General features: G+C 59.6%; 76 protein-coding genes, 6 tRNA genes, 1 other RNA gene and 1 pseudogene (1 of these 84 cut by a window edge). 42 read left to right on the forward strand and 42 right to left on the reverse strand.

What is annotated here, in order from left to right; translation table 11 throughout:
• Positions 1 to 267 carry the start of a glycine cleavage system transcriptional repressor gene (locus tag Q9R34_RS15585; RefSeq protein WP_033753810.1) on the reverse strand. 312 nt of this gene lie to the left of the window's left edge, so 267 of the gene's 579 nt are visible here — the first part of the coding sequence; it begins with the start codon at positions 265 to 267; its stop codon lies beyond the left edge, outside the window.
• Between the two features lie 143 nt (positions 268 to 410).
• Here Q9R34_RS15585 and dapA point away from each other — a divergent pair, with 143 nt between their 5' ends.
• From dapA to ypfH, 6 genes and pseudogenes are all read left to right on the forward strand, one after another.
• Complete coding sequence (gene dapA / locus Q9R34_RS15590) at positions 411 to 1,289, forward strand: 4-hydroxy-tetrahydrodipicolinate synthase (RefSeq protein WP_485894849.1); 879 nt, start codon at positions 411 to 413, stop codon at positions 1,287 to 1,289.
• A 14-nt stretch (positions 1,290 to 1,303) separates the two neighbouring features.
• Positions 1,304 to 2,335 (forward strand): outer membrane protein assembly factor BamC, encoded by a 1,032-nt coding sequence (gene bamC / locus Q9R34_RS15595; protein ID WP_485894851.1) that lies wholly within the window; start codon positions 1,304 to 1,306, stop codon positions 2,333 to 2,335.
• Positions 2,336 to 2,481: 146 nt separating this feature from the next.
• Positions 2,482 to 3,195 carry a phosphoribosylaminoimidazolesuccinocarboxamide synthase gene (gene purC / locus Q9R34_RS15600; RefSeq protein ID WP_434125666.1) on the forward strand — a complete coding sequence of 238 codons (714 nt, stop codon included), beginning with the start codon at positions 2,482 to 2,484 and terminating at the stop codon, positions 3,193 to 3,195.
• Between the two features lie 125 nt (positions 3,196 to 3,320).
• A complete protein-coding gene (gene ypfJ, locus Q9R34_RS15605) occupies positions 3,321 to 4,181 on the forward strand; it encodes a KPN_02809 family neutral zinc metallopeptidase (RefSeq protein ID WP_434125667.1) in 861 nt (286 codons plus the stop codon).
• On the forward strand, positions 4,181 to 6,151 hold the full coding sequence (locus tag Q9R34_RS15610; protein WP_485894854.1) for a tRNA(Met) cytidine acetyltransferase TmcA: 1,971 nt from the start codon (positions 4,181 to 4,183) through the stop codon (positions 6,149 to 6,151). The genes ypfJ and Q9R34_RS15610 overlap by 1 nt, the downstream gene beginning before the upstream one ends.
• A gap of 73 nt (positions 6,152 to 6,224) precedes the next feature.
• A pseudogene (gene ypfH / locus Q9R34_RS15615) lies at positions 6,225 to 6,900 on the forward strand (esterase).
• Positions 6,901 to 6,957: 57 nt separating this feature from the next.
• Here ypfH and Q9R34_RS15620 read toward each other — a convergent pair.
• From Q9R34_RS15620 to Q9R34_RS15630, 3 genes are read right to left on the reverse strand one after another with little or no spacing between them, the layout of a single operon-like run.
• Positions 6,958 to 7,146, reverse strand: a complete 189-nt coding sequence (locus Q9R34_RS15620; protein ID WP_033753791.1) for a YpfN family protein — start codon at positions 7,144 to 7,146, stop codon at positions 6,958 to 6,960.
• Between the two features lie 23 nt (positions 7,147 to 7,169).
• Positions 7,170 to 8,297, reverse strand: a complete 1,128-nt coding sequence (dapE, locus tag Q9R34_RS15625) for a succinyl-diaminopimelate desuccinylase (protein ID WP_485894856.1) — start codon at positions 8,295 to 8,297, stop codon at positions 7,170 to 7,172.
• 1 nt (position 8,298) lies between these two features.
• Complete coding sequence (locus Q9R34_RS15630) at positions 8,299 to 8,667, reverse strand: ArsC family reductase (RefSeq protein ID WP_485894858.1); 369 nt, start codon at positions 8,665 to 8,667, stop codon at positions 8,299 to 8,301.
• 388 nt (positions 8,668 to 9,055) lie between these two features.
• Between Q9R34_RS15630 and ypfM the strand changes: the two genes are divergently transcribed.
• Positions 9,056 to 9,118: a protein YpfM gene (gene ypfM / locus Q9R34_RS15635; RefSeq protein WP_434125731.1), complete on the forward strand. Its 63-nt coding sequence runs from the start codon at positions 9,056 to 9,058 to the stop codon at positions 9,116 to 9,118.
• A gap of 97 nt (positions 9,119 to 9,215) precedes the next feature.
• Here the strand turns inward: ypfM and acrD are convergent, their stop codons facing one another.
• The 3 genes from acrD to narQ all read right to left on the reverse strand — a co-directional run bounded on the left by acrD (position 9,216) and on the right by narQ (position 14,901).
• Entirely contained in the window at positions 9,216 to 12,332 is a 3,117-nt protein-coding gene (gene acrD / locus Q9R34_RS15640; RefSeq protein WP_485894860.1) for a multidrug efflux RND transporter permease AcrD, read from the reverse strand.
• Positions 12,333 to 12,502: 170 nt separating this feature from the next.
• The gene (locus Q9R34_RS15645; protein WP_434125678.1) at positions 12,503 to 13,135 is read right to left on the reverse strand and encodes a response regulator; all 633 of its coding nucleotides are present in this window, start codon (positions 13,133 to 13,135) and stop codon (positions 12,503 to 12,505) included.
• A gap of 77 nt (positions 13,136 to 13,212) precedes the next feature.
• Positions 13,213 to 14,901: a nitrate/nitrite two-component system sensor histidine kinase NarQ gene (narQ, locus tag Q9R34_RS15650; RefSeq protein WP_485894862.1), complete on the reverse strand. Its 1,689-nt coding sequence runs from the start codon at positions 14,899 to 14,901 to the stop codon at positions 13,213 to 13,215.
• Between the two features lie 255 nt (positions 14,902 to 15,156).
• Here narQ and Q9R34_RS15655 point away from each other — a divergent pair, with 255 nt between their 5' ends.
• From Q9R34_RS15655 to Q9R34_RS15670, 4 genes are all read left to right on the forward strand, one after another.
• The gene (locus tag Q9R34_RS15655; RefSeq protein ID WP_434125681.1) at positions 15,157 to 15,429 is read left to right on the forward strand and encodes a YdgH/BhsA/McbA-like domain containing protein; all 273 of its coding nucleotides are present in this window, start codon (positions 15,157 to 15,159) and stop codon (positions 15,427 to 15,429) included.
• A 274-nt stretch (positions 15,430 to 15,703) separates the two neighbouring features.
• Positions 15,704 to 17,197 (forward strand): L-asparagine permease, encoded by a 1,494-nt coding sequence (gene ansP / locus Q9R34_RS15660; RefSeq protein WP_485894864.1) that lies wholly within the window; start codon positions 15,704 to 15,706, stop codon positions 17,195 to 17,197.
• Between the two features lie 125 nt (positions 17,198 to 17,322).
• On the forward strand, positions 17,323 to 17,901 hold the full coding sequence (gene nudK / locus Q9R34_RS15665) for a GDP-mannose pyrophosphatase NudK (RefSeq protein ID WP_485894866.1): 579 nt from the start codon (positions 17,323 to 17,325) through the stop codon (positions 17,899 to 17,901).
• 235 nt (positions 17,902 to 18,136) lie between these two features.
• Complete coding sequence (locus Q9R34_RS15670; RefSeq protein ID WP_434125684.1) at positions 18,137 to 19,198, forward strand: DUF1176 domain-containing protein; 1,062 nt, start codon at positions 18,137 to 18,139, stop codon at positions 19,196 to 19,198.
• Here Q9R34_RS15670 and ampH read toward each other — a convergent pair.
• The 3 genes from ampH to tal form a co-directional block, all read right to left on the reverse strand.
• On the reverse strand, positions 19,195 to 20,364 hold the full coding sequence (gene ampH / locus Q9R34_RS15675; protein ID WP_434125685.1) for a D-alanyl-D-alanine-carboxypeptidase/endopeptidase AmpH: 1,170 nt from the start codon (positions 20,362 to 20,364) through the stop codon (positions 19,195 to 19,197). The genes Q9R34_RS15670 and ampH overlap by 4 nt on opposite strands.
• Positions 20,365 to 20,510: 146 nt before the next feature.
• Positions 20,511 to 22,511 (reverse strand): transketolase, encoded by a 2,001-nt coding sequence (gene tkt, locus Q9R34_RS15680; RefSeq protein ID WP_485894868.1) that lies wholly within the window; start codon positions 22,509 to 22,511, stop codon positions 20,511 to 20,513.
• Between the two features lie 68 nt (positions 22,512 to 22,579).
• A complete protein-coding gene (gene tal / locus Q9R34_RS15685; RefSeq protein ID WP_216491448.1) occupies positions 22,580 to 23,530 on the reverse strand; it encodes a transaldolase in 951 nt (316 codons plus the stop codon).
• A 372-nt stretch (positions 23,531 to 23,902) separates the two neighbouring features.
• Here tal and maeB point away from each other — a divergent pair, with 372 nt between their 5' ends.
• Positions 23,903 to 26,182 carry an NADP-dependent oxaloacetate-decarboxylating malate dehydrogenase gene (gene maeB / locus Q9R34_RS15690; RefSeq protein WP_485894871.1) on the forward strand — a complete coding sequence of 760 codons (2,280 nt, stop codon included), beginning with the start codon at positions 23,903 to 23,905 and terminating at the stop codon, positions 26,180 to 26,182.
• On the opposite strand, the gene hemF is transcribed toward maeB, so the two are convergent.
• Entirely contained in the window at positions 26,177 to 27,079 is a 903-nt protein-coding gene (gene hemF, locus Q9R34_RS15695; RefSeq protein ID WP_485894873.1) for an oxygen-dependent coproporphyrinogen oxidase, read from the reverse strand. The genes maeB and hemF overlap by 6 nt on opposite strands.
• A gap of 32 nt (positions 27,080 to 27,111) precedes the next feature.
• Complete coding sequence (amiA, locus tag Q9R34_RS15700) at positions 27,112 to 27,978, reverse strand: N-acetylmuramoyl-L-alanine amidase AmiA (RefSeq protein ID WP_485894875.1); 867 nt, start codon at positions 27,976 to 27,978, stop codon at positions 27,112 to 27,114.
• A 210-nt stretch (positions 27,979 to 28,188) separates the two neighbouring features.
• Here amiA and Q9R34_RS15705 point away from each other — a divergent pair, with 210 nt between their 5' ends.
• The 10 genes from Q9R34_RS15705 (at position 28,189) to Q9R34_RS15750 (ending at position 36,906) form a co-directional block, all read left to right on the forward strand.
• The gene (locus Q9R34_RS15705) at positions 28,189 to 28,614 is read left to right on the forward strand and encodes a GNAT family acetyltransferase (protein WP_033753728.1); all 426 of its coding nucleotides are present in this window, start codon (positions 28,189 to 28,191) and stop codon (positions 28,612 to 28,614) included.
• The gene (locus Q9R34_RS15710) at positions 28,595 to 29,071 is read left to right on the forward strand and encodes a DUF2919 family protein (RefSeq protein ID WP_485894877.1); all 477 of its coding nucleotides are present in this window, start codon (positions 28,595 to 28,597) and stop codon (positions 29,069 to 29,071) included. Before Q9R34_RS15705 ends, Q9R34_RS15710 begins: the two co-directional genes overlap by 20 nt.
• A 64-nt stretch (positions 29,072 to 29,135) precedes the next feature.
• On the forward strand, positions 29,136 to 29,753 hold the full coding sequence (locus Q9R34_RS15715; protein ID WP_485894879.1) for an RpoE-regulated lipoprotein: 618 nt from the start codon (positions 29,136 to 29,138) through the stop codon (positions 29,751 to 29,753).
• 178 nt (positions 29,754 to 29,931) lie between these two features.
• Complete coding sequence (locus Q9R34_RS15720) at positions 29,932 to 30,948, forward strand: sulfate ABC transporter substrate-binding protein (RefSeq protein ID WP_485894881.1); 1,017 nt, start codon at positions 29,932 to 29,934, stop codon at positions 30,946 to 30,948.
• On the forward strand, positions 30,948 to 31,784 hold the full coding sequence (gene cysT / locus Q9R34_RS15725) for a sulfate/thiosulfate ABC transporter permease CysT (RefSeq protein ID WP_434125702.1): 837 nt from the start codon (positions 30,948 to 30,950) through the stop codon (positions 31,782 to 31,784). The genes Q9R34_RS15720 and cysT overlap by 1 nt, the downstream gene beginning before the upstream one ends.
• Positions 31,784 to 32,659, forward strand: a complete 876-nt coding sequence (gene cysW / locus Q9R34_RS15730) for a sulfate/thiosulfate ABC transporter permease CysW (protein WP_485894883.1) — start codon at positions 31,784 to 31,786, stop codon at positions 32,657 to 32,659. The genes cysT and cysW overlap by 1 nt, the downstream gene beginning before the upstream one ends.
• On the forward strand, positions 32,649 to 33,737 hold the full coding sequence (gene cysA, locus Q9R34_RS15735; RefSeq protein ID WP_485894885.1) for a sulfate/thiosulfate ABC transporter ATP-binding protein CysA: 1,089 nt from the start codon (positions 32,649 to 32,651) through the stop codon (positions 33,735 to 33,737). Before cysW ends, cysA begins: the two co-directional genes overlap by 11 nt.
• A 75-nt stretch (positions 33,738 to 33,812) precedes the next feature.
• A complete protein-coding gene (gene cysM / locus Q9R34_RS15740; RefSeq protein WP_485894887.1) occupies positions 33,813 to 34,694 on the forward strand; it encodes a cysteine synthase CysM in 882 nt (293 codons plus the stop codon).
• A gap of 167 nt (positions 34,695 to 34,861) precedes the next feature.
• Entirely contained in the window at positions 34,862 to 35,542 is a 681-nt protein-coding gene (locus tag Q9R34_RS15745) for a response regulator transcription factor (protein WP_485894889.1), read from the forward strand.
• Positions 35,539 to 36,906, forward strand: coding sequence for an ATP-binding protein (locus Q9R34_RS15750; protein ID WP_434125710.1), 1,368 nt, complete (start codon positions 35,539 to 35,541; stop codon positions 36,904 to 36,906). The genes Q9R34_RS15745 and Q9R34_RS15750 overlap by 4 nt, the downstream gene beginning before the upstream one ends.
• An 85-nt stretch (positions 36,907 to 36,991) precedes the next feature.
• On the opposite strand, the gene crr is transcribed toward Q9R34_RS15750, so the two are convergent.
• From crr to cysZ, 5 genes are all read right to left on the reverse strand, one after another.
• Positions 36,992 to 37,495, reverse strand: a complete 504-nt coding sequence (crr, locus tag Q9R34_RS15755; RefSeq protein WP_434125712.1) for a PTS glucose transporter subunit IIA — start codon at positions 37,493 to 37,495, stop codon at positions 36,992 to 36,994.
• 42 nt (positions 37,496 to 37,537) lie between these two features.
• Positions 37,538 to 39,265 carry a phosphoenolpyruvate-protein phosphotransferase PtsI gene (ptsI, locus tag Q9R34_RS15760; RefSeq protein WP_485894892.1) on the reverse strand — a complete coding sequence of 576 codons (1,728 nt, stop codon included), beginning with the start codon at positions 39,263 to 39,265 and terminating at the stop codon, positions 37,538 to 37,540.
• Between the two features lie 159 nt (positions 39,266 to 39,424).
• Entirely contained in the window at positions 39,425 to 39,682 is a 258-nt protein-coding gene (ptsH, locus tag Q9R34_RS15765) for a phosphocarrier protein Hpr (RefSeq protein WP_007889063.1), read from the reverse strand.
• A gap of 387 nt (positions 39,683 to 40,069) precedes the next feature.
• Positions 40,070 to 41,041, reverse strand: a complete 972-nt coding sequence (cysK, locus tag Q9R34_RS15770; RefSeq protein WP_434125715.1) for a cysteine synthase A — start codon at positions 41,039 to 41,041, stop codon at positions 40,070 to 40,072.
• A gap of 142 nt (positions 41,042 to 41,183) precedes the next feature.
• Positions 41,184 to 41,951, reverse strand: a complete 768-nt coding sequence (gene cysZ, locus Q9R34_RS15775; protein ID WP_485894896.1) for a sulfate transporter CysZ — start codon at positions 41,949 to 41,951, stop codon at positions 41,184 to 41,186.
• Between the two features lie 218 nt (positions 41,952 to 42,169).
• Between cysZ and zipA the strand changes: the two genes are divergently transcribed.
• The 3 genes from zipA (at position 42,170) to Q9R34_RS15790 (ending at position 45,521) form a co-directional block, all read left to right on the forward strand.
• Complete coding sequence (zipA, locus tag Q9R34_RS15780; protein ID WP_485894898.1) at positions 42,170 to 43,216, forward strand: cell division protein ZipA; 1,047 nt, start codon at positions 42,170 to 42,172, stop codon at positions 43,214 to 43,216.
• Positions 43,217 to 43,282: 66 nt separating this feature from the next.
• Positions 43,283 to 45,301, forward strand: coding sequence for an NAD-dependent DNA ligase LigA (gene ligA, locus Q9R34_RS15785; RefSeq protein ID WP_485894900.1), 2,019 nt, complete (start codon positions 43,283 to 43,285; stop codon positions 45,299 to 45,301).
• A 1-nt stretch (position 45,302) separates the two neighbouring features.
• On the forward strand, positions 45,303 to 45,521 hold the full coding sequence (locus Q9R34_RS15790; RefSeq protein WP_434125721.1) for a DUF3820 family protein: 219 nt from the start codon (positions 45,303 to 45,305) through the stop codon (positions 45,519 to 45,521).
• 26 nt (positions 45,522 to 45,547) lie between these two features.
• Here Q9R34_RS15790 and Q9R34_RS15795 read toward each other — a convergent pair whose 3' ends face one another.
• Entirely contained in the window at positions 45,548 to 46,558 is a 1,011-nt protein-coding gene (locus Q9R34_RS15795; protein ID WP_434125723.1) for a bile acid:sodium symporter family protein, read from the reverse strand.
• A 95-nt stretch (positions 46,559 to 46,653) separates the two neighbouring features.
• Here Q9R34_RS15795 and Q9R34_RS15800 point away from each other — a divergent pair, with 95 nt between their 5' ends.
• Complete coding sequence (locus Q9R34_RS15800; protein ID WP_434125725.1) at positions 46,654 to 47,574, forward strand: LysR family transcriptional regulator; 921 nt, start codon at positions 46,654 to 46,656, stop codon at positions 47,572 to 47,574.
• Here Q9R34_RS15800 and Q9R34_RS15805 read toward each other — a convergent pair.
• From Q9R34_RS15805 to Q9R34_RS15830, 6 genes are all read right to left on the reverse strand, one after another.
• Entirely contained in the window at positions 47,571 to 47,915 is a 345-nt protein-coding gene (locus tag Q9R34_RS15805; RefSeq protein ID WP_485894903.1) for a FlxA-like family protein, read from the reverse strand. The two genes, Q9R34_RS15800 and Q9R34_RS15805, sit on opposite strands and share 4 nt — an antisense overlap.
• Before the next feature lie 308 nt (positions 47,916 to 48,223).
• A non-coding RNA gene (locus Q9R34_RS15810) (RtT sRNA) lies at positions 48,224 to 48,358 on the reverse strand.
• Between the two features lie 42 nt (positions 48,359 to 48,400).
• Positions 48,401 to 48,476: transfer RNA gene (locus Q9R34_RS15815), tRNA-Lys, on the reverse strand.
• A gap of 4 nt (positions 48,477 to 48,480) precedes the next feature.
• Positions 48,481 to 48,556: transfer RNA gene (locus tag Q9R34_RS15820), tRNA-Val, on the reverse strand.
• Positions 48,557 to 48,597: 41 nt separating this feature from the next.
• A tRNA-Val gene (locus tag Q9R34_RS15825) sits at positions 48,598 to 48,673 on the reverse strand.
• A gap of 38 nt (positions 48,674 to 48,711) precedes the next feature.
• Positions 48,712 to 48,787, reverse strand: a tRNA-Val gene (locus tag Q9R34_RS15830).
• A gap of 271 nt (positions 48,788 to 49,058) precedes the next feature.
• On the opposite strand from Q9R34_RS15830, the gene gltX reads away from it, so the two are divergent.
• On the forward strand, positions 49,059 to 50,474 hold the full coding sequence (gltX, locus tag Q9R34_RS15835; RefSeq protein WP_434126918.1) for a glutamate--tRNA ligase: 1,416 nt from the start codon (positions 49,059 to 49,061) through the stop codon (positions 50,472 to 50,474).
• Positions 50,475 to 50,510: 36 nt separating this feature from the next.
• Here the strand turns inward: gltX and Q9R34_RS15840 are convergent, their stop codons facing one another.
• The 3 genes from Q9R34_RS15840 to Q9R34_RS15850 all read right to left on the reverse strand — a co-directional run bounded on the left by Q9R34_RS15840 (position 50,511) and on the right by Q9R34_RS15850 (position 52,217).
• Positions 50,511 to 50,864, reverse strand: coding sequence for a YfeC-like transcriptional regulator (locus Q9R34_RS15840; protein ID WP_434126919.1), 354 nt, complete (start codon positions 50,862 to 50,864; stop codon positions 50,511 to 50,513).
• 96 nt (positions 50,865 to 50,960) lie between these two features.
• The gene (locus tag Q9R34_RS15845; RefSeq protein ID WP_434126920.1) at positions 50,961 to 51,317 is read right to left on the reverse strand and encodes a YfeC-like transcriptional regulator; all 357 of its coding nucleotides are present in this window, start codon (positions 51,315 to 51,317) and stop codon (positions 50,961 to 50,963) included.
• Positions 51,318 to 51,425: 108 nt separating this feature from the next.
• Positions 51,426 to 52,217, reverse strand: a complete 792-nt coding sequence (locus Q9R34_RS15850; RefSeq protein WP_485894906.1) for a formate/nitrite transporter family protein — start codon at positions 52,215 to 52,217, stop codon at positions 51,426 to 51,428.
• Between the two features lie 354 nt (positions 52,218 to 52,571).
• Between Q9R34_RS15850 and Q9R34_RS15855 the strand changes: the two genes are divergently transcribed.
• Positions 52,572 to 52,647, forward strand: a tRNA-Ala gene (locus Q9R34_RS15855).
• A gap of 45 nt (positions 52,648 to 52,692) precedes the next feature.
• Positions 52,693 to 52,768, forward strand: a tRNA-Ala gene (locus tag Q9R34_RS15860).
• Between the two features lie 104 nt (positions 52,769 to 52,872).
• Here Q9R34_RS15860 and Q9R34_RS15865 read toward each other — a convergent pair.
• The 5 genes from Q9R34_RS15865 to Q9R34_RS15885 form a co-directional block, all read right to left on the reverse strand.
• A complete protein-coding gene (locus Q9R34_RS15865) occupies positions 52,873 to 54,486 on the reverse strand; it encodes a rhodanese homology domain-containing protein (RefSeq protein ID WP_485894908.1) in 1,614 nt (537 codons plus the stop codon).
• The gene (locus tag Q9R34_RS15870) at positions 54,479 to 55,069 is read right to left on the reverse strand and encodes a cysteine dioxygenase family protein (protein ID WP_485894910.1); all 591 of its coding nucleotides are present in this window, start codon (positions 55,067 to 55,069) and stop codon (positions 54,479 to 54,481) included. The genes Q9R34_RS15865 and Q9R34_RS15870 overlap by 8 nt, the downstream gene beginning before the upstream one ends.
• Complete coding sequence (locus Q9R34_RS15875) at positions 55,066 to 56,046, reverse strand: ABC transporter substrate-binding protein (RefSeq protein ID WP_485894912.1); 981 nt, start codon at positions 56,044 to 56,046, stop codon at positions 55,066 to 55,068. The genes Q9R34_RS15870 and Q9R34_RS15875 overlap by 4 nt, the downstream gene beginning before the upstream one ends.
• Positions 56,046 to 57,131 carry an LLM class flavin-dependent oxidoreductase gene (locus Q9R34_RS15880; RefSeq protein WP_485894914.1) on the reverse strand — a complete coding sequence of 362 codons (1,086 nt, stop codon included), beginning with the start codon at positions 57,129 to 57,131 and terminating at the stop codon, positions 56,046 to 56,048. Before Q9R34_RS15880 ends, Q9R34_RS15875 begins: the two co-directional genes overlap by 1 nt.
• Positions 57,132 to 57,318: 187 nt before the next feature.
• The gene (locus tag Q9R34_RS15885; RefSeq protein WP_485894916.1) at positions 57,319 to 58,509 is read right to left on the reverse strand and encodes a NupC/NupG family nucleoside CNT transporter; all 1,191 of its coding nucleotides are present in this window, start codon (positions 58,507 to 58,509) and stop codon (positions 57,319 to 57,321) included.
• 368 nt (positions 58,510 to 58,877) lie between these two features.
• Between Q9R34_RS15885 and Q9R34_RS15890 the strand changes: the two genes are divergently transcribed.
• Together Q9R34_RS15890 and Q9R34_RS15895 are read left to right on the forward strand one after the other, a co-directional pair.
• On the forward strand, positions 58,878 to 60,116 hold the full coding sequence (locus Q9R34_RS15890) for an Nramp family divalent metal transporter (RefSeq protein ID WP_485894918.1): 1,239 nt from the start codon (positions 58,878 to 58,880) through the stop codon (positions 60,114 to 60,116).
• Positions 60,117 to 60,251: 135 nt separating this feature from the next.
• Positions 60,252 to 60,833: an NAD(P)H-dependent oxidoreductase gene (locus Q9R34_RS15895; protein ID WP_485894920.1), complete on the forward strand. Its 582-nt coding sequence runs from the start codon at positions 60,252 to 60,254 to the stop codon at positions 60,831 to 60,833.
• A gap of 54 nt (positions 60,834 to 60,887) precedes the next feature.
• Here Q9R34_RS15895 and Q9R34_RS15900 read toward each other — a convergent pair whose 3' ends face one another.
• Both Q9R34_RS15900 and mgrA read right to left on the reverse strand, forming a co-directional pair.
• Positions 60,888 to 61,226: a DUF2502 domain-containing protein gene (locus tag Q9R34_RS15900; protein ID WP_434126928.1), complete on the reverse strand. Its 339-nt coding sequence runs from the start codon at positions 61,224 to 61,226 to the stop codon at positions 60,888 to 60,890.
• 171 nt (positions 61,227 to 61,397) lie between these two features.
• Complete coding sequence (gene mgrA / locus Q9R34_RS15905; protein WP_485894922.1) at positions 61,398 to 62,387, reverse strand: L-glyceraldehyde 3-phosphate reductase; 990 nt, start codon at positions 62,385 to 62,387, stop codon at positions 61,398 to 61,400.
• 216 nt (positions 62,388 to 62,603) lie between these two features.
• Here mgrA and Q9R34_RS15910 point away from each other — a divergent pair, with 216 nt between their 5' ends.
• On the forward strand, positions 62,604 to 64,256 hold the full coding sequence (locus tag Q9R34_RS15910; protein ID WP_485894924.1) for a thiamine pyrophosphate-binding protein: 1,653 nt from the start codon (positions 62,604 to 62,606) through the stop codon (positions 64,254 to 64,256).
• A 157-nt stretch (positions 64,257 to 64,413) separates the two neighbouring features.
• Positions 64,414 to 65,379 carry a glucokinase gene (glk, locus tag Q9R34_RS15915; RefSeq protein WP_434126931.1) on the forward strand — a complete coding sequence of 322 codons (966 nt, stop codon included), beginning with the start codon at positions 64,414 to 64,416 and terminating at the stop codon, positions 65,377 to 65,379.
• 54 nt (positions 65,380 to 65,433) lie between these two features.
• Here the strand turns inward: glk and Q9R34_RS15920 are convergent, their stop codons facing one another.
• Together Q9R34_RS15920 and Q9R34_RS15925 are read right to left on the reverse strand one after the other, a co-directional pair.
• Complete coding sequence (locus tag Q9R34_RS15920; RefSeq protein ID WP_485894926.1) at positions 65,434 to 66,159, reverse strand: LytR/AlgR family response regulator transcription factor; 726 nt, start codon at positions 66,157 to 66,159, stop codon at positions 65,434 to 65,436.
• Positions 66,156 to 67,847, reverse strand: a complete 1,692-nt coding sequence (locus Q9R34_RS15925) for a LytS/YhcK type 5TM receptor domain-containing protein (protein ID WP_434126977.1) — start codon at positions 67,845 to 67,847, stop codon at positions 66,156 to 66,158. Before Q9R34_RS15925 ends, Q9R34_RS15920 begins: the two co-directional genes overlap by 4 nt.
• Positions 67,848 to 68,106: 259 nt before the next feature.
• On the opposite strand from Q9R34_RS15925, the gene Q9R34_RS15930 reads away from it, so the two are divergent.
• Both Q9R34_RS15930 and alaC read left to right on the forward strand, forming a co-directional pair.
• A complete protein-coding gene (locus tag Q9R34_RS15930; protein WP_485894928.1) occupies positions 68,107 to 68,631 on the forward strand; it encodes a GNAT family N-acetyltransferase in 525 nt (174 codons plus the stop codon).
• Between the two features lie 118 nt (positions 68,632 to 68,749).
• A complete protein-coding gene (gene alaC, locus Q9R34_RS15935; RefSeq protein WP_434126934.1) occupies positions 68,750 to 69,985 on the forward strand; it encodes an alanine transaminase in 1,236 nt (411 codons plus the stop codon).
• 40 nt (positions 69,986 to 70,025) lie between these two features.
• Here the strand turns inward: alaC and ypdK are convergent, their stop codons facing one another.
• The 3 genes from ypdK to Q9R34_RS15950 all read right to left on the reverse strand — a co-directional run bounded on the left by ypdK (position 70,026) and on the right by Q9R34_RS15950 (position 72,933).
• Complete coding sequence (gene ypdK / locus Q9R34_RS15940) at positions 70,026 to 70,097, reverse strand: membrane protein YpdK (protein ID WP_102990980.1); 72 nt, start codon at positions 70,095 to 70,097, stop codon at positions 70,026 to 70,028.
• Positions 70,098 to 70,295: 198 nt separating this feature from the next.
• A complete protein-coding gene (locus Q9R34_RS15945) occupies positions 70,296 to 71,324 on the reverse strand; it encodes an HlyD family secretion protein (RefSeq protein ID WP_485894930.1) in 1,029 nt (342 codons plus the stop codon).
• 4 nt (positions 71,325 to 71,328) lie between these two features.
• The gene (locus Q9R34_RS15950) at positions 71,329 to 72,933 is read right to left on the reverse strand and encodes an MFS transporter (protein ID WP_485894932.1); all 1,605 of its coding nucleotides are present in this window, start codon (positions 72,931 to 72,933) and stop codon (positions 71,329 to 71,331) included.
• 146 nt (positions 72,934 to 73,079) lie between these two features.
• On the opposite strand from Q9R34_RS15950, the gene Q9R34_RS15955 reads away from it, so the two are divergent.
• From Q9R34_RS15955 to Q9R34_RS15970, 4 genes are all read left to right on the forward strand, one after another.
• Positions 73,080 to 73,865 carry an IclR family transcriptional regulator gene (locus Q9R34_RS15955; RefSeq protein WP_434126937.1) on the forward strand — a complete coding sequence of 262 codons (786 nt, stop codon included), beginning with the start codon at positions 73,080 to 73,082 and terminating at the stop codon, positions 73,863 to 73,865.
• Between the two features lie 6 nt (positions 73,866 to 73,871).
• The gene (locus tag Q9R34_RS15960; protein ID WP_434126938.1) at positions 73,872 to 74,324 is read left to right on the forward strand and encodes a universal stress protein; all 453 of its coding nucleotides are present in this window, start codon (positions 73,872 to 73,874) and stop codon (positions 74,322 to 74,324) included.
• A gap of 10 nt (positions 74,325 to 74,334) precedes the next feature.
• On the forward strand, positions 74,335 to 75,138 hold the full coding sequence (locus Q9R34_RS15965; RefSeq protein WP_485894935.1) for a hypothetical protein: 804 nt from the start codon (positions 74,335 to 74,337) through the stop codon (positions 75,136 to 75,138).
• Positions 75,139 to 75,395: 257 nt separating this feature from the next.
• Positions 75,396 to 75,677, forward strand: a complete 282-nt coding sequence (locus Q9R34_RS15970; RefSeq protein WP_434126940.1) for a hypothetical protein — start codon at positions 75,396 to 75,398, stop codon at positions 75,675 to 75,677.
• A 73-nt stretch (positions 75,678 to 75,750) separates the two neighbouring features.
• On the opposite strand, the gene Q9R34_RS15975 is transcribed toward Q9R34_RS15970, so the two are convergent.
• Positions 75,751 to 75,879, reverse strand: a complete 129-nt coding sequence (locus tag Q9R34_RS15975) for a hypothetical protein (protein WP_255351578.1) — start codon at positions 75,877 to 75,879, stop codon at positions 75,751 to 75,753.
• 263 nt (positions 75,880 to 76,142) lie between these two features.
• Here Q9R34_RS15975 and Q9R34_RS15980 point away from each other — a divergent pair, with 263 nt between their 5' ends.
• Complete coding sequence (locus tag Q9R34_RS15980) at positions 76,143 to 77,018, forward strand: SMP-30/gluconolactonase/LRE family protein (RefSeq protein ID WP_485894937.1); 876 nt, start codon at positions 76,143 to 76,145, stop codon at positions 77,016 to 77,018.
• An 81-nt stretch (positions 77,019 to 77,099) separates the two neighbouring features.
• Here the strand turns inward: Q9R34_RS15980 and Q9R34_RS15985 are convergent, their stop codons facing one another.
• Entirely contained in the window at positions 77,100 to 78,314 is a 1,215-nt protein-coding gene (locus Q9R34_RS15985) for an L-lactate MFS transporter (protein ID WP_485894939.1), read from the reverse strand.
• A 276-nt stretch (positions 78,315 to 78,590) separates the two neighbouring features.
• On the opposite strand from Q9R34_RS15985, the gene Q9R34_RS15990 reads away from it, so the two are divergent.
• On the forward strand, positions 78,591 to 78,827 hold the full coding sequence (locus Q9R34_RS15990) for a hypothetical protein (protein ID WP_434126943.1): 237 nt from the start codon (positions 78,591 to 78,593) through the stop codon (positions 78,825 to 78,827).
• 36 nt (positions 78,828 to 78,863) lie between these two features.
• Here Q9R34_RS15990 and Q9R34_RS15995 read toward each other — a convergent pair whose 3' ends face one another.
• On the reverse strand, positions 78,864 to 79,763 hold the full coding sequence (locus Q9R34_RS15995) for a DMT family transporter (RefSeq protein ID WP_485894941.1): 900 nt from the start codon (positions 79,761 to 79,763) through the stop codon (positions 78,864 to 78,866).
• Between the two features lie 202 nt (positions 79,764 to 79,965).
• Between Q9R34_RS15995 and Q9R34_RS16000 the strand changes: the two genes are divergently transcribed.
• Positions 79,966 to 80,817: a helix-turn-helix domain-containing protein gene (locus Q9R34_RS16000; protein WP_485894947.1), complete on the forward strand. Its 852-nt coding sequence runs from the start codon at positions 79,966 to 79,968 to the stop codon at positions 80,815 to 80,817.
• Positions 80,818 to 80,841: the final 24 nt, after the last annotated feature.

Consider the following 80,841-nt stretch of genomic DNA (forward strand, 5'->3'; position numbering starts at 1 on the left):
ACGCATTCTGGCGCTAGTGCGTTTCATGACGATCAGCAGCTCCAGCTCCGCCCCTTTCAGCGGCAGCGTCGATTCAATCAGCGCGATGGCATTCCAGCTGCCGGAGAGCAGCATAATAAAGGTGAACTCATCCCCGAGCATGGCGAGACGGCTGTCTTCGATATTGCATCCGCAGCTGCTGACGTGACGGGTAATGGTATTGACGATACCCGGACGGTCAACACCCAGTGCGGTGATCACCAAATGGTGGGGCTGAGACTGCGGCAAAGTGGGATTTCCTGTTCATTCGCTAATAACTATAAGGTAAACATAAAAAAAACTGCTGACAAGCGCAGGAGCGGCGTGGCCTGCTTGCTTTTCAGCAGAAGTAAAACGTACCATGAAGCACTTGTTTGTCGAGGGGATCGCCAATGTTCACGGGAAGTATTGTTGCACTCGTTACGCCAATGGATGACAAAGGTAATGTCTGCCGTGCGAGTCTGAAAAAACTAATAGATTATCACGTCGCCAGCGGCACCGCGGCGATCGTCTCCGTCGGCACCACCGGCGAATCCGCGACCCTGAGCCATGAAGAGCATGGCGACGTAGTGATGCTGACGCTCGAGCTGGCAGATGGCCGTATTCCGGTGATCGCCGGCACCGGCGCCAACGCCACCGCAGAAGGCATCTCTCTCACCAAACGCTTCGAAAACAGCGGCGTAGTTGGCTGCCTGACCGTGACGCCTTACTACAACCGTCCGACGCAGGAAGGGCTGCTCCAGCACTTTAAAGCGATCGCGGAAAGCACGGCGCTGCCGCAAATGTTATACAACGTCCCCTCACGCACCGGCTGCGACATGCTGCCGGAGACCGTCGCGCGCCTGGCTGAAATCAAAAATATTATCGGAATCAAAGAGGCGACCGGGAACTTATCGCGCGTTAGCCAGATCCAAGCACTGGTCGATGAGGCCTTTATCATTGTCAGTGGCGACGACGCCAGCGCGCTGGACCTGATGCAGCTGGGCGGCAAGGGTGTTATCTCGGTCACGGCCAATATCGCGGCGCGTGAAATGGCTGAGCTGTGCGCGCTGGCGCAACAGGGCAACTTCGTCGAGGCGCGTCGCCTGAATCAGCGTCTGATGCATCTGCACCAGACGCTTTTCTGCGAACCCAATCCGATCCCAGTGAAATGGGCGGCGAAACAGTTAGGATTAATCGCCAGTGACACGCTGCGTCTGCCGATGACGCCGCTGAGTTCAGCGGCCATACCAAAAGTTGAGCAGGCGCTGATTAAAGCGGGTTTGCGATAAGTTAGGGAGTTTCAATGAATCATTCTGTAAAGCGCTCAACGGTGGCGACCGTCGTGGCGCTGTCTACTGCGATGCTGTTAACGGCGTGCTCAAGCGATCAGCGCTATAAACGTCAGGTAAGCGGTGACGAGTCCTATTTACAGGCCAGCGAGCTGCACGATCTGCAGGCCCCCGCCGGCATGATCCTGCCGGTGGCGCACGGCGATTACGACGTGCCGCACACCGCCGCCAGCGGCAACGTCGGTAAGCAGCTCGACATTCGTCCGCCAGCTCAGCCGCTGGCGCTGGTCAACGGCGCGCGTGCGCAGTTCACCGGCAACACCGGCGTGCTGATGCTGGAAAACCGTCGCGGCGCGGTCTGGTCGCAGGTGACCAAAGTGGTTGAGTCGAGCAACTTCCCCATTGCGCAGCGCAACGATGCGCGTCAGCAGCTCACCACTGACTGGGTGCAGTGGAACCGCGCCGACGAAGATCATCAATATCGCGGCCGCTATGAGATCAGCGTGCAGTCGCAGAGCTATCAGCAGGTGCTGACGGTGCGCCTGCTGGAGCTGCAGCAGGAAGGCAAAGCGGTCACCGCACCGGTGCAGATCCAGCGTTATACCGCGCAGATGCTCAACGCCATCAGCGCCGGTTTGGACAAAATCGACGTCGCCAGCGAAAACGCGGCGGCGGGCCGCGCCAGCGGCAGCATTGACGTACAGAGCGGCGCAGACGATACCGGCCTGCCGATGCTGGTGCTGCGCACGCCGTTCAGCGTTGCCTGGCAGCGTTTGCCGCAGGCGATGCAGCGCGTCGGCATGGAAGTGACCGACAGCAATCGCTCGCAGGGCAGCATGAATGTGACCTACAAGTCGCCGGGCAGCGGCGCGTGGGATGAGGTCGGCGCGAAAGATCCGGAGCTGCCGAACGGTGACTATAAAGTGCAGGTCGGCGACCTTGATAACCGCAGCAGCCTGCAGTTTATCGATCCGAAAGGGCACGTGCTCACCCAGTCGCAGAACGATGCGCTGGTGGCCGTGTTCCAGGCGGCCCTCAACAAATAAATCGCCTCAGGGCCGGAGATTCTCCGGCCTTTTTTTTTCTTCTCTGGCATAATAGCGCGCGGCGAAGTAAACGATTGCGTCGCGGCAATCCCCCAGCGGCCCGCCGTCGCAGAACACCTGAAATTTTCAAGTCTGGAGTTAACAAGATGCAAAAGCGAGCTGAGTTGTATCGCGGTAAAGCGAAAACCGTATACAGCACCGACAATCCGGATCTGCTGGTACTCGAGTTCCGCAACGATACGTCAGCAGGCGACGGAGCCCGAATCGAGCAGTTCGATCGCAAAGGAATGGTCAACAACAAGTTCAACCATTTCATCATGACCAAACTGCAGGAAGCCGGCATTCCGACCCAGATGGAAGCGCTGCTCTCTGACAACGAAGCGCTGGTGAAAAAGCTGGAGATGGTGCCGGTGGAGTGCGTAGTTCGCAACCGCGCGGCTGGCTCGCTGGTCAAACGTCTCGGCGTGGAGGAGGGCATGATCCTCAATCCGCCGCTGTTCGATCTGTTCCTCAAAGACGACGCGAAGCACGACCCGATGGTTAATGAATCCTATTGCGAAACCTTCGGCTGGGTAAGTAAAGCGAACCTGGCGCGTATGCAGGAGCTGACCTTTAAAGCCAACGACGTGCTGAGCAAACTGTTTGACGACGCAGGCCTGATCCTGGTCGATTTCAAACTGGAGTTCGGCCTGTTTAAAGGGGAAGTGGTGCTGGGCGACGAATTTTCGCCAGACGGTGCGCGCCTGTGGGACAAGCAGACCATGGACAAAATGGACAAAGATCGTTTTCGCCAGAGCCTGGGCGGTCTGATTGAGGCCTATGAAGAGGTGGCGCAGCGTCTGGGCGTTAAGCTCGACTAGGCTCATCGCCTGCCAGACAGAAAAAGGAGAGCCGCGGCTCTCCTTTTTTCATTTGGCCGCAAGGCTGGTAGTTGTCTCCTCGCGCAACTAAAATCACGGGAAACTATCTTAATCAGGAGCAGTGTATGCGCTGGCAAGGACGTCGCGAGAGCGACAATGTAGAAGACCGTCGAGATCAGAGCCCAGCTTACGGTGGCGGCGGACGTCAGATTCGTATTCCACGCGGAAAGGGCGGCATTATTCTGTTAGTCGTGGTCGCGGTTGCTGGCTATTACGGTTATGACCTGACGGGACTGCTGACCGGCGGCGACGTTGCTCCCACCAGCCAGCAGCAGCGCGTCAGCGCCAATGATGACGAAGCGGCGAAATTCACCCGCGTTATCCTGGCCTCCACGGAAGATACCTGGAGCAAACTGTTCCAGCAGATGGGCAAAGAGTACACCGCGCCTACGCTGGTGATGTATCGCGGCGCAACCCAGACCCGCTGCGGCACCGGCCAGACGGCGATGGGGCCCTTCTACTGCCCGGCGGATCGTCGCGTCTATATCGACCTCTCCTTCTACGATGAGATGAAAAACAAGCTCGGTGCGGGCGGCGAATTTGCGCAGGGCTACGTGGTGGCGCATGAGGTGGGACACCACGTGCAGAATCTGCTCGGCATTGAACCGAAAGTGCGTGAAATGCAGCAGGGCGCAAGCCAGACGCAAATCAACCATCTGTCGGTAAAAATGGAGTTGCAGGCAGACTGCTTTGCCGGCGTCTGGGGTCACTATGTCAGCAAAGATAACTGGCTGGAAACCGGCGACCTGCAGCAGGCGCTGGATGCGGCGCGGGCGATCGGCGATGACCGTCTGCAGCAGCGCAGTCAGGGACGCGTGGTGCCCGACAGCTTTACCCACGGCACCTCGGAGCAGCGCTACACCTGGTTTAAACGCGGATTCGACAGCGGCGATCCGGGACAGTGCAACACCTTCGCCGCTAACTGATGTCGCCTGAACAGCTCAGCCGTCAGATGCAGCAGGCAGGCATCAGGCGGCTTTGCGTCATCAGCGGCGAGGCAGAATGGTCTCTGGCGCGCGCCGCCGAGTGGCGCGCCGCCTTGCCTGGCGACTGGCTGGTCGTGGGCGACGCGCCAGTTGAAGGGCTGTCGCACTGCGCGCCGTCGGCGCTGCGCACGCTGCTTGGCCGCGAATTCACCCATGCTATTTTCGACGCGCGCCGCGGTTTCCACGCCGAGGCGTTCGCCGCCCTGGCGGGCACGCTGCGCGCCGGAAGCTGGCTGCTGCTGCTGACGCCACCGTGGCCGCGCTGGGCGCAACAGCCTGACGAGGACAGCCTGCGCTGGGCCGACGTCGCCGAACCGCTTCCGACGCCGCACTTTGTGCGTCATCTGCAGGCGAGTTTGCTCGCCGATCCCGCCGTGGCGTTGCTGCGTCAGGAGGCGCCGCCGCGTATCTTACCGCTGGCGCCGCTGCCGCGCTGGCAGTGCCGGGCACCGGAGCAGCAGCAGGCGATTGTCCATCAGCTGCTGACGATGACGTCAGGCGTCGCGGTGCTGACCGCGCCGCGCGGACGCGGCAAATCGGCGCTGGCGGGCATGCTGGCGCGGCAGATCCCGCGCGCGCTGATCACCGCCCCGGCGAAGGCCGCCACCGACGTGCTGACGCGCTTCGCGCAGCACCACTTTCACTTTATGGCGCCCGACGCCATTCTCGCCCAGCCGGATCTGCCCGCTGTCGACTGGCTAATCGTCGACGAGGCCGCGGCGATCCCGGCGCCTATCCTGACGCAGCTGGTCGCGCGCTTCCCGCGCGTGCTGCTGACCACCACGGTGCAGGGCTACGAAGGCACCGGCCGCGGCTTTATCCTGAAGTTTTGCGCCGCGCTAGAGCAAGTGCGTTACTTTACGCTGGATGAGCCGCTGCGCTGGTCGCGGCACGATCCGCTGGAGGCCTGGCTTAATCAGGCGCTGCTGTTTGAGGATGCCGTGCCCGCGCCGCGCGCTTCGGTCGGCACGCCGCGTCGGATGCCTGACGACGCCTGGCGGCGCGATCCCGCGCTGCCGGCGGCCGCGTATCGCCTGCTGGCCAGCGCTCACTACCGCACCTCGCCGCTCGATCTGCGACGCTTAATGGATGCGCCTGGCATGATCCTGTGGCTGAGCGGCGAAGCGCCCGCGCTGCAGGGCGCGCTCTGGCTCGTCGAGGAGGGCGGCTTGACGCCCGAGCTGGCGCAGGCGGTCTGGGCGGGCAGACGCCGTCCGCGTGGCAATCTGGTGGCGCAGTCGCTGGCGGCGCACGCCGGATTCGTCGAGGCGGCGACGCTGCGCTCCAGACGTATCAGCCGTATCGCAGTGGCGGCGGAGCAGCGCAGGCAGGGGGTCGGCCAGGCGTTAGTCGCTGCCGCCCGGCGTCAGCGGAATGTGGATTTTCTTTCGGTCAGCTTCGGTTACACCGAGGCGCTGTGGGCCTTCTGGCGCGCCTGCGGCTTTAGCCTGGCGCGTATCGGCACCCAGCGCGAAGCGAGCAGCGGCTGCTATGCGGCGATGGCGATTCTGGCGCTGACGCCCGCAGGCCGGGCGCTACAGCAGCGCGCCGCGACGCAGCTGGCGCGCGACTGGCCGCAGCTGCGCCTGCAGGTTGCCGAGTCGATCGCGCTGCCGGAGGCACCGCTGACCTTTACTGATGAAGATGCCCGGCTGGCGGCGGGATTCGCCTGGGCGCAGCGGCCGCTGGAGGCGAGCCTGCCGGTGCTATCCCGGCTCGCCGCCAGCGTCGCTGTGCCGCCGCTGCTGCAGGCTGTGCTGCGGCCGGAAGCGGAGCCCGGCGCGCTGGCGCGGCAGGCCGGGTTGACCGGACGCAAGGCGCTAATCGCCCGGCTGCGCCTTGAAACCGGCGCCGTCCTGATGACGCTGGACGCGGCGCGCGCTGAACAGCTGCGTCGGCAAGTAGAATAAATCCACCAACTTGTTCAAATTTTCCCAATAGCGCTCTGCGCAGGGCGGCGTATAGTGATTAAAGGAGGTCACTATGACACTGCAATACGTTATTGTTCAGCAGCCGAGCGCGGAAGCGCAACAGCTGTTCCTGCTCTATCACGGCGTCGGCGACAATCCTCACTCTATGGCGCAGCTGGTTCGCGCGCGAGTTCCCGCAGGCGCAGGTGGTGGCAGTAGGCGCACCGTCGCCGGGCCACTACTGGTTCAGCGAAACCGTGCAGCACGATCAGAGCGAGCAGCAGCGGGTTAACGCCGTGCTGCCGCAGTTCGTCGATTCAGTGCGGCACTGGCAGGCGCAAAGCGGCGTGCGCGCCAACGCGACCGCACTGGTGGGCTTTTCGCAGGGCAGCACCATGGTGCTGGAGGGCATAAAGGCGCAGCCAGATCTGGCGGGCCGGGTCGTGGCGTTTAGCGGCCGCTATGCGACGCTGCCGGAGCACGCATCGACGCGCACCACTATCCATCTGATCCACGGCGAGTATGACGAACAGATACCGGTGCAGCACGCCGAACAGGCGGCACAACGGCTGACCGCGCTGGGCGGTGACGTGACGCTCGATATCGTTGAAGATCTGCCGCACGCGGTCGATGACCGCAGCATGGCGCTGGCGCTGAAGCATCTGCACTACACCGTGCCGAAGCGCTATTTCGATGAGGCGCTAAGCGGTGCGAAACCCGGCGACGACGACGTCATCATGATGATGTAAAAACGCCCTCGCGCAGGCGAGGGCGTTGCTGGACGGTGGCGCGACGAAAAGAGCCGGTTATTTCTTCTTCGGCCAGTTGTCGTCATCGTCCCATTTGTCGTTGAAATCGCGATGCGGCGGCAGGTCGGGCTTGTTCGCCATATATTTTTTATGATCGATACGTTTCAGATCTTTGTAAACGTTCATCAACACGCCGACCAGCAACAGGATCACAAGGATCCACCAGTAATCTTTAATAAATTCCATTTGCCTGCTCCTCTCGATCGCGATCAGGCGACCAGCTGTTCCATAATGCGCTGATACATGCGGCTCAGCGTCTGCAGATCGGCTGCCTTCACGCACTCATTGATTTTGTGAATGGTGGCATTCACCGGGCCAAGCTCCACCACCTGCGCGCCCATCCGCGCGATAAAACGCCCGTCTGAGGTGCCGCCAGTGGTCAATAGCTGCGGCTTAATTTCATTATAGTGCGATACCGCCCTGATAACGGCGTCGACCAGCCTGCCGCGCGAGGTCAGGAAGGGCTGACCAGACACATTCCACTCCAGCGTATAGCGCAGCTGATAGCTGTCGAGCAGCGCCGCCACGCGATCTTTAATCATCTGATCGGTGAGTTCGGTGCTGAAGCGGAAATTAAACTGCACGAAGAATTCGCCCGGGATGACGTTGTTGCTGCCGGTGCCCGCCTGCACGTTAGCAATCTGCATGCTGGTGGGCGGGAAAAAGGCGTTACCGCTGTCCCACTCGGTGGCGACCAGCGCGTTGAGCGCCGGCATGGCGCAATGTACCGGATTATCGGCCAGATGCGGATAGGCGACATGACCCTGCACGCCGTGGATGGTCAGGTTCGCGGTCATCGAGCCGCGACGGCCGTTTTTCACCACGTCGCCGACCACTTCGGTACTGGACGGCTCGCCTACCAGGCAGTAATCCACGCGCTCATTACGCGCCATCAGACGCTCGACCACTTTTACCGTACCGTTTTTGGCGCTCGCCTCTTCGTCAGAGGTGATCAAAAACGCCAGGCGGCCTTTATGGTTGGGGTGCGCGGCGACAAAGCGCTCCGCCGCCACCACCATCGCCGCCAGCGAACCTTTCATGTCCGCCGCACCGCGGCCAAACAGCATGCCGTCGCGAATCGTGGGTTCGAAAGGAGGGTTGATCCAGCGGCTGGCGTCGCCCGGCGGCACCACGTCGGTATGGCCCGCGAAGGCCAGGGTTTCGCCCTGACCGCGCGTCGCCCAGAAATTGAGCGTGTCGTCGATAAGCATCGGCTCGACCTGAAAGCCAATCGCCTGCAGACGCGCAATCAGCAGCGCCTGACAGCCCGCGTCATCCGGGCTGAGCGAAGGGCGGCGGATAAGCTGCTGCGCCAGTTCGATTACAGGACAGAACATATTATAACTTCTCCTGGATAAACGCCTGGTAAGCGGCTTCGCTGAAGCCGACAAGCTGCGCGCCGTCCGGCGCGCGCAGTACGGGCCGCTTGATGACCGCGGGGTGCGCCAGCATGAGCGCTTTAGCGCTCTCAGCATCAACAACGGCATCGCGTTCAGCGTCCGTCAGCTTGCGCCAGGTGGTACCGCGCGTGTTAAGCAGCGTCTGATAGCCGGACCGATCGATAAGCTGTGACAGCAGCGCATCGCTCAACCCGCTGGCGCGGTAGTCATGGAATTCAACCTTGATGTCGGCGGCTTCTAAATAGCGGCGCGCTTTTTTTATGGTGTCGCAATTTTTTATGCCGTACATCACCCACTGCGCTGTCATCAGGATTCCTCGTCTGAAAATGAGGCGGCCAGTTTAACACAGAGAGCCGGGGCGCTGAGCAGTGTAAACAGAAAAGCGAATAAATAACTGGAATAAAATCATTAGGATTTGTCTTAGTAACCGCTTTCATTTTAATGGTTATTGTCACACAGTTTATCATGATCACGTTAAGAATTATCTTAGTGCGCATCCAGACCGGCTGGTCCAGATATTTCCCCACTTTCTTTCGCACTTATAACAGGTTGCTGAAATGTGCGTCAGCTAGCAGAAAGAAAAACTACAGTAATTAATCGACGCTGACGATAATGAAAACAGGTGTAACCGTATTCACATGGCGAAAATTTATGCGTAAAATCGTCAGCACAATACACAATAAGAGAGGGTTTATATGATTGACACCGAAATGGGGAACTGGAAAGAATTTATCGCGGCGATGTTACGCAACAAGTGACACGCGGCGGAAAAGGCAGGACATCTCCCCCTTGCTCTGATTCTGACCACACATAGCAATAAGGCAGCCACTTCGGTGGCTGCTTTTACTTTTTCACTCAGTCATGCGGCTTCGCCTTGAGCGGAAAGCGGCGGCGCACCAGTACGAAGAACAGCGGCACAAAGAAGATCGCCAGCAGGGTAGCGGAGATCATGCCGCCCATCACGCCGGTGCCGACCGCGTGCTGGCTGCCGGAACCGGCGCCCGCGCTGATGGCCATCGGCAGCACGCCGAAGATAAAGGCCAGCGAGGTCATCAGGATCGGGCGCAGACGCTGACGCGAGGCGGCGAGCGTCGCCCCGACCAGTTCGCCGCCTTTGCTGTTGATCTCGTTGGCGAACTCCACAATCAGAATGGCGTTCTTCGCCGACAGGCCCACCACCGTCAGCAGCCCCACCTGGAAGTAGACGTCGTTCTCCAGCCCGCGCAGCCAGGTGGCGACCAGCGCACCGACCACCCCGAGCGGCACTACCAGCATCACCGAGAAGGGAATCGACCAGCTCTCATAGAGCGCCGCCAGGCAGAGAAACACCACCAGCAGTGAAATCGCATAAAGCGCGGGCGCCTGCGAGCCCGACAGCCGCTCCTGATAAGAGGCGCCGGTCCACTGGAAGCCGACGCCGAGCGGCAGCTGCGCCACCAGGCGCTCCATGGCGTCCATCGCCGCGCCGCTGCTGACGCCCTGCGCCGCCTCGCCGACAATCTCAATCGACGAGTAGCCGTTATAGCGCTCCAGGCGCGGCGAGCCGGTCTCCCAGCGGCTGGTGGCGAAGGCGGAGAAGGGCACCATGCCGCCGCTGCTGTTGCGTACGTACCACTTATTGATGTCGTCCGGCAGCATGCGGAAAGCGGGCGCGGCCTGAACGTAGACCTTTTTCACCCGTCCCCGGTCAAGGAAGTCGTTAACGTAGGTCGAGCCCCACGCGGTGGTAAGAGTATCGTTGATGGTGTCGATCGAGACGCCCAGCGCCTGCGCTTTACGCTGATCGACATCGATCTGCAGCTGCGGGCTGTCGTCCAGGCCGTTGTGGCGCACACGCGATAGCGCCGGATCCGCCTCTGCCATCTCCAGCAGCTTATCGCGCATCGCCATCAGCTGGGTATGGCCGATGCCGGCGTGATCCTGCAGCTCCAGATCAAAACCAGAGGAGCTGCCCATGCCGGTAATCGCGGGTGGGCTGCTGGCGATAACGCGTCCCTCTTTAATATCGCGAAAGGCTTTGGTGGCGCGTTCGATAATGGCGAAAGAGGTGCGATCCGCGCCGGGGCGCGCCTCCCAGTCTTTCAGGCGCACGAACAGGCGCGCCACGTTCTGACCGTTGCCGCCCGGTCCCGCGCCGATAGTAGAGAACACTGACAGCACGTTCTCTTTCTCCTGGGTCATATAGTAGCGCTCAACCTTCGCCACCACGTCGGAGGTTTGCTGCAGCGTTGCGCCCGGCGGCAGCTGCACCTGCGTCAGAAAAACGCCGCGATCCTCAAGCGGCAGAAACGAGGTGGGCAGACGGATAAACAGAAACGCCATCAGGCCGATAATCGCAAGGTAGAGCAGCAGCCAGCGACCGCCTTTGCGCAGAATGCGCGCGACGCCGCGCTCGTAGCGGTCGGCGTTGCGGTTGAAGTGGCGGTTGAACCAGCCGAAAAAGCCGCGGCGGCCGTGATGTTCTCCCTGCGCCAGCGGCTTCAGCAGCGTGGCGCACAGGGCAGGCGTCAGGATCATCGCCACCAGCACCGACAGCACCATCGCCGAGACGATGGTAATGGAGAACTGACGGTAGATCGCGCCGACCGTGCCGCCGAAGAAGGCCATCGGCACGAAAACCGCCGACAGCACCAGCGCGATCCCCACCAGCGCGCCCTGAATTTGCCCCATCGACTTACGCGTCGCCGCGCGCGGCGAGAGGCCTTCCTCGCTCATAATACGCTCGACGTTCTCCACCACCACGATGGCGTCGTCTACCAGCAGGCCGATAGCAAGCACCATAGCGAACATGGTAAGGGTATTGATGCTGAAGTCGCAGGCGTAGAGCACGGAAAAGGTGCCGAGCAGCACCACCGGCACGGCGATAGTCGGGATCAGCGTGGCGCGAAAATTCTGCATAAACAGATACATTACGCCGAATACCAGCACGATCGCTTCCAGCAGGGTTTTCACCACGTCGGTAATCGAGGCTTTGACGAAGGGCGTGGTTTCATAGGCGATTTTGGCCTCCAGCCCGTGCGGGAAAAAGTGCGACAGCTCTTCCACGCGCTGACGCACCAGCTTATCGGTGTTCATCTCGTTGGCGCCGGAGGCGAGCTTGATGCCCAGGCCCGACGCTGGCTGGCCGTTATAGCGGCTCAGGTAATCATATTTCTCCGCGCCCAGCGCCACCTGCGCCACGTCGCTCAGCGTCACCACCGAGCCGTCGGGATTGGTCTTCAGGGTAATGGCCTTGAACTGTTCCGGCGTCTGCAGCAGCGACTGCGCGTTGACCGTGGCGTTCAGCGCCTGCTTGTCCACCGAGGGCAGGCCGCCGACCTGACCGACGGCGACCTGCGCGTTTTGCGCCTCAATGGCGCTTACCACGTCGTCGGTGGTCAGCGAGTAAGCAATAAGCCTGGCGGGATCGAGCCAGATACGCATCGCATACTGCGAGCCGTAAGCGTCGACCTGGCCGACACCGTCGATGCGGCTCAGCGGATCCTGAATATTACTGGCGACGTAGTCGGCAATATCCTGTTTATCCATGCTGCCGTCGGTAGAGACGAAGGCGATCATCAGGATATTGCTGTCGCCGGTTTTATTGACCGTCACGCCCTGCGACTGCACCGCCTGCGGCAGCTTGCGCAGCGCCGACTGCAGCTGGTTCTGCACCTGCTGGCGCGCTTCGTCGGGGTTGGTACCGGCCGAGAAGGTGAGGGTGATCTGCGCCTGGCCGGTATTGCTGCTGTTGGACGACATATACATCAGATTGTCGATACCGGTCATGTTCTGCTCGATAACCTGCGTGACGGTGTTTTCCAGCGTTTCGGCCGAGGCGCCAGGATAGCTGGCGGTGATACGCACGTTTGGGGGCGCCAGGTCGGGATACTGCTCAATGGGCAGGGAAATAATCGCCAGCGTGCCGCACAGGCTGATTAAAATCGCCAGCACCCAGGCAAAAACGGGACGGTCGATGAAAAAATTCGACATCGAATCGACACTCCTCAGCAGCGTTTCACGTTTATTATCTGAATGCGGCCCGCGCTTTACGCGGGCCGTGCGGGCAGGGAAAAGTCACTCTTTCGCTGAAACTTACTCTACGTGCTGCAAATTAGGAAATCGTGGAGAAAATGTGGAGAAAGTGTAAAACCCCTGTCAGGTCAGCTATGGCGGTTTTCCAGCCACATGACGGTTGCGGCAACGCGCGAGCGCACGTCGAGTTTTTTCAGCAGATTGCGGATATGCACTTTTACCGTCTCTTCCGAGATATGCAGCGCGGCGGCGATCTCTTTATTCGACAGGCCGCGCGCTACCTCCTGCAGCACATCGCGCTCGCGCTCGGTGAGCTGGCGAAACGGACTGGCGCTGTGCTGGCGCGTGGCGAGATAATCGCGCACCGCGTCGCTGAAAATTTTCTCGCCGCTTGCCGCCTGCAGAATTTGACCGGGCAGCAGTTCCGGATCGCTGTCTTTGAGCAGATAGCCGTCCGCGCCGGCATCGACCATCGCATCGATATCGCTGCGCGCATCGGACACGGTAAAGATCAAAATGCGCGAACTGATCCCTTCATGGCGCAGCGCCTTCAGCGTATCGAGTCCCGACATGCCCTTCATATTGAGATCGAGCAGGATGATATCTGGCGCCAGGCGACGCGCCTCGGCCAGCGCTTCGGTGCCGTTGTTCGCTTCGGCAATGACCTCCAGCCGAGGCTCCAGCGCCAGCAGCTGGCGAATACCGCGGCGCATTAGCGGATGGTCGTCGACAATCATGACCGTCAGCGTAGATTGTTGCATATTGACTCCCGGCGAAAACGCGAAAACGCGCGTCTGAAAAGGTTGATAAGAAGCGTTGCGCCTCAACGCGATGCTCGTTACGTCAGCGGCGCGGCGGGCCGCGGCGGAAAACGCAGCGCGACCTGCGTGCCGCGCGCCTGCGCCTGAATTTTAAGCTCGCCCGCCAGCCGCGCGGCGCGCTCCGACATAGTGGTCAGGCCGTAGTGGCCCTGCGGCTCCTCGGTGCTGGCGATGCCAACGCCGTCATCCGTCACCGTAAGTAAATGCTCACCTTCCGCATTGCGTTCATAGCGTACGCTGATGGTGGCGGCATCGGCGTGGCGAATGGCGTTCAACACCGCCTCACGGGCAATCTGCAGCAGATGAACCTGCTGCTGCGCCTCCAGCGTTTCCAGCCCAGGCTGGAAGCTGAAGCTAATTTTAGCCGTAACCTGCTCCTGCAACGAAGCGATCATCGCCTGCATCGCCGCCACCAGATCGGCCTGCTCAATGGTCAGGCGGAAGGTCGCCAGCAGTTCGCGCAGCTGGCGATAGGCGTCGGAAAGCGTGCGGTCGATGTCGGCGATAATGCTTTGCGCCTCCGCGCTGGCGGGGCCGAGCGTACGGCGCAGCAGCGTAAACTGAATACGCATAAAAGAGAGCGCCTGCGCCAGGGAGTCGTGCAGCTCGCGGGCGATAGTGGCGCGCTCTTCGATTAACAGCATCTGCTGCACCTGCTTCTGCGTCTGCCAGATCCAGACGGCGCGCGACAGCATATTGCCCAGGCTCTGCATTAATGCCTGACGCGGCCGCGGCCGATCGCTTTGCCAGCGCAGCGCGCCGGCCTGTTCATCATCCTGCTGCAGCGTGACGCCATGCCAGCTTAGCGCCGCGTCGCTTTCTCCGACGCTGAAGCGGCCATGCTCGCTCTCCAGCACCAGCGCGCGCAGGTTTTCGCGCTCGCGCACCTGCGCCATCACGCTTTCAAACAGCGCCGCATTAAGCGGTCGGGCGGTCAGCATCTGCGAGCTTTCATACAGCAGTGACAGCGTGCGGTTTGCCTCCTGTAAATCGCGCGTCTTCTCTTCTACCGCGCTGGCCAGCGCCTGATGATGCGAATGCAGGCGCGCCGCCATGGCGCTAAAGGTCTGTGCCAGCACCCCCAGTTCATTATTCTGCTCTACCACCAGCGGCGGAAAAGCGAAGTTGCCGCTTTCAACGTAGCGACTGGCGGTGACCAGCGCATTAAGCGGACGCACTACCTGACGACGGCTGAAGCGAATCGTGCCCAGCGCCAGCGCCACAATCAATACCACGCCCAGCAGGCTGCTGGCCGCCACCAGCTCCATTTTTCTTTCGCTGTAGCGCTGTAGCCCCATGACAAAACGATCGATCTCGCCGACGTAGTTCGCCACCTGCTGTTGATAAAGCGCTGCCTCGCCGCGCTGAAGCTGCTGTTGCAGCACGGGCCAGGCGGTACGCAGATGGCGATAGCGGTTAACGACCTCCTGCGGTACCCAGGGACGATCGAGGTCGCGCAGCGCAGGTTTATTGAGCGTCTCTTCATATTCCAGCAGATGCAGTCCAAGCTGCTGCGGTGCGCTGGCGCTGTCCCAGGCCAGCCGGTAACTCTGCATGCGTAGCGAACCCGCCAGGTTGATCGCCTCGGCGTCGCGCAGGCTGCTGGAGAGGGTCATCAGCGCCAGCCCGGTGGTCAGCAGCGCCAGTAGCACAATGGCGCTTAGCGCCTGGGCGATACTGCGGGTCACGGAACGTTTTACTATCACGGCAATATCCCTGTTTTTGGTGCGGGCATTATAAAGGAGAGGAGAAAAAGCTGCCAGGGTCATACAGAAATCGACACGCTGGGTTACAGGCTGCACAAAAAATGAACTCTGCTGACATAACCCAGGAGAGCATGCGAAGCAGCGTTTTAAAAAGCAGACAGGTTTACATCGGCCAGATGTAGATTTTCATTACGGCGCTAATAATTCTAAACAGAATTAAACGAGCCACCTGCAACCCCCTCGAAGGAGCATGCTATGAAAAAAGGTATTGTTATTCTGGCCGGCGCCCTGTTGGCAACCGCTTCGTTCACTACGCTGGCGGCCACGCCGGTCGATCAGGACCAGGCGCAGGGTCTGCAAAGCCTCGGCAGCGTTTCCGTTTCCAACGCGCGCGGCTCGCTGGATGACGCCACGCGTCAGCTGTCGCAAAAAGCAGAAGAGATGGGCGCCAGCCACTACCGCGTTATCGGCGTCGAAAACCCGGGCGACTCCAGCCTGTGGCGCGGCACCGCAGAGATTTATCGCTAACCCTCAGCCATACCCTTCCATCCCTGTAGCTTTTACCGGCCTGCCAGTGGCCGGTTTTTTTGTGCAATAAACCCGATTATTACAAAACACTTTGTGCGCCTCGCCGGTATCTTTTGCTTCGTTCACGCAGAACGGGTAGGATTCATCGCCGTGATTTCCCCTGCCTTTTTACTAATAACTCACAGGCAGATAACAGGGTGATTACCCCATTTCGCATGGCGTACGCAATCGTTTGTGATCGCCGTGATTGATGGTCAGGACAAACAGGAAGGCTATGAAATCTACTAAGAAAACCGCAGCCGAAATGCGTGCTGCGAAAAGACGCTGGCTGAACTCACATGACACCGGCTACCACAAGGCGATGGGCAATCGTCACGTGCAGATGATTGCCATCGGTGGCGCCATCGGCACCGGCCTGTTCCTCGGCGCAGGCGGACGGCTGCAGGCGGCGGGACCGGCGCTGGCGTTAATCTATCTGGTGTGCGGCATCTTCTCGTTCTTTATTCTGCGGGCGCTAGGCGAACTGGTGCTCCACCGTCCTTCCAGCGGCAGCTTCGTTTCTTACGCGCGCGAATTCCTTGGAGAAAAAGCGGCCTACGTTGCGGGCTGGATGTACTTCGTCAACTGGGCGATGACCGGCATTGTCGACATCACCGCCGTCGCGCTCTATATGCACTACTGGGGCGCGTTCGGCGAGGTGCCGCAGTGGGTCTTCGCGCTCGGCGCGCTGGCCATTGTCGGCACCATGAACATGATCGGTGTGAAGTGGTTTGCTGAGATGGAGTTCTGGTTCGCGCTGGTGAAAGTGCTGGCGATCGCCATCTTCCTGGTCGTGGGCGTGGTGTTTCTCGGCACCGGCAAACCGCTGGACGGCAACGCCACCGGCTTTCACTTAGTGACCGACAACGGCGGCCTGTTCCCGCACGGTCTGCTGCCGGCGCTGGTGCTGGTGCAGGGCGTGGTGTTCGCCTTCGCGTCTATCGAACTGGTGGGCACCGCCGCAGGCGAGTGTAAAGATCCGGAAACCATGCTGCCGAAAGCGATCAACAGCGTGATTTGGCGAATCGGCCTGTTTTACGTCGGTTCGGTGGTGCTGCTGGTGCTGCTGCTGCCGTGGAACGCCTATCAGGCAGGCCAGAGCCCGTTCGTGACCTTCTTCTCGAAGCTGGGCGTGCCTTACATCGGCAGCATCATGAACATCGTGGTGCTGAGCGCGGCGCTCTCCAGTCTGAATTCCGGCCTCTACTCTACCGGCCGTATTCTGCGTTCGATGGCGATGGGCGGTTCGGCGCCGAAGTTCATGGCGAAAATGAACGGCCAGCAGGTGCCTTACGCCGGTATTCTGGTCACCATCGCGGTCTATGTCATCGGCGTGGTGCTCAACTACTACGTGCCTTCGCAGGTCTTCGAGATCGTGCTGAACGTCGCATCGCTGGGCATTATCGCCTCATGGGGCTTTATTGTGATCTGCCAGATGCGTCTGCGCAAAGCGATCAAGGAAGGCAAAGCAGACGACGTCAGCTTTAAGCTGCCGGGCGCGCCGGTCACCTCCTGGCTGACGCTGCTGTTCCTGCTGAGCGTGCTGGTGCTGATGGCGTTCGATTACCCGAACGGCACCTACACCATCGCTGCTATCCCGGTTCTGGCGGTGATTCTGGTGCTGGGCTGGTTCGGCGTGCGCAAGCGCGTGGCCGCGGTCGCGCAGACCGAGCACGATGACCTGCACGACGAAAAGCCGCACGCGCTGGCGGATGACGCCGCGCGCTAAGCGCAGACGTCCGTGCTGAAAAGCCTGCCCGCTAGCGGCAGGCTTTTTTATTCCCGCCGCTTATAGTTTTCCCGCGCGCTTCCCCCTATGATGGCAGGCTCCCCTAAATCGGCAGTGGAGCCATCATGTCGTTCAAGATCAATATCATCAAAGACAAACTTCTCTCCGAAAACTACTTTATCCTGCGCAATTTCACCTACGAGCTCGCCACCAAAAGCGGCGAGATGGTGCGCCACAAGCGCGAAGTGTATGACCGTGGCAACGGCGCCACTATCCTGCTCTATAACCGCGAGAAAAACAGCGTCGTGCTGATCCGCCAGTTTCGTATCGCCACTTACGTCAACGGCAACGCCAGCGGCATGCTGATTGAGGCCTGCGCCGGGCTGCTGGATAACGACACGCCGGAAGTCTGCATTCGCAAAGAGGCGATTGAAGAGACGGGCTATGCGGTGGGCGAGGTAGAAAAACTCTATGAAGCCTATATGTCGCCAGGCGGCGTCACCGAGCTGATTCACTTTTTCGCCGCCGAATATAACGAGTCGCTGCGCGATAACGCCGGCGGCGGCGTAGAGGATGAGGATATCGACGTGCTGGAAATCCCTTTCCCGGAGGCGCTGGCGATGGTGAAGGATGGCCGTATCCGGGATGGCAAAACCATTATGCTGCTGCAGCATGCCCAGCTGGCGGGCTGGCTCAGGGCCTGAGGAGGGAGATGACGCGTGGGGCAGGGCGACGCGCATTGTCCGATAAATCCGATTGAGATAAATCCGTGCGCTCTTGATGATGAAAATGGTGATTTCTGTGGCGCCGTATCGCATTATCGTATGCTTTTTCAGCAGTTAAGTGCGCTTTCCGGAGGTGGTCACAGTTTAGGTCCACCCGATGTCCGACCGTTGCGCTATCATCTCCACTCTGAGATTTTGGGGACCGTTTTTCCTGATGCCGACCTGGACGAAGTCACTGCTGGTATTGCCATTCTTTTTCATTGCCTGCGTTAAAGCCGATCCACTGCAAAAGTCATTTTCCGACTGGCAGGTGACCTGCAATAACGCCGCGTTCTGCGTGGCGCGTAATATACCCGGCGACAAAGGACTGGTCATGACTATCGCGCGCCATGCTGGCGTCAACGATCGCCCGCTGCTGCGTATCGACTACGGCAGCGCCTACAGCGGCGAGCTGCCCGGCGGGCCGCTGCAGGATAATTTACTGCTCGATCAGCGCCGTCTCCGTCCCGACTTCAAACACTGGACGGTCGAGCCGCATCACCTCGCCACCAGCAACGCTATCGCCATTGACGAATTTCTTGCGCAAATTCTCGACGCGGACGCGATCCAGCTCACCTATAACGGACAGGCGGCTATTTCGCTGCATGGTCTGAAAGCGGCGCTGCTGCTGGTGGACGACGTGCAGGGCAGGGTCAACGGCATGAGCGCATGGATAAAACGCGGTTCGCGCGCGCTGTGGGATGTGCCGCCCCAGCCGCCGCTGCCGCAGCTGCCCGAGATGGGCGCGCCGCCTGCCGCACTGACGCGCGAGGAAACCAGCGGGCTGCTCGATTACGGTACCTGGCGGCTTAACAGCGACGCCTGCTCGCTCGACCCGATGCGGCGCGAAGTCAACGTTGCGCCGCTGACCGACAGCAAAGCGCTGCTGATGGTGAGCTGCGAGATGGGCGCCTATAACGTGATCGATCTGGCGTTCGAAGTGACGCGCGCCGCACCCTATGTCGCACGCGGCATCACCCTGACGCTGCCGTTTACGCCGCCGCGCGGCGAACGTCAGCTGGAGCTGATCAACGCCGACTATGACGCCAGTACCGGCCAGCTCTACACCTTCAGCAAAGGACGCGGGCTGGGCGACTGCGGTGCCGCCACGCGCTGGCGCTTTAACGGCACCGACTTCACGCTGGCGGAATATGCCGAAGAGTCTACCTGCGATGCCTGGCACAGCAGCGACGACTGGCCAACCCTGTGGGTCTCTCAGCCGCCGCCTGCGCCTTAGCGAATCGCCTGCACCATCATCGGCGAGCCGTTCTGGTTGCCGACCAGCTCCGCCAGCATATCGTTAACGCCGTCGCTCATGGCGGTAAAGCGCGTCAGCGGCGAGCGGGTGACCACCACAAAGACCCCGACGTTATTCTGCGGCACCATCGCCATGTAGGTGATGAAGCCGCCGCCGCCGCCGGTTTTCTGAATAATGCCGGGGCGACCGTTTTTCGGCCCCATATAGACCCAGCCCATGCCAATCGCGTCGGCTCTGCCCGGCACGTCCATGCCTTCTACCTTCGCCAGCTGATCGCGGCGATAGATCAGCGTCTGCATACGATCCACCTGCGGCGAACGCGGGCTGATGGCGGAGTCGAGGAACTGCTGCATCCAGCGGCCCATATCGTCCGGCGTCGAGTAGACGCCGCCGCTGCCGATCGCCGCCAGCGTATTGTTGCAGGGGCTGGCGCCTTTCTCCGCCACCATCAGGCGATCGCACTGTTCAGGCGACGGCGTAAAGGTGGTGTCTTTCATGCCGAGCGGGCGGGTGATCAGCTGCTGGAGCAGTGCCGGGTAGGGCATGCCGGCGGCGCGCGCCAGCGCATCGCCCAGCAGGTCGTAGCCCAGATTTGAATAGGAGGCGTCGGTGCCTGGCGCGGCTTTTAGCTTCGCGCCGGCCAGCCACTGCCAGCGGTCGCTGCGCGTCGGCCAGACAAACACCGGGCGATGCGGCTTGCCGCCGGGCTGCTCGCGCGGCAGGCCGCTGGTGTGGGTGGACAGGTTGATCAGGCGAATCGGCTGTCCGGCGTAGCTCGGCACGCGCGCGCCCGCCGGTGCATATTTGCTCAGCGGATCGTCAAGGCGAATTTGCCCGCGCTCCGCCATCTTCACCATCACTTCGCTGGTTAGCAGCTTACTGAGCGAGGCGATGCGGATCAGAGAATCTTTCTGCGGCCGCACGTTATTACCAGGGCGCGTTTCGCCAAAGCTGGCGAAAACCCGCTGGTTGCCATCGATAGCGACCAGCGCCATGCCGGTGGCCCCGCTGCCGTAAAAAATGTGTTCAGCGTAGCGATCGACGATCTGGGACGAGAGCAGCGGATCGGGCGCGATCTGCGCCTTGCCTGCGAATGGCATCAGCGAAACCATTAAGGCGAGTAACCAGGGTGTACGTTTTTTCAACGGAAAAGCATCCAGCGATAGGGATAAAGGAAAGATCCTATAGTAATGGGTTTATGCAAGCGGTGAAGGGGGCGAAAGGGATTTTTTTCTGTTTCAGGCTGTGAGAGAGAGCGGCCCTTCCCGCAGAGGAGGAAGGGCCTGAAGCATTACGCTGGCTTGAGTAACGACTCCGCCTGCGCCACCACATTTTCCACGGTGAAGCCAAAGGCAGGGAAGAGTTTGCCTGCCGGCGCGGATTCGCCAAAGGTGGTCATGCCGACGATTTTGCCGTCGATGCCGACATATTTGTACCAGTAGTCGGCGATGCCCGCCTCAACCGCGACGCGCGCGCGCACCGTCGACGGCAGCACCGATTCGCGATAAGCGATATCCTGCTTGTCGAACACGTCGGTGCTCGGCAGCGACACCACGCGCACTTTATGGCCGTCGGCCGTCAGCTTCTCCGCCGCGCCCAGCGTGATCTCCACTTCGGAGCCGGTGGCAATCAGGATAATATCCGGCGTGCCGTCGCACTCCTTCAGCACGTAGCCGCCGCGCGCGATATTCTCAATCTGCGCCGCACTGCGTTCCGGCTGCAGCAGGTTCTGGCGCGACAGGATCAGCGCGGTTGGGCCGTGATGGCGTTCAATGGCGGCTTTCCACGCCACCGCCGTCTCAACCTGGTCGCAGGGACGCCAGGTGCTAAAGTTCGGCGTCAGGCGCAGGCTGGCGAGCTGTTCCACCGGCTGGTGCGTCGGACCATCTTCGCCCAGGCCGATGGAGTCATGGGTATAGACCATAATCTGCCGCGCTTTCATCAGCGCCGCCATACGCGCGGCGTTGCGCGCATACTCCACAAACATCAGGAAGGTGGCGGTGTAGGGCACAAAGCCGCCGTGATGGGCGATGCCGTTGGCGATGGCGGTCATACCGAACTCGCGTACGCCGTAGTGAATATAGTTGCCCGCCGCATCTTCTTTAATCGGCTTCGACCCTGACCAGATGGTAAGGTTGCTCGGCGCGAGGTCCGCCGATCCGCCCAGCAGCTCGGGCAGCAGCGAGCCGATATGCTCCAGCGTATTTTGCGACGCTTTACGGCTGGCGATTTTCTGCGGGTTAGCCTGCAGGTCGGTAATGAACTTGTGGGTTTCACTCTCCCACGTTGACGGCATTTCGCCGTTCATGCGGCGCTGGTACTCTTCAGCCAGCTCGGGATGCGCCTGCTTATAAGCGGCCAGCTTGTCGTTCCAGGCGCGCTCGCGCTCGGCACCGGCCTCTTTGGCGTCCCACTGCTGATAAATCTCCTGCGGGATTTCAAACGGCGGCGAGGTCCAGCCCAGCTCTTTACGCGCCAGCGCCACTTCCGCGTCGCCCAGCGCCGCGCCGTGCGACTCCTCTTTACCGGCTTTGTTCGGCGAACCGAAACCGATAACGGTGCGGCAGATAATCAGCGACGGCTTGTCGGTGACGCTCTGCGCCTCTTTAATCGCGCGGCTCACCGCCTCGGCGTCGTGGCCGTCGATCTCGCCGACAACGTGCCAGTTGTAGGCTTCAAAACGCTTATGGGTATCGTCGGTAAACCAGCCTTCGGTTTCGCCGTCGATAGAGATGCCGTTATGATCATAGAAGCCGATCAGCTTGCCGAGGCCGAGCGTGCCCGCCAGCGAGCAGACTTCGTGGGAGATCCCCTCCATCAGGCAGCCGTCGCCCATAAACACATAGGTAAAGTGGTCGACGATATCGTGACCCGGACGGTTAAACTGCGCGCCCAGCGTGCGCTCGGCGATCGCCAGCCCCACGGCGTTGGCCAGCCCCTGTCCCAGCGGACCTGTGGTGGTTTCGACGCCCGGCGTATAGCCGATTTCCGGGTGGCCCGGCGTTTTAGAGTGCAGCTGACGGAAGTTCTTCAGCTCTTCCATCGGCAAATCGTAGCCGGTGAGGTGCAGCAGGCTATAGAGCAGCATCGAGCCGTGACCGTTGGAGAGAATAAAACGGTCGCGGTCTGCCCATGCAGGGTTAGTCGGGTTATGTTTCAGGTAGTCGCGCCACAGCACTTCGGCGATATCCGCCATGCCCATCGGCATGCCCGGGTGACCTGAGTTCGCTTTTTGTACCGCATCCATACTTAACGCACGAATCGCGTTCGCCAGCTCTCTGCGTGATGACATAGGGTTCTCCCTTCGTTGAGCAGAAGTGCGGGCGGGAGACCCGCCCGACAATATTAAACAGGCAAAAACTACAGGCGAGCGGCCAGCACGTCTTCGAGTTTCTGCTGATCGACGGCAAACTGACGGATGCCGTCGGAAAGTTTTTCTACCGCCATCGGATCTTGGTTATGCTCCCAGCGGAACTCCGCTTCGGAGAGCGGCGCAGGCTGATGGAAACCTTCGGTTGACGGTTCCAGCTTGCGCTCAACCGGCGCGTCGCTGTTCTGCAGCTCTTCCAGCAGGTTCGGAGAGATGGTCAGGCGGTCGCAGCCCGCTAGCGCGATGATCTGCTCAACTTTACGGAAGCTTGCGCCCATGATGATGGTGCTGTAGCGGTGCTTTTTGTAGTAGTCGTAGATGCGACGCACCGATTTCACGCCGGGATCTTCGTCAACCACATACGGGTCAAGCGGCTTGCGGCTGTTGTACCAGTCGTAGATACGGCCAACGAACGGCGAAATCAGGAAGACGCCCGCTTCGGCGCAGGCGCGTGCCTGGGCGAAAGAGAAGAGCAGCGTCAGGTTGCAGTGGATGCCGTTTTTCTCCAGCTCCTCGGCCGCCTTGATGCCTTCCCAGGTGGAGGCCAGCTTGATCAGAATGCGCGAGCGGTCGATGCCGTGCTCTTCATACAGGCGAACCAGTTTTTCCGCTTTGGTCACGCACATGCCACGATCGAAAGAGAGGCGCGCATCTACTTCGGTCGAAACACGGCCCGGTACGCTTTTCAGGATCTCCATACCGAGGTTAATGGCGACTTTATCGCTGGCGTTGATAATCTGCGTCTCTTTGCTGCCGCCCTGCTTTTTCGCATAGTCGATAGCGTCGTCGATCAGGTGCTTGTAGCCTTCGAGGCCGGCCGCTTTCAGGATCAGGGAAGGGTTGGTGGTCGCATCTTCAGGATGGTAGTTGCGAATGGATTCGATATCGCCGCTGTCCGCCACGACGGTGGTGAACTGTTTTAGTGCCTCTAGCTGGTTCATCTTTTAACTCCTTGATGAGCAATTCTTTATTGCAAATGATTTCACCCTGCAACACAGTGCATCAGGCGTTCGATGATGAAAATACTCTTTTTCTGATTATTGCGATGGGTTGAACTCATCGGGGCCCCGCGCGGCGAAAATAGCGTGATGTCAAACAGGGAGAGCGTGCTGCAACATCCTGTCAGCGAGCCGGGGGGCGAAAATCGCGCATCACAAAGGTTAGCAGAACTGACGAGTTCTGCCGGGTTAACCGCACTTTCCGCCCTGCGTCGCCTTTACGCAGCGAACTGCCTTATCGCGATCGCCCCAACGTTTTCCTTTCAGCCGGCCTTTTATACTGCCAGCGCACCGAAGCTGAAAAAGGAACCGACAATGGACGACCAACTCAAGCAGAGCGCGCTGGATTTTCATCAGTTTCCCACCCCGGGCAAAATCCAGGTTTCCCCTACCAAACCTCTCGCCACCCAGCGCGATCTGGCGCTGGCCTATTCTCCCGGCGTGGCGGCGCCCTGTCTGGAAATTGCGCAGGATCCGCTGGCGGCGCATAAATACACCGCGCGCGGCAATCTGGTGGCGGTAATCTCCAACGGCACCGCGGTGCTGGGGCTCGGCAATATCGGCGCGCTGGCAGGCAAGCCGGTGATGGAGGGCAAAGGGGTGCTGTTCAAGAAGTTTGCCGGCATCGACGTCTTTGATATTGAGATCGACGAGCAGGATCCCGATCGGCTAATCGAGGTTATCGCCGCGCTGGAGCCCACCTTCGGCGGCATCAACCTGGAGGATATCAAAGCGCCGGAGTGCTTCTATATCGAGCAGCAGCTGCGCCAGCGTATGAAGATTCCGGTATTTCACGACGACCAGCACGGCACGGCGATTATCTGCACCGCCGCCGTGCTCAACGGGCTGCGCATTGTCGGGAAAGCGATTGGCGAGGTGCGGCTGGTGGTTTCTGGCGCGGGCGCCTCGGCGATCGCCTGCCTGAACCTGCTGGTGGCGCTCGGCATGCAGAAGCGCAACATCGTGGTGTGCGATTCAAAAGGGGTAATCTACCGCGATCGCGAAGCGGATATGACGCCCACCAAGTGCGCCTATGCCGTCGAAGACAGCGGTGCGCGCAGGCTGGAAGAGGTGATGGAAAACGCCGATATCTTTCTCGGCTGCTCGGGGCCGCGCGTGCTGACGCCGGAAATGGTGCAAAAGATGGCGCGCGATCCGCTGATCCTGGCGCTGGCCAACCCGGAGCCGGAAATTATGCCGCCGCTGGCGAAGGCGGTGCGCCCCGACGCCATCATCTGCACCGGCCGCTCCGACTTTCCTAACCAGGTCAATAATGTGCTCTGCTTCCCGTTTATTTTTCGCGGCGCGCTCGACGTCGGGGCGACCACGATTAACGAAGAGATGAAGCTGGCGGCGGTGCACGCCATTGCCGCGCTGGCGCAGGCGGAGCAGAGCGATGTGGTCGCCTCCGCCTATGACGACCAGGATCTCAGCTTCGGACCGGAGTATCTGATACCTAAACCTTTCGATCCGCGCCTGATTGTGCAGATCGCGCCGGCGGTGGCGCGCGCCGCCATGGCGTCGGGCGTGGCGACCCGGCCCGTTGAGGATTTCGACGCCTACCGCGAGAAGCTGGCCGAGTTTGTCTATAAAACCAACCTGTTTATGAAGCCGATCTTCTCCCAGGCGCGCAAGGCGCCAAAGCGCGTGGTGCTGGCGGAAGGCGAGGAGGTGCGGGTGCTGCACGCCACGCAGGAGCTGGTGACGCTGGGCCTGGCGCGGCCGATCCTGATAGGGCGTCCCAATGTTATCGCGATGCGTTTGCAGAAGCAGGGGCTGAAGATCGAGGCGGGCAAGGATTTCGACGTGGTCAACAACGAATCGGATCCGCGCTTCAAGGCGTACTGGAACGAGTATTACCAGATGATGAAGCGGCGCGGCGTGACGCCCGAGCAGGCGCAGCGCGCGGTGATCGGCAATCCAACGCTGATCGGTGCCATCATGGTGCATCGCGGCGAGGCGGACGCGCTAATCTGCGGCACCATCGGCGACTACCATGAGCACTATGACGTGGTGGAGAAGGTGTTCGGCCTGCGCGACGACGTTAAGGTCGCGGGCGCGATGAACGCGCTGCTGCTGCCCAGCGGCAACACCTTTATTACCGACACCTACGTCAACGACGATCCCACGCCGGAACAGCTGGCCGATCTGACGCTGCTGGCGGCGGAAACGGTGCGTCGCTTCGGCATCGAGCCGCGCGTCGCGCTGCTGTCACACTCCAGCTTCGGTACCTCAAATGCGCCAGGGGCGCGCAAGATGCGCGAGGCGCTGGCGATTATTCAGCGCCGCGCGCCGGAACTGGAAGTGGATGGCGAGATGCACGGCGACGCGGCGCTGGTAGAGAGCGTTCGCCGCGAGCTGATGCCTGACAGCCCGCTGAAAGGGGCGGCGAACCTGCTGATCATGCCTAATGTAGAAGCGGCGCGCATTAGTTACAACCTACTACGCGTCTCCAGTTCGGAAGGCGTCACCGTCGGCCCGGTGCTGATGGGCATCAGCAAGCCGGTGCATGTGCTGACGCGCATCGCGTCGGTCAGGCGCATTGTGAATATGGTGGCGCTGGCGGTGGTCGAGGCGCAAACCGCGCCGTTATAGCCAGTCGCGCACCGGTAAAAAGTCGCGCGTCAGCGCGGCTTCCGGCGAGTCGGGCGCGGGCTGGTAGTCATACTCCCAGCGCACCAGCGGCGGCATCGACATCAGGATCGATTCGGTGCGGCCACCGGTCTGCAGGCCGAACAGGGTGCCGCGATCCCACACCAGGTTGAACTCGACGTAGCGTCCGCGGCGATAGAGCTGAAACTGACGCTCGCGCTCGCCCCAGGGCAGCGCTTTGCGGCGCTCGACGATCGGCAGATAGCCGTCGAGGAAGCCGTTTCCTACCGCCTGCATAAAGGCGAAGCTGGTGTCGAAGTCCGGCGCGTTGAGATCGTCGAAGAAAAGGCCGCCGATGCCGCGCTGCTCGTCGCGGTGCTTCAGATAGAAGTAGTCGTCGCACCATTTTTTGTAGCGTGGATAGACCTCGTCGCCAAACGGCTGGCAGAGATCGAAGGCGGTCTGATGCCAGTGCACCGCATCCTCCTCGAAGCCGTAGTAGGGGGTCAGATCGAAACCGCCGCCGAACCACCACACCGGATCGGCGCCCGGCTTTTCGGCGATAAAAAAGCGCACGTTGGCGTGACTGGTCGGCACATAGGGACTGTGCGGATGGATCACCAGCGACACGCCCATCGCCTGAAAGCTGCGGCCCGCCAGCTCGGGACGGTGCGCCGTCGCCGACGCGGGCATTTGATCGCCGTGCACGTGGGAAAAGTTCACGCCTGCCTGCTCAAACACCGCGCCGTCGCGCAGCACGCGGCTGCGTCCGCCGCCGCCCCCCGGACGCTGCCAGCTGTCTTCAATAAACTGCGCGCCGCCGTCAGCGGCCGCCAGTTGATTACAGATTGTCTCCTGCAGGTGCAGCAGAAAGGCTTTAACGCGGGAAATATCGGGCATGGCTTCGGACTCATTGCAAAAAAGTGGCGCGATTATACCTGACCATTGCGGCGATCGTACTCATCAAAGTAGCGCGTAATGCCGCTGGCGATCGCCGTCGCGATTTTATGGCGGAAGGCGTCAGTGCCGAGCAGCTGCTCTTCGCGCGGGTTGGTAATAAAAGAGGTCTCTACCAGCACCGAGGGAATGGACGGCGATTTCAGCACGGCGAACGCCGCCTGCTCAGTGTGTTCGCTGTGCAGTCGATGCACCGGGCGGATCTGATCCAGCACATGTTTGCCTAGCGTCAGACTGTTGCGGATGGTGTCGGTCTGCACCAGATCGAACAGGATCTGGTTAAGGTAGTGATCCTGCTCCTCGACTTTCGCGCCGCTCACTTTGTCCGCCGCGTTCTCTTTATCGGAGAGGTAGCGCGCCATGGCGCTGCTGGCGCCACGATTCGAGAGGGCGAACACCGAGGCGCCGCTGGCTTCCGGGCTGGTAAAGCCGTCGGCGTGAATCGACATAAACAGGTTCGCACCGTGCTGGTGGGCAATCTCAACGCGCTGGTAGAGCGGAATAAAATGGTCGCTGTCGCGCGTCAGTCGCACTTCAATGCGTGGATGCGCCTGCAGCAGCGCGCGCACCTGATTCGCAATCGCCAGCACGACATGCTTCTCTTCCGAGCCTTCGCTGCCGACGGCGCCGGAATCGATGCCGCCGTGACCGGGATCGATCATCACAATGCGTTTGCCGTTTTTCTGCGGCGGGGCAGGCTGAGCGTGACGCGGGCTGGCACGCAGCGGTGCAGTCTCCTCTTTCGCCTGAATCGCGCGTGGGGAGAGCACGGCCAGTGCCAGGCCGGAGAGCAGCAGCTGGCGCCGGTTGGTTAGACGCTTAAGCAGAGAGAGTGTAGGCATGGGCTGGTCCATTAGCGAAATGTGTGCCCAGTGTTATATCGTAACAGTTTGCCTGCCGCGAGGGCGGAACCCTTTCAGCTCTTTACTTTGTATGTCAGGTTGCTAACAGAAAAAACGCCGGTTTTTGTTCAGGGCGGCGCTAACCGGGGTTGCACGCGGCGGCGAATGCGTGATAATCAGCGAATTGTGCTTATTTGCAAGGTAAAGAAGATGGAAATCCGCGCCTTCCGCCAGGAAGATTTTGAAGAGGTGATCACGCTCTGGGAGCGTTGCGATTTGTTACGTCCGTGGAACGACCCGGAGCTGGATATCGAACGCAAGATGAACCATGACGCAGACCTCTTTCTGGTTGCGGAAGTGGGCGGCGAAGTGGTCGGCACGCTGATGGGCGGCTACGACGGCCATCGCGGCTCCGCCTACTATCTGGCGGTGCATCCCGACTACCAGGGGCGTGGTTTCGCCAACGCGCTGATGAACCGGCTGGAGAAAAAGCTGATCGCGCGCGGCTGTCCCAAGATCAACCTGATGGTACGCGAAGAGAACGATCAGGTGGTGGCGTTCTACGAGAAGCTGGAGTACGAACCGGTGGATTCGGTGCTGCTCGGCAAGCGGCTGATTGAAGACCGGGAGTATTGATGCGGTGAAATATCTGCCGGATGAATATGATGCGAAAGGGCAGCTGCGGCTGCCGTTTCTTTTTTGGCTGACGCTGCTGCTGCTGGCGCGCACCTGGATCCTGCTGGTGATGGCAGGCGCCTCGCGCCAGCAGGGCAGCGATCTGCTGGGGCTGTTCTATCCCGATCGGCAGGCGTTCTGGCTCGGACTGGCGCTCGGCGCGCCCGCGCTGATCGGCCTGCTGCTGACCGGCTATCGCGCGCGCTGGCGGCGGCTGTGGCGGGCGTGGCGCTGGGTGCTGGCGCTGTCGCTGGCGGTCAATCTGGCGTGGCAGGGCGTGACGTTCGCGTCTGGCGATCTGCTCGCCTCGCCCTGGCCGCTGCTGCTGGCGCTGTTCGACGGTCTGGCGCTGCTGTGGTTGCTGGTCAACGTCAGGCTGCGCGACTGCTTTCTGCCGGAACAGCAGCTGGCCGAATAAACTTTTTTGCCGCTGGCGACTCCAATGAGTTCTGCCGTTTGGCACAGTGTTAACAGGAGTTTTCATGAAAGCTTTACCCATTTCGCTGCTGGTTGCCGCCGCGCTGCTAAGCGGCTGCGCCAGTTCGGGTTCCCGTTCCGCCTCTGATTCCGACGTAAGCTGGTATAACCCGCTGAGCTACCACTGGTCGTCGGCGCTGCCGTGGAACTGGTTTGGTTCATCGCTGACAGCCACTGAACAGGGCGTCGGCGGCGTCGGCAGCACCACTGCAATGAGCGAAAGCGCCATCAGCGACGGCCTGAAAGGCAACTACAAGCTGCGTCAGGGCATGCGTAGCGAAAACGGCGACGTTATCGCGTTCTGGCAGGCGCTGGACGACGGCAAAGTGAAGCTGCAGATCAGCGGATCCCGCAGCGTAGAGCGTATTGAGGTGATGGACAGCGACATCGCCGCGCAGGACGGCGCGAAAATCGGCGACGCCTTTAGCGACAGGTTCAGCAAGGCCTTTAACAACTGCAGGCTGGCGGGCGGAGCGGGCAGCCACGACGTCGAGTGCCGCGCGCCGGGCAGCCAGCATCTCTCCTACGTTTACAGCGGCGACTGGCACGGCCCGGACGGTCTGATGCCGTCGGATGACGTACTGAAAAGCTGGAAGCTCAGCAAAATCATCTGGCAGCGTTAAAGCTCTTAGCGTCAGCGCCTTTCTCGCCTGACGCATAAACTCTTGCGCCCGCTTATGCCATTTTCGACTTTGAAATCATCAAACGATATATAAAACCGCTACAGCTTTTCATGGGGTTATAAATACACTGGGCAAACGGCTGGCATAAGCCGGATCTCTTGTTTTCTCAGGGTGCCCCATGACCAAAAGAACGATGAAAAATATCGTTGGCGGTATCGCCTTGTCGCTTAGCCTGGCGGGCGCGGCCAGCGCCACTGAACTGCTCAACAGCTCGTACGACGTCGCGCGCGAGCTGTTTGTCGCCCTGAATGCGCCGTTCGAAAAACAGTGGGATGCCAGCCATCCCGATGACAAACTCACCATCAAAATGTCGCACGCCGGTTCCTCAAAGCAGGCGCTGGCGATCCTGCAGGGGCTGCGCGCCGATGTGGTTACCTATAATCAGGTCACCGACGTGCAGGTGCTGCACGACAGAGGCAATCTGGTCGCGGCCGACTGGCAGAGCCGGCTGCCCAACAACAGTTCGCCGTTTTACTCCACCATGGCGTTTCTGGTGCGCAAGGGCAATCCAAAGCAGATCCACGACTGGGCCGATCTCGGCCGTGACGGCGTAAAGCTGGTCTTTCCCAACCCGAAAACCTCCGGCAACGGCCGCTACACCTGGCTGGCGGCCTGGGGCGCCACCAGTAAAGCTAACGGCGGAAACGAGGCGAAAACCCGCGCCTTTATGGCGCAGTTTCTCAGGAACGTCGAGGTGTTCGATACCGGCGGGCGTGGCGCGACCACTACCTTCGCCGAGCGCGGCCTGGGCGATGTGCTGATCAGCTTTGAATCGGAAGTGAACAATATCCGTAACCAGTACGGCAAAGACGAGTATGACGTCGTGGTGCCGAAAACGGATATTCTCGCCGAATTCCCGGTTGCCTGGGTCGATAAAAACGTCGAGCACAACCACACCGCGGACGCAGCGAAAGCCTATCTCAACTATCTCTATACGCCGCAGGCGCAGCAAATCGTAACCGATTTCTACTACCGCGTGAACAACCCGCAGCTAATGGGCGAGCATAAAGATCGCTTCCCGCAGACGCAGCTGTTCCGCGTGGAAGATCAGTTCGGCGGCTGGGATAAAGCGATGAAAACCCACTTCGCCAGCGGCGGCGAGCTGGATCAACTCTTATCAGCGGGGCGTGGATAATGTTTGCCTTAGGTCAGAAACGCGTTCTGCCTGGCTTCGGCCTGAGCCTGGGCACCAGCCTGCTGTTCACCTGTTTGATTCTGCTGCTGCCGATCAGCGCGCTGCTGATGCAGCTGTCGCAGATGACGCTGGCGCAGTACTGGGCGGTGATCAGCAACCCGCAGCTGGTGGCGGCCTATAAGGTGACGCTGCTCTCGGCGGCCGTCGCCTCGCTGTTCAATGCGGTGTTCGGCATGATTATGGCGTGGATCCTGACGCGCTATCGCTTTCCCGGCCGCACGCTGCTGGACGGCCTGGTGGATCTGCCTTTCGCGCTGCCAACGGCGGTGGCGGGTCTGACGCTGGCCGGTCTCTTCTCGCTGAACGGCTGGTACGGCGAGTGGATCTACAACGCTTTCGGCGTCAAAGTTTCCTATACCTGGCTCGGCATCGCCGTCGCCATGGCGTTTACCAGCATTCCCTTCGTGGTGCGTACCGTACAGCCGGTGCTGGAGGAGCTGGGGCCAGAGTATGAAGAGGCGGCGCAGACGCTGGGCGCGACGCCCTGGCAGAGCTTTCGCCGCGTGGTGCTGCCGGAGGTAGCGCCTGCGCTTCTGGCCGGCACCGCGCTCTCTTTTACCCGCAGCATCGGCGAGTTCGGCGCGGTGATCTTTATCGCCGGCAATATCGCCTGGAAAACCGAGGTCACCTCGCTGATGATTTTCGTGCGTTTGCAGGAGTTCGACTACCCGGCCGCCAGCGCTATCGCCTCAGTGATCCTGGCGGCGTCGCTGGTGCTGCTGTTTGCGATTAACACCCTGCAGAGCCGCTTCGGTCGCCGACTGGGAGGTCACTAATGGCGGATATTTCCCACATCAACGCCGCTGACCGTCAGCCGATCAACTGGGGCAAATGGCTGCTGATCGGCATCGGCGTGCTGGTGTCGCTGCTGCTGCTGGTGGTGCCGATGATCTCCATCTTCTACGAAGCGCTGAAGATGGGGCTGGGCGTCACCTTTCAGAATCTCGCCGACAGCGACATGCTGCACGCCATCTGGCTGACGGTGCTGGTGGCGCTGATTACCGTGCCGGTTAATCTGGTGTTCGGCACGCTGCTCGCCTGGCTGGTGACGCGCTTTAACTTTCCCGGCCGCCAGCTGCTGCTGACGCTGTTCGACATTCCTTTCGCCGTATCGCCGGTGGTCGCTGGCCTGATGTATCTGCTGTTCTGGGGCGTCAACGGCCCGGCAGGTAGCTGGCTGGACGCGCATAATATTCAGGTGATGTTCGCCTGGCCTGGTATGGTGCTGGCCACCGTCTTCGTAACCTGTCCCTTTGTGGTGCGCGAGCTGGTGCCGGTGATGCTGAGCCAGGGCAGCCACGAAGATGAGGCGGCGGTGCTGCTTGGCGCCTCTGGCTGGCAGATGTTCCGCCGCGTCACGCTGCCGAACATTCGCTGGGCGATGCTCTATGGCGTGGTGCTGACCAACGCCCGTACCCTGGGCGAGTTCGGTGCGGTGTCGGTGGTATCGGGATCGATTCGCGGCGAGACCTACACGCTGCCGCTTCAGGTTGAATTACTGCATCAGGATTACAACGTGGTCGGCGCCTTTACCGCCGCCGCGCTGCTGACCCTGATGGCTATTGTGACGCTGTTTCTGAAAAGTATGTTGCAGTGGCGTTTAGAGCAACAGCAGCATCGCCTGCAACAGGAGGAAAATCATGAGCATTGAGATTAACCTGATCAACAAATCTTTCGGCCGCACTCCGGTGTTGAACGATATCTCTCTGGATATTCCTTCTGGCCAGATGGTGGCGCTGCTGGGCCCGTCCGGCTCCGGGAAAACCACGCTGCTGCGTATTATCGCCGGACTGGAGCATCAGAACAGCGGGCAAATTCGCTTTCACAATAAAGATGTCAGCGCGCTGCACGCCCGCGATCGCCAGGTCGGCTTCGTGTTTCAGCACTATGCGCTGTTCCGTCATATGACGGTGTTCGACAATATTGCGTTCGGCCTGACGGTGCTGCCGCGCCGCGAGCGTCCTTCTTCGGCGGAAATCAAGCAGCGCGTGACGCGTCTGCTGGAAATGGTGCAGCTGGCGCATCTGGCAAACCGCTTCCCGGCGCAGCTCTCGGGCGGGCAGAAGCAGCGCGTGGCGCTGGCGCGCGCGCTGGCGGTCGAACCGCAGATCCTGCTGCTCGACGAACCTTTCGGCGCGCTGGACGCGCAGGTACGTAAAGAGCTGCGTCGCTGGCTGCGTCAGCTGCATGAAGAACTGAAATTCACCAGCGTCTTCGTCACTCACGATCAGGAAGAGGCGATGGAAGTGGCCGATCGCGTAGTGGTGATGAGCCAGGGCAATATTGAGCAGGTAGGCACGCCGGACGAGGTATGGCGCGATCCGGCCACGCGCTTCGTGCTGGAGTTCCTCGGCGAAGTGAACCGCTTCGACGGCGAGGTGCATGGCTCGCAGTTTCACGTCGGCGCGCACCACTGGCCGCTGGGCTATACCCCGGCGCATCAGGGCGCGGTCGAGCTCTTCCTGCGCCCGTGGGAGATTGATGTTTCTCGTCAGAGCAGCCTGGAGACGCCGCTGCCGGTACAGATCCTTGAGGTGAGCCCGCGCGGCCACTTCTGGCAGCTGGTGGTTCAGCCGACCGGCTGGCAGAGCGAGCCTTTTTCGCTGGTGTACGACGGCGAACGAAGCGCGCCGGTGCGCGGCGAACGCCTGTTCGTCGGCCTGCAGCAGTCGCGCCTCTATCAGGGCGCGACGCCGCTGCGCGCTGTTGCCTTTGCCGAAAGCGCCTGATATTTTCTCACGCGACAGCGGGCGGGAGCGATCCCGCCCTTTTTTTGATCGCTTAGCTTCGCCGGGAAACGCACCTTGACCACTCTGCAAAACACCATCGGCACTACGCCGCTGATCAAGCTCCAGCGCCTGACGCCTGCCAACGGCAGCGAAATCTGGCTCAAGCTGGAAGGCAATAATCCTGCTGGCTCCGTTAAGGATCGCGCCGCCTGGTCGATGATCCACCAGGCAGAGCTGCGCGGTGAGATCGCGCCCGGCGACCGCCTGATTGAGGCGACCAGCGGCAATACCGGCATCGCGCTGGCGATGATCGCCGCCATGAAGGGCTACGCGCTGCGCTTGCTGATGCCTGAAAATATGAGCCAGGAGCGGCAGGACGCGATGCGCGCCTACGGCGCCGAGCTGGTGCTGGTGAGCCGCGAGCAGGGCATGGAGGGCGCGCGCGATATGGCGCTGGCGATGATGGCGCGCGGCGAAGGGCATGTGCTCGATCAATTCAATAATCCCGATAATCCGCTCGGCCACTACCAGACCACCGGTCCGGAAATCTGGCAGCAGAGCGCCGGACGCCTGACCCATTTCGTCTCCAGCATGGGCACCACCGGCACTATTACCGGCGTCGGCCGCTACCTGAAAGAGCAAAGCGATAGCGTGACCATTATCGGCCTGCAGCCGGAAGAGGGCAGTGCCATACCCGGCATTCGTCGCTGGTCGCAGGCTTATCTGCCGGGCATCTATCGGCCCGAGCTGGTGGACGAGGTGATGGATATGGGACAGGCCGAGGCGGAAGAGACGATGCGGGCGCTGGCGCGCCGCGAAGGCATCTTCTGCGGCGTCAGCTCCGGCGGCGCGGTGGCGGGCGCGTTGCGCATCGCGCAGGCGCAGCCCGGCAGCGTTATCGTCGCTATCGTCTGCGATCGCGGCGACCGCTATCTCTCGACCGGCGTCTACCGCTAATCCTTCTGCCAGGCGGCCCGGCTGCGCCTGTCTGGTGCTGCCGGGCCGTTTTTGTCTATAGTCATCCTGAGCATCGTCTGACGTCGAATCTGTAAGGAACGCGTAAAATCGGCTGCGTCCGGCGCCCGCTCAGGACAAAATAGCGGCAATTCAGGCGAGAGACCCCTATGAAAATTTTGTTAGTTGACGACGATCTGGAGCTGGGCACCATGCTCAGCCAGTACCTTATTGCAGAAGGCTTTGAAACCCAGCTGGTATTAACCGGCAGCGCCGGTATCGAAGGCGCGCTTTCCGGCCACTACACCGCAATGATCCTCGATATTATGCTACCCGATATGAGCGGCATCGACGTGCTGCGTCAGGTACGGCAGAACAGCCGTCTGCCGGTGATCATGCTGACCGCCAAAGGTGACAACATCGATCGCGTGATCGGGCTGGAGATGGGGGCGGACGACTATATGCCGAAGCCCTGCTACCCGCGTGAGCTGGTGGCACGCCTGCGCGCCGTGCTGCGGCGCTTCGAAGAGCAGGCGCCGCTGCCGGATAAAAAAGAGCTGCTGCGCTGGGGCGAACTGACGCTCAATCCTGCCACGCGCATAACCGAGTGGCAGGGTAAAGCTTTCGATCTCACCGCTTCGGAATTCAATCTGCTGGATCTGCTGATGCGCTCGCCGGATCGCGTGGTATCGAAAGATGAGCTGTCGGAAAAAGGGCTGGGTCGTCCGCGCGAGGCCTACGATCGCAGCGTCGACGTGCATATCAGCAACATTCGTCAGAAGCTGGCGGCGCTCACCGCTGACAGCGTCAACATCGAAACGGTGCGCAGCATTGGCTACCGCATTCGATGAAGCAGAACTATCGCGGGCGCATGTTCTGGAAGATTTTAATCGGCTTCTGGATCGTATTCGTTATTATCAGCCAGCTGCTCTGGCTCGGCTTCAGCCTCGCCGGCAATCGCCATGAGCCGCCGGAGATTATCGCCACGCGCCGCATCGTCAACTTGCAGATGGCGTCTGCGGTTTCGGTGCTGGAGCGCGGCGGGCTCGGCTCGCTGAACGATATGATGGCGGACTGGGAGCCTAACGACCGTCAGTTCTTTTCGGTGATCCAGCATGCCCGGCCCGTTCATTCCGAGCCGCTGCCGGAAACTTTTAATCCGCCGTTTCAGGGCAAGTTTCCTGACGTGATTGTGCGCTGGGTAAAAGGGGCGGACGGCAAAGAGTATGAGCTGCGCTATAACGTCAAAGGCCTGCGCGAAGACAGCTCAATGGGCATGGACAGGCCGCGCCGCATTCTCAATATACCTGAGCCGATGTTTTTTTTCGCCGGCTCGGTCGGCCTGCTGTTTAGCCTGCTGCTGGCATGGAACCTGACGCGGCCGATGCGCCAGCTGCGCGAGGGCTTTGCGCGCGTGTCGAACGGCGATCTCAGCGTGCGGCTCTATCCCATGATGCGCAAGCGGCATGACGAGCTCTCAAATGTGGCGGAGGCGTTCGACGCCATGGTGGAGCGGCTCGATACCCTGGTGCACGCACGCGAAGAGCTGCTGCACGATATTTCCCACGAGCTGCGTTCGCCGCTGGCGCGCCTGCAGCTCGCCACAGGCTTAGCGCGTCAGACGCCGGCCAGCGTTAACGCCTCCCTGGATCGCATCGACGAAGAGGCGCGGCGGCTGGATAAGATGATTGGCGAACTGCTGACGCTGTCGCGCGCCGAGCATGAGAGCATGCCTGACGAGCAATATTTCGATCTCACCGGCCTGGTGCACGCGGTGGTCACCGATGTGCGCTACGAGGCGCAAATCCCCGGCGTGCAGGTTGACTTCCTGGTTGATGAAAATGCCGATTACACCGTGCGCGGCAACGCCGAGCTGATTCGTCGCGGCATCGAGAACGTGCTGCGCAACGCGCTGCGTTTCTCGCTGCCCGGTCAGCATATTGAGGTCAGGCTGAAGGCGGAGCAGGAGTGGCTGGCGATTCGCGTACGCGATCAGGGGCCGGGGGTGGACGATGAGAAGCTCTCCAGCATCTTCGATCCCTTTGTTCGGGTTAATTCGCCGCTGCTGGGCAAAGGTTACGGCCTGGGGCTGGCTATCGTGCGTAAGGTGGTGCTGGCGCATCATGGCGAAGTGCAGGCGGTGAATCGCCCTGAGGGCGGGCTGGAGCTGACGATTCGTCTGCCGCGCTGGCAGGCGCAGGATAAGGGCGTCTGATTAACGTTTTTCATCCGCGTAGACACCGGACAGAACAGAAACAAAAACGGCACCCAGCGGGTGCCGTTTTTCTTAGCTGAATCCGTTACTTCTTGATGCGGATCACCGGCGTCTCGCCAACGGTAACCTGACCAGAGAGCTTAACCAGCTCTTTGATCTCATCCATGTTGGAGATCACCACAGGCGTCAGGGTAGATTTCGCTTTCTCTTCCAGCAGCGGCAGATCAAACTCGATCACCACATCGCCTTTCTTGACCTTCTGGCCCTCTTCCGCGATGCGCCTGAAGCCTTCACCTTTCAGCTCGACGGTGTCGATACCGAAGTGCACAAACAGCTCGATGCCGTTGTCAGACTCGATTGAAAACGCGTGGTTGGTTTCGAAAATCTTACCGATGGTGCCATCGACCGGCGCAACCATTTTGTTGCCGGTTGGTTTGATAGCGATACCGTCGCCAACGATCTTCTCGGCAAACACCACATCCGGTACGTCTTCAATGTTTACGATTTCGCCTGACAGAGGCGCAACAATATCAATCGTCCCAGATGTGCTTTCTGATTTATTGCCAAAAAGCTTGTCAAGAAAACCCATATTCCTCTCCTAAACAGTATTGTTGGGCCAGCGTCTCGTGGATCAGCAGAGTGTTTTCTCTTTGATGAACTTATTAACCAGGTTCATCAGATCTTCTGCGGTAGGTTGAGCCAGAGCCTGCTCCGCCAGAGCCTTCGCATCTTCGAAATTAGTATTGCGAATGATTTTCTTAATGCCTGGGATTGAAATGGCACTCATGCTGAATTCGTCCAGCCCCATACCCAGTAACAGTAGTGTAGCACGTTCATCACCGGCCAGCTCACCGCACATGCCGGTCCACTTGCCTTCGGCATGAGAGGCGTCAATCACCTGCTTGATTAAATTCAGCACCGACGGGGTCATCGGGTTATACAGGTGAGAAATCAAATCATTACCACGATCAACGGCCAGAGTATACTGCGTCAGGTCGTTTGTCCCAATACTGAAGAAGTCGACTTCTTTCGCCAGATGACGCGCAATCACCGCCGACGCCGGTGTTTCCACCATAATACCGACTTCGATGGTTTCATCGAACGCTTTGCCTTCTTCGCGCAGCTGCGCCTTCAGGGTTTCCAGTTCCGCTTTCAGGATGCGCACCTCTTCAACAGAGATAATCATCGGGAACATAATGCGCAGCTTGCCGAAGGCAGAGGCGCGTAAAATTGCGCGCAGCTGGGCATGGAGGATCTCTTTACGATCCATGGCGATACGGATGGCGCGCCAGCCGAGGAACGGGTTCTCTTCTTTCGGCAGATTCATATAAGGCAGATCTTTGTCGCCGCCGATATCCATGGTGCGCACAATTACCGCTTGTGAACCGACCGCTTCAGCTACCGCTTTATAAGCCTGGAACTGCTCTTCTTCGGTCGGCAGCGAGTCGCGATCCATAAACAGGAACTCGGTGCGGTAGAGGCCGACGCCTTCCGCGCCGTTACGCTCTGCGCCAGCCACGTCGCGCACGGTGCCGATGTTGGCGCATACTTCCACCTGGTGACCATCCAGCGTGATCGCAGGCAGATCTTTCAGCTTGGCCAGCTCATGTTTTTCGCTCAGATACTGGGTCTGAACCGCTTTCAACTCTTCCAGCTCGCTCTCTGACGGATTGACGTAAACTTTGTTGTTCACGCCGTCCAGAATCAGGAAATCGCCGTTTTTCACCGTGGCGGTGACGTTGCCGGTGCCGACGATTGCCGGCAGCTCCAGCGAGCGCGCCATAATCGAGGTGTGCGAAGTGCGGCCGCCAAGGTCGGTAATAAAGCCCAGCACCTTTTTCAGGTTCAGCTGTGCAGTTTCCGACGGCGTTAAATCTTTTGCTACCAGAATCGATTCGTCCTGGATAGCGCTCAGGTCCACGATATGCAGGCCGAGAATATTCTGCAGCAGACGTTTACCGATATCACGAACGTCAGCGGCGCGTTCTTTAAGGTATTCGTCGTCCAGCTCTTCCAGCGCTTTCGCCTGACCGTCAATTACGGAGTAGGCGGCAGCGTCGGCCGAAGCGTGATCTTTTTTGATCAGGTCGATGATTTCCTGCTCCAGCTCTTCGTCTTCCAGCAACATGATGTGGCCTTCGAAGATGGCTGCTTTCTCTTCACCAAACGTTTCACCCGCTTTCACTCTGATCGCTTCCAGCTGCTGCCCAGCCTGAGCGCGGCCGTCAAGGAAGCGTTTTACTTCCTGGTCAACCTGGTCATCAGAAATCTTCTTGCGGTTGATGACGATCTCATCCTCAATCAACAGCAGAGCTTTGCCGAAAGCGATACCTGGTGATGCTAAAATGCCTGAAATCATAACCCTACCTTTTAATCACGATGGCTCTTGGACCCAATGCGTTGCCATTGTCGCGGGAGCTGTACTCTACGGATGTGATAACGCGGACAAGTTGTCCGCGATCAAGATGTTTGCACTCAATGGGGCAAAGGAGTCGGTGTAAAGCAAAAGCTGACTGGATTACTCCAGTTCAGCCATCAGTTTAACCAGATGCTCCACGGCCTGCTGCTCATCTTCGCCTTCTGCGGAGAGCGTCACAACCGTGCCTTGGGTCAGGCCGAGCGTCTGCAGTTTGAACAGGCTCTTGGCGCTGGCGGATTTGCCGTTAGAGGTAACGGTGATTTCTGACTGGAACGCTTTCGCTTCTTTAACAAACTGCGCAGCAGGGCGGGTATGAAGACCATTAGGCGCGGTGATAGTAACTTCTTGCTGGAACATTCTGTTTCCCCAACGTTATCAGGTTTGGTGTTATGGACTTAAAGTCTAGCCTGGAGCCGTAACTTTAGCCTGTGTAGGTGCGCGGGTATAGCGTTACGCTGACCATTAAATGCGCTTGAATGAGTACGTCATTCCAGTTGAAGGGTCAAAATCCCTGTCGAGCGCTTCAGCTGCTAATTATGCCGTGATTCGCCATTTCGCCAAACGCGTAAATCGATTCAGCTTGATCCACTTCAAAGGCTGATTAATTTCAGGCACCGAAATAATTGGCAGCTTAAATACCAGAGCCGAGTCACTGAAATCAATCTGGGCGGTGGTGAAAGTGAGATCTGCGCCACAAAAAAGCACCCATTCGGGTGCTTTTTTCGGCGTTTTCGGAATCTGCCGTTACTGCTGTAGCTCTTTCTCAGTGAACAGGTCGGCAAAGAGCGCAGTACTTAAATAGCGCTCGCCGGAAGAGGGGAGAATAACCACGATATTCTTATTGGCGAATGCCTCGTCCTCCTGCAGCTTGAGCGCCGCTGCGACCGCTGCGCCGGAGGAGATGCCCGCCAGAATGCCTTCCTCTTCCATCAGCTGACGCGCCGTACTGATCGCCTCTTCGTTGGTGATCGCCACAACGCGGTCCACCAGATTGAGATCGAGATTACCGGGAATAAAGCCGGCGCCGATACCCTGAATCTTATGCGGGCCGGGCTTGATCTCTTCGCCAGCGATCGCCTGAGCGATAACCGGCGAGTCGGTGGGCTCCACCGCAACGGTGATCAGCTCTTTCTTGCCTTTGGTGTTCTTGATATAGCGAGAGACGCCGGTCAGGGTGCCGCCGGTGCCGACGCCTGCAATAAATACATCCACGGCGCCGTCGGTATCTTCCCAGATTTCAGGACCGGTGGTCTTCTCGTGGATTTCCGGGTTTGCCGGGTTGCTGAACTGCTGCAGCAGCACATATTTGTCCGGATCGCTGGCGACAATCTCTTCTGCTTTGGCGATAGCGCCTTTCATGCCTTTCGGCCCTTCGGTCAGCACCAGGTTGGCACCCAGCGCTTTTAGCAGCTTACGACGTTCGACGGACATGGTTTCCGGCATGGTCAGCGTCAGCTTGTAGCCGCGCGCGGCGGCGACGTAGGCCAGCGCGATGCCGGTATTGCCGCTGGTCGGTTCGACCAGTTCGACGCCAGGTTTCAGAATACCGCGTTTCTCTGCGTCCCAAATCATATTGGCACCGATACGGCATTTTACGCTGAAGCTCGGGTTACGGGATTCTACCTTCGCCAGAATGCGGCCGTTACCGATGCGGTTCAGTCGAACCAGTGGCGTATGACCAATTGTCAACGAGTTATCTTCATAGATCTTACTCATAGCCTGTCCTTAACTGTATGAATTATTGGGAACCCACTGAGCATACCCTTTCTGTCTACGCGCGGAAGGAAAGAAAACGCATATCTATATGTCCCCACGCAATAAGCCTTGTCAAAAAATGCATAAGGCGTTCTGATAAGTACTAGCGTAGCTCAGTGCGGCCCAGCTGCGCGCGATAGCGATCGACCCACATCGCCGTCGCGCCGCATACCGCAACCGGCATAATCGCCAGGTTAAGAATCGGAATCATGGTGAACAGGCTAACCAGCGCGCCAAACTGCATATTGGCGCTTTTATGGCGGCGCAGAGCGCTGCGCATCTGCTGAAAGCTCACCTTATGGTTATCGAACGGATAGTCGCAATATTGCACCGACAGCATCCAGGCGCTAAACAGGAACCACAGCACCGGCGCCACCGTCTGGCCAAAGCCGGGAATAAAGTAGAGCAGCAACAGGCCGAGCGCGCGCGGCAAATAGTAGCCGAGCTTTTGCAGCTCGCGCTTCATAATGCGCGGCACATCCTTCAGCATCGCTATCCAGCCGCTGTCCGGCAGCGGTTTGCCCGTCAGGCGGCCTTCCAGCTGCTCCGCCAGCAGGCCGCAAAACGGCGCGGCGATCCAGTTGGCAATAGTAGAGAAGAAGTAGCTGAACACCAGCACGATTGAAATCACCGACAGTGGCCAGAGCAAGTAGCTTAGCCACTGCAGCCAGTCGGGAATATGCGCCATCAGCTGTGGAATCCAGCTGCCCAGCCGGTAAAACAGCCAGACGAACGCCCCGCCCAGCAGCAGGATATTGACCAGCAGGGGAATGATAACGAAACGCCGGATACCCTGCAGACGAACCAGTCTCCAGCCTTCGCTAAAATAGTGCACGCCGTTGAAACTTGAGACAGTGTTCTCGTGGGCCATACAGGCAACTCTCCAGGAAATAATCAGGCGAGACCATGATAACCTGGCTTTTTCTCCTGACCATGAGGCGATTGTGTGAAAAAACAGCAAAAAAACGTGGGGTGAGTATCTTATTTGTCAGAAAATACTGCACGAGCTTGCACTTGTTTAGCTGGGCAAATACAGTTAGAGGATAAAGTTTGCCGCGGTGGCAAGGTATTGGAACAACAGAGAATACAATGATGCAGGATTTGCGTCTGATATTAATCGTTGTTGGCGCGATCGCCATTATAGCGCTCCTTCTTCACGGGCTGTGGACCAGCCGTAAAGAGCGCTCGTCAGTGTTTCGCGATCGCCCGCACAAACGGCTCAAACAGCGCGACCAGCGCGATGATGAAGATAGCCTGACCGATGACGAAGAGAGCGTCGGCGAAGTTCGCGTGCGCCATGAGCGGCCGCATCAGGAGCCGCGCATCGATAATTTCCGTGACGAGCAGCAGGATGACGCGCCGGTCTTCAGCGCCGCGCCGGAGAAGCCGCGTCAGCCCGCCGCACGCCCGCAGCCTCAGCAGGAAGCCGATCCGCTGCTTACGCCGCAGCCGCCGCGTACTCAGCCTCAACAGCCGCGTCCGCAACCTCAGCCTGTTCAAACGCCGTCGCAGGAACCTGCGCCGCGTTTCGCGCCAGCGCAGCCAGTTCAGGCCGATCCGCTGCTCGATTTAGATCCGCTGGATACTGTACAGCCCGAGCCGCTTTACGAGGCGGAGCCGGAGCCGCAGCAGCCTGCGCGTCACCAGCCGGAACAGCATCAGCCGCAGCCAGTGGAGCCGGTTCGCCAGGAAACACCAAAAGCGCCAGGCAAGCCAAAAGAGACGGTGCTGGTGCTGCACGTCGCCGCGCATACCGGCGGCACGCTGAATGGCGAAGCGCTGCTGCAGGGCATTTTGCAGGCGGGCTTCCAGTTTGGCGAAATGAACATTTTCCATCGCCATCTCAGCCCCGCAGGCAGCGGCCCGGTGCTGTTTAGCCTGGCGAACATGGTGAAACCTGGTTCGTTCAATCCAGACGAGATGTCTGACTTCTCCACGCCAGGCATCTCAATCTTTATGATGGTGCCTTCTTACGGCGATGCGAACCAAAACTTCAAGCTGATGCTGCAGTCTGCGCAGCGTATCGCCGATGATGTTGGCGGCGTTGTGCTGGATGACGAGCGTCGCATGATGACGCCACAGAAGCTGGAAACCTACAAGAACCGCATACGCGAAGTCATTGAATCCAGAGAATAGGGCAGACCGTTAATTCTGATTCACCAAACCCCCGCCTGTCGGGGGTTTTTTATCTGATGGGGCAATATGAAATCCGTTCAGGACCAGATCACCGAACTGCGCACCACGCTGCGCCATCACGAGTACCTCTACCATGTCATGGACGCGCCCGAAATTCCGGACGCCGAATATGACCGCCTGATGCGCGAGCTGCGCGCGCTGGAAGAGCAGCATCCCGAACTCATCACGCCCGACTCGCCGACCCAGCGCGTTGGCGCCGCGCCGCTAACGGTGTTTGAGCAGGTGCGCCATGAGGTGCCAATGCTGTCGCTGGACAATACCTTCGACGAAGCTGGCTTTCTCGCCTTCAACAAGCGCGTACAGGATCGCCTGAAAAACAGCGACGATATCGCCTACTGTTGCGAACTGAAGCTCGATGGCCTGGCGGTGAGCCTGCTTTACGAGAACGGCCTGCTGACGCGCGCCGCCACGCGCGGCGACGGCACCACGGGCGAGAATATCACCGCCAACGTCCGCACCATCGGCGCGATTCCGCTGCGCCTGAAGGGCGACGATTTTCCCGCTCGGCTGGAAGTGCGCGGCGAAGTCTTTATGACGCAGCGCGGCTTTGAGAAGCTGAATGCCGATGCGCGCCGCACCGACGGCAAAATCTTCGCTAACCCGCGCAACGCCGCTGCGGGATCGCTGCGCCAGCTCGATCCGCGCATCACCGCGAAGCGTCCGCTCACCTTTTTCTGTTACGGCTTCGGGCTGCTGGAAGGCGGCGAACTGCCGGGCAGCCACTATGCGCGCTTACAGCAGTTTAAAGCCTGGGGGCTGCCCGTCAGCGATCGCGTTCAGCTGGTGCACAGTGCGGAAGAGGCGCTGGCGTTCTACCGTCAGGTAGAGGAGACGCGTCCTGAACTGGGATTCGATATCGACGGTGTCGTCATCAAAGTCGACTCACAGGCGTTACAGGAGCGCCTCGGCTTTGTGGCGCGTGCGCCGCGCTGGGCGGTGGCCTTTAAGTTTCCCGCGCAGGAGCAGATGACGTTTGTGCGCGACGTTGAATTTCAGGTGGGCCGCACCGGCGCAGTCACGCCGGTGGCGCGGCTTGAGCCGGTGCTGGTTGCAGGCGCGATGGTCAGCAACGCCACCCTGCACAATGCAGATGAAATCGAACGTCTCGGCCTGCGCATCGGTGACAGAGTGGTGATCCGCCGCGCTGGCGACGTGATCCCGCAGGTCGTCAACGTGGTGCTCTCTGAACGGCCGGCAGAGACGCGTGAAGTGGTATTCCCTACCCATTGCCCGGTGTGCGGCTCCGACGTCGAACGCGTCGAAGGCGAGGTGGTTACGCGCTGTACCGGCGGGCTAATCTGCGGTGCGCAGCGCAAAGAGGCGCTGAAGCATTTCGTTTCGCGTCGCGCCATGGACGTCGACGGTCTGGGCGATAAGATTATCGATCAGCTGGTGGAGACTGAATATGTCAAAACGCCTGCGGATCTCTTCAGGCTGACACCGGAGAAGCTGCTCGGTCTGGATCGCATGGGGCCAAAATCGGCGCAAAACGTGATCAATGCGCTGGAGAAGGCGAAATCAACTACCCTGGCGCGTTTCCTTTACGCGCTTGGCATTCGCGAAGTCGGCGAGGCGACCGCTGCCAACCTGGCGAACCACTTTGGCGAACTGCAAAACGTGATGGATGCCGATCTGGAGGCGCTGATTGCGGTGCAGGACGTCGGCACCGTCGTCGCCACCCACGTGCGCAACTTTATGGATGAAGAGAGCAACCGCGAAATCATTCGCCAGCTGGTGGATGAGATCGGTGTCCACTGGCCGAAGATTGAGGTGGTTAAGGCGGAAGAGATCGACAGCCCGTTTGCCGGCAAAACCGTGGTGCTGACCGGCTCGCTGACCCAGCTCACGCGCGACGAGGCGAAAGATCGCCTGACCGCGCTCGGCGCAAAAGTCAGCGGCAGCGTCTCGAAGAAAACCGATCTGGTTATCGCGGGCGAAGCGGCGGGTTTCAAGCTGGTTAAAGCGCAGGAGCTTGGGATTGAGGTGATCGACGAAGCTGAAATGATCCGGCTGCTGGATGCCTGATATGGACAAGGCGTGTCTGGTTGAAATCGCCAATACCGCGATGCCGTTTGGCAAGTACAAAGGCTGTCTGCTTATCGATCTGCCTGAGCCTTATCTGCTGTGGTTCGCGCGTAAAGCGGAGTTCCCGTCAGGTCATCTCGGCGAGCTGATGCAGATGACGCTCGCTATCAAGATCGAAGGCCTGGAGGGCCTGGTCAAACCGCTTAAACGCAGCGCATAAAAAAGCCCGCTTCGGCGGGCTTTTTGTTACTTCTGCGATTCAACGACGGTCGGTTTCACCTGCTGCGCCAGCTTTCTTTCATTGCTGGCTTTATAGCGCTGGGCGATCCAGGAGCAGACCATGAGCTGCACCTGGTGGAAGATCATCAGCGGCAACACGATAATCCCCACCGAACTGGCCGGGAACAGGATATTCGCCATCGGCACGCCGTTTGCCAGGCTCTTTTTCGAACCGCAAAACAGCACCACAATTTCATCGGCGCGGTTAAAGCCAAACAGGCGCGAGGCGCAAATATTGATTGCCAGCACCAGCGCCAGCAGCAGCACGCAGCCCGCCAGGATCCACAGCAGAGTGTCAATGCCGACACGGTGCCAGATGCCGTTGACTACCGCTTCGCTAAAGGCGGAGTAGACCACCAGCAGAATGGAGGTCTGATCAGTTTTGCCAATCAGGCTGCGATGTTTTTCCACCCAGCCTGCAATCCAGCGGCGCGACAGGTGGCCCAGAATAAAAGGGACCAGCAGCTGCAGCATAATTTTGCCGACCTGTTCGAATCCATCGGTCGGCGCGCTGCTGTGTACGTCCATGACCAGGTTCACCAGCAACGGGGAGATAAAGACCCCCAGCAGGCTCGACGCCGAGGCGCTGCATACTGCGGCCGCAACGTTACCGCCCGCCATCGAGGTAAAAGCGATCGCGGACTGCACCGTGGCGGGCAGAATACAGAGATAGATAAAGCCGGTGTAGATCTCGGCGCTGACATTAACCGGGTGCCACCAGACGATCAGCAGGCCGATAACTGGAAAGAGCACGAAGGTGCTGAACATAATCCACAGATGCAGCCGCCAGTGACTACTGCCTGCGATAATCTTTTCGCGTGAAAGTTTGGCACCATGCATAAAAAAGAGCAGGGCGATAGCCGCGGTGGTCAGATAGTCGAAAATATCGACAAAGATGCCTTTAGCGGGCAAAAAGGTGGCCAGCAGCACCGTGATGATCAGTTTGACCATCATTGGATCGAGTCGCAGAAATCGCATTGTTAATACCCGGTTAAAAATAACATGGGATGATTGTGCGCGATGCAGGTTTAGAAATAAAATTGATTTATTGCATCAATCTATGAGCCCATTCGATGAATTACACGTTACGCCAGCTACGCACCTTCGTTGCCGTTGCTCACTATGGCGGGTTTAGCCAGGCCGGACAGGCGATCGGTCTGAGCCAGTCGGCCGTCAGCCACAGTATTAAAGAGCTGGAGGCGGTGATCGGCGTGCGTCTGCTGGATCGCACCACGCGCGAAGTGATGCTGACGGAAGCGGGGCAGCAGCTGGCGTCGCGAATGGCGAGCCTGCTGGAGGAGTTAAACTCAACGCTGCTGGATATTCGCAGCTATGGTGTACAGCGCAGCGGCACCGTGCGTATTGGCGCCAGCCAAACTATCTCTGCGCATCTGATGCCGCAGTGCCTCGCTGCCAGCCAGAAAAGCTATCCCGACATCAACGTCATTCTGCATGACCGAATGCAGCAGGTGGTGTTACAGAGCGTACGCAATGCCGAGGTCGATTTCGGCATCGTGATTGGGCCTCTCGGCGACAGCGATCTCGATTGCCAGCCAATTCTGGAAGAGCCTTTTTTGCTGCTGTGCCGCAGTGACGATCCCCTTGCCGCGGTAGATGAGGTGCAGTGGCGCATGCTGGCGGGCCGCGACGTGGTACTGCAGGATTACGCGTCCGGCAGTCGCGTATTAATAGATGCGGCGCTGCGTCAGCAGCAGACGGAGATTAAGGTGGTGCAGGATATCGGCCATCCTGCGACGCTGTTTCCCATGGTCGATGCAGGTATCGGCATCAGTATCTTGCCTGCACTGGCGCTGCCGCTGCCTGCGGGCAGGGCGCTGACGGTGCGTCGACTCTATCCTGAAATCAACCGCAGCCTGATGCTGGTCAAGCGCAAAAACCGCTCGCTGACGCCGGCGGCGCAGGCTATCTGGCAGGAAGCGCGTCAGCAGGCGGCCCTGCTGACGCAACAACGCGCGATCAATCCGGCGTTTTAGATATAAACGTTTAGCTGGTTGGTCGCCGTCGGGCGATTGACGCCGTCGGCGGCCTGCGTGGCGCTAACCTGCTGCACCGGTTCGCTGTTTTGCTGCGCCTGCTCAGTTTGCTTCTGCTCGAGCTGGGCAATCTGCGCTTCGAGCATGGCGATCTGCGACTGATACATCTGCTCCATTTCCGATTTCTGCTCGTCGGTCAGCTCCTGATTATCCGACAGCTCTTTGACCTGCTTCGTGATGTTCTGGATCTGCTTGTTCAGTGCAGAAATCTGCGATGAAACGCTGACGTTGCTGCCGGCGCCGCTGCCTGTACTGCCTGATAAAGCGCTTATTGATGACATCGGTTTTCTCCTTGTAAATAGACATAATCGTTATCGGTTAAGGAGAAAAAGGCTTGAAGCAAGAATGCGTTAAGGTTTGGAAAAGACAAGGAAAGCCTACGCTGTTTTTTCTGAAACGCAGCACGATGCTTCATAAAGGCGCGCAGGATAAGCCGTGAAGTAAAGCGTCCGCCGCAGGGACGCGGCGGTCGAGGCCACACGGACGTGTTCACGCCGACTTTACATAACGGCTTATCCTGCGCGCCTGAAAGGCACTATCAGGATGTGCAGAAACGAAAAAAGCGCCCATAAGGCGCTTTTTTCTGAATTGGTGGGTCGTGCAGGATTTGCCTCGGCCCCTCCAGGGCCTCGCCCTGCGGGTGATGCGTTGCATCAGCCTGAATCGCTCCCGGCGATTCAGTCGAACCTGCGCAGGTTCTCATCCTGCACGTTCAGCGGCGTGCACAGAAACGAAAAAAGCGCCCATAAGGCGCTTTTCTCTGAATTGGTGGGTCGTGCAGGATTCGAACCTGCGACCAATTGATTAAAAGTCAACTGCTCTACCAACTGAGCTAACGACCCGAAGTGGTGGGTGATGACGGGCTCGAACCGCCGACCCCCTCCTTGTAAGGGAGATGCTCTACCAACTGAGCTAATCACCCACTTCGGTACTGCTTAACAAGAGTGTCATATGACTGAGATATGGTGGGTGATGACGGGCTCGAACCGCCGACCCCCTCCTTGTAAGGGAGATGCTCTACCAACTGAGCTAATCACCCATATCTTATCTCTTGTTCACTGCGGGCCACCTTTAGAGTGGTGGGTGATGACGGGCTCGAACCGCCGACCCCCTCCTTGTAAGGGAGATGCTCTACCAACTGAGCTAATCACCCCCGCTGTGTGGAGTCGCATTATAGGGATCCTTCGAAGTGAGTCAACGCTTTTTAAAACTAAAATGCGCGTTCGCTTCAAAATTAGACATCACGCGCTGCTTTTAGCCAATATGCTGGTTTTATTAGCAGAAAACCACGGCTTAACGCCTTTGCGTGGATGCACGGTCATTGAGGATTCAACGCCAGGTGCTAGAATGTGCGCACGGTTTTTCGCGTCTAACCCGTTTTTTGTCATCCAGACATAAAACCTGCGCATTTAAGGCACTGCTGAATGAAAATCAAAACTCGCTTCGCGCCCAGCCCGACCGGCTACCTGCATGTCGGCGGCGCACGTACCGCGCTTTACTCCTGGCTCTTCGCTCGCCACCATCAGGGCGAATTCGTGCTGCGCATCGAAGACACCGATCTCGAGCGCTCAACGCCGGAAGCCATCGAAGCTATTATGGACGGCATGAACTGGCTCAACCTGGACTGGGATGAAGGCCCCTACTATCAGACCAAACGCTTTGACCGCTACAACGCCGTCATCGACGAGATGCTGGAAGCGGGCACCGCCTATAAATGCTACTGCTCAAAAGAGCGTCTTGAACAGCTGCGCGAAACCCAGATGGCCAATGGTGAAAAGCCGCGTTATGACGGCCGCTGCCGCGACAGTCATGACCATCATGCGGCGGATGAGCCCTGCGTGGTACGCTTTCGCAACCCGCAGGAAGGATCGGTCATCTTTGACGACCAGATCCGCGGCCCGATCGAGTTCAGCAACCAGGAGCTGGACGATCTGATTATCCGCCGTACCGACGGTTCGCCGACCTACAACTTCTGCGTCGTTGTTGACGACTGGGATATGGGGATTACCCATGTCATTCGCGGCGAAGACCACATCAACAACACGCCGCGTCAGATTAATATCCTGGAAGCGATCGGCGCGCAGGTGCCGGTCTACGCCCACGTTTCTATGATCCTGGGCGACGACGGCAAAAAGCTCTCCAAGCGTCACGGCGCGGTCGGCGTGATGCAGTATCGCGACGACGGCTACCTGCCGGAAGCACTGCTCAACTACCTGGTGCGTCTGGGCTGGTCCCATGGCGATCAGGAGATCTTCTCTATCCCGGAGATGAAAGAGCTGTTTACGCTCGACGCGGTGAGCAAATCCGCCAGCGCGTTCAACACTGAAAAGCTGCAGTGGCTCAACCACCACTATATCAACAGCATGGCGCCGGAATACGTGGCGACCCATCTGCAGTGGCACATTGAACAGCAGAATATCGACACCCGCACCGGCCCGGAACTGGCGAAGCTGGTCACGCTGCTGGGCGAACGCTGCAAAACGCTGAAAGAGATGGCGGCTTCCTGCCGTTACTTCTATGAAGAGTTCGACGCGTTCGATGCCGACGCGGCGAAAAAACATCTGCGCCCCGTGGCACGCCAGCCGCTGGAAGTGGTGCGCGACAAACTGGCCGCCATTACCGACTGGACCGCAGAAAACGTTCACCATGCGATTCAGAGCACGGCGGATGAGCTGGAAGTGGGAATGGGCAAGGTTGGCATGCCGCTGCGCGTCGCCGTGACCGGCGGTGGTCAATCCCCAGGCCTGGACGTTACCGTCGAAGCCATCGGACAGCGCCGTAGCGTGGCGCGTATTGAGAAAGCCCTGGCTTACATCGCTGAACGCGAAGCGCAGGCCTGACAAGCAAAAACCGGAAGCGCGATGCTTCCGGTTTTTTTATTCTTCGCTAATGCCCAGCCGCTGCAGCACGCCTTTTATCCCTTCGCGCAAAATCATTGCAGCAAGAAGATCCTGCTCGTTCTGCGTCATTTGCTGTACAGAACTTAATAGTAACGCAGGTAACGAGTTTTGTTGTGCAGCGTAGGGCGCGTTCGGCTCGTTCAGGTTACGCATGGACTGAATAAAGCTTTTTACCCGCTCATCGATATGAATCAATCGCGCCTTACCGCCCTGTACGCCGGGCTTCGGCGTAGTGGTCCAGTTTTCACGCTTGATCCATTTATTCACCGTCTGCCGACTATAACCTGTTTCGTTCGCGAGCTCTTCGGGGGTTAACCATTCCTTTTTCACGATGCTGTCCCTGTTCAATACATTAGCTCTACATATTACAGGAAATCGTAACGCGTGAAAGTCACCCTGTGGCAAGTCATATCGATTATCCAGCGGTTACGTCTTTTCATTTGTGTCTAAACAGGCCAGCAGGCCTTTAACGCCTTCACGCAAGAGAAAAGCATTAAGCTGCGCCTGCTCTTTGGGCGTCATTTGCTGCACAGAGTGTAAAAGCAGCTGCGTCAGATTTTGCTGCTGGGGGAGATAAGAGAGGCGCGGTTCGTTAAGGTGTTTTGTCGCGTCGATAAAAGCCGCGACACGCTCATCAATGTAAATCAGTCGCGCTTTGCCGCCCTGAACGCCGGGCCTGGCGCGAGTCGTCCAGTTTTCGCGTTTAATCCATTTATTAATGGTTTGCCGGCTGTAGCCGGTTGCGTTCGCCAGCTCTTGTGGCGTAAGCCATTCCTTTATCACGGCACAATCCCTGTTTGATGATTACCCGTGCATATTACAACAATTCGTTAAGCGTGAAAGTTACCGGAATGGGTGCTTTTTGCTCCAGGGCAAAAAGCACCCGGCAGATCATGGCTGCGCCGTGCCTACCGCTTCAGCGGATGGACGGAAAGCCAGGAAGTAGGCGAGGCCGACGAATACTGCGCCGCCGACGCCGTTGCCCAGGAATACGGCCACAAAATTCGGCAGATACTCTACCCAGCTCAGCTGACCGGCGAAAATAGCCGCAGGCACAATAAACATGTTGGCGACGACGTGCTGGAAGCCAATGGCGACAAAGGCCATCACCGGGAACCACATGCCGAAGATTTTCCCTACTACATCTTTACTGGCGAAAGCGAGCCACACCGCCAGGCAAACCAGCCAGTTGCAGCCGATGCCGGAGATAAAGGCGTGCAGGAAGTCGGCGTGCACTTTCGCACTGGCGATGGCGACGGTCTTCTTCAGGTAGTCGCCTTCCGTCATGCCGAGCATATGGCCGAAGAACCAGGCGATGGCCAGGCTGCCGATAAAGTTGGCGATAGTGACCCAGAACCAGTTGCGCAGCACGGCGAACCCGCTGATGCGACGCGCAAACCAGGCGACCGGCATCGTCATCATATTGCCGGTCAGCAGTTCGCCGCCTGCCAGTACGGTCAGGATCAAGCCCACCGGGAAGACGGCTGCGCCGAGCAGGCCGCCAAACGAGCCCCAGTCCGCCGGCAGCGAGTTAATCACGTGCAGGTCAAGCAGGAAGCCGGTAGCGATAAAGGCACCAGCCATGAAGCCAAGAATTAATAATGTCGGAATGGAGGCGCGGCTTTTAGTGACGCCAGCCTGAATCGCCAGTTGAGCGATCTCTTTAGGTGAATGCAGCGACATAGTATCTCTAATATTATTGATGGTTGTGACAGGGATGGTGTTGTAATAAAGGGTGGGCAGCGATGACCACTTAATTAGCGGGCTAAGTTTTACACGGCTTTTAACGGAAAACAAGAAAAATCCTAAAGGCTGTTTAACCGTAATTTAACCTGGCGCAGCAGAAAAAAATGAGCCGTGACGCCACACAGGTTGACCGCTTTTTAGGTGCTGAATAAAAGCGGCTGAAAATACTACGATTTGGGATTTGCCGCCTTTTTCAGCGATCAAACGCACTTTTCGATTTTGCCGTTGACACCCTGAGGGCGGTTTCATATTATGCCGTCCGTCGAGAACATCCGACGGTTTTTTCGGTTCGGGGCTATAGCTCAGCTGGGAGAGCGCCTGCATGGCATGCAGGAGGTCAGCGGTTCGATCCCGCTTAGCTCCACCAAATCGCATCCCAACGATTTGGCACTGAAAAAACAATTCCAGATGTGGGGGTATAGCTCAGCTGGGAGAGCGCTTGCATGGCATGCAAGAGGTCAGCGGTTCGATCCCGCTTATCTCCACCATTTTCTTCGTCCTGATCTCTCAGGCAGCTCCTCAAAATATCCACAACGCTTGCGCAAGCACCGCTGCGCACAAAAAAGAGCGACATCGCTGCCGCCCTGTTGAGTCACGCCGTTACGCTCTGTTTCTCCGGCCGCAGCACGCGAAAGCCATGTGTGCCGTCGCGATCCAGCTGCGCCACCAGACCATATTCCCAGTCAAGATAGGCCTGCATCACCGCCGGTTCGATATCGGTGCCTTCATAGGGGCGGCGATAGCGATCGATGGCGGGGGAGAGCAGCGCCTCTTCGCCAGCGTCGGTCGGCAGCCCGGCGCCGCGCCAGGCGACATTGCCGCCTGCCAGCACAAAGACCGGCTTACCGGTCAGCGCCGCCACCTGTTCCACCGCATAGCCCGCCAGCAGGCTGCTGCCGCAGGTCAGGACATAGCGTTCGGCTGGCGGCAGCGCCGCCTTGCCCTGTTGTTGCAGCGTCGAGCGCAGCAGCCAGGCTGCGCCGGGGATATGGCTTTTAACGTGGTTGGCGCGCGTGGTGAAATCCAGCACCTGAGTATCGCCCTGCTTTATCCAGTCGTTCAGCTGCTGCGGAGAGATTGTCCCGGCCACAGGCGCTGCCGGCACCTGCGCCGTCCAGCCGCCAGTGGCGCTGAAGTCCTGTGGTTGCAGCCCCTCCAGCACGGCGACTTCCCAGCCCATCTGCGCCAGCCAGGAGGCCGTTATGCTGGCGCGTACCCCGTCGTTGTCAGCCAGCACGATACGCGCGCCGCGCACGCTAGCGTAGTGATCGGTCTCCTGCACCAGTTGTCCGCCCGGCACGTGACGACTGCCCGGCAGATGCCCGGCGGCGTACTCGTCGGCGTCGCGCACGTCGAACAGATAGGTTGTGCGCGTCTCCTGCCGCCAGCGCGCCAGCATCGTCGCGTCGATGCGCGCTACCCCGGCGCGATCCGCCACCTGACGCGCCTGCGCCGCCGCATGACGCTGCGCGGTTTCGCTGACGACGCCGTAGCGGCGGCTCTGCTGCTGCTCAAGCGCCAGGCCGGCCAGCGTCCAGCCGATAGTGCCGTTGCGCAGCGCGTAGACCGGATTGCGGATACCCGCGTTGACCAGCGACTGGGTGCCGATAATGCTGCGCGTGCGGCCTGCGCAGTTGACGATCACCGTGGTAGCGGGAGAGGGCGCGATGTCGCGCACGCGCAGCACCAGTTCGCCGCCTGGCACGCTAATGCTGCCGGGAATCGACATGGTGTGGTATTCATCAAAGCGGCGCGCGTCGAGCACCACCACGTCGGCGTTGTCGCGCAGCAGCGCATCGACCTCTTCGGCCGCCAGCGACGGCGTATGATTGTGGTGTTCCACCAGCTCGCCAAACGCCTTGCTCGGCGAATTCACATCGATAAACAGCTCGCCGCCCGCCGCCTTCCAGCCGGCCAGATCATCTTTCAGCAGCGTGATATTGGTGTAGCCCCAGGCCGCCGCGCGCTCCGCCGCCGTCTGCGCCAGCCCTTCGCCGTTGTCGTAAAGCGTAATCGCCGTATCGCGGCGAGGAAGGCGATCCAGCCACTCCAGCTCCAGCTTTGAGAGCGGAATGTTTACCGCGAACAGCGGATGCCCTTGCGCATAGAGCGCCTCGTCGCGTACGTCTACCAGCGCCACTTCCTGCTGCTGGCGCAGCGCCTGCTGAATCTCTGCGGCGTCGCGCAGAGGAAAAGTTTTAGCCATGTGAAAGATCCCAGATGTTAGGCAAGTAGCGATTGCTGTAGCCGGAGATAAAAGGTTTTTCGCTGCCGTCTTCGCGATAAACCGCCCGTTTGACCGCGCCGATATTGGCGCCGTAGACGTGAATGCTGACAGAGACGCGATCGTCGAAGGCGTTGCTGACGCGATGGATATCGCCGACGCGCGGCGAGACCGCGTCAATCTCGCCAGGTTCCAGACGAACCGGCGCGCCGTCTGCCGCCAGTGCGCCATTTTCCATTTTGAAGCCCTGCGACACTTCCGCGCCGCGCAGCATGCCGATCAGCCCCCAGACGCGATGATCGTGCACCGGCGTCTGCTGGCCCGGCCCCCAGACAAAGCTCACTACCGAAAAGCGCTGCTGCGCGTCGGCATGGAGCAGATACTGCTGATAGTGCTGCGGATGCGGCTGGGCAAACGTATCATCCAGCCAGTCGTCGTGCTGCAGCAGCGGGCGCAGCAGCTCGCTGCCGCGCGCCAGAATAGTCGCCTCGTCCGGCTGCTGTTCAAGCAGCGCGGCGAGCTGCGCCACAAAGTCACGCAGCCGCTGGTGGTTAAGGTCGCTCACGATTTGTTCTCCTGATAGTGCCGCGCTACCTGATTGGCGCCGCTCGCCAGGCTGAAATCGAAGGCGTCGCTGACGTCGACCGCCTTCGGCAGCACCTGATAGCGATGGAAAAAGTCGGCGGATTTCTGCAGCGTGGCGATAAGCGAGGGATCGAACACCAGCGGGCGAATGCGCGCGTCGGCAATCCAGCTGCTGGTGATGGCGGTTGGCATATTTAGCGTTTTGCCCAGCGCCTGGGCGAACGGCTGCGGATGCTGCGCCGCCCACACCTGCGCCTTCGCCAGTCGCGTCAGCAGATCGGCGATAGCTTTACGCTTCTCCGGATTGGCCAGCGCCTCTTTACGCGCCAGCGCATAGGAGTAGCCTGACATAATGCCGTTGCCGCCGCCCTGCGGCACGCGTACCGTGCCATCGATCTGGGTTGAGGTGGCGATGTAGGGCTCCCACGGCGCCCAGGCGGAAACTGCGCCGGAGGTCAGCGCCGCGCGGCCATCCACCGGGCCGAGGAAGCGCAGCGTCACCTCGCTGGGTTTCAGTCCGGCGCGTTCCAGCAGGCCGAGAAGCAGATAGTGTCCCCAGCCGCCGCGGTTGACGGCGATCTGCTTGCCTTTCAGATCTTTCAGGCTGTTGATGCCGGCGTCAGGACGCGTCAGCAGCGCGATGCTGTCGGGATTGTTCTGCCAGGCGCCGACCGCTTTAACCGGCGCGCCTGCGGCATAGACGAAGAGAAAGGGCAGATCGCCGGTAAAGCCGACGTCCAGCGCCCCCGCATTCAGCGCCTCCTGCACCGGCGCGCCAGAATCGAAGGCGGTGAGCTTCAGATCGTAAGGCAGATTATCGAGCTCGCCGGAAGCTTTTAGCGAGGCGAAGCGATCCCCTTTGACATCGCCGAGGCGCAGCGTCACTTTTTCAGCAGCAAAAGCGGCGTTAAGACTCAGCGCCAGCGCGACACCGGCAAACAGGGTGGCGAGACGCATCAGGCGCTCCTCTTAACGCGCGTCAGCGCGGCGACTTTTTCGCGCGTCAGCGGCAGCAGTTCGCGGCCGTACTCAATCGCGTCGTTCAGCGGATCGAAGCCGCGGATCAGCACGCTGTCGATGCCCAGGTTGTAGTAATCCAGCAGCGCGTCGGAGACCTGATCCGCCGTGCCCACCAGCGCAGTGGAGTTGTAGCCGCCGCTTACCAGCTTCGCGACGCCGGTCCACAACACTTTATCGTGGCGGTCGCCTGCGTTAGCCGCCGCCAGCAGGCGCTGTGCGCCGACGCTCTGTGGTTTCGGCAGGCCGAAGGTGTAGCCCGACTCGGCCAGCTGCTTCTGCGCCGTTTGATAAATATGTTCCGCGCGCTCCCAGGCCTCTTTCTCCGTCTTGCCGATAATCGGGCGGAAGGAGATATTGAATTTGATGTCGCGCCCCTTTTTCGCGGCGGCGGCGCGCACGGTTTGTACAGTTTCCGCCGCGCCCTGCAGCGGCTCGCCCCACAGCGCGAAGACGTCGGCGTGACGCGCGGCGACCTCGATCGCCTCCGGCGACGAGCCGCCGAAGTAGACCGGCAGCCTGCTCTGCAGCGGCTTGATAGCGGAAAAAGCCTGCTCGGCCTGGTAAAACTCGCCGTTGTGGTCCCAGGCTTCCGCCGAGGTCAGGCTCTTGTTCAGCACGTCGAGAAATTCGTCGGTGCGCGCATAGCGTTCCGCTTTGTTGAGGAAATCACCGTCGCGGCGCTGTTCGCTGTCACTGCCGCCGCTGATGATATGCACCGCCAGTCGTCCGTCGATCAGGTGATCGAGCGACGCCAGCTTGCGCGCCGCCAGCGTCGGCGAGACAAAGCCGGGACGGTGCGCCAGCAAAAATTTGATGCGCGAGGTGTTGGCGGCGGCGTGCGCCGTCACTAAAAATCCGTCTGGTTGATCGGACCAGTAGCCCACTAGAATCCGATCGAATCCCGCCTCTTCGTGGGCGCGGGCGAAATCGGCAATATAGTGTTTATCGAATAACGGCCCGCTGGCCGGAATGATTTCAGAGGCCAGACGATGGCCGATCATGCCCAGAAATTGAATGCTCATGCGCTTCTCCCGATGTTGAGTAATGAAAAAACTACGGGGCGACGGGCATGAGATGAAATTCAATATTGTGCAAAGGATTTGCGGGAATCGGGGAAGGGCGGTGCCGCGCGGCTGAGGCGGCGCGGCAGGCGTTATATCAAGCAGGAATAATTAAGAATAAGGGCGAGAACCCGTCTCGCCCTTCTTATCAGAACGCCAGCACCAGACCGGCAATCGCGGCGGAGAGCACGCTGACCAGCGTCGAACCGTATAGCAGCTTCAGGCCGAAGCGCGATACCACGTTGCCCTGCTCTTCGTTCAGGCCCTTGATGGCGCCGGCGACGATGCCGATAGAGGAGAAGTTGGCGAACGAGACCAGGAACACCGACAGGATGCCTTCTGAGTGCGGCGAAATCTGGCCCGCCAGCTTCTGCAGATCCATCATCGCGACGAACTCGTTGGAAACCAGCTTGGTGGCCATAATGCTACCGACCTGCAGCGCTTCGTGAGCCGGCACGCCCATCACCCAGGCGAATGGATAGAAGACGTAGCCCAGCACGCCCTGGAAGCTGATGCCGAAGATAACATCGAACAGCGCGTTCAGGCCGGAAATCAGCGCGATAAAGCCGATCAGCATCGCCGCGACGATAATCGCCACGCGGAAGCCCGCGAGGATATATTCGCCCAGCATTTCAAAGAAGCTCTGGCCTTTATGGATATCCTGCAGCTGGAGATCCTCTTCGCTGTCGACGCGGTAAGGGTTGATCAGCGACAGCACGATAAAGGTGCTGAACATGTTAAGCACCAGCGCGGCGACCACATACTTCGGCTGCAGCATGGTCATATAGGCACCGACGATCGACATGGAAACGGTCGACATCGCGGTCGCGGCCATGGTGTACATGCGGCGCTGCGACATTCTGCCGAGGATATCCTTATAGGCGATAAAGTTTTCTGACTGTCCCAGAATCAGAGAGCTGACGGCGTTAAAGGATTCCAGTTTGCCCATGCCGTTAATTTTAGAGAGCACGGTGCCGATGCCGCGGATCACCCAGGGCAGAATGCGGAAATGCTGCAAAATGCCGATCAGCGCAGAGATAAAGACAATCGGGCAGAGCACGTTCAGGAAGAAGAAGGCGAGGCCTTTGTCATTCATGTTGCCGAATACAAAGTTAGTGCCTTCGCCCGCATACTTAAGCAGATGATCGAACAGACCGGCAAAGCCCTTTACAAACCCGAGGCCCGCCTCGGAGTTGAGGAAGAACCACGCCAGCAGCACTTCAATGACCAGAAGCTGGACAATGTAGCGAATACGAATACTTTTACGGTCGTGGCTGACGAGTAACGCCAGCACGCCTACCACCACCAGTGCTAAAAGGAAGTGCAAAATATGGGACATGCTTGCTCCAGATTTGAGGAGGGTTGTAATTTGCTGCGTATTCTATGTAACGCGTTACTTAAAAACGAGATCAAATCCACATTATAAGGATTCGCTATCATCCCTTTTCTCAGAAAACTCTCACCAGTCACAGCCTGTTCACAAAATGTTCACCTCAAATATCCACAAATTCATTGTCTATAATATGTTCGAGGCGTAGAGTGGGAAGCATTGCACATTTTTTAGCAAGGCTCGCTTTACCGCAAGGTATAGCAATGGCTATACTTTATAGCATCATCTATCACACCGATAACGATAACCACATTTCACTTGCCGCGATCAGGCCATAAGCTGCCATGGTCAACACGCGTTCAGACAGGTAGAGAAATATGTTTGAGAGCCGTACCGCCGAGCGCGCCGCTCGCGGAGTCCGAAAAATCAAGCTCGCGCTGCTGGGGCCGGCCTTTATCGCCGCCATCGGCTATATCGATCCGGGTAACTTCGCCACCAATATTCAGGCGGGCGCAGCCTATGGCTATAAGCTGCTGTGGGTGGTGGTCTGGGCCAATATCATGGCGATGGTCATACAGCTGATGTCCGCCAAGCTCGGTATCGCCACCGGTAAAAATCTGGCTGAGCATATTCGCGATCGCTTCCCGCGTCCGGCGGTCTGGTTCTACTGGGTGCAGGCGGAAATCATCGCCATGGCGACCGATCTGGCGGAATTTATTGGCGCGGCGCTCGGCTTTAAGCTGCTGCTCGGCATTTCGCTGCTGCAGGGCGCGGTGTTGACCGGCGTGGCGACCTTTCTGATCCTGATGCTGCAAAACCGCGGCCAGAAGCCGCTGGAGCTGGTGATCGGCAGCCTGCTGCTGTTTGTGGCGGCGGCCTATATCGTAGAGCTTTTCTTTTCACAGCCGAAGGTCAGCGAGCTGGTGACCGGCATGGCGCTGCCGTCGCTGCCGACCTCCGAGGCGGTTTTCCTGGCAGCGGGCGTGCTGGGCGCGACCATTATGCCGCACGTGATCTACCTTCACTCGGCGCTGACGCAGGGCGGCGAGAGCGGCAATAAAAGCCAGCGCTACTCCTCTACCAAGCTGGATGTGGCCATCGCCATGACCATCGCCGGCTTTGTCAATCTGGCGATGATGGCGACCGCCGCCGCCGCGTTCCACTTCAGCGGTCACAGCGGCATTGCCGAGCTGGATCAGGCCTACCTGACGCTGACGCCGCTGCTTGGCCATGCGGCGGCGACGGTATTCGGCCTGAGCCTGGTCGCAGCTGGCCTCTCCTCTACCGTCGTGGGCACTCTGGCTGGCCAGGTGGTGATGCAGGGCTTTATCCGCTTTCATATTCCGCTCTGGGTACGCCGTCTGGTCACTATGCTGCCTTCATTTATCGTGATTATGGCGGGCCTGGATCCGACGCGCATTCTGGTTATGAGCCAGGTGCTGCTGAGCTTCGGCATTGCGCTGGCGCTGGTGCCGCTGCTCTCCTTTACCGGCAATCGCGAGATTATGGGCGAGATGGTCAATTCGCGCCTGATGCAGAACGCCGGTCTCGCCATCGTGGTACTGGTGGTGGCGCTCAATGCCTGTTTGCTGGGTGGCGAAATCCTCGGCCTGTAAGGGCTGCGGAAAAGGGCCCGATCTCTCTCGGGCCCGCTTCATTTTTAACCTCCCGTGCCGCCGCCTTAACAGCCCGCCCTGACTCATCTACTCTCGATAGGCAGCCTTTTTCTCTTCTCTTACAGGAGTCAGGATATGCATGCACTGGTAGTGGTCGCCCATCCCGATCAAGATTCTTTTACCCACGCCGTCGCGCGCACGTTAACCCGCGAGATTGGCGCGCCACACACGTTTGAAATCGCCGACCTGATAGCAGAGGGCTTCGACCCGCGCTACGCCGCCGCCGATCTGGCGCTGTTTCGCAGTGAGGGCGCACCGCCCGCCGATGTGCTGGCCGAGCAAAAACGCATCGACGGCGCTGACGCGCTGGTGCTGGTGTATCCCGTTTACTGGTGGTCATTTCCCGGCGTGCTGAAAGGCTGGATCGATCGCGTCTTTACCCACGGCTGGGCATATCAGGAGACGCCCGACGGCAAAATCGATAAAAAAATGGGCCGCCTGAAGGTGCACCTGCTGGGAATAGGCGGGGCGAATCTGCGCACCTATGCGCGGCGCGGCTACTATGCCGCGATGCGCACGCAGATTGACGAGGGCATTTTCGACTATGTTGGCGCAGCGGTGAAGACGTCGGAGCTGATCCTGCTGCCTGACGCCGATTCGCCAGAGGCGCACCTGGAAACGGCGCGGCAAATCGGACGTCGGCTGTTCGCGGAGTAAAGGCCGCTTTGCGCGCCGTTTCGCGCAGCGGCCTTTAGCCATAGCGCCGCGTCATCAGTGATGGTGACGATCGTGGCGGTCGTGATAGCGCTGCGCCTCGCGCCAGTGGTGGCGACGTTCGCGCTCATGCCAGCGTCGTTCGCGCTCCCACTGCTGATGACGGCGCCACTCTTCATGACGCCACCAGCGATGGTTGTTGTACTGATAGCGGTTGTGCCACCAGCGCGGCTCGCGCCAGCGGCCGCCGTCCCAGTAGTAGCCGCGGCGATCCTGGTCTCCCAGATGTAGCGTTACGCCCGGCGCCAGGCGAATAGAGGCGCCGTCAGCCTGAGCGCTATGGATCGCCAGAGGCGACAGGCAGGTCAGCAAAGCAGCAAAAACAGCAAATTTCATCTTATTCTCCTTATCAGCGACAGCGCCGCTGCGGTGCAGGCGTGATGTCCGCGCATTGCTTGTGTGGCAGGTTGAGTGTCGCTGACAATTGTGAGGAAAATCGGAAGAAAAAGGGGATTGGGACAATTCTGTTCGCAGAAATGCCCGGCGCGCCGGCCGGGCGGGCAAAGATTAAATCAGCACGCCTTCAATAGCGGAGAGCTCGGCGATGGTAAAGTGGCGATTGGCCAGCATCTCCACCGCGTCGTCAATTTGCGCGGTTTTGCTTGCGCCAATCAGCACGGAGGTCACGCGCGCGTCGCGCAGCGTCCACGCCAGCGCAATCTGCGCCAGCTTCTGGCCGCGCTGCTGCGCAATCTCATTCAGCCTGCGCACTTTCTCCATCTTCTCGTCGGTCAGCTGATCTTTACGCAGGAACTTGCTGCCGCTTGCCACGCGCGAATCGTCGGGAATGCCCTGCAGATAGCGGTCGGTCAGTACGCCGCCCGCCAGCGGAGAGAAGGCGATGCAGCCGACGCCGTTGTCGCCCAGCGTTTCCAGCAGGCCGTTTTCCGGGCCGCGTTCAAACATTGAATAGCGCGGCTGATGGATCAGGCAGGGCGTGCCGAGGTCGCGCAGGATGGCGATCGCTTCCGCCGCGCGATCCGCCGGATAGTTGGAGAGTGCGGCATAGAGCGCTTTACCCTGGCGCACCACCTGATCCAGCGCGCGCATGGTCTCTTCCAGCGGCGTTTCTGGATCCGGACGGTGGTGATAGAAGATGTCCACATACTCCAGCCCCATACGCTTGAGGCTCTGATCGAGGCTGGAGATAAGGTATTTGCGCGAGCCCCAGTCGCCGTACGGACCGTCCCACATGGTGTAGCCCGCTTTAGTGGAGATCACCAGCTCGTCGCGAAAGGGGCGAAAGTCCTCGCGCAGGATGCGGCCAAAGTTCTCTTCCGCCGAGCCCGGCGGCGGGCCGTAGTTGTTTGCCAGATCAAAATGGGTAATGCCGCGATCGAACGCGTGGCGCAGCAGCTCGCGGCTGTTATCAACGCGTGTGTTGTCGCCAAAGTTATGCCACAGGCCAAGCGAAATTGCGGGCAGCTTGAGCCCACTGCGGCCGCTGCGGCGATATTCCATCTGCTGATAACGACCGGGGTGCGGAAGGTAGGTCATACGGCTTTCCTGTCAAAGGGAAGAATTTTCAAGCGCAAGGATAGCAGTGTATACGTTTACACACAGTCACAATGGAGCGCAGATCGCATACTTACAGAATAATCCCCCATCGTAACGCCCGGTTGCCACTTTTTTGTTCAGCTGATTGCGCTGCTTTCTCGCCGCTTTCGCAGCATAGCGGATACTCAAACCAGACACGGGTGAAAGGAGTGGCATATGCAACGCTTTACCGTAGGAGATTATCTGCTGGCGCGCCTTCAGGAGATCGGCATTGGCCATCTGTTTGGCGTGCCGGGCGACTATAACCTGCAGTTTCTCGATCGCGTGATCGCCCATCGGGATATCGGCTGGGTCGGCTGCGCCAACGAACTCAACGCGGCCTATGCGGCGGACGGCTATGCGCGCTGTCGCGGCGCGGCGGCGTTGTTGACCACCTTCGGCGTCGGCGAACTGAGCGCTATCAACGGCACGGCCGGCAGTTTCGCCGAGTATTTGCCGGTGATCCATATCGTGGGCGCGCCCGCCAGCGGGGCGCAAAAGCGCGGCGACTGCGTGCACCATACGCTGGGCGACGGCGACTTCCGTCACTTTCTGCGCATGGCGGGCGAGGTCAGCGCAGCAACAGCGCAGCTCAGTGCGGGCAACGCCACGGCGGAAATTGATCGGGTATTAGCCACGGCGATGCGCGAACAGCGTCCGGGCTACCTGATGATGGCGGTCGATGTCGCGGAGGCTGAAGTGGCACCGCCCGCCGCGCCGCTCGACGCCGCGCCGGGCTCCAGCGAGCAGGCGCGCCTGGCGTTTCGCGCCGCCGCCGAACGGCTGCTGCAGCCGGCGCGGCGCGTGGCGCTGCTGGCTGATTTTCTCGCCGCGCGCTGGCGGCAGCAGGCGGCGCTGGCGCGGCTGCGTCGGCTGCGCGCCATTCCCTGCGCCACGCTGCTGATGGGCAAAGGCGTGCTGGACGAGCGCCAGCTGGGCTACGTCGGCACTTACGCCGCAGCGGGCAGCGAGCCCGGTATCTGCGAGCTGATTGAGCAGACCGATGTCACACTCTGCGTCGGCGTGCGCTTCACCGACACCCTGACGGCGGGCTTTAGCCAAAATTTCGCCGCCACGCAGCTGATCGATCTACAGCCGTTCGCCGCCAGCGTTGCCGGAGAACGCTTTGCGCCGCTTAACATGGCGGATGCGCTAAATGAGCTGGAGGCGCTGTTTGCGCGCTATAGCGAGGGCTGGGCGCTGGCGCCGCAGATGCAGCCGGTCGAGACGGCGGACGCTGGCGCCGAAATCAGCCAGAGCGCTTTCTGGCAGGCGATGCAGCGCTTTCTCCAGCCGGGCGACATCATTCTCGCCGATCAGGGCACCGCCGCTTTCGGCGCGGCGGCGCTGCGCTTGCCGCCCGGCGCGCAGCTGGTGGTGCAGCCGCTCTGGGGCTCCATTGGCTATACTCTTCCGGCAGCCTTCGGCGCGCAGACTGCCGCGCCCGCGCAGCGGGTGATCCTGATTACCGGCGACGGCTCGGCGCAGCTGACTATTCAGGAGCTGGGATCGATGCTGCGCGACGGGCAAACGCCGATTATTTTCCTGTTGAACAATGAGGGCTATACGGTGGAGCGCGCCATCCACGGCGCAACGCAGCGTTATAATGATATCGCGCAGTGGAACTGGACCGCGCTGCCGCAGGCGCTTTGTCTGCACGGGCAGGCGCAGAGCTGGCGCGTCACCGAATGCGTGCAGCTGGATGAGGTCATGGCGCGTCTGCAGGCGCCCGACTACCTGACGCTGGTCGAGGTCGTGATGCCTAAGAACGATCTGCCGCCGCTGCTGCATAAGGTGACGGCTTGCCTCGCGCAACGCAACGGAGGGTAAGATTCGGAGTGTTGCCGCTGTCAAGCGGCTTGCCGGACGGGTAGGCTGTGCTCACCACCTTCAACGCTCCTCTTTTGTCGCGGCGAGCGTTGTTGTTTTACCGGCAGACTTTTATAGTGTCCTGCATCTTAGGGACCCCAAGCGGAGCAACAAAAGAATGACAACTTATGCCCTGGTCGGCGACGTCGGCGGCACCAATGCCCGACTCGCCCTGTGTGAGGTGGAAACCGGCAGCATCTCCCAGGCCCAAACATTCTCGACTTCAGATTATGACAGCCTCGAAGCCGTCATCCGCCACTATCTTGGCGAGCAGCTACAGAACGTTAAAGACGGCTGCATCGCCATTGCTTGCCCTATCACGGAAGACTGGGTCGAAATGACCAACCATGACTGGGCTTTTTCCACCAGCAAAATGAAAGCCAGCCTTGGCTTCGATCATCTTGAAATCATCAACGATTTCACCGCCGTTTCCATGGCGATCCCGATGCTGACGGCTGAGCATGTCATTCAGTTTGGCGGCGGGGAGCCGGTGAAGGATAAGCCCATAGCGATTTACGGCGCCGGCACCGGACTGGGCGTCAGCCATCTGGTGCACGTTGACCGTCGCTGGGTGAGCCTGCCGGGCGAGGGCGGCCACGTCGACTTTGCCGCCAACAGCGATGAGGAAGATTTGATTCTGGAAGTGCTGCGCGCCGAGCTGGGCCACGTTTCCGCCGAGCGCGTGCTGTCCGGCGCCGGTCTGGTGAACCTCTACCGCGCTATCGTGAAGGCGGACAACCGCGTGCCGGAAAACCTCAAGCCGAAGGATGTCTCCGAACGCGCGCTTGCTGATAGCTGCACCGACTGCCGTCGCGCACTGTCGCTGTTCTGCGTGATTATGGGACGTTTCGGCGGCAATCTGGCGCTGAATCTCGGCACCTTCGGCGGCGTCTATATCGCTGGCGGCATCGTGCCGCGCTTCCTGGAGTTCTTTAAGGCCTCTGGCTTCCGCGCCGCCTTTGAGGATAAAGGGCGCTTCCGCGACTACGTCTCCCGCATCCCGGTCTATATGATCACCCACGATCAGCCTGGCCTGCTGGGCGCAGGCGCGCATCTGCGACAGACGCTGGGGCGTATTCTGTAAATCCTTTCTGAAACGGCCCTCGGGCCGTTTTTTTATGCTGGCGCGGAGAGTGGCCTACAGGTGCATCAGCTCGCGAAAGCGTTTTACCTTGCTGCGGCTGACCGGCACCTGAAACGCCAGATCGCGCAGCTTCAGCAGGTAGGTGTTATTAAACCAGGGTTCTATCTCAGAGATTTTGCTCAGGTTGACGCAGTAAGAGCGATGACAGCGGAAAAAGCGCTGCTCCGGCAAACGGGCGCAGAATTCGCTGATGCTCATCGACATCACATAGGCCTCGCGCCGCGTATAGACGAACGTCAGCTTCTCATGCGCCTCCACGTAATAGATATCATCAATATCGGTCACGATGATGCGCTCATCCTTCACCAGGTTGACCGTCTGCGGGCTGTGGTCAACCGGTGTCTGGGCAACGCTCTGCTGCTGACCGACCGCCTCCAGCTTGTTAAGCATGGTGACGATGCGCGCTTCATGATAGGGCTTGAGGATGTAGTCAAAGGCTTCCAGCTCAAAAGCCTCAACCGCATGATCTTTCCAGGCGGTGATAAACACAATCAGGGGCCGCTGTGCGAACTGGTGAATATTCTGCGCCAGCAGCATGCCGTCCAGCGACGGGATGTTGATATCGAGAAAAATGACGTCGACCCGATGCTGCTGCAAATATTTCAGCACCTCCAGGCCGTCATCGAAACAGGCCTCGATCTTAATCTTGCTGTGCTGCTGGATCATCCAGCTCAGCTCCTGCTGCGCCAGAAATTCATCTTCGACAATAATGGCTTTCATGGCACGCTCTCCACGACGGCAGGCGGCGACGCGGTTAGCCACTCTCCGCTCTTGCTCAGGGTAAAGGCGATTTCGGTGCCGGGCTGCAGCCGGGTAATGTCGAGCCCCTGGCCGGTCAGCAGTTTGACGCGGTGGTGCACATTCAGTAGGCCAATCTTATTGCCTGGCATCTCATTATTCGCCACGCGGCGCATGACTTCATCGCTGATGCCCGGCCCGGTGTCGCGCACGGCGATACGCACCCGATCGCCGCACGCCTTAACGCTTAGCGTCACCACGCCTTTGCCGCGACAGGGTTGAATGCCGTGTACGATGGCATTTTCCACCAGCGGCTGGATCAGCAGACTGGGCAGCGAAAAGTGAAGATCGTCATCAATGTCGTAGATCATCGACAACTTGTCGCCAAAGCGCGCCTGTTCGATGGCGATATAATCTTTTACCTGCCACAGCTCGCGTTTGATATCGATGGTCTCGTCGTCGTTAAGTTCAAGGTTGTAGCGCAGATAGCGGGAAAGATTAATCACCAGCTGGCGCGCGGTATCGGGATTAAGCCGGATAGAGGAGTTGATGGCGTTCAGCGCATTAAACAAAAAATGGGGATTAATTTTGCTTTGCAGAGCGCGCAGTTCCGCTTTATTCGCCATTTCGCGCAGCTGTTCGGCGCGCGACACCTCCAGCTGCGTCGAGATCAGCTGCGACAGGCCGATCGCCATCTCTTTTAGCGAGCCGGTGATGCGGTGCGCGCGGCGGTAGTAAATCTTCAGGGTGCCGGTCACTTTGCCTTGCTCGCGCAGCGGAATAACGATCATCGAGTGAATATCACGGGTGCGATGCGCTTCATCATTATTCTTGATAATAATTTTCCCGGTGGTCATCGCCTGCGCGGTAGTGGGGCTAATGCCATCGTCGCCATTCTGGTAGTTCTGCTCGCCGTAGCCGACGTAGGCGAGAATATGGGTCTTGTTGGTAATGGCGACGGCGTCGGCATTGATATCGTCACAGATAATGGTGCAGATGCGGCGCAGCGAGTCGCTGTTGACGTCGCGGAACAGCGGCAGGGTTTTATTGGCGATCTCCAGCGCCAGCTTGGCCTGTCGCGCCGCAATCGCCTCTTTTTCACCCTCGACGCTCTGAACCAGCAGCACAATCAGGCCGATGCTCGACGCGCCGAGGATCATCGGCAGCGCAATCTCCGAGACAATCGCCAGGCCAAGCGACATCGGCTTCGCCCACAGCACGATCAGCAGCATAGTGAGGCTTTCGCACAGCATGCCGCCGATGATGCCGACGCGCCAGCGCTGTGCTTTGGGCACGCGGCGGTTGATGGCGCCAGCCACGCAGCCTGCAATAATGCTGGTGATCAGGCAGGGCACCGAGGTAACGCCGTGAATATCGATCAGAAAACGGTGCAGCCCGGCGATAACGCCGGTAGTGATGCCGACCCAGGGGCCAAACAGGATGCCGCCGGCCATCACCGCAATCACCCGCACGTTTAGCAGCGAGCCGTCAACGTGAATGCCCGACCAGGTGCTGAAAAGCGCAAACAGCGAGAAAATGGCGATGACGGCGGCTTTCTCCAGCGGTGCATGTTCATCTTTTTGCAGCAGCTGGCGGAAAAGCGGGGTGCGGGTCAGGAAGAAGAGGCAGATCAGCATCAGGGCAGCGCGGTCAAACACCGCCAACAGCATATCAAAGTGAGAGATCACAGCCAGCCTTCAGGTCATAACAGAGAGAGGGCTATGATAAAAAATGTGATCGCGATGCGCCAGTCTGCAAAAAGAGTGAGCGCTCCCTTCATGTTGTGGATCAATTTTCACGGCTGAAATGGTAAAAAGGGGAAACCTGAGTAGTAAAACAGGGAAGATTTTTCATTCGCCGCTGGCGGGTGAGCCGATAGTGGTTTTTATTCAGACAGCCTTTGTGGCTATCTGCACCGGGAGCACTTTCATGCAGTTAATCACGCCGCGTCTTACCCTCACCACCCTTAAGCCTGAAGACTGGCTGCTGTTTCGCGCCGTGCATGAAGACGCGGTTACCATGACCTGGGTCAGCGAAATTCCTGACGAGGCGGATTTGCGCCAGCGCTTCAATGAACGCCTCGCGCCCTGGCAGGTCAGCAGTTTTCATATGCTTTGCGTGGTGGCGCGCCTGCGCGACAGCGGCGAGCCGATCGGCCTGTTCGGCTGCAGCCCGGAATGGCAGCCTTATCGCCAGGCGGAGGTCGGCTATATGCTGCTGCACCGCTTCTGCGGCCAGGGCTACGGCAGCGAAGCGCTGGCTGGACTGAGCGACTTTCTGCTGAGCGCGGGTTTCCACAAGCTCAAGGCGATGGTGGTAGAAGGAAATGTGGCGTCGCGGCGCATTCTGGAGAAGAATGGCTATGTGCTGGAGGGGACTTTGCGGGATAATTATCTGCTAAATGGCGAATGGGTGAACGATTGGGTTTTTGGTCGCCTGAATCCCGCGGATTAAAAAAATTTTATTCTCCTCTCGACAAGCGCGCGATCGCCGCGTTAAGGTCTTTTTTCGGTCACGGCAGTGACCTGCGTCGCTCGGACGGTCCGGGCGCTTACGTATTCAAGAGGACATTATGGCTGACAACAGCACACCCCGTCGTTTCTCGCGTATCGATCGCCTTCCCCCCTATGTGTTTAACATTACCGCTGAGTTGAAGATGGCTGCGCGTCGGCGCGGCGAAGATATCATCGACCTCTCGATGGGGAATCCTGACGGCCCTACGCCCCCGCATATCGTGGAAAAACTGTGTCAGGTGGCGCAGCGTGAGGACACGCACGGCTACTCCACCTCGCGCGGCATTCCGCGCCTGCGCCGCGCCATTTCACGCTGGTACGCCGAGCGCTATCAGGTCGAGATCGATCCTGAATCTGAAGCTATCGTCACTATCGGATCGAAAGAGGGGCTGGCGCACCTGATGCTGGCGACGCTCGACCACGGCGATACGGTGCTGGTGCCGAACCCCAGCTATCCCATTCATATCTACGGCGCGGTGATCGCCGGCGCGCAGGTGCGTTCAGTGCCGCTGGTGGCGGGCGTCGATTTCTTCGCCGAGCTGGAGCGGGCGATCCGCGAAAGCTATCCGAAGCCGAAAATGATGATCCTCGGCTTTCCGTCGAACCCCACCGCGCAGTGCGTCGAGCTGGACTTCTTTGAGCGAGTTATCGCGCTGGCGAAACAGTATAACGTGCTGGTGGTGCACGATCTCGCCTACGCCGATATCGTCTACGACGGCTGGAAAGCGCCTTCGATTATGCAGGTGCCCGGCGCGCGCGACGTGGCGGTGGAATTTTTCACGCTGTCGAAAAGCTACAATATGGCGGGCTGGCGCATCGGTTTTATGGTGGGCAATAAAGAGCTGGTCGCCGCGCTGGCGCGCATCAAAAGCTACCATGACTATGGCACCTTTACGCCGCTGCAGGTAGCCGCCATCGCCGCGCTGGAGGGCGATCAGCAGTGCGTGCGCGATATCGCCGAACAGTACAAGCGTCGCCGCGACGTGCTGGTAAAAGGGCTGCATGAGGCGGGCTGGATGGTAGATAACCCCAAAGCCTCGATGTATGTCTGGGCGAAAATCCCCGATCGCTACGCCGCGCTCGGCTCGCTGGAGTTCGCCAAAAAGCTGCTGCAGGAGGCGAAGGTATGCGTGTCGCCAGGCATCGGCTTCGGCGACTATGGCGATACCCATGTGCGTTTTGCGCTCATTGAGAACAGCGATCGCATTCGGCAGGCGGTGCGGGGCATTAAAGGGATGTTTCGCGCCGACGGCATCTTGCCGGGCAGCGTAAAAGCGACAGAAGAAGCAGAGTAAAACGAAGCGGGGCGACAGCGCTGTCGCCCCCTGACTGGCGCTACAGCATCAGCACAAATGTGCCAAGCCAAAGCAGCGCAAAGAAAGAGATTCCCATCAAGGCGTATTTCACAAACAACTCCTCTGAGCGGTTACACGATAGCGATCCCAGGCCAGCGCAACGCGAACAGAATGAGAAAAACGCATCAGGTTATCATCGCCTCAGGCATTTTCTCAGGTCGTTCTGAGTAGCTCAGAACAGGATCGAGCGCTAATTTACGCGTAATTGATCCTAAAATAAATAGCACCAGTGTGAGAGCTTCATCACATTTTACTCTACTTCAATCTCCGGGATCGCCGACATACCAACCCGCAGCTGCGACAGGTCAGGCTGGTCCGTATCCAGCACGATTTTAACCGGAAGACGCTGGACGACCTTAGTATAGTTACCTGTCGCATTATCGGGTGAAATCGCTGAAAACGTCGCGCCGGTTGCGGGGGCGATGCTGTCGACATGGCCGGTGAAACGCTTGCCTGGTAGCGCATCAACGGCGATCTGCACCCGCTGTCCGGGATGCACGTCGCTGAGCTGCGTCTCAAGATAGTTCGCCGTCACATACGTCTGCTGCAGCGGCACCACCGCCAGCAGCCGTGTCCCGGCGGTAGCGTAGGCACCGACGCGCGCCGTGCGCTGGCCCACCATACCATCCACCGGCGCAACGATGCGCGTATAGGAGAGGTTCAGGCGCGCCTGGTCCACGCTGGCCTGGGCCGCGGCCACGTCCGCCCGCGCCTGACGCACCGCCGCCTGCAGCACGCCGATCTCTTTTGTTGCGGAAACCACCGCCGCCTGGCTCTGACGCACCGCCGCCGCGGCGGAGCGTTGGGTCGAGCTGGCCTTCTGCTGGTCGTCGGCGGCAACAATGCCGCTTTTATACAGGCGGTTATAGCGATCGGCGTTCTGACCGGCATACTGCGCGGTCGCCTGGCTGGCCGCCAGGGTCGCTTTTGACTGCTCGATGGTCGACTGCTGCTGCTCCAGCTGTGCCTGGCTGCTGAGCAGTTTCGCCTCGCTGACCTGCAGATCCGCCTCGGCGCTCTCCAGCGCCACGCGATAATCGCGGTCGTCCAGCGTCGCCAGCACGTCGCCCGCTTTCACCTGCTGGTTATCCTGCACCTTCACCTCGGCGATATAGCCTGACACTTTCGGCGCCACCAGCGTGTAGTCGGCGTTGACGTAAGCGTCGTTGGTGCGGTGATCGTTGCCGGTCATGGCTGACCAGATAAAAAACGCGATGGCCAGCAACACCAGCAACAACAGGCTCAGCAGCACGGTTTTTCTCATTACTAAAGCACGCATAATCTTATTTTCTCGAGGTCGAAGAGGCAGGTTGAATCAGGGTTTGCGGCGGCCAGACGCGCTTTGGCAGCCAGGCCGTCAGCAGTAATAGCAGCGCGGCGAAGGCGATCAGCAGCAGCCAGCTGTCGCTCAGACCGAGCACGGTGGCCTGATGGCGCACCAGCGTAGCGAAGCCGCTCAGGTTTTCGCTGCTGCTGACGCTGCCATCCATCAGCAGCGGATGGCTGGCGCTGGCGTCGGCACTGCTCGGCGCGCTCATCAGCCAGGGGCGACTGGCGGCCTGGTCCAGCAAAATGTTGGAGTGGATCTTCTCGCGGTGGCTAAGGAAAACCTCCACCAGCACCGAGGCCGCGACGCTGGAGAAGCCGCGCACGGTATTAAACATCGCCGAGGCGAAGGGGCCTTCCGGCGGCGCCACCACGCTGGTGGCGCTCATCAGAATCGGCAAGATCACCATCGGCTGTCCGAACGCCTGCAATATTTGCAGCGTCCAGAAGTTCTGGCGCGCCCAGTCACTGGTGATCTGCGCACCGAGCAAACAGGCCGTCATCAGCAGGGCGACGCCCGCCGCCAGCACCCAGCGGCAGTCGATCCAGCGGATATTCAGCAGCGCGGCGACCAGCGGCGCGATCAGCAGCTGCGGCAGGCCGACGGTTAACGCCAGCGGCGCGAACTGCAGGGTGCGGAAGCCCTCTACCTGAGCGAAATAGGCGGAGGGCAGCGCTGAGCCGGAGAGCGAGACGATCAGCACGGTCGCCAGCGCCAGCAGGCCGTGCGTCAGATTGCGGCGCGACAGCATCTGCAGCCGAAACAGCGGCAGTGGATGAAACCATTCGTTGATCAGAAACACCAGCAGCAGCGGTGCGGCGGCCAGCAGCATGGCGGCGATCAGCGGCGACGCGAACCAGTCCAGCCGTTCGCCCTGGGTGAGGGCCAGCACCAGCAGCGCCATGCCGCTGCATCCGGTGAGCATGCCGAACAGGTCGATCTGCTTAACGCGCTCGAGGCGCAGCGGATCCTGCGGCAGGCCCCAGCCAAACAGCAGCATGGCGATCAGCATCAGCGGCACTACCTGCCAGAAGACAAACATCCAGCTGACGTCGTCTGTCCAGAACGCCGCCAGCGAGGCGGCCATGTTGGGCCCGAAGGTGGCCGTGAGCGCGTAGCCGCCCAGCCCGTAGAGCTTAAGCGGCGGCGGCAGGAAGCGCAGCGCCACCGTCATCAGCATCGGCGGCAGCGCGCCGCCGAATAGCCCCTGCAGCACGCGCAGGGCGATAAAGCTGCCGGGCGAAGGCGCCAGCGGCAGCAGAATGCCGCACAGCATAAAGCCGGTCGATACCGTCAGCGAAAAGCGGCGCAGCGAGAAGGTAACGGCAAACCAGGGCGCGATCATCATCGCCGCCACTTCGGCAGCCTGGTAGGCCGAGACGATCCAGCTGCCCTGGTCATAGCTGACGCCGATGGCGGCGCGAATATCCGCCAGCGCGATATCGGTGACGCGGTCGTTAAGGCCCGAGGTCAGCGCGGCAATAAGCACGCCGACCAGGCCCAGCGCCAGGCGAAGCGTAAAAGGGTGCGGCGTCGGCGCAGCGGCAGGCTGAGCGTTCATAGCAGGTTTCTCATTATTATGATGCAGTGTATTGCGATGTGATACAGACTGCGATCTTACATTTCGATATGCTGTATTGCAATGTGGTACATGCTGTAAATTGTGTCTTTTTCGCGGTAGAGTAGGGCAGCTGAAAAGGACGACTCATGGCAAAACTTCCATCCAGCCGCGAGGATGAAAAATCGGGCGGTATCCAGGTGATCGCCCGCGCGGCAAAAATTCTTAATGCGCTGGGAGAGCATCCCGGCGGTATGAGCCTGGGCGAAATCGCGCAGGCGGTGGATCTGCCGCGCTCCACGGTGCAGCGCATTGTCGCTGCGCTCGACAACGCCCAGCTGGTGCGCAGCAGCGGCGCAGGCGGGTTGCGGCTTGGCCCGGCGCTGCTGAAACTGATCTCCAGCGTGCATACCGACGTCGTCGATCTGATGCGACCCAAGCTGGAAGCGCTCTGCGCGGCGACCAATGAAACGGTTTCGCTGTCGCGTGCCAGCGGCACGCAGCTGACGATCATTCACCATGTGGTGGCGTCGCGCGAACTGCGCGTGGTGCCGCGCATGGGGCTGAACCTGCCGCTCTATAGCACCTCTGGCGGCCGCGCGCTGCTGGCGCTGGAGTGCGACGACGACGTGCGCCTGATAGTGGGCGAAGCCTGGCGCGAGCTCACGGATAAAACCGTCAAAACGCTGCCGCAGCTGATGACGCTGATTCATGAGGTGCGTAAAACCGGCATCTCCTACGATCGCGGTGAAACCCTTGAAGGTATCTCCACCATGGCGGTGGCGCTGGATACGCTGTTCGGCCGTTTCTCTGTCTCTCTGCTGGTGCCCACGTCGCGTTTTCAGAAAAACGAAGCGGTGTTCCGCGAAGAGATGCTCAGATGCAAAGAGGCGCTGATACGCGAAATCGGCAAAACTGCCGCTGTTGAAGGATAAACACTGATGAAAACATTGCTGATGGCCGTTGATAATTCGCCAGTTGCCCAGAAGGTGATCGCCACGACGATAGAGGAAGCGCTGGCGCACAAGGCGCAGGTTGTGGTGCTCTGCTGCGTCGATCCCGCCTACGCCTCCTGCAACCAGCCGATCGACATCGCTGCTGGTGAAGATCCAGAAGATTTTGCCGCCGCGCAGGATGAGCAGAACACCGCCGAGCTGGTGGTGCGCCATGCGCTGGCGCCGCTGCTGCGCGCCGGGATCGACGCGCGCGGGCTGATCGTCGCGGGCGAAGCGGCGGACACCATCGTCGCCCAGTCGCAGCAGCTTAACGCGCAGATGATCATTATGGGGCGTCGCCATCTCTCCTCTTTTAACCGCCTGCTGAAGGGCTCGGTGAGCGCGGCGGTGATCGAGCGCGCCCACTGCCCGGTGTTAATCGACGTTCGTAAGGATTGAGCAACCTCGCATGACCTCGCTGTGGATCGTCACGCTGGCCGCCTTCGCGCTGCTGGCGCTAATCATTGTCGTTCTGATCAAAACCACCCGGCTGCGCGCCTGGCAGGGCGTTGTGCTTTTCCTGCTGCCGCTGCTGCTGGCGAATCTGCTCTGGTTCAGCTGGCTAAAGCCGCAGCAGCAGTACGCTGCCCAGCGTCAGGCGGCGGTGGATTATCTGGCGCAAACGCCGGGCTACCGCGTACTGCAAACGCAGGAGCCAGCACTGTGGCAGCTGCTGGTGCAGGAGCTACAGCTCAAGCTGCGTTCAGGCGAACCGCCTCAGCAGGCGACGGGCGAGCTGCGCGGCTGGCTGGCCGACCTGATTAATCAGCGGCTGATGCGTGCGCCGGATGCGGCGGTGGTTAACTATATCCGCGCGTCGCTTAAGGCAATGCAGGCGCTGGGCCAGCGCGATCCACAGCTCTGTTTTCGCTTTCTTTATCCGCAGGTGAGCGGCGGGGTCAATCTGGCGAAAACGCTGTCGCCGGCGCTTAACGCGCAGGACGCGGCGGCAATGGAGCAGCTCCTGCTGTCGAGTCGCGGCGCCGATTTGCCGGTGGATCAGCCTCAGGCGCAGCAGGATTTGCAGCGCATCGTGGCGGCGCTCTATAAGAAGTGGGGCGACAAGCTGCAGCAGCTCAATATGCCCGCCGATACCGCGGTCGATCGCTCCTCTATGTGCGCGATGTCCATTGATCTCTACAGCGCCATCCTCGCATTGCCGGACAAACAGGCCGCGAATCTGTTGCGTAGAATGGTGGCTCTCACTGGCTGACGGGCGAAAAAAAGCCCGCTTAGCACGGGCTTAATAAAATCAAACTGCCTGTTTTCCTGGGAATGACCTGGTGTGGTGCAGACGCTGTTTTGTCTGAAAGCATCATCTCACCCTTCTGTTGATTGGCATAGCCGTTTGGTTGTATCAAAACAATCGGCAAAACCTTGTTTTTGTAGCTTCAGGTTAAGCAGTTTTCCGATAGCTGGCGTCAGCGCGGCAACGTAAACTGCAGCAGTAATGAAAGGAAGAATGAAAAAATGAAATCCATTATCGTTGGCGCAGCCGCGCTATTATTGCTGACCGCCTGTAGCGTCAGCAAACCCGGGGGCTTTGAACGCATAGATGAAGATCCCAGCGCAAATACCGTACAGTATCGTTACGATCCGCAAAAATTGAACAGAGATGCGATGGAGCTGGATCTGGCGAATTATTGCAGCAAGAAAGGATTTGATAAAGTAGAAGCGCTAACGCCGAAGGAGAGTCATATTCCAGGACTGAAAACCAGCTGGTTCCAGTGTAACTACGCGCTGAAAAGCTAAAATTTATTAATCGTAAACTGGGCGGGTAATATCCCGCCCTTTTTTTATTTTATGCTGTGTGAAATCTTTGCCCTTAGCGGTGATGATGCCAGCCATGCCCGCCGCCGTGATGCCAGCCGCCGCCATGACCTCTGTCGATAATGCACCCGCTTAGCATAGAGATAACGGCAAAAACGGTGGCAACTTTAACGATTTTTTTCACAAACAAGTTCTCCTCTTTTCCAACAGGTACGACATTACGCCGGAATAGTGGAGTGATGATGCAGTGAATGTAGAGTTATTTAGAGAGATATTACGGAATATTTCAGCGCCGCGGCTCACCAGAGAAGCATTAAATAAGCCCATCAGAACAGGCTGAATAAAAACGATTATCGGCAAGATAATTCCGAAAATCAAGTGCGCGTTTTTACGCGCTGGCGCCAATTCAGGCTAAAGTATGCTGATGCAAAATAAAAAGGAGCGATGATGAAGCCTGAAGTAAAAAATGTTCTGGCGTTGCAGGCTGAGCTGGCCGAATGCCCTACCTGGTCAGCGCGTGAGCAGATACTGTGGTGCGTGGATATCCTGGCACCCGCCATTCACCGCTTCGATCCGCGCAGTGGCGCGCTGGAGAGCTTTCCGCAGCAGGAAGAGGTCGGCTGTATCGGCCTGCGCGAGCAGGGCGGGCTGATTGCGGCGCTGCGCAGCGGTGTCTGGCTGCTGGATGAGCAGGGCAGACCGCAGCGTAAAATTGCCGATAACCCGGGCGAGGCGGCGAAAAGCCGCTTTAACGACGGGCGCGTCGATCCCTGGGGTAATTTCTGGTGCGGCAGCCTGTGGGAGCCGCAGGATAAGAACGGCGCGCTGCTGTGCCGCGTCACCCCCTCGCTGGAGCTGGAGGTGAAAGCGCGCGATATCAGGATCTCCAACGGCGTTGCCTTTTCGCCCGACCGCCGCTGGATGTACCACAGCGATACGCCGAATGAGGTGCTCTATCGCTATCCGCTCGATGCAAACGGCGAGCCGGGCGCGCGGGAAATTTTCCGCCAGTTCGACGCCGCAGGCGGTTTGCCAGACGGCGCGGCGGTCGACAGCGAAGGTTTTTACTGGTCAGCGCAGTTCGACGGCGGGCGCATCGTGCGTATCGACCCCTTCAGCGCGCAAATCGTCGATGAGATTGCGCTGCCGGTGCGCTGGCCGACCATGGTTGCCTTTGGTGGTCCTGACCTGAAAACGCTCTATATCACCAGCTCGCGCGAGGACCGCACCGCAGAGGAGCTGACGCGCTATCCGCAGTCAGGGGATATTCTGGCGGTAGAGGTGGAGGTGGCGGGCATTGCGGAGCCGCTGTTTCCGGGATAACGCGCAGGTCATCACTTAACGCGTTAAGGCGCGGGCGCCATAACGGCGGTTTTCGCCGCGCCATGACGCCCGCACTGCTGCTCAACTCCGCTGCAGCACCTGGTCTGCCAGCGGCTCGCGCTGAGGCAGGCGGATCGTCAGCGACAGCAGCAGCGACATCACCAGCAGCGTCATAATCAGGCTAAAGGTAACGGTAAAGCCGCCAAACAGGGAGGCGATCAGCGAGCCGAGCACGCTGCCGATGCCGAAGCCCAGATAAAGCAGCCCGTAGTTTTTTGTCAGGTTATTGAGGCCGAAGAAATCGCTGACCAGCGACGGGAAGACGGTAATGGTGCCGCCGAAGCTGAAGGCGACGCAGGCGAGCGAAATAAAAAAGGTGGTCTCATTCATGCGGGTAAACAGCAGAATAGCCATGCCCGCCAGCGAAACCATCTGCGCCAGTGAGATGACCCGGATACGCGCCATCTTGTCGGAGAGCACGCCGAGCACCAGACGGCCGCTCAGGTTGGCGATGGCGATGACCGTCACCGCGCTGGCTGCGGTTTGTGCGCTGAGATGCACCAGCCCTTCGCCGATATCTTTCGCTACGCCGATTACATAGAGACCGCTCATGCAGGCGGTCAAAAACATCAGCGCCAGCATCCAGTACTGTGGCAGACGCACCGCCTGCGCCAGCGTATAGTCGCGCGCCTGCTGCGCGGTTTGCCCTGCCGCGCGCTGCACCGGCGCGTCACGCATCAGCAGCGCGCCGAGAATAATCATGCCCATTGCCGCCAGCCCCCAGATAATGAAGGTCTGTTCCAGACCAACAGCACCCAGTAGCGCGCCGCAGATAAATTTGAAGCCCAGGCTGCCCAGACCATACGCGCCGATGGCGCAGGCGGAGATCACGCCTTTGCGCTCGGGGAACCACTTCACGCAGTTCGACAGGGTCATCAGATAGCCCGCGCCGTCCGCCAGCCCGACCATCACGCCAGCGCTGAGGTACAGCATCATCAGATTGTCGGCATGGGCTGTCAGCCAGAAGCCGGCCGCCATCAGCAGGCCCGCGCCGATAGCGACGCGCCGCACGCCGAATCGCTCCTGCAGCTTGCCCGCCAGCGACGAAGCGACCGCCAGGCCAAGGCTCAGCAGCCCGAATGAGAAGGCGACCTGACTGACCGTCGCGTCGAGTTTTGATGCCAGCTGCCCGTTGAACAGGCTCCAGGTATAGACCGAACCCAGCGCGAACTGGGTGATTACCGTGCCGACCAGGGTAAGCCAGCGGGTGCGTTGGTAGGATGATGTCTGATTCATGATTTTTCTCTCCCGTCCGGGGTTCTGGACACTAGCGCCAGATTAGAACGGGGCTACGCGCGCGTGACGAGAAAAGGCATGAACGGGAGGAAACGCGTCATGAAATGCCGCTCTGAGGGTATGAACGGCAGCGAATCCGCTTCGCTAACCTGTGTGCAATTCAGCAACTGAATAATAATGAGTTACTCGGCGTAACCAAATGTGTCTATGCGCGGCTTTTGCAAGCAAAGCGGCAGAATATTTGCCAGGCTTAAAGCTCACTTTACAGGAGGAAATATGAAAGACCGAGCATATGAATCCCTTAGTTGCGAGGACGAAGTCCGCTGCATCATCGGTCAGGCAGTGATTGAACTCAGCGATGAGCAGCAGCCTGTGACCAAATCGACACTGGCGTTAAAACTGCTCTCCATGGCCGACCGGGACAGTGACGATGAGCGCGTGCTTCTCTACTGGATAGCGCGCAAAGCGATCAATCGCCCTCATCAGCTTACCCCTGTGCAGCGCCGGGCATGACGCTCAGCAAAGCGGGCACGATGCCCGCTCTTTGCTTTAGCCCGGAACGCGCCTGCGCCAGGCAGGCAGGCGCACAAACATCACCAGATTGCCCGCCAGAATCATGATTATTCCCATCAGGCCTTCCGCATGCCACTGATAACCCTCATACAACGTTGACAGCCCCAGCGCCACCAGCGGAAACAGCAGCGTGCTATAGGCGGCCTGACTGGCACCGATGCGGCCAACCAGGGTGAAGTAGGCGCCGAAGCCGATTACCGATCCGAACATCGCCAGATATGCCACCGCGCCCAGCCATTGCCCGCTCCAGACGGGCCGCAGCGATTCGCCCTGCAGCAGCGTAAGCAGCGCCATTGCCAGCGCGCCGTAGAGCATCGCATAGCTGTTGGTCGTTAATACATCGCGCTGTAAACCCTGGTGGCGCAGGCTGATCATATTGCCCAGCGAAAACCCCAGCGTGCCCAGCGCGCTCAGCCCAATACCCCATAACAGCTGGACAGACGCTTCGCTGCCGTGCAGATCGCGCCAGAAAAGGGCCACCATTCCGCCAGCGCCAAGCACGGCGGCCGGCAGCAGCCGCAGGGAAGGGCGCTGCCGAAAGAAAAGCCAGCCGTTAAGCGCGTTATAGAGCACCGCCATCGAAAAGATTACCGACTCCAGCCCGCTGTTGATCCAGGCAGCCGCGTGATAAAAACAGAGAAAATTAAAGCCGAATACGCAGCAGCCCTGCAGCAGGCAAAAGAGATGATCGCGCGCCGTCAGCGCTCGCAAACGCCTCATCGCCTTAAGCGCGACCAGCATCACCAGCGATGCCATAATAAAACGCCAGAACACCGCCGCGCCAATGCTGCTGCCGCTCGCCGCCTGCTGGGCGTAAATGGCGATCCAGGTGGTGCCCCAGATCAGCACCACGGAAAGGTATAAAGCGAGATTCATTGCGCGCCTCCTTGAGTTCAGGCCGCAGTATTACCGGAAAAGCGGCAGGCGGCTTGCAACTGCTTGCGGCGCACTTGCAAATTCTTGCGCTTTTTTATCCGTCACGATGGATAAGGCTGTTCTCTTCAGCCCACTCTTCATACACTGGAGGCCTGTTAGCAGGAGAACGCCCGTGAACGCCCCGACTTACCAGACTTTCGAAATGCTGCAACGCCATAAAGCCCAGCTGCGTCACCACGCCCGGCTCAGCGACGGCACGCAGCTGGCGCACTGGTTTAACAGCGGCGATCGGGTAACCAATCTCAGCAACCATCACACCCTTAGCCTCTATATCGCCGACGGCTACGATACCTGGCATAAAACCCCCTATGGCTGGCGTAACGGCGGCGGCCCGGATCGCTTCTGCCTGATGCCTGCTGGCGTCGAGTCCACCTGGGATCTGCGTTCCGATCTCTCATTCGTCCATCTCTACTGCTCCGAAGCACATCTGCGCCAGCTGGCGGAAGAGACGTGGGATCGCAGCCCGGCGCACCTTCAGCTGCACGAAAAAGTCTTCGCCAGCGACGATCGTATTACTCAGCTCTATCGCCATTTTCTGCTCAGCTGCGACTGGCAGCAGCCCGCTAATCAGCTGATGCTGAGCAGCGCCTCAACCCTGCTGCTGACCCATCTGCTGCAGCGCTACAGCGACGTGGGCTGGCGCGCGCCTCAGGCGCGGGGCGGACTGGCGCCTGCGGTGCTGCGCCGCCTGCTGGCCTTTATCGACGCGCATCTCGATCGGCCGCTGACGCTGGCGCAGCTGAGCGATGAAGCGTCGCTTAGCGAGTTTCACTTCGCGCGCATGTTTCGCCATTCGACGGGCGAAGCGCCGCACCAGTATGTGATGCGGCGTCGCATGCAGCGCGCGCAGCAGATGCTGGCGGATGCCTCGCTTTCACTGACCACTATCGCTTTTAGCTGCGGGTTTCATTCGCCCAGTCATTTCAGCAACCGCTTCAGGCAGATCCATGGCGTTTCACCTTCGGCTTACCGCAACGGCCGGCGAGGCGCATAAGACCGTGCGCTCATTAACATGCTT

It is taken from the genome of Enterobacter sp. BRE11 (assembly GCF_031844285.1).
Taxonomy (GTDB): domain Bacteria; phylum Pseudomonadota; class Gammaproteobacteria; order Enterobacterales; family Enterobacteriaceae; genus Pantoea.

What these genes read in the sequence shown, in the direction of transcription:
- ligA (WP_485894900.1), top strand. Translation starts at nt 43,283, where the DNA reads ATGAAATCCGTTCAGGACCAGATCACCGAACTGCGCACCACGCTGCGC.
- acrD (WP_485894860.1), bottom strand. Translation starts at nt 12,332, where the DNA reads ATGTCGAATTTTTTCATCGACCGTCCCGTTTTTGCCTGGGTGCTGGCG.
- cysW (WP_485894883.1), top strand. Translation starts at nt 31,784, where the DNA reads ATGGCGGATATTTCCCACATCAACGCCGCTGACCGTCAGCCGATCAAC.
- mgrA (WP_485894922.1), bottom strand. Translation starts at nt 62,387, where the DNA reads ATGACCTACCTTCCGCACCCCGGTCGTTATCAGCAGATGGAATATCGC.
- cysK (WP_434125715.1), bottom strand. Translation starts at nt 41,041, where the DNA reads ATGAGTAAGATCTATGAAGATAACTCGTTGACAATTGGTCATACGCCA.
- ypfJ (WP_434125667.1), top strand. Translation starts at nt 3,321, where the DNA reads ATGCGCTGGCAAGGACGTCGCGAGAGCGACAATGTAGAAGACCGTCGA.
- zipA (WP_485894898.1), top strand. Translation starts at nt 42,170, where the DNA reads ATGATGCAGGATTTGCGTCTGATATTAATCGTTGTTGGCGCGATCGCC.
- dapE (WP_485894856.1), bottom strand. Translation starts at nt 8,297, where the DNA reads ATGTTCTGTCCTGTAATCGAACTGGCGCAGCAGCTTATCCGCCGCCCT.
- ptsH (WP_007889063.1), bottom strand. Translation starts at nt 39,682, where the DNA reads ATGTTCCAGCAAGAAGTTACTATCACCGCGCCTAATGGTCTTCATACC.
- Q9R34_RS15610 (WP_485894854.1), top strand. Translation starts at nt 4,181, where the DNA reads ATGTCGCCTGAACAGCTCAGCCGTCAGATGCAGCAGGCAGGCATCAGG.
- Q9R34_RS15900 (WP_434126928.1), bottom strand. Translation starts at nt 61,226, where the DNA reads ATGAAATTTGCTGTTTTTGCTGCTTTGCTGACCTGCCTGTCGCCTCTG.
- Q9R34_RS15750 (WP_434125710.1), top strand. Translation starts at nt 35,539, where the DNA reads ATGAAGCAGAACTATCGCGGGCGCATGTTCTGGAAGATTTTAATCGGC.
- hemF (WP_485894873.1), bottom strand. Translation starts at nt 27,079, where the DNA reads ATGCCCGATATTTCCCGCGTTAAAGCCTTTCTGCTGCACCTGCAGGAG.
- tal (WP_216491448.1), bottom strand. Translation starts at nt 23,530, where the DNA reads ATGAACCAGCTAGAGGCACTAAAACAGTTCACCACCGTCGTGGCGGAC.
- amiA (WP_485894875.1), bottom strand. Translation starts at nt 27,978, where the DNA reads ATGCCTACACTCTCTCTGCTTAAGCGTCTAACCAACCGGCGCCAGCTG.
- Q9R34_RS15930 (WP_485894928.1), top strand. Translation starts at nt 68,107, where the DNA reads ATGCAGTTAATCACGCCGCGTCTTACCCTCACCACCCTTAAGCCTGAA.
- Q9R34_RS15990 (WP_434126943.1), top strand. Translation starts at nt 78,591, where the DNA reads ATGAAAGACCGAGCATATGAATCCCTTAGTTGCGAGGACGAAGTCCGC.
- maeB (WP_485894871.1), top strand. Translation starts at nt 23,903, where the DNA reads ATGGACGACCAACTCAAGCAGAGCGCGCTGGATTTTCATCAGTTTCCC.
- tkt (WP_485894868.1), bottom strand. Translation starts at nt 22,511, where the DNA reads ATGTCATCACGCAGAGAGCTGGCGAACGCGATTCGTGCGTTAAGTATG.
- glk (WP_434126931.1), top strand. Translation starts at nt 64,414, where the DNA reads ATGACAACTTATGCCCTGGTCGGCGACGTCGGCGGCACCAATGCCCGA.
- Q9R34_RS15800 (WP_434125725.1), top strand. Translation starts at nt 46,654, where the DNA reads ATGAATTACACGTTACGCCAGCTACGCACCTTCGTTGCCGTTGCTCAC.
- Q9R34_RS15865 (WP_485894908.1), bottom strand. Translation starts at nt 54,486, where the DNA reads ATGGCTAAAACTTTTCCTCTGCGCGACGCCGCAGAGATTCAGCAGGCG.
- Q9R34_RS15795 (WP_434125723.1), bottom strand. Translation starts at nt 46,558, where the DNA reads ATGCGATTTCTGCGACTCGATCCAATGATGGTCAAACTGATCATCACG.
- Q9R34_RS15790 (WP_434125721.1), top strand. Translation starts at nt 45,303, where the DNA reads ATGGACAAGGCGTGTCTGGTTGAAATCGCCAATACCGCGATGCCGTTT.
- Q9R34_RS15995 (WP_485894941.1), bottom strand. Translation starts at nt 79,763, where the DNA reads ATGAATCTCGCTTTATACCTTTCCGTGGTGCTGATCTGGGGCACCACC.
- bamC (WP_485894851.1), top strand. Translation starts at nt 1,304, where the DNA reads ATGAATCATTCTGTAAAGCGCTCAACGGTGGCGACCGTCGTGGCGCTG.
- gltX (WP_434126918.1), top strand. Translation starts at nt 49,059, where the DNA reads ATGAAAATCAAAACTCGCTTCGCGCCCAGCCCGACCGGCTACCTGCAT.
- ansP (WP_485894864.1), top strand. Translation starts at nt 15,704, where the DNA reads ATGAAATCTACTAAGAAAACCGCAGCCGAAATGCGTGCTGCGAAAAGA.
- ptsI (WP_485894892.1), bottom strand. Translation starts at nt 39,265, where the DNA reads ATGATTTCAGGCATTTTAGCATCACCAGGTATCGCTTTCGGCAAAGCT.
- Q9R34_RS15950 (WP_485894932.1), bottom strand. Translation starts at nt 72,933, where the DNA reads ATGAACGCTCAGCCTGCCGCTGCGCCGACGCCGCACCCTTTTACGCTT.
- Q9R34_RS15945 (WP_485894930.1), bottom strand. Translation starts at nt 71,324, where the DNA reads ATGCGTGCTTTAGTAATGAGAAAAACCGTGCTGCTGAGCCTGTTGTTG.
- Q9R34_RS15980 (WP_485894937.1), top strand. Translation starts at nt 76,143, where the DNA reads ATGAAGCCTGAAGTAAAAAATGTTCTGGCGTTGCAGGCTGAGCTGGCC.
- alaC (WP_434126934.1), top strand. Translation starts at nt 68,750, where the DNA reads ATGGCTGACAACAGCACACCCCGTCGTTTCTCGCGTATCGATCGCCTT.
- Q9R34_RS15630 (WP_485894858.1), bottom strand. Translation starts at nt 8,667, where the DNA reads ATGACAGCGCAGTGGGTGATGTACGGCATAAAAAATTGCGACACCATA.
- Q9R34_RS16000 (WP_485894947.1), top strand. Translation starts at nt 79,966, where the DNA reads ATGCTGCAACGCCATAAAGCCCAGCTGCGTCACCACGCCCGGCTCAGC.
- Q9R34_RS15920 (WP_485894926.1), bottom strand. Translation starts at nt 66,159, where the DNA reads ATGAAAGCCATTATTGTCGAAGATGAATTTCTGGCGCAGCAGGAGCTG.
- Q9R34_RS15850 (WP_485894906.1), bottom strand. Translation starts at nt 52,217, where the DNA reads ATGTCGCTGCATTCACCTAAAGAGATCGCTCAACTGGCGATTCAGGCT.
- Q9R34_RS15805 (WP_485894903.1), bottom strand. Translation starts at nt 47,915, where the DNA reads ATGTCATCAATAAGCGCTTTATCAGGCAGTACAGGCAGCGGCGCCGGC.
- Q9R34_RS15925 (WP_434126977.1), bottom strand. Translation starts at nt 67,847, where the DNA reads ATGCTGTTGGCGGTGTTTGACCGCGCTGCCCTGATGCTGATCTGCCTC.
- cysZ (WP_485894896.1), bottom strand. Translation starts at nt 41,951, where the DNA reads ATGGCCCACGAGAACACTGTCTCAAGTTTCAACGGCGTGCACTATTTT.
- Q9R34_RS15745 (WP_485894889.1), top strand. Translation starts at nt 34,862, where the DNA reads ATGAAAATTTTGTTAGTTGACGACGATCTGGAGCTGGGCACCATGCTC.
- Q9R34_RS15720 (WP_485894881.1), top strand. Translation starts at nt 29,932, where the DNA reads ATGACCAAAAGAACGATGAAAAATATCGTTGGCGGTATCGCCTTGTCG.
- Q9R34_RS15955 (WP_434126937.1), top strand. Translation starts at nt 73,080, where the DNA reads ATGGCAAAACTTCCATCCAGCCGCGAGGATGAAAAATCGGGCGGTATC.
- Q9R34_RS15985 (WP_485894939.1), bottom strand. Translation starts at nt 78,314, where the DNA reads ATGAATCAGACATCATCCTACCAACGCACCCGCTGGCTTACCCTGGTC.
- Q9R34_RS15965 (WP_485894935.1), top strand. Translation starts at nt 74,335, where the DNA reads ATGACCTCGCTGTGGATCGTCACGCTGGCCGCCTTCGCGCTGCTGGCG.
- Q9R34_RS15670 (WP_434125684.1), top strand. Translation starts at nt 18,137, where the DNA reads ATGCCGACCTGGACGAAGTCACTGCTGGTATTGCCATTCTTTTTCATT.
- dapA (WP_485894849.1), top strand. Translation starts at nt 411, where the DNA reads ATGTTCACGGGAAGTATTGTTGCACTCGTTACGCCAATGGATGACAAA.
- Q9R34_RS15655 (WP_434125681.1), top strand. Translation starts at nt 15,157, where the DNA reads ATGAAAAAAGGTATTGTTATTCTGGCCGGCGCCCTGTTGGCAACCGCT.
- Q9R34_RS15910 (WP_485894924.1), top strand. Translation starts at nt 62,604, where the DNA reads ATGCAACGCTTTACCGTAGGAGATTATCTGCTGGCGCGCCTTCAGGAG.
- Q9R34_RS15880 (WP_485894914.1), bottom strand. Translation starts at nt 57,131, where the DNA reads ATGAGCATTCAATTTCTGGGCATGATCGGCCATCGTCTGGCCTCTGAA.
- purC (WP_434125666.1), top strand. Translation starts at nt 2,482, where the DNA reads ATGCAAAAGCGAGCTGAGTTGTATCGCGGTAAAGCGAAAACCGTATAC.
- Q9R34_RS15970 (WP_434126940.1), top strand. Translation starts at nt 75,396, where the DNA reads ATGAAATCCATTATCGTTGGCGCAGCCGCGCTATTATTGCTGACCGCC.
- Q9R34_RS15875 (WP_485894912.1), bottom strand. Translation starts at nt 56,046, where the DNA reads ATGCGTCTCGCCACCCTGTTTGCCGGTGTCGCGCTGGCGCTGAGTCTT.
- Q9R34_RS15645 (WP_434125678.1), bottom strand. Translation starts at nt 13,135, where the DNA reads ATGCAACAATCTACGCTGACGGTCATGATTGTCGACGACCATCCGCTA.
- Q9R34_RS15705 (WP_033753728.1), top strand. Translation starts at nt 28,189, where the DNA reads ATGGAAATCCGCGCCTTCCGCCAGGAAGATTTTGAAGAGGTGATCACG.
- Q9R34_RS15895 (WP_485894920.1), top strand. Translation starts at nt 60,252, where the DNA reads ATGCATGCACTGGTAGTGGTCGCCCATCCCGATCAAGATTCTTTTACC.
- Q9R34_RS15960 (WP_434126938.1), top strand. Translation starts at nt 73,872, where the DNA reads ATGAAAACATTGCTGATGGCCGTTGATAATTCGCCAGTTGCCCAGAAG.
- crr (WP_434125712.1), bottom strand. Translation starts at nt 37,495, where the DNA reads ATGGGTTTTCTTGACAAGCTTTTTGGCAATAAATCAGAAAGCACATCT.
- Q9R34_RS15890 (WP_485894918.1), top strand. Translation starts at nt 58,878, where the DNA reads ATGTTTGAGAGCCGTACCGCCGAGCGCGCCGCTCGCGGAGTCCGAAAA.
- Q9R34_RS15885 (WP_485894916.1), bottom strand. Translation starts at nt 58,509, where the DNA reads ATGTCCCATATTTTGCACTTCCTTTTAGCACTGGTGGTGGTAGGCGTG.
- cysT (WP_434125702.1), top strand. Translation starts at nt 30,948, where the DNA reads ATGTTTGCCTTAGGTCAGAAACGCGTTCTGCCTGGCTTCGGCCTGAGC.
- nudK (WP_485894866.1), top strand. Translation starts at nt 17,323, where the DNA reads ATGTCGTTCAAGATCAATATCATCAAAGACAAACTTCTCTCCGAAAAC.
- cysA (WP_485894885.1), top strand. Translation starts at nt 32,649, where the DNA reads ATGAGCATTGAGATTAACCTGATCAACAAATCTTTCGGCCGCACTCCG.
- Q9R34_RS15620 (WP_033753791.1), bottom strand. Translation starts at nt 7,146, where the DNA reads ATGGAATTTATTAAAGATTACTGGTGGATCCTTGTGATCCTGTTGCTG.
- Q9R34_RS15715 (WP_485894879.1), top strand. Translation starts at nt 29,136, where the DNA reads ATGAAAGCTTTACCCATTTCGCTGCTGGTTGCCGCCGCGCTGCTAAGC.